109 protein-coding genes, 1 tRNA gene, 1 other RNA gene, 5 pseudogenes, 1 riboswitch and 3 other annotated features (2 of these 120 cut by a window edge) are annotated in these 115343 nt (G+C 35.1%); of the genes and pseudogenes, 77 read left to right on the top strand and 39 right to left on the bottom strand.

All coding sequences use genetic code 11. The features are described from left to right. The 4 genes from spoVAD to MHH42_RS25920 all read right to left on the bottom strand — a co-directional run. Nucleotides 1-359, bottom strand: the beginning of a protein-coding gene (gene spoVAD, locus MHH42_RS25935) for a stage V sporulation protein AD (RefSeq protein ID WP_000938947.1). It extends 658 nt beyond the left edge of the window; 359 of the gene's 1017 nt are visible here — the first part of the coding sequence; the start codon lies at nt 357-359; its stop codon lies beyond the left edge, outside the window. Continuing rightward, nucleotides 360-836: a stage V sporulation protein AC gene (gene spoVAC, locus MHH42_RS25930; RefSeq protein WP_000095411.1), complete on the bottom strand. Its 477-nt coding sequence runs from the start codon at nt 834-836 to the stop codon at nt 360-362. It lies immediately after the preceding gene. A gap of 28 nt (nt 837-864) precedes the next feature. Beyond that, nucleotides 865-1353 (bottom strand): YhcN/YlaJ family sporulation lipoprotein, encoded by a 489-nt coding sequence (locus MHH42_RS25925; protein WP_340894545.1) that lies wholly within the window; start codon nt 1351-1353, stop codon nt 865-867. Nucleotides 1354-1459: 106 nt separating this feature from the next. Next, a complete protein-coding gene (locus MHH42_RS25920) occupies nt 1460-1666 on the bottom strand; it encodes a DUF1657 domain-containing protein (RefSeq protein WP_000216160.1) in 207 nt (68 codons plus the stop codon). A gap of 203 nt (nt 1667-1869) precedes the next feature. Here MHH42_RS25920 and MHH42_RS25915 point away from each other — a divergent pair. The 3 genes and pseudogenes from MHH42_RS25915 (at nt 1870) to MHH42_RS25905 (ending at nt 2440) form a co-directional block, all read left to right on the top strand. Further along, nucleotides 1870-2047 (top strand): annotated as a pseudogene (locus tag MHH42_RS25915) (ABC transporter ATP-binding protein). A gap of 51 nt (nt 2048-2098) precedes the next feature. Next, nucleotides 2099-2155, top strand: a pseudogene (locus MHH42_RS32470) (YxeA family protein); the annotation flags it as partial. Between the two features lie 209 nt (nt 2156-2364). Further along, a tRNA-Arg gene (locus MHH42_RS25905) sits at nt 2365-2440 on the top strand. Between the two features lie 90 nt (nt 2441-2530). On the opposite strand, the gene MHH42_RS25900 is transcribed toward MHH42_RS25905, so the two are convergent. Beyond that, the gene (locus MHH42_RS25900; protein ID WP_340894542.1) at nt 2531-3988 is read right to left on the bottom strand and encodes a glycosyltransferase family 39 protein; all 1458 of its coding nucleotides are present in this window, start codon (nt 3986-3988) and stop codon (nt 2531-2533) included. 369 nt (nt 3989-4357) lie between these two features. Here MHH42_RS25900 and rpoN point away from each other — a divergent pair, with 369 nt between their 5' ends. From rpoN to eno, 8 genes are all read left to right on the top strand, one after another. After that, a complete protein-coding gene (rpoN, locus tag MHH42_RS25895) occupies nt 4358-5665 on the top strand; it encodes an RNA polymerase factor sigma-54 (protein WP_000647943.1) in 1308 nt (435 codons plus the stop codon). Nucleotides 5666-5674: 9 nt separating this feature from the next. Beyond that, nucleotides 5675-5920, top strand: a complete 246-nt coding sequence (locus MHH42_RS25890) for a glutaredoxin family protein (RefSeq protein WP_000869744.1) — start codon at nt 5675-5677, stop codon at nt 5918-5920. A gap of 136 nt (nt 5921-6056) precedes the next feature. Beyond that, nucleotides 6057-7085: a gapA transcriptional regulator CggR gene (cggR, locus tag MHH42_RS25885; RefSeq protein ID WP_098087363.1), complete on the top strand. Its 1029-nt coding sequence runs from the start codon at nt 6057-6059 to the stop codon at nt 7083-7085. A gap of 26 nt (nt 7086-7111) precedes the next feature. Further along, nucleotides 7112-8116, top strand: a complete 1005-nt coding sequence (gap, locus tag MHH42_RS25880; protein ID WP_000161234.1) for a type I glyceraldehyde-3-phosphate dehydrogenase — start codon at nt 7112-7114, stop codon at nt 8114-8116. Nucleotides 8117-8255: 139 nt separating this feature from the next. Beyond that, a complete protein-coding gene (locus MHH42_RS25875) occupies nt 8256-9440 on the top strand; it encodes a phosphoglycerate kinase (protein ID WP_001036333.1) in 1185 nt (394 codons plus the stop codon). Nucleotides 9441-9472: 32 nt separating this feature from the next. Beyond that, complete coding sequence (gene tpiA / locus MHH42_RS25870; RefSeq protein WP_001231042.1) at nt 9473-10228, top strand: triose-phosphate isomerase; 756 nt, start codon at nt 9473-9475, stop codon at nt 10226-10228. Continuing rightward, nucleotides 10225-11754: a 2,3-bisphosphoglycerate-independent phosphoglycerate mutase gene (gene gpmI / locus MHH42_RS25865; RefSeq protein WP_001231145.1), complete on the top strand. Its 1530-nt coding sequence runs from the start codon at nt 10225-10227 to the stop codon at nt 11752-11754. The genes tpiA and gpmI overlap by 4 nt, the downstream gene beginning before the upstream one ends. 30 nt (nt 11755-11784) lie before the next feature. Beyond that, nucleotides 11785-13080 (top strand): phosphopyruvate hydratase, encoded by a 1296-nt coding sequence (eno, locus tag MHH42_RS25860; protein ID WP_000103945.1) that lies wholly within the window; start codon nt 11785-11787, stop codon nt 13078-13080. Nucleotides 13081-13130: 50 nt separating this feature from the next. Here eno and MHH42_RS25855 read toward each other — a convergent pair whose 3' ends face one another. Further along, the gene (locus MHH42_RS25855; RefSeq protein ID WP_016107231.1) at nt 13131-14081 is read right to left on the bottom strand and encodes a nucleoside hydrolase; all 951 of its coding nucleotides are present in this window, start codon (nt 14079-14081) and stop codon (nt 13131-13133) included. A gap of 352 nt (nt 14082-14433) precedes the next feature. Between MHH42_RS25855 and MHH42_RS25850 the strand changes: the two genes are divergently transcribed. From MHH42_RS25850 to ssrA, 7 genes are all read left to right on the top strand, one after another. Then, on the top strand, nt 14434-14799 hold the full coding sequence (locus MHH42_RS25850; RefSeq protein WP_000673221.1) for a CidA/LrgA family holin-like protein: 366 nt from the start codon (nt 14434-14436) through the stop codon (nt 14797-14799). Continuing rightward, nucleotides 14799-15491: an LrgB family protein gene (locus tag MHH42_RS25845; RefSeq protein ID WP_016107230.1), complete on the top strand. Its 693-nt coding sequence runs from the start codon at nt 14799-14801 to the stop codon at nt 15489-15491. Before MHH42_RS25850 ends, MHH42_RS25845 begins: the two co-directional genes overlap by 1 nt. A 94-nt stretch (nt 15492-15585) precedes the next feature. Further along, nucleotides 15586-15819 carry a preprotein translocase subunit SecG gene (gene secG / locus MHH42_RS25840; protein WP_000557263.1) on the top strand — a complete coding sequence of 78 codons (234 nt, stop codon included), beginning with the start codon at nt 15586-15588 and terminating at the stop codon, nt 15817-15819. Between the two features lie 162 nt (nt 15820-15981). Beyond that, entirely contained in the window at nt 15982-16722 is a 741-nt protein-coding gene (gene estA, locus MHH42_RS25835) for a carboxylesterase (protein WP_000761983.1), read from the top strand. Between the two features lie 144 nt (nt 16723-16866). After that, a complete protein-coding gene (gene rnr, locus MHH42_RS25830; protein WP_000391115.1) occupies nt 16867-19299 on the top strand; it encodes a ribonuclease R in 2433 nt (810 codons plus the stop codon). Nucleotides 19300-19606: 307 nt separating this feature from the next. Then, nucleotides 19607-20074 carry an SsrA-binding protein gene (smpB, locus tag MHH42_RS25825; RefSeq protein ID WP_001123917.1) on the top strand — a complete coding sequence of 156 codons (468 nt, stop codon included), beginning with the start codon at nt 19607-19609 and terminating at the stop codon, nt 20072-20074. A gap of 126 nt (nt 20075-20200) precedes the next feature. Continuing rightward, nucleotides 20201-20555: a transfer-messenger RNA gene (ssrA, locus tag MHH42_RS25820) on the top strand. A 234-nt stretch (nt 20556-20789) separates the two neighbouring features. Here ssrA and MHH42_RS25815 read toward each other — a convergent pair. From MHH42_RS25815 to MHH42_RS25805, 3 genes are all read right to left on the bottom strand, one after another. Then, entirely contained in the window at nt 20790-21860 is a 1071-nt protein-coding gene (locus tag MHH42_RS25815) for a hypothetical protein (RefSeq protein ID WP_046946643.1), read from the bottom strand. A 66-nt stretch (nt 21861-21926) separates the two neighbouring features. After that, on the bottom strand, nt 21927-22901 hold the full coding sequence (locus tag MHH42_RS25810; protein ID WP_046946644.1) for a hypothetical protein: 975 nt from the start codon (nt 22899-22901) through the stop codon (nt 21927-21929). Beyond that, the gene (locus MHH42_RS25805) at nt 22879-24021 is read right to left on the bottom strand and encodes a hypothetical protein (RefSeq protein ID WP_046946645.1); all 1143 of its coding nucleotides are present in this window, start codon (nt 24019-24021) and stop codon (nt 22879-22881) included. The genes MHH42_RS25810 and MHH42_RS25805 overlap by 23 nt, the downstream gene beginning before the upstream one ends. 147 nt (nt 24022-24168) lie before the next feature. Here MHH42_RS25805 and MHH42_RS25800 point away from each other — a divergent pair, with 147 nt between their 5' ends. From MHH42_RS25800 to MHH42_RS25740, 13 genes are all read left to right on the top strand, one after another. After that, complete coding sequence (locus MHH42_RS25800) at nt 24169-25029, top strand: GIY-YIG nuclease family protein (protein ID WP_052766535.1); 861 nt, start codon at nt 24169-24171, stop codon at nt 25027-25029. Nucleotides 25030-25681: 652 nt separating this feature from the next. After that, nucleotides 25682-27451, top strand: coding sequence for an ATP-dependent nuclease (locus tag MHH42_RS25795; RefSeq protein WP_046946646.1), 1770 nt, complete (start codon nt 25682-25684; stop codon nt 27449-27451). Further along, nucleotides 27444-29090, top strand: a complete 1647-nt coding sequence (locus MHH42_RS25790) for an ATP-dependent helicase (RefSeq protein WP_340894531.1) — start codon at nt 27444-27446, stop codon at nt 29088-29090. Before MHH42_RS25795 ends, MHH42_RS25790 begins: the two co-directional genes overlap by 8 nt. A 333-nt stretch (nt 29091-29423) precedes the next feature. Then, nucleotides 29424-30746: a TniQ family protein gene (locus tag MHH42_RS25785; protein ID WP_052766539.1), complete on the top strand. Its 1323-nt coding sequence runs from the start codon at nt 29424-29426 to the stop codon at nt 30744-30746. 12 nt (nt 30747-30758) lie between these two features. Then, nucleotides 30759-33431, top strand: a complete 2673-nt coding sequence (locus MHH42_RS25780) for a TnsA endonuclease N-terminal domain-containing protein (protein WP_340894528.1) — start codon at nt 30759-30761, stop codon at nt 33429-33431. After that, nucleotides 33431-34570, top strand: coding sequence for an AAA family ATPase (locus MHH42_RS25775; protein ID WP_046946648.1), 1140 nt, complete (start codon nt 33431-33433; stop codon nt 34568-34570). Before MHH42_RS25780 ends, MHH42_RS25775 begins: the two co-directional genes overlap by 1 nt. After that, nucleotides 34554-35516 carry a TniQ family protein gene (locus tag MHH42_RS25770; RefSeq protein WP_340894526.1) on the top strand — a complete coding sequence of 321 codons (963 nt, stop codon included), beginning with the start codon at nt 34554-34556 and terminating at the stop codon, nt 35514-35516. The genes MHH42_RS25775 and MHH42_RS25770 overlap by 17 nt, the downstream gene beginning before the upstream one ends. Before the next feature lie 568 nt (nt 35517-36084). Continuing rightward, entirely contained in the window at nt 36085-36762 is a 678-nt protein-coding gene (locus tag MHH42_RS25765) for a response regulator transcription factor (RefSeq protein WP_000815822.1), read from the top strand. 385 nt (nt 36763-37147) lie between these two features. Further along, nucleotides 37148-38164 (top strand): siderophore ABC transporter substrate-binding protein, encoded by a 1017-nt coding sequence (locus tag MHH42_RS25760; protein WP_016107229.1) that lies wholly within the window; start codon nt 37148-37150, stop codon nt 38162-38164. A gap of 19 nt (nt 38165-38183) precedes the next feature. Beyond that, a complete protein-coding gene (locus tag MHH42_RS25755) occupies nt 38184-39200 on the top strand; it encodes an ABC transporter permease (protein ID WP_000041827.1) in 1017 nt (338 codons plus the stop codon). Continuing rightward, nucleotides 39197-40261: an iron chelate uptake ABC transporter family permease subunit gene (locus MHH42_RS25750; RefSeq protein ID WP_000631250.1), complete on the top strand. Its 1065-nt coding sequence runs from the start codon at nt 39197-39199 to the stop codon at nt 40259-40261. The genes MHH42_RS25755 and MHH42_RS25750 overlap by 4 nt, the downstream gene beginning before the upstream one ends. After that, complete coding sequence (locus MHH42_RS25745; protein WP_340894524.1) at nt 40258-41010, top strand: iron ABC transporter ATP-binding protein; 753 nt, start codon at nt 40258-40260, stop codon at nt 41008-41010. Before MHH42_RS25750 ends, MHH42_RS25745 begins: the two co-directional genes overlap by 4 nt. Before the next feature lie 769 nt (nt 41011-41779). Beyond that, nucleotides 41780-42145: a YxeA family protein gene (locus MHH42_RS25740; protein WP_340894522.1), complete on the top strand. Its 366-nt coding sequence runs from the start codon at nt 41780-41782 to the stop codon at nt 42143-42145. A 168-nt stretch (nt 42146-42313) separates the two neighbouring features. On the opposite strand, the gene MHH42_RS25735 is transcribed toward MHH42_RS25740, so the two are convergent. The 3 genes from MHH42_RS25735 to MHH42_RS25725 form a co-directional block, all read right to left on the bottom strand. Beyond that, on the bottom strand, nt 42314-43594 hold the full coding sequence (locus MHH42_RS25735) for a purine/pyrimidine permease (protein ID WP_340894520.1): 1281 nt from the start codon (nt 43592-43594) through the stop codon (nt 42314-42316). A gap of 127 nt (nt 43595-43721) precedes the next feature. Beyond that, the gene (gene cynS, locus MHH42_RS25730; protein WP_001081568.1) at nt 43722-44171 is read right to left on the bottom strand and encodes a cyanase; all 450 of its coding nucleotides are present in this window, start codon (nt 44169-44171) and stop codon (nt 43722-43724) included. Between the two features lie 31 nt (nt 44172-44202). Beyond that, nucleotides 44203-44784, bottom strand: coding sequence for a beta-class carbonic anhydrase (locus MHH42_RS25725; protein ID WP_000926486.1), 582 nt, complete (start codon nt 44782-44784; stop codon nt 44203-44205). Between the two features lie 166 nt (nt 44785-44950). On the opposite strand from MHH42_RS25725, the gene MHH42_RS25720 reads away from it, so the two are divergent. Further along, on the top strand, nt 44951-45382 hold the full coding sequence (locus MHH42_RS25720; protein ID WP_002039967.1) for an Lrp/AsnC family transcriptional regulator: 432 nt from the start codon (nt 44951-44953) through the stop codon (nt 45380-45382). Between the two features lie 340 nt (nt 45383-45722). On the opposite strand, the gene MHH42_RS25715 is transcribed toward MHH42_RS25720, so the two are convergent. Further along, a complete protein-coding gene (locus MHH42_RS25715; protein ID WP_097872961.1) occupies nt 45723-46688 on the bottom strand; it encodes a DUF4822 domain-containing protein in 966 nt (321 codons plus the stop codon). 451 nt (nt 46689-47139) lie between these two features. Here MHH42_RS25715 and MHH42_RS25710 point away from each other — a divergent pair, with 451 nt between their 5' ends. Next, nucleotides 47140-47574, top strand: coding sequence for an Lrp/AsnC family transcriptional regulator (locus MHH42_RS25710; protein WP_033657330.1), 435 nt, complete (start codon nt 47140-47142; stop codon nt 47572-47574). A 40-nt stretch (nt 47575-47614) separates the two neighbouring features. Here MHH42_RS25710 and MHH42_RS25705 read toward each other — a convergent pair whose 3' ends face one another. Then, nucleotides 47615-48172 carry a cysteine hydrolase family protein gene (locus MHH42_RS25705; protein ID WP_340894515.1) on the bottom strand — a complete coding sequence of 186 codons (558 nt, stop codon included), beginning with the start codon at nt 48170-48172 and terminating at the stop codon, nt 47615-47617. A 475-nt stretch (nt 48173-48647) separates the two neighbouring features. Here MHH42_RS25705 and MHH42_RS25700 point away from each other — a divergent pair. The 7 genes and pseudogenes from MHH42_RS25700 to MHH42_RS25670 all read left to right on the top strand — a co-directional run bounded on the left by MHH42_RS25700 (nt 48648) and on the right by MHH42_RS25670 (nt 54531). Then, nucleotides 48648-49600 (top strand): annotated as a pseudogene (locus MHH42_RS25700) (nuclease-related domain-containing protein). A 52-nt stretch (nt 49601-49652) separates the two neighbouring features. Continuing rightward, nucleotides 49653-50057 (top strand): phosphate-starvation-inducible protein PsiE, encoded by a 405-nt coding sequence (psiE, locus tag MHH42_RS25695; RefSeq protein ID WP_000834705.1) that lies wholly within the window; start codon nt 49653-49655, stop codon nt 50055-50057. Nucleotides 50058-50198: 141 nt separating this feature from the next. Further along, nucleotides 50199-50606: pseudogene (gene speG / locus MHH42_RS25690) on the top strand (spermidine N1-acetyltransferase); the annotation flags it as partial. Nucleotides 50607-51058: 452 nt separating this feature from the next. Next, nucleotides 51059-52606 carry an ABC-F family ATP-binding cassette domain-containing protein gene (locus MHH42_RS25685; protein ID WP_340894513.1) on the top strand — a complete coding sequence of 516 codons (1548 nt, stop codon included), beginning with the start codon at nt 51059-51061 and terminating at the stop codon, nt 52604-52606. 5 nt (nt 52607-52611) lie between these two features. Then, on the top strand, nt 52612-53805 hold the full coding sequence (locus tag MHH42_RS25680) for an MFS transporter (protein WP_141559904.1): 1194 nt from the start codon (nt 52612-52614) through the stop codon (nt 53803-53805). Between the two features lie 152 nt (nt 53806-53957). Then, nucleotides 53958-54191 carry a DUF3955 domain-containing protein gene (locus MHH42_RS25675; RefSeq protein WP_140154169.1) on the top strand — a complete coding sequence of 78 codons (234 nt, stop codon included), beginning with the start codon at nt 53958-53960 and terminating at the stop codon, nt 54189-54191. Between the two features lie 100 nt (nt 54192-54291). Then, nucleotides 54292-54531 (top strand): DUF3947 family protein, encoded by a 240-nt coding sequence (locus MHH42_RS25670; RefSeq protein WP_000980960.1) that lies wholly within the window; start codon nt 54292-54294, stop codon nt 54529-54531. A gap of 28 nt (nt 54532-54559) precedes the next feature. Here MHH42_RS25670 and crcB (MHH42_RS25665) read toward each other — a convergent pair whose 3' ends face one another. Beyond that, a complete protein-coding gene (gene crcB, locus MHH42_RS25665) occupies nt 54560-54916 on the bottom strand; it encodes a fluoride efflux transporter CrcB (RefSeq protein ID WP_000969609.1) in 357 nt (118 codons plus the stop codon). After that, the gene (crcB, locus tag MHH42_RS25660; protein ID WP_000639320.1) at nt 54913-55317 is read right to left on the bottom strand and encodes a fluoride efflux transporter CrcB; all 405 of its coding nucleotides are present in this window, start codon (nt 55315-55317) and stop codon (nt 54913-54915) included. The genes crcB (MHH42_RS25665) and crcB (MHH42_RS25660) overlap by 4 nt, the downstream gene beginning before the upstream one ends. Before the next feature lie 54 nt (nt 55318-55371). Continuing rightward, a riboswitch (Fluoride riboswitch) is annotated at nt 55372-55431 on the bottom strand. Between the two features lie 218 nt (nt 55432-55649). On the opposite strand from crcB (MHH42_RS25660), the gene MHH42_RS25655 reads away from it, so the two are divergent. From MHH42_RS25655 to tyrS, 5 genes are all read left to right on the top strand, one after another. Further along, nucleotides 55650-56708 (top strand): endonuclease/exonuclease/phosphatase family protein, encoded by a 1059-nt coding sequence (locus MHH42_RS25655; protein WP_000734836.1) that lies wholly within the window; start codon nt 55650-55652, stop codon nt 56706-56708. 31 nt (nt 56709-56739) lie between these two features. Then, entirely contained in the window at nt 56740-58242 is a 1503-nt protein-coding gene (locus MHH42_RS25650) for a DUF4077 domain-containing protein (RefSeq protein ID WP_000455098.1), read from the top strand. A 195-nt stretch (nt 58243-58437) separates the two neighbouring features. Beyond that, a complete protein-coding gene (locus MHH42_RS25645) occupies nt 58438-58833 on the top strand; it encodes an SET domain-containing protein (RefSeq protein WP_000573656.1) in 396 nt (131 codons plus the stop codon). A 386-nt stretch (nt 58834-59219) separates the two neighbouring features. Then, nucleotides 59220-60137: a UDP-N-acetylmuramate dehydrogenase gene (gene murB / locus MHH42_RS25640; protein ID WP_001057110.1), complete on the top strand. Its 918-nt coding sequence runs from the start codon at nt 59220-59222 to the stop codon at nt 60135-60137. A 105-nt stretch (nt 60138-60242) separates the two neighbouring features. Then, nucleotides 60243-60459: a binding site (T-box leader), on the top strand. A gap of 52 nt (nt 60460-60511) precedes the next feature. Next, a complete protein-coding gene (gene tyrS, locus MHH42_RS25635) occupies nt 60512-61774 on the top strand; it encodes a tyrosine--tRNA ligase (RefSeq protein ID WP_001021087.1) in 1263 nt (420 codons plus the stop codon). Nucleotides 61775-62118: 344 nt separating this feature from the next. On the opposite strand, the gene MHH42_RS25630 is transcribed toward tyrS, so the two are convergent. The 3 genes from MHH42_RS25630 to MHH42_RS25620 all read right to left on the bottom strand — a co-directional run bounded on the left by MHH42_RS25630 (nt 62119) and on the right by MHH42_RS25620 (nt 64562). Continuing rightward, nucleotides 62119-63297, bottom strand: a complete 1179-nt coding sequence (locus tag MHH42_RS25630) for an NAD(P)/FAD-dependent oxidoreductase (RefSeq protein ID WP_000043190.1) — start codon at nt 63295-63297, stop codon at nt 62119-62121. A gap of 44 nt (nt 63298-63341) precedes the next feature. Then, the gene (locus MHH42_RS25625; protein ID WP_001115309.1) at nt 63342-63782 is read right to left on the bottom strand and encodes a DUF1641 domain-containing protein; all 441 of its coding nucleotides are present in this window, start codon (nt 63780-63782) and stop codon (nt 63342-63344) included. 435 nt (nt 63783-64217) lie between these two features. Continuing rightward, nucleotides 64218-64562: a winged helix-turn-helix transcriptional regulator gene (locus MHH42_RS25620; protein ID WP_000760481.1), complete on the bottom strand. Its 345-nt coding sequence runs from the start codon at nt 64560-64562 to the stop codon at nt 64218-64220. Nucleotides 64563-64935: 373 nt separating this feature from the next. Here MHH42_RS25620 and MHH42_RS25615 point away from each other — a divergent pair, with 373 nt between their 5' ends. The 4 genes from MHH42_RS25615 to MHH42_RS25600 all read left to right on the top strand — a co-directional run bounded on the left by MHH42_RS25615 (nt 64936) and on the right by MHH42_RS25600 (nt 68329). Then, on the top strand, nt 64936-66099 hold the full coding sequence (locus MHH42_RS25615; RefSeq protein ID WP_176549184.1) for an MFS transporter: 1164 nt from the start codon (nt 64936-64938) through the stop codon (nt 66097-66099). A 165-nt stretch (nt 66100-66264) separates the two neighbouring features. Beyond that, nucleotides 66265-67104, top strand: a complete 840-nt coding sequence (locus tag MHH42_RS25610; protein WP_340894503.1) for an aldo/keto reductase — start codon at nt 66265-66267, stop codon at nt 67102-67104. A 116-nt stretch (nt 67105-67220) separates the two neighbouring features. Then, the gene (locus MHH42_RS25605; RefSeq protein ID WP_001022548.1) at nt 67221-68144 is read left to right on the top strand and encodes a thioester domain-containing protein; all 924 of its coding nucleotides are present in this window, start codon (nt 67221-67223) and stop codon (nt 68142-68144) included. A gap of 53 nt (nt 68145-68197) precedes the next feature. Continuing rightward, nucleotides 68198-68329 carry a hypothetical protein gene (locus MHH42_RS25600; RefSeq protein ID WP_002093070.1) on the top strand — a complete coding sequence of 44 codons (132 nt, stop codon included), beginning with the start codon at nt 68198-68200 and terminating at the stop codon, nt 68327-68329. Nucleotides 68330-68376: 47 nt separating this feature from the next. Here MHH42_RS25600 and MHH42_RS25595 read toward each other — a convergent pair whose 3' ends face one another. After that, the gene (locus tag MHH42_RS25595; protein WP_098637282.1) at nt 68377-69015 is read right to left on the bottom strand and encodes an NAD(P)-dependent oxidoreductase; all 639 of its coding nucleotides are present in this window, start codon (nt 69013-69015) and stop codon (nt 68377-68379) included. Nucleotides 69016-69318: 303 nt separating this feature from the next. On the opposite strand from MHH42_RS25595, the gene MHH42_RS25590 reads away from it, so the two are divergent. From MHH42_RS25590 to MHH42_RS25570, 5 genes are all read left to right on the top strand, one after another. Then, nucleotides 69319-70749 (top strand): alanine/glycine:cation symporter family protein, encoded by a 1431-nt coding sequence (locus MHH42_RS25590; protein WP_001022883.1) that lies wholly within the window; start codon nt 69319-69321, stop codon nt 70747-70749. 333 nt (nt 70750-71082) lie between these two features. After that, nucleotides 71083-72525, top strand: a complete 1443-nt coding sequence (locus MHH42_RS25585) for an alanine/glycine:cation symporter family protein (protein ID WP_000346395.1) — start codon at nt 71083-71085, stop codon at nt 72523-72525. A gap of 353 nt (nt 72526-72878) precedes the next feature. Continuing rightward, on the top strand, nt 72879-74060 hold the full coding sequence (locus MHH42_RS25580) for a NupC/NupG family nucleoside CNT transporter (protein ID WP_000673857.1): 1182 nt from the start codon (nt 72879-72881) through the stop codon (nt 74058-74060). A 498-nt stretch (nt 74061-74558) separates the two neighbouring features. After that, entirely contained in the window at nt 74559-75740 is a 1182-nt protein-coding gene (locus MHH42_RS25575) for a NupC/NupG family nucleoside CNT transporter (protein ID WP_000706852.1), read from the top strand. Nucleotides 75741-75878: 138 nt separating this feature from the next. Continuing rightward, nucleotides 75879-77341, top strand: a protein-coding gene (locus tag MHH42_RS25570) for an IS1182 family transposase (RefSeq protein ID WP_445286052.1) whose coding sequence is annotated in 2 segments (ribosomal slippage) — nt 75879-76440 and nt 76440-77341 — 1464 coding nt in all. Because the reading frame shifts where the segments join, the coding sequence is not laid out codon by codon here. Between the two features lie 36 nt (nt 77342-77377). On the opposite strand, the gene MHH42_RS25565 is transcribed toward MHH42_RS25570, so the two are convergent. From MHH42_RS25565 to MHH42_RS25555, 3 genes are all read right to left on the bottom strand, one after another. After that, a complete protein-coding gene (locus tag MHH42_RS25565) occupies nt 77378-78547 on the bottom strand; it encodes a DUF418 domain-containing protein (protein WP_340894497.1) in 1170 nt (389 codons plus the stop codon). A 299-nt stretch (nt 78548-78846) separates the two neighbouring features. After that, complete coding sequence (locus tag MHH42_RS25560; RefSeq protein ID WP_000949400.1) at nt 78847-79353, bottom strand: ferritin; 507 nt, start codon at nt 79351-79353, stop codon at nt 78847-78849. 53 nt (nt 79354-79406) lie between these two features. Next, complete coding sequence (locus MHH42_RS25555; protein WP_340894496.1) at nt 79407-79730, bottom strand: MazG-like family protein; 324 nt, start codon at nt 79728-79730, stop codon at nt 79407-79409. A gap of 73 nt (nt 79731-79803) precedes the next feature. On the opposite strand from MHH42_RS25555, the gene MHH42_RS25550 reads away from it, so the two are divergent. After that, nucleotides 79804-80382: an LOG family protein gene (locus tag MHH42_RS25550; RefSeq protein WP_001225748.1), complete on the top strand. Its 579-nt coding sequence runs from the start codon at nt 79804-79806 to the stop codon at nt 80380-80382. A 119-nt stretch (nt 80383-80501) separates the two neighbouring features. Continuing rightward, nucleotides 80502-80783 (top strand): hypothetical protein, encoded by a 282-nt coding sequence (locus MHH42_RS25545; protein ID WP_000390906.1) that lies wholly within the window; start codon nt 80502-80504, stop codon nt 80781-80783. A gap of 16 nt (nt 80784-80799) precedes the next feature. Here the strand turns inward: MHH42_RS25545 and MHH42_RS25540 are convergent, their stop codons facing one another. The 3 genes from MHH42_RS25540 to MHH42_RS25530 form a co-directional block, all read right to left on the bottom strand. After that, on the bottom strand, nt 80800-80997 hold the full coding sequence (locus MHH42_RS25540) for a hypothetical protein (RefSeq protein ID WP_000656329.1): 198 nt from the start codon (nt 80995-80997) through the stop codon (nt 80800-80802). A gap of 349 nt (nt 80998-81346) precedes the next feature. Next, nucleotides 81347-81787 carry a Dps family protein gene (locus MHH42_RS25535; RefSeq protein WP_001041895.1) on the bottom strand — a complete coding sequence of 147 codons (441 nt, stop codon included), beginning with the start codon at nt 81785-81787 and terminating at the stop codon, nt 81347-81349. 169 nt (nt 81788-81956) lie between these two features. Next, a complete protein-coding gene (locus MHH42_RS25530) occupies nt 81957-83390 on the bottom strand; it encodes an alanine/glycine:cation symporter family protein (RefSeq protein WP_000227600.1) in 1434 nt (477 codons plus the stop codon). Nucleotides 83391-83571: 181 nt separating this feature from the next. On the opposite strand from MHH42_RS25530, the gene MHH42_RS25525 reads away from it, so the two are divergent. From MHH42_RS25525 to nprB, 8 genes are all read left to right on the top strand, one after another. Further along, nucleotides 83572-83745, top strand: coding sequence for a hypothetical protein (locus MHH42_RS25525; RefSeq protein WP_097980014.1), 174 nt, complete (start codon nt 83572-83574; stop codon nt 83743-83745). Nucleotides 83746-83799: 54 nt separating this feature from the next. Beyond that, nucleotides 83800-84297, top strand: coding sequence for a cation:proton antiporter regulatory subunit (locus MHH42_RS25520; protein ID WP_001026079.1), 498 nt, complete (start codon nt 83800-83802; stop codon nt 84295-84297). Further along, a complete protein-coding gene (locus MHH42_RS25515) occupies nt 84298-85497 on the top strand; it encodes a cation:proton antiporter (protein ID WP_000380223.1) in 1200 nt (399 codons plus the stop codon). A gap of 80 nt (nt 85498-85577) precedes the next feature. Further along, nucleotides 85578-86171 (top strand): DedA family protein, encoded by a 594-nt coding sequence (locus MHH42_RS25510; protein ID WP_000900210.1) that lies wholly within the window; start codon nt 85578-85580, stop codon nt 86169-86171. Between the two features lie 134 nt (nt 86172-86305). Continuing rightward, the gene (locus tag MHH42_RS25505) at nt 86306-86740 is read left to right on the top strand and encodes a DUF3920 family protein (RefSeq protein ID WP_000422813.1); all 435 of its coding nucleotides are present in this window, start codon (nt 86306-86308) and stop codon (nt 86738-86740) included. 111 nt (nt 86741-86851) lie between these two features. Beyond that, on the top strand, nt 86852-87262 hold the full coding sequence (locus tag MHH42_RS25500) for a MarR family winged helix-turn-helix transcriptional regulator (RefSeq protein ID WP_000845485.1): 411 nt from the start codon (nt 86852-86854) through the stop codon (nt 87260-87262). 51 nt (nt 87263-87313) lie between these two features. After that, a complete protein-coding gene (locus tag MHH42_RS25495; protein ID WP_000488949.1) occupies nt 87314-88009 on the top strand; it encodes a pirin family protein in 696 nt (231 codons plus the stop codon). Nucleotides 88010-88167: 158 nt separating this feature from the next. Further along, nucleotides 88168-89817 (top strand): neutral protease NprB, encoded by a 1650-nt coding sequence (gene nprB / locus MHH42_RS25490; RefSeq protein WP_033657331.1) that lies wholly within the window; start codon nt 88168-88170, stop codon nt 89815-89817. A 42-nt stretch (nt 89818-89859) separates the two neighbouring features. Here the strand turns inward: nprB and MHH42_RS25485 are convergent, their stop codons facing one another. From MHH42_RS25485 to MHH42_RS25470, 4 genes are all read right to left on the bottom strand, one after another. Beyond that, nucleotides 89860-90177, bottom strand: coding sequence for a metal-sulfur cluster assembly factor (locus MHH42_RS25485; protein WP_340894491.1), 318 nt, complete (start codon nt 90175-90177; stop codon nt 89860-89862). Nucleotides 90178-90293: 116 nt separating this feature from the next. Next, nucleotides 90294-91985 (bottom strand): methyl-accepting chemotaxis protein, encoded by a 1692-nt coding sequence (locus MHH42_RS25480; RefSeq protein WP_340894488.1) that lies wholly within the window; start codon nt 91983-91985, stop codon nt 90294-90296. 225 nt (nt 91986-92210) lie between these two features. Continuing rightward, nucleotides 92211-93905, bottom strand: coding sequence for a methyl-accepting chemotaxis protein (locus tag MHH42_RS25475; RefSeq protein ID WP_000878427.1), 1695 nt, complete (start codon nt 93903-93905; stop codon nt 92211-92213). Between the two features lie 411 nt (nt 93906-94316). Continuing rightward, nucleotides 94317-95135, bottom strand: a complete 819-nt coding sequence (locus tag MHH42_RS25470) for a class I SAM-dependent methyltransferase (protein WP_340894485.1) — start codon at nt 95133-95135, stop codon at nt 94317-94319. A 112-nt stretch (nt 95136-95247) separates the two neighbouring features. Next, nucleotides 95248-95518, top strand: a binding site (T-box leader). A gap of 50 nt (nt 95519-95568) precedes the next feature. On the opposite strand from MHH42_RS25470, the gene metG reads away from it, so the two are divergent. Continuing rightward, a complete protein-coding gene (gene metG / locus MHH42_RS25465) occupies nt 95569-97203 on the top strand; it encodes a methionine--tRNA ligase (RefSeq protein WP_340894484.1) in 1635 nt (544 codons plus the stop codon). Nucleotides 97204-97245: 42 nt separating this feature from the next. Here the strand turns inward: metG and MHH42_RS25460 are convergent, their stop codons facing one another. The 5 genes from MHH42_RS25460 to MHH42_RS25440 all read right to left on the bottom strand — a co-directional run bounded on the left by MHH42_RS25460 (nt 97246) and on the right by MHH42_RS25440 (nt 101667). Beyond that, nucleotides 97246-98148, bottom strand: coding sequence for an EamA family transporter (locus MHH42_RS25460; RefSeq protein WP_000410521.1), 903 nt, complete (start codon nt 98146-98148; stop codon nt 97246-97248). A gap of 136 nt (nt 98149-98284) precedes the next feature. Beyond that, nucleotides 98285-99724 carry a sensor histidine kinase gene (locus MHH42_RS25455; protein ID WP_000201947.1) on the bottom strand — a complete coding sequence of 480 codons (1440 nt, stop codon included), beginning with the start codon at nt 99722-99724 and terminating at the stop codon, nt 98285-98287. Then, complete coding sequence (locus MHH42_RS25450) at nt 99702-100367, bottom strand: response regulator transcription factor (protein WP_000148831.1); 666 nt, start codon at nt 100365-100367, stop codon at nt 99702-99704. Before MHH42_RS25450 ends, MHH42_RS25455 begins: the two co-directional genes overlap by 23 nt. A gap of 364 nt (nt 100368-100731) precedes the next feature. Beyond that, a complete protein-coding gene (locus tag MHH42_RS25445) occupies nt 100732-101193 on the bottom strand; it encodes a L,D-transpeptidase (protein ID WP_000735064.1) in 462 nt (153 codons plus the stop codon). Nucleotides 101194-101223: 30 nt separating this feature from the next. After that, nucleotides 101224-101667: a DUF3978 family protein gene (locus MHH42_RS25440; RefSeq protein ID WP_000388765.1), complete on the bottom strand. Its 444-nt coding sequence runs from the start codon at nt 101665-101667 to the stop codon at nt 101224-101226. Nucleotides 101668-102081: 414 nt separating this feature from the next. On the opposite strand from MHH42_RS25440, the gene MHH42_RS25435 reads away from it, so the two are divergent. Continuing rightward, nucleotides 102082-102696 (top strand): DedA family protein, encoded by a 615-nt coding sequence (locus tag MHH42_RS25435; RefSeq protein ID WP_000455364.1) that lies wholly within the window; start codon nt 102082-102084, stop codon nt 102694-102696. A 154-nt stretch (nt 102697-102850) separates the two neighbouring features. Here the strand turns inward: MHH42_RS25435 and MHH42_RS25430 are convergent. Then, nucleotides 102851-103642: pseudogene (locus MHH42_RS25430) on the bottom strand (hypothetical protein). A 164-nt stretch (nt 103643-103806) separates the two neighbouring features. Between MHH42_RS25430 and MHH42_RS25425 the strand changes: the two are divergent. From MHH42_RS25425 to MHH42_RS25410, 4 genes are all read left to right on the top strand, one after another. Continuing rightward, nucleotides 103807-104028 (top strand): helix-turn-helix transcriptional regulator, encoded by a 222-nt coding sequence (locus MHH42_RS25425; protein ID WP_000776158.1) that lies wholly within the window; start codon nt 103807-103809, stop codon nt 104026-104028. Continuing rightward, nucleotides 104018-104725: a DUF3169 family protein gene (locus MHH42_RS25420; protein ID WP_070173907.1), complete on the top strand. Its 708-nt coding sequence runs from the start codon at nt 104018-104020 to the stop codon at nt 104723-104725. Before MHH42_RS25425 ends, MHH42_RS25420 begins: the two co-directional genes overlap by 11 nt. Before the next feature lie 42 nt (nt 104726-104767). Next, nucleotides 104768-105820 carry a site-2 protease family protein gene (locus MHH42_RS25415; protein ID WP_002093078.1) on the top strand — a complete coding sequence of 351 codons (1053 nt, stop codon included), beginning with the start codon at nt 104768-104770 and terminating at the stop codon, nt 105818-105820. A gap of 96 nt (nt 105821-105916) precedes the next feature. Continuing rightward, complete coding sequence (locus tag MHH42_RS25410; protein ID WP_000404759.1) at nt 105917-106057, top strand: DUF3985 family protein; 141 nt, start codon at nt 105917-105919, stop codon at nt 106055-106057. A 257-nt stretch (nt 106058-106314) separates the two neighbouring features. Here MHH42_RS25410 and MHH42_RS25405 read toward each other — a convergent pair whose 3' ends face one another. Next, complete coding sequence (locus MHH42_RS25405) at nt 106315-106701, bottom strand: DUF3938 domain-containing protein (RefSeq protein ID WP_001077779.1); 387 nt, start codon at nt 106699-106701, stop codon at nt 106315-106317. Between the two features lie 339 nt (nt 106702-107040). Next, nucleotides 107041-107934 carry a YitT family protein gene (locus MHH42_RS25400; protein WP_000530041.1) on the bottom strand — a complete coding sequence of 298 codons (894 nt, stop codon included), beginning with the start codon at nt 107932-107934 and terminating at the stop codon, nt 107041-107043. Nucleotides 107935-108211: 277 nt separating this feature from the next. Here MHH42_RS25400 and MHH42_RS25395 point away from each other — a divergent pair, with 277 nt between their 5' ends. The 6 genes from MHH42_RS25395 (at nt 108212) to MHH42_RS25370 (ending at nt 113692) form a co-directional block, all read left to right on the top strand. Continuing rightward, on the top strand, nt 108212-108496 hold the full coding sequence (locus MHH42_RS25395; RefSeq protein ID WP_000394928.1) for a hypothetical protein: 285 nt from the start codon (nt 108212-108214) through the stop codon (nt 108494-108496). A 28-nt stretch (nt 108497-108524) separates the two neighbouring features. Then, nucleotides 108525-109307 (top strand): membrane protein insertase YidC, encoded by a 783-nt coding sequence (gene yidC, locus MHH42_RS25390; protein WP_000920530.1) that lies wholly within the window; start codon nt 108525-108527, stop codon nt 109305-109307. A 129-nt stretch (nt 109308-109436) separates the two neighbouring features. After that, on the top strand, nt 109437-110252 hold the full coding sequence (locus MHH42_RS25385) for a hypothetical protein (RefSeq protein WP_097837631.1): 816 nt from the start codon (nt 109437-109439) through the stop codon (nt 110250-110252). A 273-nt stretch (nt 110253-110525) separates the two neighbouring features. Further along, nucleotides 110526-110762: a binding site (T-box leader), on the top strand. 65 nt (nt 110763-110827) lie between these two features. Continuing rightward, nucleotides 110828-112138, top strand: coding sequence for an APC family permease (locus tag MHH42_RS25380; RefSeq protein ID WP_000546326.1), 1311 nt, complete (start codon nt 110828-110830; stop codon nt 112136-112138). A gap of 107 nt (nt 112139-112245) precedes the next feature. Continuing rightward, nucleotides 112246-113430, top strand: coding sequence for an MFS transporter (locus tag MHH42_RS25375; RefSeq protein ID WP_002060232.1), 1185 nt, complete (start codon nt 112246-112248; stop codon nt 113428-113430). A gap of 79 nt (nt 113431-113509) precedes the next feature. Then, the gene (locus MHH42_RS25370) at nt 113510-113692 is read left to right on the top strand and encodes a hypothetical protein (RefSeq protein ID WP_000287384.1); all 183 of its coding nucleotides are present in this window, start codon (nt 113510-113512) and stop codon (nt 113690-113692) included. A gap of 27 nt (nt 113693-113719) precedes the next feature. Here MHH42_RS25370 and MHH42_RS25365 read toward each other — a convergent pair whose 3' ends face one another. Further along, nucleotides 113720-114478 (bottom strand): TrmB family transcriptional regulator, encoded by a 759-nt coding sequence (locus MHH42_RS25365; protein ID WP_000939471.1) that lies wholly within the window; start codon nt 114476-114478, stop codon nt 113720-113722. Nucleotides 114479-114664: 186 nt separating this feature from the next. Here MHH42_RS25365 and MHH42_RS25360 point away from each other — a divergent pair, with 186 nt between their 5' ends. Beyond that, nucleotides 114665-115343: the start of a methyl-accepting chemotaxis protein gene (locus MHH42_RS25360; RefSeq protein WP_340894476.1), read on the top strand. The gene runs 1322 nt beyond the window's last position; only the first 679 of its 2001 coding nucleotides appear in the window; the start codon lies at nt 114665-114667; its stop codon lies beyond the right edge, outside the window.

Genomic DNA, 115343 nt, shown 5'->3' with positions numbered 1-115343 from the left:
GCACCGAGCGCTAAACCTTCCATAGAAGTAGAGCAAGCGCCAAATAATCCGAGATAAGGTGTGCCAAGTGTGCGGCATGCAAAGCTAGTAGGCGTAATTTGGTTAATTAAATCTCCAGCGAGAACGAATTGAATATCATCTTTCCTAAGTCTCGCTTTTTCTGTAGCACGGCTACAAGCTTCTTCAAACAAAATTTTATGTGCTTTTTCGTAGGAATCTTGTCCGAGCCATAAATCTTCATGAAGGGTATCGAAGTCTTCAGGGATTTTTCCCTTTGCCTCAAAGGGGCCACCGATTACACCTGTTGAAATAATAACTGGTTTGTTTTCGAATACCCATGTTCGGTGTCCTTGTAACATTTATAACCCTCCCCATTGAACGAGAATCGTTTTAATAAGTGCGATGACGAAAGCGGAAAATACGCCAAATAAGATGACTGATCCTGCTAGTTTAAACATGTTACCACCAACGCCGAGAACGAATCCTTCTGTACGGTGTTCAATACATGCGGCAATAACAGAATTACCAAATCCAGTGACGGGAACTGCGGTACCAGCACCAGCAAATTGTCCAAGGCGATCGTAGACGCCAAATCCCGTAAGTAGCATGGAGATAAAAATAAGAGTTGCAACGGTAGGGTTCCCGGCAGAGCGCTCAGTGAAATCAAAATACGTAATATAAAAGGTAGAAATCAGTTGGCCTATTAGACAAATGAATCCGCCGACGAAAAAAGCTTTTATACAATTTTTTAAAACGGGGCGCTTCGGTTCGCGCTGTTGTTCGAATTTTTTATATTCTTGTTGTACAGGTGTTAAGTTTTTATCTTTACTAGACATTTGAATCCTTCCTTCTCTATTAGAAAGCTTAAATATTAGATCCCATTTCTGATTGAATGAGCTTCAATTGTTTTTTGATGCCGTCGTTACTTACTTTCTTTTTCTTAATTTTGTTTTCAAGTTCTTCTATGAGCATAAAGATCTTTTTGTCTGTACTTACATGAATATCAAAAGTAGGATTTTCATCACTTAGTTTCTTTTTTAATTTACTTCGTAAAGGTTTTAAACCAAATCTTTCGTGATGTTCAGGTTTGATGGCTATGTAAAGATCTAAATTTGTATTAACTGCGGTAGCTTCTATAATTCCCTCCATAGCAAGAGCTCTTTTCTTAGCGTCTTGCGATATAGATTGATTAAAGGATTCTGTACTCATTTTTGTTAATTTAGGACCTTTTTTCTCATCTGTTCGCTTCGATTCTTCTTTCTTTACCTTTTTATCTAACGGGCTATTATCACATCCGGTAAGTGAACCGAATAGCAGCATAAATAACGCGGTTATGATTCCGAGTTTTCGCATTATAATCATTCCATTTCTATCTGCATTATGTAATGTGAGAAAAAGGATGATTGCATATCACCCTTTTTCTCACATTGTGTACCATTAGATGAAATGGTACTTTCGGTTATTGCTGTGAATATTGTGGTTCTTCTTGTTGGACTTCTTCAACGCGTGGGTTTAAAGAATCAATAATAGTTTGCGTTTGCTCTGCAGCTGTTTGGAAAAGTTGCTTTGCTTGTTGGTTATCCGTATCAAGAGCGAATCCCTCTAAGCTAGCTTGTGCACTTTTTAATCCAGAAACAGTTTGCTTTAGTTTTGTAATTACAGTCATTGAATGAAGCCCCCTTTGGAATATCAATTCAAAGTTTATAATTTGTGAGTTGAGGTGAATTTATGTTTGGAAAATTTAGGTGTATTACACGTGTAGATTACAATTTTGTAATGAATACGTAAGGGTAAGCGATAGTGGAAAAACTTTTTCTCATAGAATAAAGAATGTAAAGCAAGTTAAAAGGATATGTTAAGGAGAGGAAAATGGGTTTAATTGGGATTTTTTATATTAGTTATTGGTGTGGCAAGCTTTTCTCATAATGAGGTGATTGATAGATATAATCCGCTTGTGAAAGAAGACTTTGTATATGTAAAAGCGAAAGAATCCGGCCGATTATCCACAGTTGGAGAGGTAGCTGGAGACTATAAATTTACTGGTTAATCCGCTTCGGGTGAAGAAAGAGATGTTAAGTTTTATGCGCCGCGTGGACTTAGAGAAGGGGCATATGTAAAGGTTAAAACAAAAGGTGAATATATTGAAACATACTAAGAAGTACAGCCAAATTAAATTCCAAAAGGGATTAAAAAGAAACTAGATAAATAAGATGGTTAAGAATTGCCTCCTAAATGTAGAAATTAGGGGGCGTTTTTATGCAGGAAAAAGCGTACGTACAATGTGTTATCAAAGAGTTTTTATTGATTTAAATGGTTTTTATTGCTATTATTATGAAGAGAAAATGAAGTATATTTTATAATCATGCGCCCATAGCTCAGTCGGATAGAGCGGTGGTTTCCGGTACCACGTCTGCCGGGGGTTCGAATCCCTCTGGGCGCGTTAAAAATCCCTAACTTACATCGTTGTAAGTTAGGGATTTTTTTATTCATAATTGTATTGTTTGTCCTGTAAATACCAGATTGGTAAGGGTTATGAATTAGTGGATGCCGTTGAACCAGCTTGCGCTTTATTCATTTTAAATAATGATAAATTCATTATATATTGCAAAGTAAAGGCTGCAAGTATAATGAAGATCGGGAAGAAGAAATAGCGATAACGAATTTGAACTTCAGTCACTAAGTAAATGAGAAAAGCACCGATAATCAGAATTTGAAAATACTTCATGTTTAAATTTTTAAATGGAGAACTGAAAAGAAAAATAAAGACAGAACCCATGCTCAGCAACATAATCAATACATAGTGTATAAAGTCTAGTTTTATAAATGAAACATCGTTGATAGTATTTCTGGCGATATCATTTATAGGGATATATGCATAAGAATCTGTTGGACTACCCCACATAATAATATTTTTTTTGTTCATAAGAGGGATAAGGTCGGTTAAATTTTCGGTTCTTTCTTTAATTAATTGTTTTTGAATTCGATTATGTTCCTCTATATCAAAATCGACAATACTTTGTCTTAATTTAGCGAAGTCCTCTAAGGAATATTGGCCGTTAGATTCTTTATTCAAGCCTATAACAAATTTCCAGCCAGAATCCGCATTGGTTATTGGGTTATGTGAAATATTAAGCATTACAGGAATGTAGGCTAAAGTATATAAGATAACTAAGTATGTAGAAATAAATGTTATAGAAGAAATGAAATTCCTTTTTAAAATATTGCTGTGAAAGAATAAAAGGAAAAGCCCGGCAGCTATTAAAAATAGGATTCCAATAGGATAAATAATATTTCCTAAAGCGAATAGCAGACCACCAAAAAACATATTTATGTAATTTTTATTTCCATCGCGTGCTAATAGGTGATACGTTCCCCAAGAAAACAACATCATAGAAAGATGCTGATTTGTGAGCACAGGGACTAGTAAAAATAAGTTAATAGATGTTACGTATAAAATGAAACCAAATCGCCCAAAGGTTTCATTGTTTAATCGGTGTTTAGCTATGTAAAAAATAGCTAAACCTGTTAGCAATGTATACACAATATTCAAGAACTGTAAGGCAAAGTAACTATGTGAGGTTAATGTAAGAACAAGTGCCTCGTAAATTATAAAGCCCAACTGAGTAGTATTCCAAAAGAAGTACTGATTATCCTTAATGGCTTTCATGTTGCCAGCGGCTAATTCTTTAGCTCCATCCAACATGTACTGAAAATCAGAAATTGGAGACGAAGGGACTAATTTAATAATTATGATAGATATCAGTAGATAAACGATGCTTATCGTATAGACGTATTTTTTTGTGCTTATATTTCTTGTTAAGAAAACGAGGGCATATATGAAAATGATGAAAGCACATATCCCAAAGATGATAAAAGGACTAAATGCCAAATCTTGTTGTTGAAAGATACTCCAACACATGATTAGCAGAATGATACATGATGCCAGGTTAACTCCTAATGAAGGTATACTTCGAAGTATTTTTTGCATGATTCATCTCCCGTTCTAATTGTTGTATATAGTGGAAAATTTTACGTTATAAATTTAGTTCTTTCAATATTTATAGTTAAAGATTTGTTGTTTTCTATGAAATTTTATTGTTTTATACACGAGAAGATAGAGTTGTATTCTATCTTCTTTTTTATTTCCCTATTGTTATATCTAGTGATAAGATTTACTATTAGTATGTGGTTCTAATTTTTGTGCACTATTATTTTCTTTCAATATTATTCAAATTTCGGTTGTAAGTTGTAAATCTCATTAATACATATAAATTAATAATATTTTGGAATGGGTGTCTGCGATAGGATTCTCCTTTTACCAAACTTATTGTACAATAGAAACAAGGGGGAGATTAGTTTGAAGGCAAGTCTTTTACAAGAACAAAGCTTACGTTTGGCAATGACACAAGAGTTAAGGCAAGCGATTACAATGCTTCAGTATAATGTACAAGAATTATCGGAGTTTTTGTATGAGCAATCGTTAGAGAATCCCCTTATTGAGTTAGGTGGTTTTGAGAGGGAGAAGAAGAAGAGCTCTAACAAAAGTAAAAGTACCAGCAAACAAGTCGATAATCAGATGGAAATCTACAGTGTGGATTCCATGACGATTCAGCAACATTTATTAAATCAAATACAGTATTATAAAATAGAAGAAGAAGAGCGAAAAGTAGCTTCTTTCATTATTATGAACATGGATGGAAATGGGTATTTACAAGAAACGAATGAAGAGTTAGCAGATCTCCTTTCTGCACCGCTTCATGTAGTCGATCGCTCTGTAGAGATTGTCCAATCACTTGAGCCGGCAGGGGTAGGAGCACGTAATATTCAGGAATGTCTAATTTTACAATTGAAGCGCTTACAAAGAAGGGATGGATTAGCGGAAGATATTGTAGAGGAGCACTTTGCTTATTTCGTGAAGAAGGATTGGCGAAAGCTCGTTCATGTGCTGAAGTGTAGTAATGAAGAATTACAATCGGCGGTGAACTGTATTACATCATTGCAGCCGAAACCAGGCCTTGCGTATTCTTCGGATAAACCACTGTATATTGTGCCTGACATGGCAGTGAAAAAAGAAGGCGATCGCCTCGTTTTACAGATGAATGAGAGAAATATGCCGAGAATTGAAATTCACTCTGAGTACAGTGCACTTCTTAATAATAGTGAAAGTGAAGTAGCATCTTACGTTTCAGAAAAGTATCAGCATGTGCAATGGATTATGCGCAGTTTGAAACAGAGAAAACAAACACTTCTGCAAGTGATGACGATTATTATGGAAAAACAACGTGATTTCTTTTGGGAAGGTCCAGCGTATTTGAAGCCACTCGCTTTAAAAGAGGTGGCGGAAGAGCTAAGTGTGCATGAGTCTACGATTAGTCGTGCAACAAGAAATAAGTATGTGCAAACACCACACGGTTTATTTGAGATGAAATCGTTCTTTAGTAATGCAGTTTCGACGACAGAGGATGAGGCAGTTTCAACGAAGCGAGTGAAACAGTTTATTCAAACGCTTGTGGAAGCAGAGAACAAGAAAAAGCCACTCTCAGATCAAAAGATTTCAAAATTATTAGAAGAAGAGCATGAAATTGTTATTTCTCGAAGAACAGTGGCGAAGTATAGAGAACAAATGCATATCCCAGCTTCATCATTACGAAAAACGATCGGATAGGTGAAGAAGATGAAAGTTGTACTATATACAAAAGTAGATTGTGGTCTTTGCGTGCAGGCGAAACAAGTTTTACAAGAAGTACAATGTGAATATTCTTTTCAAATCGAGGAAATAGATATATATGAAGATAATGACCTTTTAGAAAAATATCATTTAATGATTCCGGTTGTAGAAATAGGCGGAAAACAAGTAGAATATGGTAACATTCACAAAGGTGTCATAATAAACTATATAAAGAATGCAGTTAAGAGTTGAATAAGTTTCTATCTCCTGTTACAATAATACACGTAGCAGGGATTATTTTTTTAACCTATGTGGGACACAAAATGTCACTACGGGACGTAAAGTGACCATGCGGGAAAAATGAACCAATGTAGTGAGGAGAAAAGATATGCGCTCATGGATTCAGAACACAAAAAAATTATTACCTGATCTGCTACCTGTTATGCAAACGAGAATGCAAATTCTTCAATACATTAGGCTCATGCAGCCGATTGGAAGAAGAAACTTATCAGCAAGTCTCGGTATGACAGAACGAGTATTGCGAAGTGAAGTTCAAGTTTTGAAAGAACAAAACTTAGTTCACATCGCTTCTTCTGGAATGACTTTGACAGAAGAAGGAACAGCTTTAGTTCTTGCTTTGGAAGACTTTATGAAAGAAATTTCCGGGTTAAAGGTTTTAGAAAAGCAACTTAAGGAAACATTAGACTTGGATGAAGTTTTCGTTGTCCCTGGTGATAGTGATGAATCGCCGTGGGTCAAACTGGAGATGGGCCGTGCTTGTGTGACTTGTATAAAAGACCGTCTGACAGCGAATAATATCGTTGCTGTGGCTGGAGGAACTACGCTAGCTGCTGCTGCGGACATGATGCAACTTGATTGCAAAGATTTACATATGCTATTTGTCCCAGCACGTGGTGGAATTGGAGAAGGTGTTGAATTAGAAGCCAATACCATTTGTGCCAAGATGGCGCAAAATACGATGAGTAATTATCGCTTATTGTATGTTCCAGACCATGTTAGTAGCGAAGCATATGCGTCTATTGTGACAGAGCCCTCCGTGAAAGAAGTTCTTGAGTTGATTCGATCTTCCAATATCGTCATTCATGGAATCGGTGATGCGTTAACAATGGCACGTCGCAGAAGTACTTCGGAAGCAGATTGGTTAAAGATTCAAGCAAACGAAGCAGTTGGCGAAGCTTTCGGTTACTACTTTAATGAACAAGGAAATGTTGTTCATAAAGTAAGAACAGTTGGTATGCAACTTGAAGATTTACAAAATGTATCTCACGTTGTTGCAGTCGCTGGAGGTTCTTCAAAGGCAAAGGCAATACAGGCTGTAATAAAGCAAGGGCACACTTCAATTCTAATTACAGATGAAGGTGCAGCAAAACAATTAACAAAGGGTATTACCCTTTAATATAATCCCCCAAGGAGGAAATTCAAATGACTAAAATTGGTATTAATGGATTTGGACGTATCGGACGTAACGTATTCCGCGCAGCTCTTAACAACTCTGAGGTAGAAGTAGTAGCAATCAACGACTTAACAGATGCTAAAACATTAGCTCACCTTTTAAAATATGACACAGTTCACGGAACTTTAAATGCAGAAGTATCTGCTAACGAAAACAGCATCGTTGTTAACGGTAAAGAAATTAAAGTTATCGCTGAGCGTGACCCAGCTCAATTACCATGGAGCGACTACGGAGTAGAAGTAGTAGTAGAATCTACTGGCCGTTTCACTAAAAAATCAGACGCTGAGAAACACTTAGGTGGATCAGTTAAGAAAGTTATCATCTCAGCTCCAGCTTCTGACGAAGATATCACTGTAGTTATGGGTGTTAACCACGAACAATACGATGCAGCTAACCACAATGTAGTATCTAACGCTTCTTGTACTACAAACTGTCTAGCTCCATTCGCTAAAGTATTAAACGAAAAATTCGGCGTAAAACGCGGAATGATGACAACAATTCACTCTTACACTAACGACCAACAAATCTTAGACTTACCACACAAAGATTTACGTCGTGCTCGTGCAGCAGCTGAAAACATGATCCCAACATCTACTGGTGCTGCTAAAGCTGTAGCATTAGTATTACCAGAACTTAAAGGTAAATTAAACGGTGGCGCTGTACGTGTTCCAACTGCTAACGTTTCTCTTGTTGACTTAGTTGTTGAACTTGACAAAGAAGTAACAGTTGAAGATGTAAACGCAGCATTCAAAGCAGCAGCTGAAGGCGAATTAAAAGGTATCCTTGGATACAGCGAAGAGCCATTAGTCTCTATCGACTATAACGGATGTACAGCTTCTTCTACAATCGATGCATTATCTACAATGGTAATGGAAGGTAACATGGTTAAAGTACTTTCTTGGTACGATAACGAAACTGGTTACTCTAACCGCGTAGTAGACCTAGCTGCATACATGACTTCTAAAGGTCTTTAATTCTTAAGTATATAAGCAATCAATGACAAAACGAGGGAGAGGGTTTGTTCCCTCTCTCTCTTCTTTCGTTTTAGAAGCAAATGTGTTAAGCTTTTGAATGGGTTTTGTCAATCCTAACTAGTAGTCGGAGGGAAATCCAATGAACAAAAAATCAATTCGTGACGTAGATTTAAAAGGTAAGCGTGTATTTTGCCGCGTTGATTTCAACGTACCTATGAAAGAAGGCAAAATTACAGATGAAACTCGTATCCGTGCAGCTCTTCCTACAATTCAATATTTAGTAGAGCAAGGTGCGAAAGTTATTTTAGCAAGCCACTTAGGCCGTCCAAAAGGTCAAGCAGTAGAAGAATTACGTCTTACTCCAGTAGCAGCACGTTTAGGCGAGCTTCTTGGTAAAGATGTTAAAAAAGCAGACGAAGCATTCGGACCAGTTGCACAAGAAATGGTTGCAGCAATGAACGAAGGCGACGTATTAGTTCTTGAAAACGTACGTTTCTATGCGGGCGAAGAAAAGAACGATGCAGAACTTGCGAAAGAATTTGCAGCTCTTGCTGACATCTTCGTAAACGATGCATTCGGTGCAGCTCACCGTGCTCACGCTTCTACAGCAGGAATCGCAGACTACCTACCAGCAGTATCTGGTTTATTAATGGAAAAAGAGTTAGATGTACTTGGTAAAGCACTTTCTAACCCAGAACGTCCATTCACAGCTATCATTGGTGGTGCGAAAGTAAAAGATAAAATCGGTGTAATTCGTCATCTATTAGACAAAGTAGATAACTTAATCATCGGTGGCGGACTTGCTTACACATTCGTTAAAGCTTTAGGTCATGAAATTGGTCTATCTCTATGTGAAGACGACAAGATTGAACTAGCTAAAGAATTTATGCAACTTGCAAAAGAAAAAGGCGTAAACTTCTACATGCCAGTTGATGTTGTAATCACAGAGGAATTCTCTGAAACTGCAACAACTCAAATCGTTGGTATCGACTCTATTCCTTCTACATGGGAAGGCGTGGACATCGGTCCTAAAACACGTGAAATTTATGCAGATGTAATTAAAAACTCTAAGCTTGTTGTATGGAATGGACCAATGGGTGTATTCGAAATGACTCCATTCGCAGAAGGTACAAAAGCAGTAGGACAAGCATTAGCAGATGCAGAAGATACATACTCTGTTATCGGCGGTGGTGACTCTGCAGCAGCTGTTGAAAAATTCGGTATGGCTGATAAAATGAGCCACATTTCTACTGGCGGCGGTGCGTCATTAGAATTCATGGAAGGTAAAGAGCTTCCAGGTGTAGTTTGTCTTAACGACAAATAAGTAGCAGCCAAAGAAAAAGGACGGTGCAAAGCATGCGTAAACCAATTATCGCAGGTAACTGGAAAATGAATAAAACTCTATCTGAAGCAGTTAGCTTCGTAGAGGAAGTTAAAGGTCAAATCCCAGCAGCTTCAGCTGTTGATGCAGTAGTTTGCTCTCCAGCTCTATTCTTAGAGCGCTTAGTAGCAGCAACTGAAGGAACTGACTTACAAGTAGGTGCACAAAACATGCACTTCGAAAAAAATGGTGCATTCACTGGCGAAATTAGCCCAGTAGCACTTAGCGACTTAAAAGTAGGCTACGTAGTACTTGGCCACTCTGAGCGTCGTGAAATGTTTGCTGAAACAGACGAATCAGTAAACAAAAAGACTCTTGCAGCATTTGAACATGGTTTAACACCAATCGTATGTTGTGGTGAGACTTTAGAAGAGCGCGAAAGCGGAAAAACATTTGATCTAGTAGCAGGTCAAGTGACAAAAGCACTTGCAGGTTTAACAGAAGAGCAAGTTAAAGCAACTGTTATCGCTTATGAGCCAATCTGGGCTATCGGTACAGGTAAATCATCTTCTTCTGCAGATGCAAACGAAGTATGTGCGCACATCCGTAAAGTTGTTGCAGAAGCTGTTTCTCCAGAAGCTGCAGAAGCTGTTCGTATTCAATACGGCGGTAGCGTAAAACCAGAAAACATTAAAGAGTATATGGCACAATCTGACATCGACGGCGCTTTAGTTGGCGGTGCTAGCTTAGAGCCTGCTTCGTTCTTAGGTCTTCTGGGGGCGGTAAAATGAGAAAGCCAACAGCTTTAATCATTCTTGACGGTTTCGGACTTCGTGAAGAAACTCATGGGAATGCTGTAGCACAAGCTAAGAAACCTAATTTTGATGGTTACTGGAACAAATTCCCTCATACAACGCTTACAGCTTGTGGTGAGGAAGTAGGTCTTCCAGAAGGTCAAATGGGTAACTCTGAGGTTGGTCACTTAAATATCGGTGCTGGCCGCATCGTATACCAAAGCTTAACACGCGTAAACGTTGCAATTCGTGAAGGTGAGTTCGATCAGAACGAAACATTCCAAAATGCAATTAAAAGCGTGAAAGAAAAAGGTACTGCTCTTCATTTATTCGGTTTACTTTCTGATGGTGGTGTGCACAGTCACATGAACCATATGTTTGCTCTTCTTCGCTTAGCAGCAAAAGAAGGCGTGGAGAAAGTTTATATCCATGCGTTCTTAGATGGCCGCGATGTTGGACCACAAACAGCAAAAGGTTATATCGATGCAACAAATGAAGTAATTAAAGAAACAGGTGTAGGACAATTCGCGACTATCTCTGGTCGTTATTACTCCATGGACCGTGACAAGCGTTGGGATCGCGTAGAAAAATGTTACAGTGCTATGGTGAATGGTGAAGGCCCTACTTATAAATCAGCAGAAGAGTGTGTAGAAGACTCTTATGCGAACGGTATCTATGATGAATTCGTATTGCCGTCTGTAATTGTTAACGAAGATAACACGCCAGTTGCAACAATCAATGATGATGATGCAGTTATTTTCTATAACTTCCGTCCAGACCGTGCAATTCAAATTGCTCGTGTATTTACAAACGAAGACTTCCGTGAGTTCGATCGTGGTGAAAAAGTACCTCACATTCCTGAATTCGTTTGTATGACACACTTCAGTGAAACTGTAGATGGTTACGTGGCATTTAAGCCAATGAACCTTGATAATACTTTAGGTGAAGTTGTTGCGCAAGCGGGATTAAAGCAACTTCGCATCGCGGAAACTGAAAAGTATCCGCACGTTACATTCTTCTTTAGCGGTGGTCGTGAGGCTGAATTCCCAGGAGAAGAGCGTATCTTAATTAACTCACCAAAGGTTGCAACGTATGATTTGAAACCTGAAATGAGCATTTACGAAGTAACGGACGCTTTAGTAAATGAAATCGAAAATGATAAACATGATGTTATCATTCTTAACTTTGCGAACTGTGATATGGTTGGCCATTCTGGGATGATGGAACCAACAATTAAAGCAGTAGAAGCAACTGACGAATGTTTAGGAAAAGTTGTAGAAGCGATTCTTGCAAAAGATGGTGTAGCACTTATTACTGCTGACCATGGTAATGCTGATCAGGAGTTAACTGCTGATGGCGGGCCTATGACAGCTCATACAACTAACCCGGTTCCTTTCATCGTTACAAAAAATGATGTAGAGCTTCGTGAAGGTGGTATTTTAGGAGATATCGCCCCAACAATGCTTACACTTTTAAATGTGGAACAACCGAAAGAAATGACAGGTAAAACAATTATTAAATAATTTGCTTATATAAAAAGGAGAGAATTTATTATGTCAACAATTATTGATGTTTATGCTCGCGAAGTCCTTGACTCTCGTGGTAACCCAACTGTAGAAGTAGAAGTTTACACAGAAAGCGGCGCTTTCGGACGCGCTATCGTACCAAGTGGTGCATCTACTGGTGAGCACGAAGCAGTAGAATTACGTGACGGTGACAAATCTCGTTACCTTGGTAAAGGTGTTATTAACGCAGTAAACAACGTTAACGAAATTATCGCTCCAGAAATCGCTGGTTTCGATGTAACTGACCAAGCTGGTATCGACCGTGCTATGATCGAATTAGATGGCACTCCAAACAAAGGTAAACTAGGCGCTAACGCTATCCTTGGTGTATCTATGGCAGTAGCTCACGCAGCAGCTGACTTCGTAGGTCTTCCATTATACCGTTACCTTGGTGGATTCAATGCAAAACAATTACCAACTCCAATGATGAACATCATCAACGGTGGTTCTCACGCTGATAACAACGTAGACTTCCAAGAGTTCATGATCTTACCAGTTGGCGCTCCAACATTCAAAGAATCAATCCGTATGGGTGCTGAAGTATTCCATGCACTTAAAGCTGTATTACATGACAAAGGTCTTAATACTGCAGTAGGTGACGAAGGTGGATTCGCTCCAAACCTTGGTTCTAACCGTGAAGCTCTAGAAGTAATCATCGAAGCTATCGAAAAAGCTGGTTACAAAGCTGGCGAGAACGTATTCTTAGGAATGGACGTTGCTTCTTCTGAGTTCTACAACAAAGAAACTGGTAAATATGACCTTGCAGGCGAAGGCCGTACTGGCTTAACTTCTGCAGAAATGGTTGATTTCTACGAAGAGCTTTGCAAAGACTTCCCAATCATCTCTATCGAAGATGGTTTAGACGAAAACGACTGGGATGGTCACAAATTATTAACTGAGCGTATCGGTGATAAAGTACAATTAGTTGGTGACGATTTATTCGTAACTAACACTCAAAAACTTGCTGAAGGTATCGAAAAAGGTATCTCTAACTCAATCTTAATTAAAGTTAACCAAATCGGTACTTTAACTGAGACTTTCGAAGCTATCGAAATGGCTAAACGTGCTGGTTACACAGCAGTTGTATCTCACCGTTCTGGTGAAACTGAAGATGCTACAATCGCTGACATCGCAGTTGCAACTAACGCTGGCCAAATCAAAACTGGTTCTATGAGCCGTACTGACCGTATTGCTAAGTACAACCAATTATTACGTATCGAAGACGAACTAGGCGAAATCGCTGTTTACGATGGCATCAAATCTTTCTATAACATCAAAAGATAATTGTAGAAAATAACGACAGACCGTGAGAAATCACGGTCTGTTTTTTTATGCTAAAATTGTTCGCCCGTCATAAGTGACATGAAATGTTTGAAGAAGCGATTATAATCAAAATCAATTGCTATTTGATGACTCGGCCAATCAATAAATGGTTTAGATTCTCCTAAAGAGCGAAATTCTCCAATACTTGCCCCCTGTGCATAAGATTCTGTCATGACAACGATAGGTGATTTGTGATATGTAAACATAGCGTTATCAAGTAAAGCGAGTATTGGCATTGTGTCATGGAAGGGGCTGCCCTTTAAATGTGGTAGGGCGTCTTTATAATATCCGTAGTAATAGTGATCGAATAACGGTTTGACAAGTGGAGCTTTTCCTTTTGCCTCGATGTATTCGGCCATTTCTGGTGTAATGATGGAGTATTGGGTGACGTTTAATGGGTATATGTACATGTTAGCTGCGGATTGAAGGACTATATTAGCGGCAGTAGGATCGCCATAAAAGTTTGCTTCGGAAATAGGGGTAACATTACCAGGATGGAGAAAAGCACCGCCCATTACGTAGAAAGATTTAATTTGCTCCATTAATTGTTTACATACGATAAATAAAATTGCTAGGGAGGTAAGCCTTCCTAAACTTACGATGATTAATTCATCTTTATACTGTTCAATAAGAGGAATAACTTCAAAAAAATTCTCCATTTCTTCGTTAGTCACATTCTCCTTTGGAATAATTGGGCCGAGTCCCTGTTTCCCGTGTACATCTGTAAAAAAAGCAGGAGGGGCACCAGTAATTGGCCGTTCTGATCCACCAAAGATTTTGATATTTCTACCCTCTACTTCGTTTGTAAGAAAATGAGCATTTTCTACGGCCATTTTTTTTGGAACATTGCCGTAATCAGCAACGATACCGACTATTTCTATTTCATCGATAAAGAATGCTAAGAGGAGAGCCATCGTATCATCAATCCCAGGATCACAAAAAATGAGAACTTTTTTGGGCATATGTTCACCACCTATCTTGTTTATCCCGTACAAACTTGCTTGGTGAGGGCTAATAATCAATAGGGATGAGGACACCCTCATTGATTAAAGTTTCACTTTATATATATGTAAGTTTAAGGATAAAAAGATTATTTTATTGAAATAATAGTATCATAAATTCAGAAAATAAAAACTTTTTATATTAGGTCAATGTTTTTGACGTAATTTTTGTTTGGAAATGCAGTCATATCAATGTTGTAAGCGTATAACATAGGCTGTTTTTGCTGTCAAGTTGATAAATTGCAGCTTTTTACAATTTATACTATGATAAAGATATTAACAGAAGATCGTATAAACATGAGGGATGATGAACATGAAATTTACAAAGATCCTTGTCCAAATTGCTGCTCTTTATGTGTTTTATATGGTTGGAACTTGGGTGCAAGAAATGTTGAATATTCCAATTCCAGGAAGCTTGATTGGGATGTTTCTTTTACTTGTTTTACTTAGCCTGAAAGTACTTCCAGTGAAATGGTTTGATTTAGGAGCGGAAACACTCGTCGCTATTATGCCGTTTTTATTAATTCCGCCAACGCTTGGCTTAATGAATTACGGTGCTTTTTTTATGAGTAAAGGAATTTCTCTTTTCATTACAGTTGTAGCGAGTACGTTTTTAATTATCATTGTCGCAGGACATACAGGGCAATATCTTGCGAATAGAAAGGAAAGGGAGTCGTGATGAGTCAAATGTTAATCGGAATCGGTTGGGTTCTTTTTACGGTGCTATTATATCAATTATCTAAAAAAATCTATCAATTATTTCCAACACCATTTACTATTCCAATGCTTGTAGCGACAGGATTAATGGCTTTCTTATTTATTGTGCTTGATATACCATATCAACATTATATGGAAAGCGGTGGTGGCTGGATTGCGAAGTTACTTGGACCAGGTGTTGTAGCATTTGCAATCCCGCTTTACAAACAACGTCATGTGCTGCAAAAATATGTTGTACCGATTGCGGGCGGAGTATTAGTAGGTACAACAGTTGCGATTGCGAGTGATTTTGCTATTGCCTCACTTATGGGAACAGATAAAAGTTTAATTTTATCTTCATTACCAAAATCAGTGACAATGCCGGTTGCGATGAGCGTTTCTGAACAAGTTGGTGGTGTTCCATCCTTAACAGCGGCATTCGTAGTTATCGCAGGTATTACTGGAACGATTACAGGTCCAATTTTATTAAAATGGAGCCGCGTTACAAACTCGGTTGGTAAAGGTATCGGATTTGGATGTGCTTCTCATATTATGGGTGTTATGAGAGCAATGAAAAATAACGAACATGAAGGTGTTATTGGATCGGTAACAATGACATTAACAGCAATTTTGACATGTTTGCTCGGACCGTTATTTGCAATGATGTTTATGTAATAGAAGAAAAGCGAGAGCGACTCTATAGCTCTCGCTTTTCTATAGGATTTATGCTACAGTTAAAATAACTGAATCTTTGTAGGAGGTACGCCAAGTGCATACGTTATTATCCGTTTTACTTATTATTGTATCGATTTTAATGATTGTTATGGTACTTATGCAGTCTAGTAATAGCTCAGGCCTTTCAGGTGCAATTTCCGGCGGTGCAGAGCAATTATTTGGTAAGCAAAAAGCACGTGGAATTGAAGCGGTATTAAACCGTATTACAATTGTTTTAGCTGTATTGTTCTTTGTATTAACAATTGCTGTTACGTACTTAAACTTATAGAATTGAAAGAAGAAGCGTTAGTAGTTTGTACTAATGGTTCTTCTTTTTTTATTTTGTTATTTGAAAAAAGTTTCTAATTAGATTATAGAAATATAAATATGGTACACTAAGATATAGAAAGAATACGACTAGATTACAGAAGAGAAAGAGGAGAAGTACATGATGAAATTAGCATCTCCGAAACCATTTACATTTGAGGGTGGAGACCGCGCTGTTTTATTACTACATGGATTCACAGGAAACTCAGCTGATGTACGTATGTTAGGGCGTTTCTTAGAAAAGAAAGGCTATACTTGTCATGCGCCAATTTATAAAGGACACGGCGTACCACCAGAAGAACTTGTTCATACAGGTCCTACAGATTGGTGGCAAGATGTAACGGAGGCATATCAGCTTTTAAAAGATAAAGGCTTTGAGAAAATTGCTGTCGTTGGTTTGTCACTAGGCGGAGTATTTTCTCTGAAATTAGCATATACAATCCCTGTTTTAGGTGTGGTACCAATGTGTGCACCGATGTATATTAAGAGTGAAGAAACAATGTACCAAGGTATATTGGCATATGCTCGCGAATATAAAAAGCGTGAGCAAAAATCACCAGAGCAAATTGAACAAGAAATGTTGGAATTCCAACAGACACCGATGAATACATTAAAAGCATTACAAGAGCTAATTGCTGATGTACGTAATAATGTTGATATGATTTATGCACCGACGTTTGTTGTACAAGCGCGTCATGATGAAATGATTAATACGGATAGTGCTAACATTATTTATAACGGTGTAGAATCAACGTTAAAGGACATTAAATGGTATGAAGACTCTACGCATGTCATTACACTTGATAAGCAACGTGACGAGCTACATGAGGATGTATATAACTTCTTGGAGCAACTAGATTGGTAAGATCTAGTTGCCTCTTTTTTTCATAAGGAAATTTTTATGGAAACTGTAAAAAAATCATTAGGGGAGTATTGAATTTTCGCTTTATACATCCCCCATCTTTCGGATACACTAAATAATATAAGGGTTTAAAGGAGGTATTTTTGCTTGGAAGAAATCATACAAGAAAATATTGATAAGTTGTTATTATTTATGAGAGAAGAAGCGTATAAACCGTTAACGATACAAGAGTTAGAAGAGGCATTTGGAATTGAAGGTTCTGAGGGCTTTAAAGATTTTGTAAAGGCACTTGTAATGATGGAAGAGAAGGGACTTGTTATTCGTACACGTAGCAATCGTTATGGTCTTCCTGAAAAGATGAATTTAGTGCGTGGTAAGTTAATTGGACATGCGCGTGGCTTTGCTTTCGTTGTGCCAGAAGAGAAGAAAACGGGAGATGATGATCTTTTCATTCCTCCTACAGAATTAAACGGTGCACTTCACGGTGATACAGTATTAGCACGCCTAAGTTCACAATCAAGTGGTTCACGTCAAGAAGGTTCAATTGTACGCATTTTAGAACGTGGAACGAAAGAACTAGTTGGTACATATACAGAATCGAAAAACTTTGGGTTTGTTATACCTGACAATAAGCGTTGGACAAGTGATATTTTCATCTTGAAAAGCGCATCCATGGGTGCTGTAGAAGGCCATAAAGTAGTTGTTAAAATTACGAGCTATCCAGAGAATCGTTTAAGTGCGGAAGGTGAAGTTATTCAAATTTTAGGTCATAAAAATGATCCAGGAGTAGATATTTTATCGGTCATCCATAAACATCATTTACCTTTAGCATTTCCTGAGGAAGTGATGGAGCATGCAAACAGTGTACCAGAAACGATTTCAGAAGAAGACTTGAAAGATCGCCGTGATTTACGTGACCAAATGATTGTAACGATTGATGGTGCAGACGCGAAGGACTTAGATGATGCTGTTACAGTAACGAAGCTTGAGAACGGTAATTACAAGCTTGGTGTTCATATTGCGGATGTAAGTCATTACGTTGAAGAAGGTTCTCCAATTGATGTTGAAGCAGCGGAAAGAGCGACGAGTGTATATCTTGTTGATCGTGTAATTCCAATGATTCCACATCGTCTATCTAACGGTATTTGTTCATTAAATCCGAAAGTAGACCGTCTGACACTGTCTTGTGAAATGGAAATCAACAACTTAGGTGATGTTGTCAAACACGAGATTTTCCAAAGTGTGATTAAAACGACAGAGCGTATGACATATGCTGACGTAAGAAGCATTTTAGAAGATGAGGACGAAGAGTTAATCAAGCGCTATGAACCGTTAGTACCAATGTTTAAAGAGATGGGCCAATTGGCACAAATTTTACGTGAAAAGCGTATGCGCCGTGGTGCAATCGACTTTGACTTTAAAGAAGCAAAAGTATTAGTAGATGAAGAAGGAAAACCGACTGATGTTGTAATGCGTGATCGTTCTGTATCAGAAAAGTTAATTGAAGAATTTATGCTTGTTGCGAACGAAACAGTAGCAGAACACTTCCACTGGATGAACGTACCATTCATGTACCGTGTCCATGAAGATCCGAAAGAAGATAAGTTAGAGCGATTCTTCGAGTTTGTAACGAACTTCGGATATGCGGTAAAAGGACGTGCGAATGAAGTACATCCTCGTGCATTGCAACAAATTCTTGAAATGGTTCAAGGACAGCCTGAAGAAGTAGTAATTTCAACGGTTATGCTTCGTTCTATGAAGCAAGCACGTTACGATTCGGAAAGCTTAGGACATTTCGGCTTATCAACTGAGTTCTACACGCATTTCACATCGCCGATTCGTCGTTATCCAGATACGATCGTTCATAGATTGATTCGTGAATACGTCATTAACGGTAAAGTCGACAGTGAAACACAAGCGAAATGGCGTGAAAACTTACCAGAGATTGCAGAGCACTCTTCTAATATGGAACGTCGTGCTGTTGAAGCAGAGCGTGAAACAGACGAAATGAAAAAAGCAGAGTATATGGTCGATAAGATCGGTGAAGAGTATGACGGTATGATTAGCTCTGTAACAAACTTCGGTTTATTCGTAGAGCTTCCAAATACAATTGAAGGTCTTGTACATGTTAGTTACTTAACGGATGATTACTACCGTTACGACGAGAAGCATTTCGCAATGATCGGAGAACGTACAGGTAACGTATTCCGCATCGGTGACGAAATTACAATTCGTGTTATTAACGTAAACAAAGACGAGCGCGCAATTGACTTTGAAATCGTTGGCATGAAAGGTACACCTCGCCGTAAGTTCAAAGATCGTCCAGTCGTTATCGAACAGCCAAGAACAGGCAGAAAGAAACGGGGTGGACGTAGCGAGCGCAGTAATGAGCGCGGCGGCGAACGCGGTACAGGTAGAAAATTTGACCGTGGTGGCAAAGGTAAAAGCACAGGAAGAGGATCAGCATCAGCATCCACGTCCGCTAGTCAGCCAGGGAAAAAAGATGGTAATGGCAAGAAGAAAAAAGGATTCTTTGAAAACGTACCAGGATTCAAGAAGAAAAAGAAAAAGCGTAAGTAAGAAAAGAGTGGCTTCGCTTTGATGAAAAGCGGGGCCGTTTTTCTTTTTATTGGTCATTTCACTCCCTCGAACGAAGCAAAAAACGCTTCTCTGTCGGGAGTTCCAATGTCCAAAGATTCTGAGCGAGCTACTTTCGCTTTTTGTGTAATCCAGCTACAGTGGCTAGAATGTTTGGCGACTTCGCTTCTTCCCCAGAGGCAAAGGGCGCCTCAAGGTCAGAAGCTCCATCCACCTCACATTCTGAACGAGCCACTTTCGCTTTTTGTTTACATTTGTTACAATAGTAAAAATAGAGGAGGGACGTTATATGCCAAAAGGTACAGGTAAGGTTATTGCACAAAATAAAAAAGCATTTCATGATTATTTCATCGAAGAAACATACGAAGCAGGGCTTGTCCTTCAAGGAACGGAAATTAAGTCGATTCGCGCTGGTCGCGTGAACTTGAAAGATGCGTTTGCACGTATACATAATGGTGAAGTATGGGTTCATAATATGCATATTAATACGTACGAGCAAGGGAATCGTTTCAACCATGATCCGCTTCGCACGAGAAAATTACTTCTTCATAAAAAAGAAATTGATAAACTAGCGGGAGCTGCAAAAGAAACAGGTTACGCATTAGTTCCACTTAGAATCTATTTGAAAAATGGATTTGCAAAGATGGCACTTGGTTTAGCAAAAGGTAAGAAACAATATGATAAACGTCATGATTTAAAAGAGAAAGAAGCGAAACGTGAAATTGCACGCGTGTTCCGTGATCGCCAAAAGATGTAATACAGATATTTACATTTGTAAAACGGCGCGCGTATGATATAATAACTTATGTAAGGTTATTGCACATTGAAAAACAGCTCTTAGTAGCTATCACGATATTTTCTTCGTATGCTCCATTTTTATCATGGGGACGTTACGGATTCGACAGGGATAGTTCGAGCTTAGGTTGCGAGTCGAGGGGATCGGCCTCGTTAAAACGTCAAAGCCTATAATTGGCAAACAAAACAATCTTTCTTTAGCTGCTTAATTGCACTAAAGGTTCCTCCCTCCATCGTCCATGTGGTAGGGTAAGGGACTCAAACTAAGTGGACTACGCCGGAGTTCGCCGTCTGAGGGCGAAGGAAGAGAACAATCAGACTAGCAACTTGGAAGCCTGTCGATAGGCCGAAGAGTTTGCGAAATGCTAATATATCGACTACACTCGTAGAAGCTTAAGTGCCGATATTTTTGGACGTGGGTTCGACTCCCACCGTCTCCACCAATACATATTTGGTGGTTTTTTTATTTTTATAACAGGAAGCATAACTTTGCATAAAATGCAGGTTTATGCTTCCTTTTTTGTTGTGCAAGGATATGGTTCCTTGAAGTTTTAGTTTTGTATTTGTTTTTATCGATATTTATAGAGTGAATAAAGCTATATAAAATTGTACTGTGAATAAATAATAAATATATTTAATGGTTTTTATTTAATTAAGCCAATAAATTTTTCATACAGCTATATATTATATTTAGGTGCTAGTGGAAGTCTAGCAACGTCTTGTAACTCATCACGTATTTGATTCCAGTGTAAATGGACTTTATGGATATCTTCTTTTACCTTCTTACTTTGCAAAAGAAGAATTGAAGTTGGATTAAAAGGTGTGTTGGTATATTTTCCCCAACATTCTTCACATTGTAGGGCAGTCTCATCGTTAATAGTATATAGTTTTTCTAGAAAATAATTGTGATTTTTTTCTACTAGTTGTTCAATAATAGTTATATTAAACATCTGTCGTAATTTACTTGGAAAATAATATTTTTTGGATAAATTATTCACATCAATTATATCTTCAAAAAATAAGTAGAAAGAATACACAGCAAACATTAGAGATTTGTATGAAAATTCGCGAACATTATAAGGTTTATCTTCTTTGCTTCTAATAGCAATTAGACTCTCTATAAATTCATACGCTCTATTTATTGCAAATGCATCTGCATCCATTTCAATAGTTTTGCTATGTAAATATTTTAGAGAACTGTTATCAGCAAACATTTGTAAATATTTAAGTTCATCATAATCAATATGCCCGTTATAAATATGACCAAATTCATGAAATAATATATAAATTATTGAAAATACTTGTAAATTAAATATAAGATCTTTTCTTAACTCATTATTTCCTGCTATTTCAGGAAATATAGTGTCATCTATAACTTGATCGAAATAATCATATAATTTTTCAGGAACACCAATATTTATACCGACAATATCAATATCATTATAACGTGTTGCAAAAGCATTAATACTTCTATCATTAACGAAGAAAAAGTAACATTTTTTCTGTTTATTTCCTTCAACATTCTTATTGAAGGAAATTAGGGTATTCCAAGTGTATTTAACTATAAATTCTAGAAACTCTTTACCTTTTTCATCAGTATTTTTATAATTAAAAGGCTTTATTGGATCTTCTAAGTTAGCTAGGTACTTTAAAATTATTTTTTCATCATTTTTAGAACAAAAAATAGGATCTTCCTGATTATTAGTGCCGTTTAATTTGTTAATAATATCTCTAATTAACGAAATCAATTAATACACTCCTCTTTAATTTAATAAAATTGTTCTTGTTATTACACACACTAGATACTGTATTAGTTAGCTTATTTCTTCAATTTGTAATTCTTCTTTAAAATCATAAATAGATAGTTGACCTGGTGGAACGTCAGTTTTTTCCTTGAATGGAGTATTTGTCTTCAGTCGGTCTATGAATCTTTCACCCAATTGTAAGAATGCTTGGTCGGTATTAGTATGAGAATTAGCGGATATTTTATTGATTTTCCATACAGAATTAGGTTTATCCCAGTTTAAGTAATTATTTAATTCTTCTTTCGATAATTGATCTAATAGTTTTGTAATCTTTCTAGACACAGCTCTTTTTACATCAGCTCCAATTTTCTTGTGAAGATTAGGTATTGAACAAACTGTTACACTAATAATTTCATCTACATTAAAAACTTTCTTATCCCTTTTAGCAAATCCAAAAATATTTGTTAGTAGTCTAGGAGCAATTTCAACAATGGTTGATTCTTTGTCATAGTGTATAAAAGTGGGGATATACCCCTGTATGCTTATAGTATTACTAAGCTGTTTTTGTAATGATTCGTCTATTAGATGCTTGTGGCATACAGCTAAATGTTTTGTTCCAAATCCCATAATAGGAAATGAAAAGTTTCGTCCTTCACAAAATACTTTCACTTTTGCAGTATTTGTTAAATTAATTCCTATAATAGTTTGTAATTTATGGGATGTAACATTATTTATTCCAGGATCTGTTAATTTTAAAAACTCTTCAGTTGGTATACTTGTATACTTATTCATTTGTTCTTCATCTAAATTAGATGCTTTTAATCCTTTTAGCTCAAACCCAAAAGATATATCTTTTGTTTTACTTGAAAGGAATACATCGTATTTTACTGTACCGATAGAGGTCTTAACAGATCTATCAATAGAAATAATTTTGTATCCTTCTTTGTAAAAGATATTATCAAGTGTTGGAATACGTTGTTCTAAGCACATTGAAATGATAATATTTAATAGGTCTAATTCGCTATATAATCGAGAAGAACTCATCACCTTGAACCCCTTCCATAACAGATGTTGCGTCAATTGATTGATGAATATTAGTTAATAATCTAGCAATAGAATTTCCACATGCACCTTGTGGTAGAAACGCTCTCAAAAATTTATTTGTAATTTCAAAATCAATGGAGTTTGCATAATTTCCGTTATGGAGGTCTATAGCTGTTATTTTGCAAAAGTTTTCATTTTTCCAATCAGGGATTCCCCAAAGATGAAAAGGTTTTTTTCCTGAAAAAAGTATTTTGACTAATTTTTGTAAATCGATATCTTGTCGGTTAAATGTTATTTCAATAGGAAAGCCCTTAATGGTATTAGTGTACTCTTCAAAATCAAATGAATATTGTTTTTCTATATGTAATATTTGTTTTTCATAATTTTTTAATATGTTATATAATATGTAATCGTGCTTTGTAAAAGAAGTTCCTCTACCAGTTATTTTTCCATAGTATGTTATGTCATCGATGATATAGGATTCCTCTCCATCCTCTTTTGAAGGATCAATTAGACTAATCTTATTTATCCCCATTACTGAGCGTAAAGATGAGTTATTTAAGAGTTTAAGCATTTCATCAACGTATAGTCTTCTAATATTTATATTTAAAGTATCTTGATTTTCAAACAGTTTATCATCTAACTCATCTTTTTTTAGATGTTCTGTAAAAGAGATTCCCATTCCATAAGTGCTTCCATATTTTTTTAATCCCAATAGAAAAGGTATGGGTAACCAAATCTGATCTAAATTTCTTTTTTTTAATAGTGTTTGATGAAAATAATCACTAATTTCAGCTTTAGCCACAGAATGTATTTTCCAAAATCTTTTATTTGAAGTATCAATAAAAATTTTTCCATGTGCTGATTCGTTGATATATAAATGTTCATCTTGAGTTCTTATGATTTTAAAATCCCATTTTTTTAGATCTTTATTGAGATTATGAAAGAATTCAACAATTAAATCACTCATATTTTTTTCGTGATTATGTATATGGTTTTCGACGATATAAGATTTTAGCTGATTAGTCGCATTCAATTTTTCTTTTTGAAATCTATCGTGGTTTTTATATAGTATTTCATCAAAAAATGTGACCATATCGGAGAGATTATTGATTTTCATAATGTTCCCCTCTCATTACAGTTTGTTTGGATTGTATAATGTTAATTTTACCAAATAATTCATTAGAAATATTTGTTTTACAATAATTTATTTCTTTTGTAAGTTTGAAGTAGATTATATCTGTTGAAGCTCAAGGAGGAAATTATAGTGAATTTGGATATTCTTCTTAAAAACAAAAAACTTGATTTAACTAAAAAAATTAAAACAGCTCGTCATATTGATCGAGGTGACAAAGAGAACCCTGTAGATATTCACCAATTGTATCAAACAGGTTATTTAGACGAATTTCAAAGTTTTCAAGAATCAAATGTTTTCAAAGAATGTAATTATATTCTATCTTTTTTAGCTTTAGAAAAAGGCATGTCTTTGTTTGTTGGTGCATATGAAGTACTTGGAGTGAAGCATGTAAATGGACTACCTGATACGATAGATGCTCCATATCGTGGTATCGCTAAGACAAAAGCTAAGTACTATTATGATTTGAAAAAGTTACCTGGTTTTGAAGATATAGAAGGTCGATTAATCGTAAATAATGTTCAATACTATCCTTGGTATGGTATATATAAGCATAATTGTGAGGTTATTCAAATGATGCCTCCTGGATACACAGGGATAGCCCCCGATTACCTTGATATGAATCTTCCTTTTTATAAAGTTGTAGAACTATGCAATAGTCCTTATAGCAATACTTCTTGGTATGATAAGTTATCTAGTGTGAAAGGGATTTATCTTATATTAGATGAGTATGATGGGAAAATGTACATAGGAGCAGCATATGGAGAGAAAGGGATATGGGGCAGATGGAGAGAATATGCAAAATCAAACGGGACGGGTGGTAATAAACTTTTAAAAGAGATTATTAAAAATGCTCCCTATCGTTCTCAGCGCTTTCGTTTTTCTATTCTCCAAGTATTTCCGATGAATGTTAGAAAAGAAGATATTCAAGAAAAAGAACGTATTTGGAAGTCTAAGCTTGGATCAATGTCATTTGGTCTAAATCTTAATTAAAGTAGTGGTTGGACTATAGCAATTTATAGAAATGAAATATGGAGAAATTATGTGTTTCCTGACTAGAATTTAATTATAGTAATTCTTTAACTAGACAAGATATTTAATAAGGGTATCAACATTATTTTGGTTAAACGTGCTTCTAATGTAATTTTCAAAATTCCAGTGTTAAAACAAAGTTGCACCATATTTCCCCTTTAGATATGATTATTTAAAGATGTGTTTTTATATCCAAAAGAACAACAATACTGTATATTGGAAAAAATTTTAGCAGGGCATTGGATTGAATAGGTAGAGGTACTAAATATAAAAATTGACTAAAAACTTAAGATATCTCATTATCAGTTCGATTTATAATAATAAAAATGCTAAATATAACTTTTTAATTATATATTGGGATGAATAGTTGTGGACGTTTCCTTCAATAAGGTAGTGGAGTAAAGCTGTAAGTGTGTTTTTAGATTACTGGGTTAGGGATAGCATCAAGAGAATGGCGATATACCGTATTAATAGAGGGGAAGATCAAATACCTCACTCTTATAAGTAAGAATTTTAGGTTGTGTTATTGTTATTTATGAATGGATTATATCTAGGAAATTAAGTAGCTAATAAAACATATCAGGAAATCTAGGTGTTAAGGGGATGGAAAAGAGTGTTAATTGAATGGATTAGAATAAAGGGATTTAGAAATTTTGATGATGAGAAAATAAATTTTGCCAACCAGACGTTGGTTATTGGCGCAAATGATGTAGGAAAAACTAATTTAATTTATGCTTTAAGAATTCTATTTGATCGAAGTTTAAGTGATAAAGATTTAGAGTTGTATGATAGCGATTATAACGTTTTTACAAAATCTGATTCGATTGAGATTACTGTGAAAATTAATGAGGTTGTTGAAGATTGTTTAATTAGCACTTTGAAAGGGGATTTACAAAATAATACAGTTTATATTCAATACAGGAACACGAAAAGTGGAGAATATAGTATTTATGCTGGACATTCTGAAGAAACTTTAGAAATGAAATCATCACGTTTTTATATTAAGCGACTCAATATGGAATACGTTAATACAAACCGTAATTTAACAACTTTTATGAAGCGAGAAAAAAATCAAATCCTTGAAGAAGCGAAGTCACAATTAGCAGACGAACTTAAGAAATCGGATGAAGAAGCTGTTGCTGAAATGAAATCGGATTTGAATATATTAAATGATAAAGTAGACAATTTAAATTACATAAAGAAATCTCTGGAGAGTGTAAACACTGAACTAGGAGAGTTAGCAATTCATAATGAGAATCAGACTTTGAGTTTTAAAAATGCTAATTCTGATATAGTACGAATGCTCGATAATCTAGAATTAACTTATGCAACAGACGGTGAAACACTTACATTAGGTGGTGATGGCCGCAATAATCAAATATTTTTAGCTACTTGGGTTGCTAAACAAAAAAATAAAAAAACACTTGAAAAAGTAACTTTCTTTGCAATAGAAGAACCAGAGGCGCATTTACATCCACATCAACAAAGAAAACTGTCCAACTATTTATTAGAAAACTTTGAAGAACAAGTGTTTATTACTACACATTCCCCTCATATTGCTTCAGAGTTTCGACCAGATAAAATCGTAAAGTTATATTCGAAACATAAAATGACAAAAGTAGCGAAAAGCGGTTGTAGTGGAGATTTAAAATTAGACTTTGACGATTTTGGTTATAGATTAGATGCGATTACCTCAGATGTATTTTTTGTAAATGCAGTTTTTCTTGTAGAAGGCCCTTCGGAAAAACTCTTTTATACAGCTTTATCAAAAAAGTTGAATATCGATCTTGATCGTCTGAATGTCTCAATTATTTCAGTTAATGGTGTAGGTTTTAAACCTTATGTGAAAATATGTTTAGCCCTTGATATTCCTTTTGTATTGAGAACTGATAATGACACCTTTACTAAAACAAAGAAAAATTCAGAAGAAGAGTCGATGGAATTATTTTATCAAGCAGGTGTGTCACGAGTAATGGGCATATATGAAGAACTGTTAAGTAAAGAGGAAAATAAATCGCTTATAGAGTATTGGCAAGAAAATAAGAAAAATAATGAATGGGTTGAAGGCGGAGTTCCGAAAGAGGCAATAGAAATTTTAACGCATATTAGTCAAGAAATTGAAAAAGATAATATATTTTTATCTGGAATAGATCTAGAAAATGATTTAGTAGAAAGTAATCTATATGGTTCACTGAAACGTTTTTATAATACACGACAGAAAAAAAGTACAGTAAAGAAAATGCAAAAAGCTAAGGCAGAGAATATGCTTAGCTTTTTAAAAAATAACTTTGATGCATTGAGTGATTTAAAGGATGATAAAATTGCAGAGCCTTTAAAGAAAATTCAAAAGTTAGCTGAAAAGGTTGTGCGTGAAAATGGGTAAGACCATTCAACCTAGTCCAGAACAAAAGAAAATTATAGAAGATCAAGGAAATACAGTTATTACTGCAAAACCTGGAAGTGGTAAGACGTTTACTATTGTTGAAAAAATAAGTTCAATTTCTGGAGGCTTATTAGATTATCAAGGAGTTATTGCAATTTCTTTCACTAGGAAAGCTAGTCAAGAATTAGAATTACGTTGTAAAAGAAAAGGTATCGAAAGAAAAAATCATTTTTTTGGAACCATTGATAAATTTTATATTTCGGAAATAATAATTCCTTTTACAAAGATACTTACAGGTAAAATTATTGCATTAGAAGTAAGGGATTCAATAGATGATTATCCTGAATATGAAAAACTAAAAGGGATTAGGGAGGATTTTAGAAATGAAGAACTATTGCTCTTGTTGGAGAAGTCATTATTAGATGGACATATATTTTTAGAATTATGCGGTGAAACAGCACTTTACATTTTGAATAAAGTTCCAGAATGTCTATTGTATCTCAAGTCAAGATATACGCATGTTTTTATTGATGAATATCAAGACTGTGGTGAAATTCAACACAATATTTTTTTGAAGTTAGTTGATAAAGGTATTGTAGGAATAGCTGTTGGGGATTTAAATCAGGCGATTTATGCATTTAGCCACAGATATTCAAAATTTTTATTCTCATTAATGACAAATAATAAATTTACACACTTGGAAATTACTCATAATCATAGATGTCATAAGGCCATATCAGATTATTCTTTAGCTCTTATGGGGGTTCCTGATATTGTTTTAACAGATGATCCGAGAGTATTTAAGGTTAATGTTGAAGGAAATGATCGAGCTGTTATTAATTCAATAGAACACAATTTACCGATTTTAAAACAGAAATATGGATTATTAAATAATAATGATTTTGCTATATTGTGCAGAGGAAATGCATCTGCACAAAGGGCATCCGATTTTTTACAAACAGATAATAAATTATTTATAGATACTGCTCTAGACAGAAGTAACTCATATTGGGGGATTTTATTTAATGATATTTTATCTTCATTTTTCTCTTACAAAGTTGGGGAAACTACGATATTAGATTGTGTAGAAAGTTATTTTAATGAAGAGTTTGAAAAAAAGAGATTTGAAAAAGGGTTAATAATATTGAATGAGATTTTCTCAGCCGATGAAGATCAACTAGTTGATCAATGTAATTTGTTTATTAAATTTGCCGAACTTGCTTATCCAGAACATATAGATAAAGAAATAACCCATGATTTAGAGCGTATTTTAGTAAATGAAGAAAAACTTAAAAGCTTTAAGCCAGCAACTGAAAATGAAGTGAGTATTATGACTTTACACAAATCAAAGGGATTAGAGTTTAAATGTGTATTTCTTTTAGATTTGTATAGGTGGATTTTACCACCAGAAGGGAATTGGGTTAGCCAAGAAGAATATACACAAGCGCTAAACCTTCACTATGTGGGGGTTACCAGAGCTATTGAAGCTTGTTATATTATGCAAGGTACTGAAAGATATAGGGCTAGGCAAAAAGATTTTTGGTCGGCTGAAGAATCCTCTTTCTTATACCTTAACAATACACCTAATTTACGTACAGATATTACGTGGGGAACTAATATATTAGTGGGGCAACATTAGATTTTAGAGAGAGAATTAAATTTTTAAAAAATCAATCTAAATTATGTGCTTGAAGAATCCATTTTGATTAATTTTTTTCAAAATGGATTCTTTTTATTTTTCATAAAGTGGGATTTATATGGGGTTTTTAATTAGATTTTATTCCTGAACTATATCTTATGGCAATGTTCAATCTGTTGTAGTGCAATCAACTTTCATTTGAAAAATCTGTTCTAGAGTAATTAGTTAAATTTAAGCCCGGATTAAAATAGTATGTATATTACAAGAAGGTCTATATATTAGAGAAATTACCAATACTGATAATAAAGGTAAAAGAGGGAGAGCGTATGGGATATGAACAGTATGTATTACTCAGAAATGGAAAGTTTTGAGGTTATACAATATAGTACACTATATTCGCTTCAACCAAAAGAAATAGGTAACCATCGAGTTGAAAGTTTAACAAGTTATATTAGTCGTCTAGCAGTAGAACATAACTTTTCAACAGGAACTTTAATTAACAAAATAATTGTTCCTAATATGAATAAAGAGTATTTACTTAAAAGTGCGAAAAGTGGTGGCAATCGATTTTATGACGGTGCAAAAAGTATAAATGGCTATTGCAAAAATGCATTAGATTTTTCACTGGTATTAGAGTCTTTAACCTTGCGTAATAATTTATTAGATTTAACGTTAATGAAATGGAAAAGTATAATGTCTCTTAGAGGTTTATTGAAGACGAGTTTATTCTGGTGTCCTAATTGCATCTATGATTGCAAAGTAAAAGGTAGTCAGATTTATTATCCATTAAATTGGTATCTATCCTGTATGCGGGTTTGTTTAATTCATAATACTTATCTATCGAATATTTGTCCTCATTGTAGTAAAACTCCTCCCATTTTACATAGGAGCTCCATAAATGGTTACTGTCCAGTATGTAAAGGCTGGTTGGGCGAGTACCAGCTTTCTCCTAGTATTCCAGATATGAATCAAGATATCTTTAACAGTAAAAATATAGAAGAATTATTAGCTTTAGATACTACTAATTTAAAAAAAGTTTCGCAATCACTACAAAAATTAATTGAAGAAGTCTCAGATGGGAATGTCGCGGAATTCGCTCGTTTAATGAATATCCCTAAAGTGACAATGTGGGATTGGGTTAAAGGAGAACGTTTACCAAGTTTAGAGGGATTATTGAGAATTTGTTTTCAATTAGAGCTATCAATAAAACAGCTTCTAACAAATGGAAAAGAGATGTTTGATTGTGCACAAGGAAAAGCAAGAGAGATAGTTTTGCCACAATCAAATAATACTATTAGTAAACGAAGAAAAATTAATCCAGAGTTACTCCAAAAGAAACTGGAAGGTTATATTGAATCCGATGAAACTTTTTCTTTAAGTGAAATTTCTAAAAGAATAGGGTATGACAGGAAGGTGTTATATCAACATTGCCCAGAACAATGTAAGAGAATTGTAGAAAGCTACAAGAAGTATTGTGAGAAACAAAGTTTGGAGCGCAAAGAAACGGTTGCTTCTCGTGTACAAGTTGCTGTAGAAGAATTAATGAGAAATGATATTTATCCAAGTAGAAGAAGTGTTGAAAAACGTTTAGGGAAATCAGCTGTATTACGTGAAAAATATATTCAACAAGTATGGAAGGAGATTACTCATAATTAAGGGGTGAAGTGGTTGTTAAGCGAACAAGAATTTATTATTTGGTGTAAGAAATATAATGTATCAGAAAAGGCAAAGGTGATGATAGAAAAGATTAGATCATCAGATCCCGTAAGGTCAGTGAGTAGCGGAGGAAGAAATGTCCCTGGGAATTACCCTAGTAAAAAGATGGGAGTCAGTATTCAATTTGAGAGTCATACTGTAGAGTTTCCTGGGATTTATATGATGGAACACGATTCAAATGTGTTGGAATATTATGATCAACCTAATTCTATAAAAATAAATTATTCTGGTAGCAAAAAGAAGAATATAGGTGTGATATATACACCAGATTTTTTTGTTATTAGAAAGGATTCGGCTGCCTGGGAAGAATGGAAAACGGAATCGGAACTAAGCGCTTTATCGGCTAAAAATCCTAATCGTTATAAAAAAGACAAGAATGGTATTTGGAGATGTCCTCCTGGTGAAGAATATGCAGCACAATTTGGTTTAGAATTTCACGTTAGGTCTTCTTCTGAAATAAATAGAACTTTGGAAAGGAATATTTCATTTCTTGAAGATTATATGTTTGACGCTGATAGAGATGTTTCAATTCAAAAGATAGAAGAGATTGAGAAGTTAATTTCCAAGCAACCTGGAATTTTTTTATTAGATTTAATTAACAAGGGGCAGGACTTTCAAGCTGATGATATATATACGTTGTTAATTCAAAGTAGGATTTATATAGACATTAACAAATATTCTATAGCTGAATATGACCGAGTACCAGTATTTTTGACTAAAGAACAATCAATGGCTTTTGAAATCTTTTTGAATGATAAAAGAAAATCAGTACATGCTTTTCTTGAATTAGAGATAACGATTGGCCAAGAGATATCGTGGGAAGGACAAGCATGGAAGATTGTAAATATAGGCTTGGAAAATTTAACTTTAATCAATAATCAAAAACAATTTCTTGAATTGCCGAAAGAAGGTGTAGTTTCTCTTTTCAATCAAGGTAAGGTCAGAGGGATTAGTGAATTAGAATTACCTAAGCATATGAAAGAAGAGAAAGAGTTACTATTGGAAGCATCAGAAGAAGATCTAGCAATCGCTAATCAACGATTTGAAGTTGTAAAAAGAAGTTTATCTGGAGAGAAAATTAGGGAAGATATAGTATCATGGCGTACCTTAATGGAATGGAGAAGACTTTATAGAGAAGCTGAAGAGTTATACGGAAATGGATATACAGGATTAATTCCCAAAGCCAATAAAAGGGGAAACCGAGTAAATAAATTACCAGTTGAAACGCTTGATTTAATGAATGAATTTATAGAGAAGCAGTATGAAAATATGAAGCAAAAATCTAAAAAAGCGGTTCATGGGCACTTATTAAATATATGTGAAGAGAAAAATATTATTGCACCTAGCTATAAAACATTCTGTCAATATGTTAAAAATAGCCCTAAGGAACAGCAGGTTAGAAAGAGAGAGGGAAAACGCTCAGCCTATAAGTATGAAAAGTTTTATTGGGCACTTGATCAAACAACACCGAGACATGGAGATCGACCTTTTGAAATATGTCATATAGATCATACTGAATTAGATATTGAGTTGGTTTTATCTACATCTCAAAAGTATACTTTTAGACCACATATTACACTTCTAGTTGATGCATACTCTCGGGAAATTTTAGCGCATCATATAACTTTTGATCCTCCTAGTTATCGTTCTACAATGATGGTTTTAAGAGAATGTGTAAGGAAATATTCTCGTTTACCACAAATCATGGTAGTTGATGGAGGAAAGGAGTTTCACAGTACTTATTTTGATACCTTATTAGCTACTTATGAATGTACAAAAAAAGTAAGACCAGGAGCAAAGCCGAGATTTGGAAATGTAGTAGAAAGAATGTTTGGAACAGTGAATACAACATTCATACATAATCTTAAAGGGCATACGAAAATAATGAAAAATGTTAGACAAGTAACTAAAGAATTCCTTCCGAAAAATAATGCCGTTTGGAATTTGGGGGATTTAAATACAGTTTTAAATAGTTGGATAGAGGATGTCTATCATGAGTTAGATCATCCAGCGCTTGGTCAATCACCAAAAGAAGCATTTGAACTCGGAATTTCTTTAGGTGGGAAGCGCCCGTATCGTTTAATACGCTATGATGAATTATTTAAAATTATTACACTACCTACTACAGATAAGGGAAGGGCAAAAGTTCAAGTAGGAAATGGTGTGAAAATTAATTATATCTATTATTGGAATGAAGTATTTAAAGATCCAGGTGTAGAGAATGCAACAGTTCCTGTCCGATTTGATCCGTATGATTTGGGAGTTGCTTATGCATTTGTTAATGGAAAATGGGTAATGTGTATCTCTCAATATTATTCGATGTTAAAGGGACGAACTGAAAAAGAATTAAAGATTATAGCTTCTGAAATAAGAAAACAGAATAACAACCATTCTAAAACTCTAAATATAAACGCAAAATTGATTGCTGGACATATTGAAATGATGGAAGATAATGAGAAATTGTTAATTCAACAAATGAAAGATAAAGAACAGAGAGTTATGAAGGTGATTGAAGGTAATAGCTCTTCTTTGAAGGTGGAGAATCCCGAACAGTTAGTTAAAAGAAATTTATTGCAAGATTATACTGAACTTGAAATGTTAGATTTCTTTGAGGAGTGTGAATGATGGGTGAACAATATCTTTTTCCTGCTGAGCTTTTAAAAAAATCTATAAACGAAAGAGTTGCTTATTTTGGAAATCTTACTGTGAATCACAAGACTATGCAAGAGACAATGGATACATTGTTAGAGAATGTATTTAAGCCAGCTGGAGCATCAATTATTATGGTTTTTGGTCCAAGTGGTGTAGGAAAGACAACGTTGAAAAGGCTAGTGGAAGTAAAGATTATTGAAAAAGTAATACCAAAGTTAGAGTTAGATCCAGGAATGATACCAGTCACTGGGATTGAATTAGTTTCACCTGATTTAGGAAATTTCAATTGGAAAGATTATTATAAAAGGGCATTGCAGGCACTGAAAGAACCTTTGATTGAACATAAAATTAGTTTTGAAAAAGTGATAAATGGTGAAGGGGAGAAAAAGTATTTTAGTCATACGAACCCTAGAACTGCTCCACAGTACAGGGAGTCATTAGAAAAAGCATTTCATTATCGCAAACCGCTGGCTTTTATAATAGATGAAGCACAACATTTTGCCAAAATGACTAGTGGGAAAAGGGTTCAGGATCAGTTAGATTCAATAAAATCTATAGCCAATATAACAGGGATAACACATGTTTTAATAGGAACCTATGATTTAATAAATTTTACTAATCTCAGTGGGCAGTTAAGTCGGCGTACAGTCGATATAAATTTTCCAAGGTACACTTTAGAACAAGAAGATATAATTCATTTTCAAAGAATTATTTATAGTTTGCAGAGGAAGTTACCTTTGACTAATCAGATGAACTTACTAGAACATTGGGAATTTATATATGAAAGAACTGTTGGGTGTGTTGGCATCTTAAAAAATTGGTTAGAGCGCTGTTTATACGGAGTTTTAAGTGATGGGAGAGAATGTATCGAAATTACTGACTTAGAGAAATATGCACTTTCTATAAGCAAAATTGATAAAATTGTATCAGAGGTATTGTTAGGAGAATCCTTACTTATGGAAGATGAAGAAAAAAGAAAGAAAATTCATTATATGTTGGGCTTGAATGTCCAGGAAGAAATAGTGCCAAAGAAAAATAATACCGTAAAAAAGGTCGGGCAGAGGAAGCCTAAACGTGACTTAGTAGGGAAAATAGATGGTAGAGATATTTGATTTAGTGAGCATAGAAAGAAAAATCTATGCGAGTTATCCAAGAAGAAGTATATATCAAAATATAAAGCCTTATGGATTGGGTACTGGTTTTGTGGAGAGTTTAACTAGTTATGTGGGAAGGTTAGCTTATAAGCATAATGTGAAGCCACAATTTATAATAGAAGATGTGATTAGTAGCCAAGTAAGAAAAAGTGGGGGGAGAAAACGAACATATTCTCACAGATGTAATGTAAGTTTGAATGGTATATTTTTTTTTATAAAATGGTTTGTCCAAGGGCTAGAATATATGACTAGTAATAAGAATCTTAAACTTCTTACTATGTTAACCTTTGAGTATATTCTACATAGTAAGGGGATATTTAAGGAAACAAGAGCCTGGTGTCCAGATTGCTATAATGAAATGTTTAATGCACATGGGGAAGTATACGATCCATTAATATGGTTTTTTGAACAAGTAAATTTTTGTCCAAAACATAATAGAACGCTTCTTACAAAATGTCCATATATAGATTGTCAAAGTAAACAAAGAACTTTTAATCGATACAGCAATGTACATTGTCAAAAATGTAATAGGTGGTTAGGAACATCTGATGCCACATATACCAAATTTCAAATGATGCAAAAGGAAAAAGAATGGCAATCCTGGATTAATCAAAATATAGGAGAGTTATTGATAGTCGCTCCTAATATAGAGCCGCCTAGTATAGGGAAAGTTTTTCATATGATTAATGAATGTTTTGAGACACAATTTAAATGCAATGTAGATTTATTTTATGGATATATGGGAATGGAATTTTTATCATTATGTACCATGGATAGATGGAGAACTAAAATTTATTTGGATGAATTATTAAAATTTAGTTATTGCACCGGTGTGGGTTTAGAAGAATTATTTACTAAAGATAAAATAGATTGGGATGGTAGGAAGATAAGATATCCAGTGTAAAAACTTTCTGCAATGTTATGCTTCCAAAATAAACTTCCTGCAATTATATGGGTTATTTTTGAAGGGTATTTTGCGATATTAGACCTTAAAACCCATAATTTTATGCAAAGTTATGGGTTATTGGTATGCAACTTTATGGGTTAAGTCACAATTTTTGTGATATGAACCATAATTTTGCCAGGTTGGCGAGGTTATGGTTCTTTTTGTTTGTGGCAAAGTTATGGTTCTAAAAATAGAATGTATCTAATTTCTTGGTTCTTTCAATTACATCATCAATGCATCTTGTGTGTTATCCCTTAACTATCACAATTTTATCCAGTAAAAGCCTGATTGGTGAGGACTCATAAGCAGTGGGGGATGAACATCTCTATTTAATTAACACTTCGCTTTATTTGAATCTTCATATGTTTTGTGTTTTTATCCATACCTATTGTAAGATTATATAGAGTTCTCCTAATAAACTGTTTTAGTGGATTAATTAGGGGTTTTAAATTTATAAATCTTAAATTGTTTTTTGGGGATAATTTTTTATCTAAATAAGTTATATTGAAGTAGAGGTGAACCATCGGTGAAGCAGGTGTTGGTGATTAAAAATGAACGGTCTTCAGCAAAGAAAATTGTAAGCGGTCTAACGCAAGAAGGCTATTTCATTTTAAAACTTCACAATGAAAACCAAGGTTTAAATATAATATATGAACAAGATTGGGATATTATCATATTGGATTGGGACTCATTAAGTATATCGGGACCAGAAATTTGCAGACAAATACGACTTGTTAAAACGACACCGATCATTATTGTGACCGACAATATTTCTAGTAAGGATTGCATAGCAGGGCTACAAGCAGGAGCAGATGATTATATAAGAAAACCATTTGTGAAAGAAGAATTAGTAGCAAGGGTTCAAGCAATTTTAAGGAGAAGTGACTATATCCAGCAAAATGAGATGAATTTTTTTCAGTTTAAAGATCTCTTTGTTGATGCATCTAGCAATATTGTGAAAAAAGGTGGCGAAAATCTCTCACTTACTAAGCGCGAGTATGATTTACTTGTATTTTTAATTAAAAACAAAAACACAATATTGAGCCGTGAGATGCTTTTGAATCAAGTTTGGGGATATAACGTAGTAGTAAATCCAAATGTAGTAGATTTATATATTGGGTATGTAAGAAAAAAGTTAAAGTGCGAGAAGAAAGACAGATATATTCAAACGATACATGGCAGAGGCTATTCAATGATTGACTGATAAAAATAAGATAATAAAAAACGAGTAAAACTATTTCATTCCGTTTTACTCGTTTTTTTATTAAATGTGATAATCAAATAGTTTCTTAGAAGTATTAAAAGACGTAAAAAAATGGATTATGAAAATATTAGCTATTAATGAGCGTGTTTTGTAGAGGAAATCATGGTTAATCAACACGCCTGACGTCACATATTACTTTTTATGCCTGATTTTATGAATTCACACCATTCACAAGATTTTCACAGAATTAATGACTATACTAATTAACAGGATGTTCAAATGAAAATGATTATCAATAGCGATTCAATTGAATAAAAGTTACCTTCTAATTCAATCTATGGATGTCATCATTTTCGAAATAAATCACACTATAAGGAGTATACATATGAAAAAATCTATGCTTTTAAAATTAGTGAGTATTCTAGCAGTTTTCACTTTAATGTTAGTAGCTTGCTCAGATTCAAGTAAAGAAACTTCGAAGGCTAATAATAAAGATAATGGTAGTGATAAGCCAAAAACGGTTGAAATCACTGATGCTCATGGAACTGTTAAAGTCCCTGTAAACCCAAAGAATGTAGTTGCTTTGGATAACAGAACTTTTGAAACTTTATCTGATTGGGGAATTAAATTAGCGGCTGCTCCAAAGGATATCATGCCTGCTGATTCAGCATATAAAAAGGATGAAAAAGTTCAAAATATTGGGAATCACCGTGAACCAAATCTAGAAATTATTGCAGCTGCAAACCCTGACCTTGTAATCGTTGGTCAAAGATTTGCTGATCATTACGAAGAGATCAAAAAATTAGTGCCAAATGCAGCTGTTATTGATCTTAATTTTGATGTTTCTGAGAAATCTACTACGCCTGGGAAAAACTTAGTAAAAGGACTTAAAGATTCTACAATTACTTTAGGAAAAATCTTTGATAAAGATAAAGAAGCTAAAAAATTAGTGGCTGATTTTGATAAATCTATTGAAACTGCAAAATCTGCTTATAACGGAAAAGATAAAGTTATGAGTGTTATCGTTACTGGTGGGAATATTGGTTTTGCTGCTCCACATTCTGGTCGTGTTTGGGGACCAATGTATGAAATTTTCGGTTGGGTTCCAGCACTAGAAGTTTCAAATTCTACTGCAGGTCATAAAGGTGATGACGTTTCTGTTGAAGCTATTGCACAAACAAATCCTGATTGGCTTTTCGTATTAGATCGTGATGCTGCAACATCTGATGCAGCTACTTCAACACCTGCTAAGGATGTTATTTCTAAATCACCAGCTCTTCAAAACACAACTGCTGTTTCTAAAAAACAAGTTGTTTATGCACCAGAAGATACTTACACAAATGAATCAATTCAGACTTATATAGAGTTGTTTGGAAATCTTGCAAAAACTTTAGCTAAGTAGTGTAAAGGAGTACGAAACAGTGTCAAAAAATATAATTTCTAGGGTTGAGAATATTTCTCAACCCCAGTTTTATAATCACAATAAATTATGGACAAAATCTTTTATAATAGCGATTATAGTTGTTATAATTTTAGGGATTATATCACTGTTTACTGGAGTTTATGATATACGTGGACAAGAGGACGGAATGGAGATGTTTTTCATAACTCGTGTTCCGAGAACAGTTGCATTAATGCTTACTGGAGCTGCAATGGCGATGGCAGGGCTCGTCATGCAACTTATTACACAGAATCGTTTTGTTGAACCTACTACAACGGGGACTATTGAATGGTCAGGCTTAGGCCTGCTTTTTGTATATTTATTATTCCCTGCCCCGACTTTAGTGCAAAGAATGACTGGTGCAATCATTTTTTCTTTTATAGGAACTATGATTTTCTTTTTATTTTTAAGAAGAGTTAAACTTCGTTCGTCTTTAATTGTCCCGATTATTGGATTGATGCTTGGAGCAGTTATTTCTGCAGTGTCTACTTTTTTGGGACTCCTTTTTCAAAAGACACAAAGTATTGAAACTTGGTTCGTAGGTTCATTTGCTAACATTCAGGTGGGAAGATATGAATATTTATGGCTGATTGTTATCATTACTTTTCTTATTTTTATGTATGCTAATAGATTGACTTTAGCTGGACTAGGAGAAGATGTCGCAACAAGCCTTGGAGTTAATTACAATAGAATTGTTCTTTTTGGGACTGGTCTTATCTCTGTTGCAGTTGGAATTGTTGCAGCTGTTATTGGACACTTACCTTTCTTAGGATTAATTGTGCCAAATATCGTTTCAATGTTTAGAGGTGATGATCTTAGGAGTAATTTACCTTGGGTTTGTGTGATCGGAATGGGGTCAATAACTGCCTGTGACATCATTTCTCGAACAATTATAAAGCCTTTTGAATTACCTGTTTCTTTAATACTTGCAACAGTGGGAGCAGTCGTATTTATTACTATTTTATTGAGACAGAGAAAACCAAGGAGGCTACGATGATCACATTAGAATATAGAAATAAAGAAAATGTCGAAATCGATTCTAGCCTTCATAATGAAAGTAGATCAGCTAGCGCTTTTCGTTCTAAGAAGGAAGCAAGACGTTATTGGATTTTACTGATAACATTGATTGGTTTAGGTCTCCTTTCTTCATATGGACTTTTAGTGTATAACAATCCAGTTCCGATAGATTCACCATCTTTTATCCCAGTTGTTAAGAGAAGGATAGTAGCTATTGTTGCAATGATTATTGCTGCGGTTTGCCATAGCTTGTCGACAGTTGCTTTCCAATCTATTACGAATAATAAAATTATTACTCCTTCACTTTTAGGTTTCGAATCACTTTATTCAGCAATTCAAACGAGTACAGTATTCTTCTTTGGTGCTAGTGCGTTAATAAATTTTAATGGAATTGGATCATTTTTATTCCAAGTTGTTGTTATGGTCTTCATGAGTTTGATACTTTATGGATGGTTACTTTCCGGTAAATACGGGAATTTACAACTTATGCTTTTAGTTGGAATTATTATTGGTACCGGGCTAAATTCTGTGTCAACTTTTATGAGAAAACTACTTGCGCCTTCAGAATTTGATATTTTACAAGCAAGATTATTTGGTTCTGTTAATCATGCAGATCCTGCATATTTTCCTATTGTAATTCCTATGATCATAATTGTAGCAGTATTAATTTTTGCTCATTCTAAGAATTTGAATGTTTTGTCACTAGGAAAGGATGTTGCTACTTCTTTCGGGGTTAAATATCAACCTAGTGTAATTTATACGCTTGTATTAGTAGCTATTTTAATGTCCATCTCAACAGCTCTAATTGGGCCACTTACTTTCTATGGCTTTTTAGTAGCAACTTTGAGTTATCAGGCGGCGTCAACTTATGATCATAGATATATTTTTCCGATGGCTTTTGCAATAGGATTTTTGATAATGACGAGTGCATACTTTTTAATGTATCATGTATTCCATGCTCAAGGTGTAGTTTCAGTTATTATTGAATTATTTGGTGGAATCATATTCTTAACTATAGTTTTAAGGAAGAGGGCTTTATGATAAAAATTGATAACGTTAAAAAGTTCTATAGTGATAAGGTAAAAATAGGACCTTTGGATATTGAAATACCAAAAGCAGGCTTTACTTCTTTAATTGGACCAAATGGCGCTGGAAAGTCCACGACACTTTTGATGATTGGAAGACTCTTAGATATGGATGAAGGTCACATTCAAGTAGCAAATATGGATGTTTCTGAATCCAAATCAAAAGACTTAGCAAAAGTTTTGACTATATTGCGACAAGAAAATCATTTTGTAACTAGGCTTACTGTTAGACAACTAGTTGGATTTGGGCGCTTTCCTTATTCAAAGGGAAGATTAACGAAAGAGGATGAATCTATTATTTCTAAATATATCGATTTTTTGGATTTAACTAATTTAGAGAATAGATATTTAGATGAACTTTCTGGTGGTCAAAGACAAAGGGCATATGTAGCGATGGTATTGTGCCAAGAGACGGAATATGTACTTTTGGACGAGCCTCTGAACAACCTTGATGTTGCTCGTTCTGTTCAAATGATGGAGCATTTGAGACGTGCAGCTAATGAATTTGGAAGAACAATTTTGACAGTTATGCATGATATAAATTTTGCGGCTAAGTACTCTGACAAAATTTGTGCTATGAAAGATGGTCAAATTGCTGCTTTTGGAACAGTAGAAGAGGTAATGGATCCAACACTTTTGACAGCTATTTTTGAAACAAAAATAGAAATTATCAAGGGTCCTTATGGGCCAATCGCTGTTTATTAGTTACAAAATGTATACTGTAGCTTGCGTAAATTATGCTAGCTACTCTAGTTGAAGTTGCTGTCTGTATTTTATGGGCAGCAGCTTTTTTTATGCGATTGCCCATCATGATAACTCTTAATTTTTCTGGCTGTTGGTAATAGCTCCACAGATATGTCATTACTCCCAGTCCTGCGACGTGTTGAACACTCGGACGGTGAATGTAAGGGAATCATTATATTCTGGTTTGGTTATCCACTCATAAGCTAACACAATTGTGTTAGACAAAGTAGGTTTCGTCCGTTCTCATATAAGAAGTTGTGATGTAGTTAAGATTCGGTATAGTGTGTCTACATGTAAGGGAGAAGTAGCTTGTTACGCTGCAAGATAATCCTTAGCGTATATTTTCGTTAAAATGTGGGCGGCAGCCCTGGTAGAAAAGGAAAAAATAAAAAGATAAGTGGGGACAAAATTGCTGAACACCTTATGCAAATAATCCTGTGAGATTGGCGTTTACGGCAATAATATTCAAATTACAATTTTATACGATAAGAACCATAGCTTTTCCAGGTTGGTAGGGGTATGGTTCTTTTGTTTGCGAAAAAATTATGCTTGTTTTGTAAAATGATAAAAATGTTTTAATCCAAAATGATAGGATTACAAAAGTGTAATGTGGGTGTAAGGAAACTGGATTGTACCCTCTTTTTAGATAAAGCATACTTAAAGTAAGGAAGATTTATATGTGAATGAATATAAATTTTACAAGTAGGATAGAAAGGTTAGGTATTATCATATGAAATGGATCATTAGGATTTTTGTGTTATTAGCTATAATAGGAGGTGCTTTCTACTATCTGAAATCAGGTAATGGGTACTATTCAACTAAAGAATATTATGTAAAGGTAATGACTGATTCTACAGTAGAAAACGAAAAATTGAGTAATGGAGAAATTCTTACGTATCATGTTTACGATGAGAAAGTGTACGATAAAAAAGGGAAAGAAAGAAAACTGAAAATTTCCGTGCAAAATAAATTGGAAAAAAATCAATATTATTTGATTGATTGGGAAGATCGCCGTGGGATTGTTTCTAAAATAGCTAAAGTGGATCAAACAAAAATAGATAAGAGTATCTTAGATAAATTGAACGGAAATTCATAATATGTCAGGACAAGCTAAACCAATAGCTGTGTTAACATAAAGCTTTATAAGCAAAAGATATTGTAGAAAAATAAGAGAGGTTATTATAAAACAAAAGGGATCAACCGTCTGGTGTGATCCCTTTTTGTTAGGACTGAGCAAGGAGTATTATTGCATTGTATAAACCCTTTACTCTTTCCAAAACTGTTCTAGCAGAATACTGATCATAGTGCCTACGAGTAATCCGTTACTTAAAACATATTGTAAGGAAGAAGGAATACCGCTAAATGCACTTTCTGGAAGAAACATTATTCCTAAACTGATTAATAATGTAATTCCTAATATAGTTAATCGGCGTTGATTTAATTCTTCACGTAAAATTGATTGAAATGAAAGGCCTATTACTTGGACAAATGTTGCTAAAAGTGCAGCATTAGCAATAGGGCCTGGAAGTAAGGATATAAAGCTTACAATTGAGGGGATAAAAGAAATTCCTGCTAATATGAGACTTGCTATAAGGAATGACTTCACTTTTCTTTGTCCTGTTAGTTGAATAAATCCTGCTGATGCAGGTAATGGTACAATTCCAATTGTAGAGAACAACGACGAGATAATATGTGATATACCTCCGCCCCATACACCACGGTTCAGTGTTTGCTTTTCATCTTCTTTAGATAATGGAGCCACTTGTTTTACAGCCGAAATAGCAGCAATCGTATTTGCAACTAAAAGAAATGTAAATAAAATTGCAGTTAGAGTCATTCCAATATCGAATCTAGGCATGCCCCAAGCAAATATCTGTGGTAACTTAACTAACGGTGTGTGTGAAGGCATATGAGACGATTTTCCTAATAAAGCATACAAAAGCCAACCAAATGAAATGCCAAGTAACACAGCGTAACTTTTCATCCAGCCTTTCCTTTTAATTGATAAGAAGGTAATCATGGTAAAAACAAAGAGTGCAATAGTAGTTGTTGTATAATCAGGATGAGTTACAGATTCTTGTAATCCCATCATTCCTTTTAGTAACACACCACTAAGCTGAAGTGCTAAGATTAAAAGAAAAGTTCCTGTAACTAAAGGGGTAAATAAACGTAAGATTCGATGCACAAGCCCTGTTATACCAAGTACGAAGAGTAATATACCTGCAATAATTAACCCGCTTTCTAAAAGTTGCAACACGTCTTTTGCACTTTGTCCCTGATGCATAGCTACTTGTCCCAGTATGACAAATATACTTACCCATGAACCTGCTGGACCATCTGCTATGGGGTAGCGATGCCAAAACCATGCTTGTATAAATGAACTTACTCCCACGACTAAAAAAGTTCGCTGCATTAATGTTGAGATATCTTCTATTGATAAATGAAATATGCCACCAATAATGATAGGCAATGCAATTGCATTTGCTAATAGAAACACAAACCACTGTAGAATACTAAAGCTCGTATTAAAGTATTTTTTGTTCATATTATTCTCCTTTGTCGAAAAAGAATCTCATAGTAAAAAACCATCCTTTCTATACAGTTAGATTAAAAAGGATGGATTTTGTAAATCCATAAAATTATTTTAATTATATATATAGATTTAAAATTAATTACCATGTACGGAATGGTAAGAATTTACCGTTAAGTGTAATAACGATACGAGGATCGCCACCTTTTGGATCTTCTTGTGTATTCACACCTAGATTGAAGTTAATTGCACTCATTACACCTTCGCCAGCTTTTTCTAAGATTAATTCTCTAAGAGTTGGTGCGTATTGTAACATCATTTCATATAGTCGATATAAGATTGGGTCAGTAGGAGGCATTTGCATTACTTGACCTCTAAGTGGAACTACTGTTAATGCCTGAACCACTTCCTCGTCTAATTCTAATAATTTACCGATTTTTTCTGCTTCCGGACGTGTCATTGTAGCTTGTCCTAATAATGCTGTTACAACCCAAGTCTCAGAGTTTTCGCTTACTTTTGAAATTTCTTCCCATGTTAAACCTTTTGCAATTTTTGCTTCCATAATTTTTTGCGTAGCTTCTTGTCTATTCATATTTAATAACTTCCCTTCATTTGAGTAATAATTAATTTTTCATACCATTTAATGTTTTATATCCATCAACTACTAAATCTAATTTACCTGTGTGGGGATCAATGACTAAACCATGTACAGGAACATCTTTTGGAATAAGTGGATGATTTCTTACTAAATCAACATTAGCTTGAGTTGAGTCGCAGACATCATCGAATCCAAATAACCAATTTTCAAGATCAACACCAGCATATTCAATTGCTGATAAAATTTCGGATGAAGCTACTCCACGATCTAATATTTTTTGAAGTGTTCCTTTTGGATTAGTTTGGCTTGCACCACATTTATGGTGTCCGATAAGAAAGATTTCATCTGCATTTAGATCATATACTGATGCTATAACACTTTGCATAACGCTATCGAAAGGAGAAGCAATTTTACCACCTGCATTTCTGATAACTTTTGCATCACCATCGTGTATATCTAAAGCTTTTGGAAGTAGCTCAATTAAACGAGCATCCATGCAAGAAACAACAACCATACGTTTTTTAGGCATTTTTGTCGCTTCAAAAGGAGCGTATTCCTTATTTTCTACAAATTGTTCATTGAACGATAGGATTTCTTGTAATAACATATTTGTAACCTCCTTTAAATCTAGATGTATTTTTTGTTGCGTCCTCTATGTTATAAGTGAATATAACTGATAAACAATGTGATGTAAGAGGATAAACTAAGTATAGTGAATTGTATCGATAAGCAGAATAAGCTGGCGAAACACTTTCTGGCTTTCTACTTTCACGGTGAAAGGATTGGTTTATATCATTGATCAAACAGATTTTGAGATACTGAAATTATTAGGAGAAAACTCAAGAATACAATGGAAAGAACTTGGTCAAAAAATACATATGACGGGACAGGCGGTAGGAAATCGAATTCGAAGGTTAGAGGATTTAGGGATTATTGAGCAATACACAATCGCAATAAACCGAATCAAATTAGGACAAGTAGTGACTGCGTTTGTTACTTTGTTCGTAACAACAGCTAACCATCAAGAGTTTATGAATTTCTTTCAAGGAGAAGAAGGGATTTCTGAAGTACATCGTATAAGTGGTGACGGATGTTATTTATTAAAAACACATTTTGCTTCCAATGAAGAATTGGATAATTTTCTGGGGCGACTATTAAAGTATGGGAATTACCGTGTTAACCTATCAATAGGGAAGTTAAAATAAACTTTATGTAAGTTTATGGTTCCTTTTGCTTGTGGCTAAGACATGTTTCCAAAAATAAAAGGAGTATCTCTTATTAAATAAGAGATACTCCTTTTATTTGTTTTTAATAATTATTGATTATTTTACATCTGATTTTTCTTTTTTCATTATTTGCCTTTGACTAGTGAAGGGGAATTTTTTAACATCAAAACCCCTGCGCTGTATGCAACAGGGGGTTCTATTATTACTTATTTGAGGGCATGATCCTATTTCATTTTACAGCTAATTCATGTTTCGAATATAAAAAGTAGACTCATAAGAAAAATCCTGTAGTTCAGTACAGGATTTTTAATCAAACTAATTAAAAACTAAATTGTGGTTTAACATCACCTTTATAAGGTTCATGTTCAACGAATATAGTTATGTCTTTACCAGATTGGTCTTTACCAGTTCTTTTATACGTAAATTTCTTATTGTTCAGTTCAGTAAGTTCAAGAGCCGCACCATATTTATTATTTCCAATTGATACATGAGCTCTTATTTTATTTTCGTGTACAACATCGAAGTAACCATAGTCACCGCGGCTTTGACCTGTTTCGCTATTGAAGAACTCGTATTTATTAGACTTGTCATCAAATTTTGCTAGACTTATAAAATTAGAATTAAACTGTGTTACATCATTACCAGCTTCATCTAATACCTTTGTTCCATGCCAAAGGGTGCCGCCTAAAATTTTATCTCCATCAACATTTTTAACAATATCGCCTGTAGTAGTGTTCAGTTGCTTGTCCGGATCAGTGAAAGAAAGTTCTTTTTCTTTATATGGAACATGTTCAACGAAAACTTCTACATCTTTACCGTTAGCGTCTTTCCCCATTCGTTTATAAGTAAATACATTTTTATTTAGTTTTGTCATGTCAACAACAGCTTGATACTTCATTGATTCTGAAATTAATATTCTCTTCTTCCCATCATTTGTGACAAAGAAAGTTCCTTTATCGCCACGACTTGCACCTGTCTTAGCATCAAAGAATTCATATCTGCCGGACTTCGCATCATATTTTGCAAGGCCAATAAAGTTTGCATTCTCTTTTGTTAAGTCATTCTTATCTTTGTCATATACTCTTGTACCTTGCCAATTAGTATCGCTAAGAATGTTAGCCATTTTTTGGCCTTTCGTTAACTTGTGTTCCTTTTTCGTCTCTTTAGCAGCTTGTTCTTGTTTTTGTTTACCATGATTTTCTTCGGCTTTAGTACCAGCACACCCTGTTAATGCTAATGTGAATCCGAGCAGTATTGATGATAGTGCTTTCGTTTTTTTGTTCATTTTTTATCGTCTCCTCATTGTATGATTTTCATGTTATTCACATGGTTTTAAGTAGTGCGGTTTGTGATTATAGTAGTAGTTCATCCTTCTGAATCTTTGTTACATGAAAAGATTTAGGTTGAATCAATGAACTTAGTTGCTACGTTTATTATGTTAATCCCAGAGTATAAACTCCCTCTAAATAAAACATTAAAAAAAGATAAACTAATTCCTAAAAAATTTTCATATTTATAAAAAAGCAATCGCTAGCTTGCTACAGGGATCTTTCTAATATTTACTAAAGTTGTTTCTGATGCCTACGAGTAATCAAAAAAATACATTGTAAAGAAGAAGGAAAGCCGTTAACAATAATGTAATTCCTAATAGAGTTAATCGATTGTAGTGCAAAATTTTTGAGCTGAACTGTATGGGAAATGAAGATTTTATAGAAGTCGCTTCATATAGGAAGGGGATGTCCATGTTTGATTCAACAGATTTTAAAATTATACAGTTACTACAAGAAAACGCTAGAATGAACTGGAGGGAAATTGGAGAGATAGTACATTTGACTGGCCAAGCCGTTGGAAAACGAATTAACAAATTAGAAGAGGCAGGTGTCATTCAAAAATATACGATAGATATCGACAGAGCTAAGCTGGAAGGATCCATTATGACGTTTGTTACGCTATTTTTGCATGCACCACATTATCATAATCAAATTCAAAGTTTTTTCGAAAAAACAGACGTAATCACTGAAATGTATCGTATAAGTGGCGATGGGTGTTATATCATGATTCTTCACACATCTTCGCATCAGCAATTAGAAGAGACGCTTGCAGATGTTTTACATTATGGTGATTATCGTATAAATACTGTCATTAAGACAATGGAAAAAAAGAAAGAATAAGATATTTATCCTTTCTTTTTTCATATGGAACTGTAATTCTTTATTTGTTTTTATTTATAAAACAGCTTGCTGACATGACTTTTGCGTAAATATCACCAAACTCTAATGCGCTCATGAACGATTGATGAGCGTGTACTGCTGGGATTAGATTTCCTTGGAATTCTAAATCTTTTGTTGTACAAGCATCTTCAATTACAATACATTGAAATCCTAAATCACTGGCAGCCCGTACTGTTGCATCAATACATACATGAGTCATCATACCGCAAATTACTAGTTGGTCTATTTTTTCTGTTTTTAATGTTTCTAATAAATTTGTTCTTAAAAAACTGTTAGGGTGATATTTTTGAATGACTCTTTCATTAGCGATCGGTTGTACATCATCATGAATTTGAGCACCTACTGTCTCGGGGAGGAAGAAGGTAGCTCCTTCATTGTTCGCAATATGTTGTACATGAATAATTGTTTTATGTTTTTCACGAAACACTCTCAATACTTCTTTCGCTTTTTGGATGGCTTTTTCAGGTAGATGTAATTCCATATTGCCGCCTTTAAAGTAATCATTTTGTATGTCGACTAATAGTAATGCTTCGTTCATCGTTATTCCCCCATACTTAGTGATTCAGCACGTTATTTGTACTGTACCGTTATTATATAAATTGTAGCTATGCTGAAGTAATAACATTATGAAACGATTTTGAGGTATATAGTTTCAGTGTGAAAAAAGTGAAAGTTGGTATAAGTACAAATGGATTTTGTGGAATTCACGGCAAAGTTATAGGTAGAGTGGCATTATAAGGTAAAAACCATAACTTTGCTGGAGGAGCAGGTTATGGTTTTTTATGCGGAAATGCGATTTTAAGTTTTTGCTGAAGGTGTTTTTCTAGGATATGCTGTGAGTGATTGGAGTGAGGTAGTGTCGGATATTGTCGACCAATCGATATATTGGAAAAATCGTTGATATATTGTGAGTTGTGATAGATATATTGGAAAAATCGTTGATATATTGTGAGTTATGATAGATATATTGAAAAAATCGTTGATATATTTGTAAAGGGGTGTTTGAGGTGATTGTGAAAGAAAGAAAAATGCCGATTTATATAAGGCAGTTAGAAGCACTTTTTAGAAGGTTACCTGTACATCATCCGAAACGAAATTTAATTGGAGAAAACTTGGCAAAACACATGGCGGGATATAAAGGGGAGCAATCGATTGATTATCCACTTAGTTTTATTTCTGAGAAAGAGTATAGTATTTTACATGATATTCGCTTATCTAATTATGATAAATACTTTCAAATTGATACTATTATCCTTTCCACAAAGTTTCTTCTTTTTCTTGAGATAAAAATATAGCAGGTACATTAATATTTGATACAAAGTTTAATCAACTTATCCGAATAACAGAAGGAAATTCAGAGGGATTTCCAGATCCGGTTTTACAAATAAAAAGGCAAGAAATACAAATAAAGAGATGGTTAAGCTTACATGGATTTTCCTCTAGTCTTCCAATTGAGTCCCTTGTTGTTATTAGCTCGCCTCGTACCATTATAAAATCTTCAGATGACAATCTTCTTCATACAATTATTCATAGTGCAAATTTACCTCATAAAATAAAGTGGTTTGAAAGTAAATATAAAAGAAAAGTTATAGATAATGTAGATAGGCTCATTCATCAAATAATAACGGAGCATTCTCCACTTCAACAAAATATACTTGAGCAATATAAAATAGAAAAAGAGGAGTTGTTAAATGGAGTACAATGTGAGAAATGCTTAGTTATTCCAATGGTTAAAGTGAAGAAGGGCTGGCGTTGTACAAGTTGTAAAGATTTTTCAAAAGTGGCACATGAGGATGCTATACGAGATTATGCATTGATCATTAGTACGACATGTACGAACGGTAATTTGAAAGAGTTTCTCCATGTTTCGTCGGGTATGGTTGTAAACAGAATTCTCCACACACTAAATCTTCCCTACACTGGCAACAACAAAGGACGAATATATGATTTAACTTCTTTCCAATGATAATTTTGCTATAATAAATACGTACGTATACGAAGGGGAGTTTAAAGAGAAAATGAAGTCATTTAATATCGATCATCTTATAGCTAGTGTTTTGCAATGGATATTAAATATAGCGCTAATTATATTATCCATTGTCTTATCTATCTTTTTAATTAATGAGACAATCACATTTATTCAATACATCTTTTCAACAAAGAAATATACATCGTATAAATTGGTTGAAAGTATCATCGTATATTTCCTATACTTCGAGTTTATTGCATTAATTATTAAGTATTTTAAATCGAACTATCATTTCCCGTTACGTTATTTTATTTATATCGGAATTACGGCATTAATTCGGTTAATTATTGTATCTCATGAGGAACCGATGGAGACGTTATTATATGCGGGATCCATTCTTGTTTTAGTCATTGCTTTATACATATCGAATATGAGAGATTTGAGAAAAGAGTAGTAGTGCAGACATAAGTTTGCACTACTTTTTTCACCTTGACCTTCAAGTTACTTGAAAGTTTACAATGAAATTAGGGCGTTTGAAATTGAAAAAAATTGAGAAATTAAGTGAAGAGGTTTCTTTTACTTGGAGGTTATAGAAATGAGTCAGGAATTGAAGTTACGTCCATTAGAACGAGAAGATTTAAAGTTTGTACACGAACTGAATAATAACGCGCATATTATGTCGTATTGGTTTGAAGAACCTTATGAGGCCTTTGTAGAATTGCAGGACTTGTATGATAAACATATACACGATCAAAGTGAACGCCGATTTATCGTTGAGAAAGATAATGAAATGGTTGGATTGGTTGAGTTAGTGGAGATTGATTATATTCACCGAAGAACAGAATTCCAAATTATTATTGATCCAAATTATCAGGGGCATGGTTACGCAGCAGAAGCGACGCGTTTAGCGATGGGTTATGCCTTTGCTGTCTTAAATATGCATAAGATATATTTAGTTGTCGATAAAGAAAACGAAAAGGCTGTGCATGTTTCAGAAGCAATATTTTGAAAGTAAGTAGTTGAATGATTTGGAAGTAATGTTGACGCTTCGCAAAACCGTATGCTAAAATCCCTTTTAAGTATTAAGGAAGGTGCAGAACATGCTTTATATAAAATTTGTAAAACTCATTAGAAAACTTTGCTCCGCACAAATGTATACGGTGAAGCGTTGTACGGAGCTTAATCAAGGGGCATAAATCCCCTATATTCATCGGCTGAATAACTTTTCTAAAAAAGTATAGTTTATCTATGCTTATTTGGTTACGGTTTGTAAGTCGATGTATAAAATAGATTAAGGGCCATAGACAATGCTTTGTCTATGGCCCTTTGTGTATATTATTCCAATGAGCCTTTACTATAAATTGGAGTAGTATAGGAAAAACCACGAAGCAGAGGGCTAGTGTCGAATGACGCTATCTCTCTGCTTTTTTTAATTTCAGGAAAAGAGGAATACGAATGAGTTTACTTAAAGTTGAAGGTTTATCACATAGTTTTATAGATAAAGCCTTATATGAAAATGCTTCTTTTAGTTTGCATAAAGGAGAACATATGGGGATTGTTGGACAGAATGGTGCAGGAAAAAGCACGTTAATGAAAATATTGATTGGAGAAATCATTCCTGATAAAGGAGATATAAAGTGGCAACCTAATATTCAAATTGGACATCTGGATCAATACGCAGAAATTGATGGGGGCTATACCATTTCACAATATGTAAAGAGAGCTTTTTATGATTTGTATGAAATGGAAGATAGAATGAACAAGTTATATGAAGAAAGTGCTAGGACTGGAGATGAGAATCAACTATTAAAAGCGGCAGAGATTCAAGAACAGCTTGAGGCTCGTGATTTTTATTCGGTAGACAGTATAACGAATAAGGTGGCAGCTGGTTTAGGTATTGATGCTATCGGGATGGATCGTGTTATTGGTGAATTAAGCGGAGGACAACGTGCAAAGGTAATTTTAGCGAAGCTTTTATTAGAAGAGCCGACTATTTTATTACTAGATGAACCGACGAATTTTCTTGATAAGGAGCATGTGGAGTGGCTTGCTAATTATTTAATGAATTTTGAAGGGGCGTTTATTGTAGTGTCACATGATTTTGATTTTCTGGAAAAGGTGACTTCTTGCATATGTGATGTAGAGTTTGGAACAGTTAAGAAGTATTACGGAAAATACTCAGATTTTGTAAGACAAAAGGAGCATTTGCGAAAAGATTATATTCGCCAATACCATGCACAACAGAAGAAAATTGAAAAAACGGAAGAGTATATTCGTAGAAATATTGCTGGAGTGAATTCAAAAATAGCACAAGGACGTAGAAAGCAGTTGCAACGTATGGAAAGAATTGCGCCACCAAGTTTTACCCATAAACCGTCTATTCATTTTCGGGAACTTCCTATTTCAGTTCAAACAGTTCTTGAGGTAAATAATCTCGAAGTTGGTTATGACTTTGCTCTCTTACCAAAATTGAATTTTTCAGTAATGGGTGGGCAAAAACTTGTTATTACAGGATTCAATGGAGTAGGGAAATCTACTTTATTAAAAACAATTGTTGGCACTATTGCTAGTATTGCTGGAGAATTTCACTTCTCAGAGCAAATAAAGATTGGATATTATGAGCAAGATTTAAATTGGAGCAATGATTCTTTAACTCCGCTTCAAATTATTTCGGAACAGTTTCCTACATTGAATATGAAGGAAATACGTCATCATTTAGCTGCGTGTGGTGTGAAAGATACTCATGTCTCGCAAGAAATTCGTACGTTAAGTGGTGGTGAACAATCGAAGGTGAAACTGTGTGGATTATTACTATCACCTTGTAACTTCTTAATTTTAGATGAGCCGACAAATCATTTAGATGCAGAAGCGAAGGAAGCTTTGCAAAAGGCGCTAATACAGTTTAAGGGCAGCGTTATACTCGTATCTCATGAAGCGAGTTTTTATCTTGATTGGGCGGATAGTATTTTCAATATAGAGACGGGATTAGTTAAGGGGGTGTGAAATATATGAATGAAAATAATTGGAGAATGAACATTATATTATTTTTAACCGCTCAAACTATTTCGTTGTTCGGTTCATCTCTCGTGCAATACGCGATTATATGGTATATCACCCTTACAACATCATCAGGGGCGATGTTGACCATTTCAACTGTTTGCGGTTTTCTACCACAAATTGCGATATCTTTATTTGCTGGTGTGTGGATTGATCATTATGACCGTAAAAAGATGATTATGTTATCGGATGGAATTATAGCGATTGCTACGTTAATTTTGGCAATTTTATTTTTAACAGGATATAAAAGTATTTGGATGCTGTTTATAGTATTACTCATTCGCTCAGCTGGTACAGGTGTACAAACGCCGGCTGTGAATGCGTTAATTCCACAAATTGTTCCGAAAGATTATCTTATGAAAGTAAATGGGATAAATAGTAGTATTACATCTTTAATTATGTTTCTTTCACCGGCGGTAAGTGCCGTAATTCTTTCTGTTACTAGCATTGAAACGACATTTTTTATTGATGTTATTACAGCTATAATCGGAATTAGTATTATGTTTATCATTCAAGTGGAAGGACATGTGAATGTAGGGGGTAAGCAAAAATCTAATCTACAAGGTATAAAAGAAGGGTTTGCTTATTTAAAAGAAAATGTATGTATGAAAAGGCTACTCGTTTTATTAATCATTATTATGATTTTAATAAGTCCAGCCGCCTTTTTAACACCTTTAATGGTGACTCGTTCCTTCGGGGCGGAAATGTGGAGACTTACTGCTAGTGAGATGACCTTTAGTGCTGGTGCAGCAGCTGGTGGCGTACTGATTGCAGTATGGGGTGGTTTCCGTAATCGTATGCATACAACAGCGCTGGCCTGTGCGTTATATGGTCTGCTTATGGTAGGACTAGGAATTGCACCGGTATTTATTATGTATTTAGTCTTTAATTTTTTAATTGGTATAACAATGCCATGTTTTAATACGCCAGTTACTGTGTTATTGCAGGAGAAAGTAGATCCAGTTATGCATGGCAGAATGTTTAGCCTCGTACAGATTGCGAATTCATGTGCTTTACCTTTAGGGATGATTATATTTGGTCCTTTGGCTGATGTGTTTAGTGTAGAGGTTTTGTTAATTTATGCTGGGATATTCGTACTATTTTGCGCAATGTATGTTGTATTAAGCAGGAAGTTTGAAGTGTAAATATTTATTGTCTATAAAAGGTTTGTGAGGCAATTTAAGATGCTTCATAAACCTTTTTCATCCTAGTCAATAATAATTTATTGTAAAACGATAAATTATTATTGACTAATGATTTTGTTTTGGATAATATGATGTTAATTAAGAAGAATTATATGAATAGAGGAGAATGTAAAATGAAAAATAAATACGTAGTAGCTATTTCTTTCATGATTTTAGCGATTATTTCTTTAACTATACATGCTTCAAACAGTAAAGTAGGAGCGGATGGATTTCTTGAAGAACCTTTCTTTTTCCTAGTACCGGTAAGTTATGTATTGTTCTTTAGTGGTATTGGTGTATTACTATTTGGATATATTACTTCAAAGCTGAGAAAAAGTAATAGATAAAGTGAAGTTTAATTAGTGATGGATTCCCCAATCGGGACAAAATACTCACTATGAAATAGAAACATACCATATGGAAGAAAAATAATAAGTGAGCTGAATAATGATGAATCATTATTTTTATAATGGTAGACAAGTAGGAGCGGCTATAACGCTAGCCGGGGCACAGGGGACAATTCATGCTGTGAATCAAGTGATTCAAATGCAGCAACAAGCATATTTTGCACAAATGATGCAAGGACAGTATATGCAATACTCACAATTTCCAATGCAAAGTGTGCATTATGATGTGTATCCAGCGGGTTTACTTTCCATTCCATATGGCGGGACTTACTTCTTATGAAAGAAAGCGACTCGATAGAGTCGCTTTTTTATATTCCACCGAGCTTCATTCCAAGGAATGCGAAGAGGATACCGATTATGTAAGTAGTACTTACATATAAAAGGGATGTGTAAATTTTTTTGCGATTGAGAAGCTGAATGGATTCTAATTTAAACGTCGAAAACGTTGTGAATGCGCCCATAAATCCAGTTCCTAATAATAATTGCCAGCCTGTAGTGACTCCGTTGCCAATTATATATCCGAGTAAAAATGCTCCTGTTATATTAATAAGGAATGTAGCAATTGGAAAGGATGTTTTATTTCTTTTTTTAAACCAATTGCTAATTGCAAATCGTGTAATCGCACCGAAAAACCCTCCAGTTGCCACTAATAAAGCTTCCATCATAAGTGATCACCTTCCGTAACTGATTTCTTAATTAAGAAATCACCTAGTGTATAGCCAAGTCCAGACATAATGAGACCGCCAAGTATGCTACATGATACATATAGGAAAGCCAGGCTCCATTCAGCATGATTAATTAATTGCATGGTTTCTACACTAAATGTTGAAAACGTCGTAAAAGAACCGATGAATCCAGTTCCGATGCCTGTGATAACCTCCGAAGGTAAGATGTTTAGCCGTGCAACATATGTAGTCAGCCATGCTAATAAGAAGCAGCCGATTAAGTTAATGAGTAATGTAGCTAATGGAAATGAATGATGCCAAAATTCATGGATAGTAAGACCTAAATAATAACGAGAAAGGGCTCCTAATATACCGGCTATACCGACGATAATATAAATCAAATTCCTCACCTCTTTAAATAGCTTGCTCAAAAAAATAGACTCCTACCAGTAGTTATACTGGTAGGAGTCATTAGCTAAGCAGCGGTTATGGCGAACTCCATCGCCTATAATTATTACATATAGTGTACTAAAAATTGCGTTTGATTTCCAGTGAAGAAGTTGGTGTATTTTGTAGTTCTCTAATCGTTTAAGATAGAGAATTATTACTTATAAACTAAATATAGTGATATAAGGTTTTCAGTGTGATAAAATGTTTCGTATATCTTTCATTTTTTATTTGACTGAAAATAAAGAAAAGTAAAATCGTATGTTTTAGAAAAGGAGTCGTTTGTTTGAAAAAGTTATTAAAAATAATACTTATATGTATTTTAGTAGGTGTGGGAGTTGTAGGTGGGTTTTTAGCGTATATGACACTTACAAAAGAACAGCCAGCTGATGTTATAAGCTTGAAGGTGGAAAACAATAAGAAGCGCGTAATTGCGCAGGGAAATGAATTTAAAGTTACAACGTTTAATATTGGATATGCTGGACTAGATAAGGATCAAGACTTCTTTATGGATGGAGGAAAAGGGTCTGGTTCAAGTAGTAAAGAACAAACGGAAACGAATTTAAAGAATATGCTTTCGTTTTTACAAAATGAGAATAGTGATTTTGCGCTATTACAAGAAGTAGATATAAAATCAATGAGATCATTTGATATAAATGGGCATGAATTTTTGAAAAAAGGACTGCCTGATTATGCTTCTTCGTTCGGAAAGAACTATGATACAAAATGGGTTCCGGTGCCAATCACAAGTCCAATGGGATATGCTGATGCTGGACTAAGTACGTTTTCTAAATATACAGTTCAAACAGCGAAGAGGTTCCAATTACCAGGAATGGAGCCGTGGCCAAAGCGTTTATTTGATTTAGACCGAGCGATTGTTGAACATAAAATTCCTGTTAATAATGGAAAATTTGTTAGACTCGTAAATTTACATTTGTCTGCTTATGATGAAGGCGGAAAAATTAGAAAGCAACAAGTGGAGTATTTAAAAGAATATATGAACAAACATTATAAAAATGGTGATTACGTAATAATGGGCGGGGACTGGAATCAATTAATTTCTAACGTTCAGTTAAGTGATCCGAAGTTCGTGAAGGAGCGTCCTGAGTGGTTAGTAGAGTTACCGAAGGATTTTACCGATGGTGGCTTTAAGTGGGCTGTAGATCCGTCTGTTATGACTGTGAGAGATGATGTAAAGAAATACGTGGAAGGTGAAAACTTTGTCACGATTATTGATGGCTTTATCGTTTCACCGAATGTTGAAATTGTAAATGTACAAGGGAAAGATTTGAAGTTTGAAAATAGCGATCATAACCCAGTGAGTGCGGTATTCAAGCTGAAGTAATCGATACGTATGAGAAGGTGGGGCTTCATATATGGAGTGGTTAAAGAGAACTTGTTTTTCTAACCTTGAGAAAGAATCACAGAAAAATCATTTATTGCTGTTTATCACGATTTGCAGTTTCTTCCTCGGGGTACTCGCAATTGGGTATTACGGATATATTTTTACAGAGAGAGCAGTAGCATTTTGGATGTGTGGTATTTCTATCGTAGTATTTGGAACGCTACTTACTTTTATAGAAAGTATGGAAGCAATGTATAAATACATCATGACATGTATGCTACTTATTATGTCTTTCATTATGGTACAAGCATTTAATGAAAGCCCAGCTGTATTTCAAATGGTCTATTTTACATTAGCAGTTTCACTTATTTATTTGAGTGAACGTCTTATTTTAATTCTTGGCGGGGTAGCAGTTGTTGTTACATTTATACTTTGTAGTTATTGGCCAAATCAATTTTTTGCTTATACAGCATCATCTGAAGCTGCAAATTTTGCAAGCTTGTTAGCGATTGTAACGATCGCAATGTGGGGTGTCACAAAGATTGGTTCTAATCTTTTGGCTCGTTTAAGTGATGAGAAGCAAGCAGTGATGAAGAAAGCTCAGGAGTTAGAAGAAACGCAAAGGCTTATTGAGGAAACTGTTGTGAAGTTAGATAGTAATTTCAATCATTTAAGACAGAATATGAACACTTCGATGGAGTCGATGAGTGAAATTAATTTTGCTTTTGAAGAAGTGGCAGTTGGTACTCAATCACAATCAGAGATGATGTCACGTTCAGTAGAAGTATTGAATGATATGGAGGGAAATATTGACCAAATCATCTCTCAAGTAAGAAATGCTTCGATGCGTGTTGATAAAAGTTTGGAAATCTCAAAGGGTAGTGTAAACACTTTAAGAAATTTTGAAGCTAACATGAGAAGTTTAAATGATGTTGTTTCACAATCAGGAACGATATTTAGAGAATTGATGAAACAATCGAAACAAATTAATGAAATTGTAGATGTAATAACGAATATTTCAAGTCAAACGAGTTTGCTAGCTTTAAATGCAAATATTGAAGCTGCAAGGGCAGGAGAACATGGAAAAGGTTTTGCTATTGTAGCGAATGAAGTGTTAAAGCTTGCTGAAGAATCGAATCGTTCTGCGGGGAGAATTCAAGGAATTTTGAAGGAGTTTAGTAATCAAGCAAGTAAAGTAGAAGTGCAGGTAGAGAAGTCAGAAAGAGTACAAGAAGAGTGTAACGAAATGTTAGCAAGTGTTTTAACGAATGTAACGGACTTAGGGAAGTTTATTGATACGATTAATGATGTAATGAGAGAGATTGTTGGTCATCAAGAAAATTTCCAAGTTAAAACGACGAATATCGTTAAAGATGTGACACATGCTTCTAACGTAATTCAGCAAACTTCTGCAGCTACGGAAGAAGTGTTAGCAAGTATTGAAGAAGAAAAGAATCGAAATGATACGTCGGTGAAGACGCTACATACTGTTAGTGAGCAAGTGAAGTTGCTAGAAGATATTTTAGAAAAATAATATCGCTGAAAAAGAGCACAAATGATGTGCTCTTTTTCATTTGAACGAATACTTGATAGGAATTTAATTGCTTTTCTATGAGTTTTCTGCCAAGCTTAAGGAGATAAAATTTAACTAATAGCTACTGATTATTAGTTGAACCTCGCAGATAGCGAGATAAAATACTTCAAAGAAAGAATTATATAGGTGACGCATATGATCGAAGTTAAGACTTCTGAACTTAGTGATGGAGAATTTAATAGAGGTGTATTTGCAACTCGTGATATTAAAAAGGGTGAGTTGATACATTCAGCACCAGTTATCTCTTATCCGAATGAACAGCATGAACATATTGAGAAAACGTTACTTGCTGACTACGCATTTGAGTATGGGGTAAATCATACGGCATTCCTTTTAGGATACGGCATGTTATTTAATCATTCATATAAGCCGAATGCAACGTATGATATCGTCTTCGAGAACCATACGTTTAACTTCTTTGCTTATAAGGATATAAAAGCTGGAGAAGAGATTTTAATCAATTATAATGGTGAAGTTGATGACGATGAACTATTATGGTTTGATAAGGAAAAAGAAGAGAACGAAAAGTAATATAAAGAGTATAGAAAGAGCGCATTCTGTGGGATGTGCTCTTTTTTTATATTGAAGAAAATAAAGTAAAGATTACAAAAAAATACCACTTTATTTTCGTGTGGTATAGTAAGATACTGAAGGATAGTGTTTTATAAAAGTTATATATTTTACAAATTGTTGTCTTTCTGATGACATGTCAAGTTTAGTAGTCCATTTGGGTTGCTTTATTATGCAATATATATTTTAATATGAGTGGCACCTCTTATAATTTAAGAGGTTTATAGGTGTCTCGAATTGATTTTGGGTACACTGTGTCCACCACTTTAGTTTCATTTCATGTATGTGGGGATATTATGGGCCCGTATAGCGGGATAAAAAGAATATAGAAATAGAGGAATCGTAAAATGAATATGCAAGAGGTTTATAAATATTTAAGTACGGTATTGCCTGAAGGTCATGTTACACAAGATGAAATGTTAAAGAATCATACGCATATTAAAGTTGGCGGAAAAGCAGATGTGTTCGTTGCGCCTACGAATTATGATGAAATTCAAGAAGTTATTAAGTATGCTAACCAATATAATATTCCAGTTACGTTTTTAGGAAATGGATCAAATGTCATTATTAAAGATGGTGGGATTCGCGGAATTACGGTCAGTTTAATTCATATTACAGGTGTTACTGTAACAGGAACAACGATTGTAGCACAGTGCGGTGCAGCAATTATTGATGTATCACGTATTGCATTAGACCACAATTTAACAGGGCTTGAGTTTGCTTGTGGCATTCCAGGTTCAGTTGGCGGAGCATTATATATGAATGCTGGTGCCTACGGTGGTGAAGTATCGTTTGTATTAACAGAAGCTGTCGTAATGACAGGTGATGGAGAGTTACGCACTTTAACGAAAGAAGCATTTGAATTTGGATATCGTAAGAGTGTATTTGCGAACAATCATTACATTATTCTTGAAGCGAGATTTGAACTTGAAGAAGGTGTACATGAAGAGATTAAAGAAAAAATGGATGATTTAACGTATAAGCGTGAATCAAAACAACCTTTAGAATATCCTTCATGCGGTAGTGTATTTAAGCGCCCACCAAATAACTTTGCTGGTAAGTTGATTCAAGAATCAGGACTACAAGGAAAGCGAATTGGCGGAGTAGAAGTTTCATTAAAACATGCTGGATTTATGGTGAATGTTGATAATGGAACAGCACAAGACTACATCGATTTAATTCACTTCGTACAAAAGACAGTTGAAGAAAAATTCGGTGTGAAGTTAGAGAGAGAAGTAAGGATTATTGGAGAAGATCTACAATAATTTTTGAATTAAAAGCGTATAAAAGTATGAATTATTTTAAAATAACATTTGGGTATTGTTGACAATTTGTTTTCAATTCAATATAATGGCTAATAATTTAACAAATAACATACGTTGAAAGAGCCCAGTAGCAGTTTGTCACTGTTATCAAAGAGAGCTAGGGGTTGCTGGAACCTAGCACAAACAAACTTGTGAATTACACTCTGGAGTATCTTAGGTAACGCTAAGCGGAGTAGCAATCGATATTATTGCTAAGAGTGGTATGAATAGCTATGCTATTTATGCAAACTGGGTGGTAACACGGTGAATAATCGTCCCTATGTCATAGACATAGGGGCTTTTTTGTTTTAAAAAAATAAAGGGGATGACAAAAGATGAATATTATTGATGAATTAGAATGGCGCGGTGCTGTGAATCAACAGACGGATGAAGAAGGTTTACGTAAGTTAGTAGAAGAGAAAAAGATTTCACTATACTGCGGAGTAGATCCAACTGGTGATAGTATGCATATCGGACATTTGATTCCGTTTATGATGATGAAGAGATTCCAATTAGCTGGTCATCATCCGGTTATTTTAATTGGCGGGGCAACAGGAACAATTGGTGATCCAAGTGGACGTCAATCAGAGCGTCAACTGCAAACTTTAGAAGTAGTGCAGCATAATGTAGATGCGTTAACAGCGCAAATGAAAAAGCTATTTGATTTCGGCGGAAATAGCGAAGTGAAGATGGTAAATAACTACGACTGGACACATGAAATAAACATTATTGAGTTTTTACGTGATTACGGGAAAAACTTTAGTATCAATAGCATGTTAGCGAAGGATATTGTAGCAAGTCGTTTAGATACAGGCATTTCTTTTACAGAATTCACGTACCAAATCTTGCAAGCGATGGATTTCCATCATTTATACACGAAAGAAGATGTTCAACTGCAAATTGGTGGTAGTGATCAATGGGGAAATATTACGAGCGGGTTAGATTTAATTCGTAAGTTAGAAGGGCATGAGGCGAAAGTATTTGGACTAACAATTCCGTTATTATTAAAATCAGACGGTACGAAATTTGGAAAATCAGCAGGTGGTGCGGTTTGGCTTGATGCTGAAAAAACAACGCCATTTGAATTTTACCAGTTCTGGGTGAATACAGATGATCGTGATGTAATTAAATACTTGAAATACTTTACATTCTTAGCGAAAGAGCGAATTGATGAATTGGCAACGAAGGTAGAAGCCGAGCCTCATAAACGTGAAGCGCAAAAAGTGTTAGGCGAAGAAATGACGAAATTCGTTCATGGAGAAGAGGCATTATTGCAAGCTGTGAAAATTACCTCGGCATTATTTAGCGGAGATATTAAATCGTTAACAGCTGATGAAATTGAACAAGGCTTTAAAGAGATGCCGACATTCCAGTCTTCCAAAGAGACGAAAAATATTGTAGAGTGGCTAGTTGATTTAGGGATTGAACCATCTAGACGTCAAGCTCGTGAAGACATTAATAACGGTGCGATTTCTATGAATGGTGAGAAAGTAACGGATGTAGGTACGGATGTTACTGTAGAAAATTCATTTGATGGAAAATTTATTATTATTCGTAAAGGGAAGAAGAACTACAGCCTTGTGAAATTAGGAGAATAGTTTGTGTGAAGGGGATGGGAGTAGGAAGGATACTTCCATCCTTTCATATACACAATTTAGACATAAAATAATCAGTAAATTTAGATAATTAAAAGGGTTATACGATTCTTCTGCCGAATAAATAAGTTAGAGAAAATTACGGATAAAGTGAAACTTTAATCAGTGGGGGGGGGGTTGTTCCTCCCCACTGATTATTAGTTGAACCAATCGGGCTTTTACGGGCAGTTAATCTTCCGATTTCATCCCTGCATTCACTGGATTTTAAGGTGGAGGTTTTACTGCCCGTTAATGCGGGATAAAAATAGCCCGAACCATGCAGGGCATGATTCGGGCTTATATTCAGATTAGTAAGCTAAGCTGAATAGACCTTTAATGTGTGATAAGTAACGAACGTTACTTGCTTCTTTCATTAATGATGCTGGTAAGCCTTTAAGTGGAGTATTGCTTGCTCCAATTGTAGCAACAGCATCTTTACGTCCTAGACTAGCAAGCGTTCCAGAGTTTACAGGTGCGAACTCTTCGAATGCTTTGCCTTCTAGTGCTGCGTATAAATTGTATCCAATTAACTCACCCATTTGCCAAGCGATTTGTGCAGTTGGTGGGTATGGACGTCCGTCTGGAGCGAAGACAACAGCGCTGTCTCCAGCAACGAATACGTCTTTATGAGAAGTAGATTGTAGGTATGCATCAACTGTTGCACGACCACGGTTTACTTCAAGACCTGATTCACCGATTAATGGGTTACCTTGTACGCCGCCTGTCCAAACGAATGTGTTAGCAACAAGTTTTTGACCGTCTTTTAAGTCGATTTCATTGCCAGCAACGTTTGTTACAGGAAGACCAGTTAAGAATGTAACACCGCGTGCTTCTAGGCTAGTAGTTGCACGTTCGATTAAGTGGTCTGGTAATACTGGAAGGATTTTTGGACCTGCTTCAACAAGAAGAAGTTTAACTTCTTTTGGATTTACGCCGTGGCTTTTTGCAAGTTTAGGCATAATGTCAGCAAGCTCACCAACTAGCTCAACGCCAGTTAATCCGCCACCACCGATTACGATTGTAGCATCAGCTTCGTTTTTCGTTTTCGCGTATTCACGAATACGGTCTTCAACGTGTTTGTAGATTTTGTTTGCATCAGCAGCAGATTTTAATACCATGCTGTTTTCTTCTAGTCCTGGAATACCGAAGTAAGCAGTTTTACTTCCTAAAGCAACTACAAGTGCATCGTAAGATAATGTAGTGCCACCAGCTAGTTTGATTTCTTTGCTATCAACTGAGAATGACTCAACTGTTGCGATTTTAAGATCGATATCTTTACCTTTGAAAAGCTTTGTAAGTGGCATTGCAATTGCTTGCTCAGCAACGTTACCAGCTGCAAGGCGATGTAGTTCAGTGATGATTTGGTGTGTTGGGTATTGGTTAATCACTGTAACTTGTGCTTCTGATTTGCTGTAAAATTTACGTACGTTTAAAGCGGCAAGAAGACCGCCATAACCAGCGCCTAAGATGACAATTTGTTTTGACATAGTATGATATCCCCCGTCTTTACTAATTGTTGTTATAAGTTAAATTATTTATTGTTACGTTCTGCACTAATTTGAAGATATGCGTTCACAAAGCGGAACATTTTTTGTGCTTGTGGGTCTTTTAGTAATTTTAATAGACCGAATAGGCCGATAACTTCGTTGCTTTCGTCAGCACGATCTTTCGCTTCGATTGCAGTTGCAGCCATGCTTTTCACTGTATCTTTTACAGGCTCTACAAGCTCTGTGATTGCACCAACAGTGTCGCTTTTTAATACTTCATCAGTAGCAACAGTTTGAGCGAAGTCATAAGACTTAGTTAAAATGTTAACAAGCTCAGTTAATTTTGGAAGCTGTTCTACTAGTGTTGTTAATGATTCTTGTACCTCAGGTTTTAACAACTGATCAAGTACATCAAGTTGTCCTTGGCTAGCAGAAATTTGTACAGTTTCTTGTTCTGGCTTTGTTTGAGTCATAGTTTCTGGCATCTCCAATTCTCCTTTACGATAGCAATACTCTTATTTTTTATAAGTAAGATAGTAACCGTTTACGAAACTTTATACAAAGTTTCACAAAACACAATAAAATGCCTTTAAATTTATGACAGCAACTAAGCTGCAAACATAAATCTAAAACCATAACGTCTTACTTATTATTTATGAACTGTCCGATATATGGCTTGTCCGCATAATGGAAAAGCTCCGTTACCGGAAAGTGTATATAATATATATCCTATATTATATACTATATACACCTATGTTAACATAAAAATGATTCCTAATTATTTGATATTGAGTGTATAACGTAGTGCTGACAAGGTATGAAAGCGTATAAATTATTTTGTTTCAGTTAGAAATGTACATATATATATAGAAAAAAAGGAAAAAACGAACAAATTCATGTTCGTTTTTTCCTTTTTCCTATTATTCACCTTCCGCAATTAGCATCGATGTGTTACCTTCTTTTTCAAGATGGCATTCGCCCCAAGAACAAAGAGAATCAAGAATCGATTCTAAAGACCAACCGTAATCAGTAAGAGAATATTCTACTTTTGGTGGGACTTGATTGTATACTTTTCTTTGAATAACGCCGTCGTCTTCTAATTCACGTAATTGCTGCGTTAACATTTTTTGTGTAATACCAGGCATTGAGCGTTTTAGTTCACTCGTTCTCTTTGTACCTTTCGTTAAGTGACAAAGAATAACAACTTTCCATTTGCCGCCGATAACTTCTAAAGTCGCCTCTACAGGAATATTGTATTTCTTCATATGAAACCCTCCTTTTGTGAGCGAAGTAAGTTAAATAATATAAATGTTACTTTTTAGTACCTATAGCACTTTAAAGTACGTACTTTTTATTATGTTAAATATGTTTCATAATAGCACATGTAAGAGGCAAATGAGTAGTACGGTACTGAAAAGTGACTATGTTACTTTTTGGTGCCTATCGTACTTTAAAGTGCGTTCTTCAAAAAAAGGATGAAACCATTCATAATAGCATTTGTAAGTATGAAATATATGTTTTAGAAGATAGAAGGGCCCTTTTATCATACTATTATGATTGGATTTCTTGTAATAAGGAGGAATTCAATTGAGTTCATATACAGTACCATCTTCGGAAGTTCAGACGAATCGAAGAAGTATGTTTGCTTTATTAGCACTAGCAATTAGTGCGTTTGGGATTGGTACGACCGAGTTTATTAGTGTCGGTTTACTACCATCTATTTCAAAAGATTTAAATGTCTCGGTTACAACAGCTGGTTTAACGGTTTCCTTATATGCGTTAGGAGCGGCAGTAGGAGCTCCTGTTTTAACAGCGTTAACGGCTAGTATGTCGCGAAAGACATTATTAATGTGGATTATGGTTGTTTTCATTATTGGTAATGGCATTGCGGCGGTAGCAACAAGCTTCACTGTATTAATTATCGCAAGGATTGTAGCTGCATTTGCACACGGTGTGTTTATGTCGATAGGATCTACAATTGCGGCTGCAATCGTACCAGAGAATAAACGTGCTAGCGCAATTGCGATTATGTTTACTGGATTAACAGTCGCGACTATTACTGGTGTGCCAATTGGAACATTTATCGGTCAAGAGTTTGGCTGGAGAGTGTCATTTATGGCGATCGTTGTAATTGGAATTATTGCTTTCATCGCAAATAGTATACTCGTCCCATCTAATTTAAAAAATGGTGTACCTGTATCGTTTCGTGATCAATTTAAACTAATTAAAAATGGAAGACTGTTACTTGTTTTCATTATTACTGCACTTGGATACGGCGGTACATTCGTAACATTTACGTATTTATCACCGTTATTACAAGAAGTAACAGGATTTGAAGCAAGTACCGTTACCATCATTTTATTAGTGTATGGAATCGCCATTGCGATAGGGAATATGGTCGGCGGAAAATTATCGAATCATAATCCAATTCGAGCGCTATTCTACATGTTCCTTATTCAAGCGATTATATTATTTGTTTTAACATTTACAGCGCCGTTTAAAGTAGCTGGATTAATCACAATTATTTTCATGGGACTATTCGCGTTTATGAATGTTCCGGGGCTACAAGTATATGTAGTTATATTGGCAGAGCGCTTTGTTCCAAGTGCGGTTGATGTTGCTTCAGCAATTAATATTGCCGCATTTAACGGAGGAATCGCTTTAGGTTCTTATATAGGTGGCCTTGTAACGAATTCGTTAGGGTTAATCCATACTGCTTGGGTAGGCGGCTTTATGGTAGTAGGTGCTGTTATTTTAACAGCATGGAGTATGACATTAGAAAAAAGAGATCAAGTAAAATAAAGTGAAACTTTAATCAGTGGGGGTGTTCTTCCACCAATGATTATTAGTTGAACCAATCGGGCGTTTACGGGCAGTTTATCTCCCACCTAACGTCTTTGCTTCAGCTGAATTTTGAAGTGGGAATTTTACTGCCCGTTAATGCGGGATAAAAGGAGAGAAAATAAAATGAAAAACTTACAAAGTAAAACAGTATTAAATAATGGTGTAGAAATGCCTTGGTTCGGTTTAGGTGTATTTAAAGTAGAAGAAGGACCAGAACTTGTAGAAGCAATTAAATCAGCGATTAAAGCAGGATACCGTAGCATCGATACAGCTGCAATTTACGAAAATGAAAAAGCTGTAGGTGAAGGAATCCGTGCAGGTATTGAAGCGACTGGTATTTCAAGAGAAGAATTATTTATCACTTCAAAAGTATGGAACGCAGATCAAGGATATGACGAAACAATTGCTGCATATGAAGAGAGCTTAAAAAAATTAGAACTAGATTATTTAGATTTATACCTTGTTCACTGGCCTGTAGAAGGAAAATATAAAGATACATGGAAAGCGCTAGAAACACTTTATAAAGAAGAGCGTGTACGTGCAATTGGCGTAAGTAACTTCCAAATTCATCACTTACAAGATGTAATGAAAGATGCAGAAATTAAGCCAATGATTAACCAAGTAGAATATCACCCTCGTTTAACACAAAAAGAATTACAAGCTTTCTGTAAAGAACAAGGTATTCAAATGGAAGCATGGTCACCACTTATGCAAGGTCAATTATTAGATAACGAAACATTACAAGAAATTGCTGATAAACACGGCAAAACAACAGCGCAAGTTATTTTACGTTGGGACTTACAAAATGGAGTAATTACAATTCCAAAATCAACGAAAGAACACCGTATTATTGCAAATGCTGATGTATTTAACTTCGAATTAACAAAAGAAGATATGGAAAAAATCGATGCATTAAACCAAAATTACCGCGTTGGTCCAGATCCTGATAACTTCGATTTCTAAGATTAAAGTAGGAAAGAAAAAAGAGTGCTTTTATTGCACTCTTTTTTTGTGTGCATAAAAATATTTTCTAATTAAATACTACTTAGTATTAAGTTTGTTATTAAGGGGCTGTGAACATGAATATAAAGCAATCGTTCAAACTTTTAGCTGTGTTTTTAAGTGTCTTATTTGTATTATTCCCACTTCAAAAAGCATTTGCAGAAGTTATGGACCATACAAAGTATGAAATGGATTGGAGTTATAGTAAGTCAAAGAAAAGACCAATCCGAACAGAGCTTATTAAAACGGCAGATGGAAAAATTGCATTTTGCTTAAATGTAGATTTGAAATCTCCAAGTGGTCAAGATTTACCGGAAATGGGAAAAGTGGATATTAACGTATACCGTGTACTATTAAATGGATATCCACAAAAGAGTCCGCAAGAATTAGGCGTTTCCGATTGGAGAGAAGCACATTACGCAACACAGCTTGCAGTATGGAATGCATTAAAACAAATCGATATTAACGATTTAGATTTCCGTAATAAAAACGTAGAGAAAGTAACGAAAGACATAGTTGCAAAGGCAAATGCGAGTGAAGAGTTACAAGAAATTACGATGAGTGTAACTCCTACAGAAGAACAAGAAGCAGTATTGAAAAATGATTTCTTTGAAACAGGTTTATATACAGTAGAAACGAATGCAAAAAGCGGAACGTATAAAGTGCAAGCAACAGGTGCACCAGCTGGTGTGAAATTTGTAAATGAAAAAGGCGAAGCAAAAAATGAATTTAATGTAGGAGAAAAGTTCCGCATTTTAATTCCAAAACAAACACCAGCAGGTGGATTTAGCTTTAAAGTATCAGGAAATTTAACGAAATTACAAGGGATTGCGCATAAAGGAACACCGACGATTCAAAATGCGGTTGTATTATTAGAACGTAGTGAAGAGAAAACAAGTCCGGAATTAGCGGTGAGTTGGAAAAAGTCTGAAGGACCACAGAAACCGAATAAACCGTATACTCCAAACGAACCACATAAACCAAATCAAATTAAAAGATAGTATAAAAAGCATTGGCATTTGCCGATGCTTTTTATATACATGGATTAGAAGGAATGGAAAATACGAAAGCATTGACAGAACAATTTAATGGTATGTTATTTGAGTATGGTATACATGACGTATTCTTTAAAATTACGAAACAAGGTTTCGAAAGAACAGAAGGTATACAAGAGGTAAAAGCTTAAAAAATAAAAAAGCTCGTAAAACATAATGTTTTACGAGCTTTTTCGTATTATTCAGCTTCAGAAACTACTGTGAAGCGTTCGTTCACATGTTTTGGATTTTCGATTTCATCAAGTGCTGCTACTGCGAAGTCTTCGTAACTTACATAGCTATCGCCTTTTGAGTTAACAAGAAGATTGTCTTTACCAGCTGTGTAAGAGCCAGTGCGTTTTCCTAATGCGAATAGTGCAGAAGGGCTGATGAATGTCCAAGTGATGTCATTTGTTTGTTGCAAGATTTCTAAGTTTTTACCTTGGTTTTGAGCTGTTGCAAGGTATTCGTCCGGGAAACCTGGTGTATCAAATACACGTGTTGTTTTCTCTTCGTCTACAAATAAGCTTCCAGCTCCGCCAACTACAAGTAATTTTGTATTTGGTGCACCTTTCACAGCTTCAATCAGTACATTTCCTGCATCTACGTGAAGGTGTTCTTGTCCTGCTGGAGCACCGAATGCATTTACAACTACATCGAATGCTTGTAGATCGTTAGATGTAAGAGTGAATACATCTTTCTCTAAAACTTTTACATTTTCTTCTGTAATTTTTGCAGCATTTCTTACAATTGCAGTAACTTCATGTCCACGATCTAATGCTTCTTTTAAAATACGGCTTCCAGCTTTACCAGTTGCTCCAATGATTCCGATTTTCATAATAAATCCCTCCAAAGTGTTTTGTTAAAGTGTATATCTGAAATGAATGAATGTAATGTAATTAGGTTAGTTACAACACGATGTAACCATTATAGTTACAGTTATATATTTTTGTCAATGGTGTTGTTTATGAAATTATTTTTTGTTTTAGTATGCACAGCTACTGAAAGTGGAGTCATAAAAGAACGATGTATTTATGTAGAGTAACCTAATATTTGGAAGTCGCAAGGTGTCGAAAAATGTTGATTTTTGAATATTTTTTGAATATAATTCGATTTATGGAGAAAAGGAGGGGTTAATTGTATGAATATTTTAGATCAATTCGTTTCATCAACGAATACGATTCTTTGGTCATATGTTCTTATTGCAATGCTAATTGGTTTAGGGCTTTATTTTTCTATTAAATTAAAATTCGTACAAATTACTCATTTAGGAGAAATGGTTCGATTAATGAGTGATGGACTAACTGGTAAGACACGTAAAAAGGGTAGCGTATCTTCTTTCCAAGCGTTCTGTATGAGTTCAGCAGCTCGTATCGGTATCGGAAACTTAGCTGGTGTAGCGCTAGCTATTTCTATGGGAGGACCAGGAGCTGTATTTTGGATGTGGGTTATTGCGATTATCGGGGCGTCTTCAAGTTTCGTGGAAAGTACGCTTGCGCAAATTTATAAAATAAAAGATGGCAGCGGCTTCCGTGGTGGTCCTGCTTATTATATGGAAAAAGGTTTAAATAAACGTTGGATGGGAATTTGGTTCTCTATTCTAATCACAATTAGTTACGGGTTAATTTTCAACTCAGTACAAGCAAATACAGTTACGTTAGCATTTGAAAATGCATTCGGTTTAGAGCGTTATGTTGTTGGGATTGTATTAGCGGTATTAGTTGCGGTTATTATTTTTGGCGGTGTGAAAAGTATTGCGCGTATGTCAGAAATGATTGTTCCTCCAATGGCACTTATTTATATTGCAGTAGCTATTTTCGTTGTTATTAAAAATTTCTATTTAATACCAGATGTATTTACAGAAATCTTTAAAGGTGCATTCGGTTTAGATTCAGCTGTAGGTGGCGGTATCGGTGCTGCAATGAAATTTGGTATTCAGCGCGGATTATTTGCGAACGAAGCAGGTATGGGTAGTGCGCCGAATGCGGCAGCAACAGCTGATGTAACGCATCCAGCGAAACAAGGTTTTATTCAAACAATCGGGGTTTTAGTAGATACATTTTTAGTATGTACATCAACAGCTTTTATCGTATTATGTTCTGGTGCATATAAAGCAACGAATTTAGAAGGTATTGAATTAACACAAAATGCATTAAGTTCACAAATCGGCCCGTGGGCAAGTAGCTTCTTAGCGATTATTATTTTCTTATTTGCATTTAGTTCACTTCTAGGAAACTACTATTATGGTGAAACGAATATTGAATTCATTAAACAAAGTAAAGCTTGGTTAACAATTTACCGTATTGCGGTAGTTGCAATGGTATTATTCGGTTCTGTTGCGACGCTTAAAGTCGTATGGAACATGGCAGATTTATTTATGGGTCTAATGGTAATTACAAACTTAATTGCGATTACACTTCTTGGGCGATTTGCGTATGCTGCGTTGGCAGACTATGTAAAGCAAAAGAAACAAGGGAAAGATCCAGTATTCAGTGCAGATTCTATTCCGGGTTTAACGAACACAGAGTGTTGGGATAAGCCAACGGTAACGGATAAAGAAAAAGCGGTATAAGAAAAGGCGAGCATCGAGAGGAATTCGATGCTCGCCTTTTTTGTTGCAGTAAATGATGAGAAGGGGGAAAGGTAATTATTAATATAATTTTTGTTTGTTCATTTCTCTCGTTATTTGTAGGTAACGTACTGTCTTAAAAGTATGATTGGTCGAATAGGATGAGTGATTGAGTAGTGGATAAATGCACGTATTGGCTATAGTTTTAAGTGAAAAACATATATATGTTAAGAAATATAATTTACCCATGTCATAAAACCTAACATAAAGTTCTTGATTACTAAAAGTTTTTAGAATATAATTTTCTTATTGTTAGGAAGAGGGGGCAATTCGATTATGGATTTTTTAGCTAAAGTAATTGGGGATGTAAATAATGTCCTTTGGTCATATATTATTATTGCGATGTTAATTGGATTAGGACTCTATTTTTCATTTCGTGTGAAATTCGTCCAAATTCGCTACTTCGGAGAAATGATTCGCCTACTTGGGGACGGGGCGAGTTCAAAGACAAGAAAAGCGCAAAAAGAAAAAAGCGGTGTATCATCATTCCAAGCATTTTGTATGAGTACAGCTTCTCGTGTAGGTACTGGTAACTTAGCTGGTGTAGCTATTGCGATCTCAGCAGGTGGTCCAGGTGCTGTATTTTGGATGTGGTTAATTGCGGTAATTGGGGGTGCTTCTGCGTTTGTAGAGAGCACATTAGCGCAAATTTATAAAGTAAAAGATGGGAACGCATTCCGTGGGGGCCCAGCGTATTATATGGAAAAGGGTTTAAAGAAACGCTGGTTAGGTGTTGTTTTCTCTGTTCTAATAACAGTGAGTTTCGGATTGATTTTTAATGCAGTGCAGTCAAACACAGTAGCGGCAGCTTTTGATGGCGCATTTAAAATGGATAGTAGACTTGTAGGTCTGTTTATGGCTGGTTTACTTGCAATTATTATTTTCGGTGGGGTTAAGCGAATTGCACGTGCAGTTGAAATGATTGTTCCGGTAATGGCAATTATATATGTAGCAGTTGCATTATTCGTTGTTGTAACAAACATTACGGCAATTCCGTATGTATTTAAAGAAATCTTCTTACATGCATTCGGAATTAAAGAAGTAGTTGGTGGGGGACTAGGAGCTGCGATTTTACTAGGAGTAAAACGTGGATTATTCTCAAATGAAGCTGGTATGGGTAGTGCACCGAACGCAGCAGCGACTGCGAACGTAACGCACCCAGTTAAACAAGGTTTCATTCAAACTTTAGGGGTATTTACAGATACATTATTAATTTGTAGTTGTACAGCGTTCATCATTTTATTATCTGATGTACCTGGTGCAGCTGATTTAAATGGAATTCAATTAACGCAACAAGCGTTAAGCCAACATATCGGACCGTGGGCATCTGTATTTGTAGCGGTTGCAATCTTCTTGTTTGCATTCAGCTCATTAGTAGGTAACTATTACTATGGTGAAACAAATATTGAGTTCTTAAATGGAAGTAAAGTGTTATTAACGGCATACCGCATTGCTGTACTTGGTATGGTTATGTTAGGGTCTGTAGCAACAATTCAAATCGTTTGGGACTTAGCAGATTTATTTATGGGGATTATGGCTGTTATTAACTTAGTGGCAATTGTATTCCTTTCAAAGTACGCTTTCGCAGCGTTATCAGATTACGTAAAGCAAAAGAAACAAGGAAAAGATCCAGTCTTTTATGCGGAGTCTATTCCAGGGTTGAACAATACAGAGTGTTGGGATAAGCCGGAAGTAGCAGAGAAAGAAAAAGCTGTATAATAAAGTGCAACTTTAATCAGTGGGAGTTTTACTGCCCGGCAAATAGCGGATAAAAGATGGAACGAGCATCAGTGAAATTTGATGCTCGTTTTTTGTGTAGCTATAAAATAGGAGGAAGGGGCAAAAGACGAACATTAATGAGGGTTTTATAATAAAATGTAATTTTTTTTAGAAAAGTGCGGATATGAGTTGGGATTTATGATAGAATGGAAAATGCCTTTGAGACAAGAGGTTTTATGATTTTTCATATCCAGTAAAGTGTTTTAGTGGAGAAATGGAAAGTTCGGATTATTTCTTGTTTTGAATGGTCAGACGTTCAACGTTAATGAAGAGTTAAATGGAGGATTTTATTAATGAAGTTTGTTATGTTTCTTGTAGGATTACTCGTTGTATTCGTACTCGGTTTTCTTATAAGTGCCGATCGAAAGAAGATTAAGTATAAACCAATCGCACTCATGCTTGTAATTCAGTTAGCGTTATCGTATTTCTTATTAAATACGCAAGTGGGTTATATTTTAGTAAAAGGAATTTCAGATGGATTTGGCGCACTTCTTGGGTATGCGGAAGCTGGAATCGTTTTCGTATTTGGTGGCCTTGTTAATAAAGGAGAAGTTTCATTCTTCTTAACTGCATTATTACCAATCGTATTCTTCGCAGTATTAATCGGAATTCTACAACACTTTAAGATTTTACCGATATTTATTCGTGCTATTGGTACTTTGTTAAGTAAAGTAAATGGTTTAGGGAAATTAGAATCATATAATGCAGTAGCAGCTGCAATTGTTGGACAAGCGGAAGTATTTATTACAGTAAAAGATCAATTAAGTAAAATCCCAAAACATCGTTTATATACATTATGTGCATCTTCAATGTCGACAGTATCGATGTCAATCGTTGGTTCTTATATGAAAATGATCGAGCCAAAATATGTAGTAACAGCACTTGTATTAAATTTATTTAGTGGTTTCATTATTATTCATATTATTAACCCGTACGATATTACGGAAGAAGAAGATACACTGAAGTTAGAAAATAAGAAAAAGCAATCATTCTTTGAAATGTTAAGCGAATATATTATGCTTGGTTTCACGATTGCAATTACGGTAGCAGCAATGTTACTTGGTTTCGTAGCATTAATTACAGCAATCAATAGCTTGTTTGATTCAGTGTTCGGTATTACATTCCAAGCTATTTTAGGATATATTTTCTCACCATTAGCATTCGTAATGGGTATCCCGCAAGCAGAGATGGTAACAGCGGGACAAATTATGGCAACAAAATTAGTATCAAACGAGTTTGTTGCGATGCTTGATCTTGGCAAAGTAGCTGGTGATTTATCAGCTCGTACAGTAGGTATTCTTTCTGTATTCCTTGTATCATTTGCGAACTTCTCATCAATTGGAATTATCGCAGGTGCAACGAAAGGTATCGATGAAAACCAATCAAATGTTGTATCATCATTCGGTTTACGTCTTGTGTATGGTGCGACATTAGTAAGTATATTATCAGCGATTATCGTTGGTGTTATGCTATAAAGTGAAACTTTAATCAGCGGGGGGCTTCATCCCCCAGTGATTATTAGTTGAACCAATCGGGCATTTACGGGCAGTTGATCCCTCACCTAACTTCTTTGCTTTCGCTGCATTTTGAGGTGGGATCTTACTGCCAGTTAATGCGGGATAAAAAAGAATGGTTCTAGCTCATAGCTAGGGCCGTTTTTTATGGTTAATTTACATAAAAAAACCAATTAATTAGGAATATATTAACATATAAAAATCTTTTAAAATTTATATTGCATTTCGTCTAGATAACGCTTACAATTTGATTTGTAGGTGGTATCAATTTCAGACTTTTAATACGGTAGGAGAGAAGAGGCTACCTTTTATAAATTGCAATTCATGTAAACGCTTACTGATTTTAGATAACAGTTGAATAGTATTTAGGGGTTTTAAATTTTTTAACATCAATGGTCAGACGTCATTCGTTATACGTTATACGACCAATAACTCGTGGAAGAAGTGGAGGATTCACATATGAAAATAGTAATGTTTCTAGTTGGTTTACTTGTAGTGTTTGTACTAGGTTTCCTTATAAGTTCAGATCGTAAGAAAATTAAATATAAGCCAATTGCACTTATGCTTGTCATTCAATTGGTACTTGCGTATTTCTTATTAAATACAAAGGTCGGATTTGTATTAGTAAAAGGGATTGCAGATGGATTTGGCGCTATTTTAAAATTTGCGGAAGCTGGGGTTAATTTCGTATTTGGTGGTTTAGCGAACGATGGACAAGCACCATTCTTCTTAACAGTATTATTACCGATCATTTTCTTAGCGGTATTAATCGGGATCTTGCAACATATTAAAGTTTTACCGATTATCATTCGTGCAGTCGGTTTCGTACTAAGTAAAATTAACGGTTTAGGAAAACTAGAATCATATAATGCGGTAGCAGCTGCAATTGTTGGTCAAGGTGAAGTGTTTATTACAGTAAAAGATCAATTAAGCAAATTACCGAAAAATCGTTTATACACACTTTGTGCATCTTCAATGTCAACAGTATCAATGTCAATCGTCGGTTCTTATATGAAAATGATTGATCCAAAATATGTAGTAACAGCACTTGTATTAAACTTATTTAGTGGATTCATTATCGTTCATATTATCAATCCATATGAAGTAAAAGAAGAAGACGATATTTTAGAATTACAAGAAGATAAGAAACAAACATTCTTTGAAATGTTAGGCGAATATATTATGCTTGGTTTCTCTATCGCTGTAACAGTAGCGGCGATGTTAATCGGTTTCGTAGCATTAATTACAGCAATTAACGGTGTATTCGATTCAATTTTCGGAATCACATTCCAAAGCATTTTAGGATATATCTTCTCACCATTAGCATTCGTAATGGGTATTCCAACATCAGAGATGCTAGCAGCGGGACAAATTATGGCAACAAAATTAGTAACGAACGAATTCGTTGCAATGCTTGACCTTGGAAAAGTAGCTGGTGATTTATCAACTCGTACAGTAGGTATTTTATCTATCTTCCTTGTATCATTTGCGAACTTCTCCTCTATCGGAATTATCGCAGGTGCAACAAAGAGTATCGATGGCAAACAAGCAAATGTTGTATCATCATTCGGACTAAAACTTGTATACGGTGCAACGTTAGTAAGTATATTATCAGCGATTATCGTTGGGGTTATGCTTTAATAAATTAAGAAAAGCAATGAGCGTAGGCTCATTGCTTTTTCAGGCTGTGGAGAAAGTCTTCTCCACAGCCTGTTTATGTGTCTGAACCTCTTTTTATGTGTCAACACTGATAAAAAAGAGGTAAAGGAGAGATTTTTTATGATGGGTGCTTTAAAAAATCATCGTGATGAGCGTGTATCCGTTTCTGTAGAAGAATTAGTTCCGCAAGACCATTTCCTTCGTGCGATTGAAGCGACAATCAGTTTTGATTTTATTGAGGAAAAGTTACGCCCTTATTACTGTGAAAACAATGGTCGTCCGTCAATTCACCCTATCGTTTTATTTAAGATGATGTTTATCGGATATTTTTATGGTATTCGTTCAGAGCGACAATTGGAAAAGGAGATCAAAACGAATATTGCCTACCGTTGGTTTCTAGGTTTTTCTCTATCAGATACAATTCCAGATCATTCTACAATCAGTTGGAATCGCCGTACTCGTTTCATTCATACAAATATTTTCGAAGAAATTTTTGATGAGATTGTGTGTCAAGCGACCGAGCACCGTATGGTGGGAGGACGTGCGTTGATGACAGATTCTACACACATTAAGGCGAATGCCAATAAAAATAAATTTGTACATAAATATAAAAAAGAAAAGGCAAAGTTCTATATAGATGAACTAGAAGCTGCGGTAATCGAAGATCGTGAGGTACATGGAAAAAAGAATTAAGACCTAGAAAGGAAAGTGATACCCCCACTAAAAAAACTCGTATCAGTACAACGGATCCAGATAGTGGATTTTTAATGAGGGATGGAAAACCGAACGGTTTTCATTTCTTAGATCATCGTACGACTGATGCGAAATATAATATTATTACAGATACCTATATAACGGCTGGAAATATGGCGGATTCCGAGCCGTATTTAGCACGTCTACAAGCTCAAACTAATAAATTCGGATTCAAAGTTGAAGCTGTAGCTCTTGATGCAGGCTATTTTACAGGTTATATCTGTAAGAAACTATCAGAACAGAATATATTTATGGTGATGGGGTATCGCCGATTTGGAAAGCGAAATAAAGACGTTCCGAAAAGCCAATTTAAATATGTAAAAGAAATGAATGTATTTGCTTGTCCGATGGGATGTATTTTAGAATATACGACAACGGATCGCGAAGGATATCGTCAATATAAATCAAATCCAGAAGACTGCGCTGTTTGTCCGCTACGTGAGGTATGCTTTTCAAAAAAACAAAAACAAAAAGTTATCACTCATCATATATGGGAAAAATATAAAGATATCGCTAGAAAAAACAAACTAACAGCTACAGGGAAAAGACTGTATAAAGTACGCTGTTCAACTATAGAGCGAAGCTTTGCGGATGCCAAAGAACTACATGGCTATCGATATGCTCGGTTTCGAGGGCTGAAGTCTGTCCAAATGCAAGCTTACCTCACCGCAGCTTGTCAAAACATGAAAAAAATAGCCCTTCACCTAACCAAAAAAGGTCTGGTGGAGGGCTGTTTTTCTAAAATTTATTATTTTATATTGTTTTCATTTACTAAAATTAAAAAGGATTGCAGAATGTTGGGAACCCTAAAGGGTTTCCCAACACTCTGAGAAAAGCAATGAGCGTAGGCTCATTGCTTTTTTTGTTTAACTTGCTTTATCCAAGTCTTTTTTAAATCGTGGTCTCTCTAAATAAGTTCCCATTCTCCACGCATATTCTATAGGGCCCATTCGGTATTTTTGTAGCCAATAGGTGCTAACGAATAATTGAATTGTATAAATTCCAATGGTCAAAAGAATACCGAAGAAATATCCGATTTTACCGAATAAGCCAAAGCCGTATGCGTAAAAAATTGTTGTTGTGATAATGGATTGAGCTAAGTAATTACTAACCGACATTTTCCCCATATTCGCCATATATGTTAGTAAGCGCGATGCTTTTTTGTAATGGAATAATAAAATAATGGTGCTTCCGTAAAAGAATGTCATGGTTACTGATGTAAGGCCATCTTGTAACATAATTAAAATTGGATGCTTTACGAACATGGCTAAGATTTTAATTGTAAAAGAGAAAATACCAGTGATAAGCCAAATCTTTTTGATAGAAGGCATGTGTTTATCAATCTCAAATAGCCAGCCCTTTTTTCCTACATACATTCCGAGTAAGAAAAGTGGGGACATAAAAATTATTGCGAAAATTGATATGAAAACTAGTCCGAAGAAACCGTTAATCCCAATATAATCGAAAGGACTTTCAGTTAACCTAAAGTTGACATGATCCATATAGCTTCCAGTTTCATGAACTTTATGCTCTTTTTCAATATAAGGAGCAAAATCATTAATATTTGTATTTGGATCAGTTTGATAAGACATAAGTGTAATGAGTGCGAGTAGAATAGTTGCCCAAATCAATAATGTTTTTGGTTGTCTATTTATAAACATCATTAAGAAAATCCCGATAAGCCCGTATGCAAATAAAATATCTCCGGACCAAATAAAGGTGCCGTGAATGAAACCTAGTAGTAAAAGAATGCTAATACGTCTTATATATGTGGGGAAAAACTTTTTTCCTTTTACGATAATACTTTTTTGTAACAAAATAATGCTAAGCCCAAATAAAAAAGAGAATAGGGAAATGAAATTTTGTGTGCCAAAAAATTGAATAAACCAATTAGCACCTTCATCGAGTTTTCCGAAAATATAAGTGGGTTTTTCATTAGCGAATAACCCGAATTGAATTAATGTTATATTAACAAGTAAAATACCAAATAAAGCGAAACCACGAATTGCATCAACAGCTTCTACACGTTGATTCATTTTTTCTCTCCTCACATATTGTTTTATCCAGCATTAACGAGCAGTAAGACTCCCACCTCAAAATTTGGCGGGGGCAAAGAGGTTAGGTGGGAGATCAACTGCCTGTAAAGACCCGATTAGTTCAACTAATAATCCGTGGTGGATGAACGCCCCCCCACGGACCAAAGTTTCACTTTATATTGAAAATAATACCATTTTTTAACTAGTTCTATGTCAAATGCTAGGAAATTTAAGGTGATTTTAAGATAGAAAGCAAATAAAAAAATCACCTTAATACACTCATTAAGGTGATTAAAATATTACTCAGCTGGAGGCGTAAATGTACGTTTCTCTAATTCAGCATCTAGCATAAATAGTGCGTTTGAATCGCTTGTAATACGTTTTAATTTTTGAATGATGCTATCGAATGAAGCTTCTTCTTCTACTTGCTCATCAACGAACCATTTTAAGAATGTAATTGTTGCATGCTCACGCTCATCCCAAGCAATATCAGATAAGTGATAAATACGTTTCGTTACTTCACGCTCGTGCTCAAGTGCGACTTCAAAAGCGTTCAATACAGATTCATATTCGTTATTTGGATTATCGAATCCAGTAATAATAGCGCGCTCACCGCGGTCGTTAATATAGTTGTAAAGCTTCATTGCGTGGAAACGCTCTTCTTCAGCTTGTACAAGGAAAAAGTTAGCGAATCCATCATAGCTCTCAGCTGTACAGTAAGCAGCCATTGCCATATAAGCGTGGGCAGAGTAAAATTCAAAGTTCATTTGTTCATTTAATGCGTCATGCAATTTTTTAGATAACATAAAATCCCCCTTAGTATTGTGACAAGAATATTATACCATAATTGATAATATTCTCATTTGAGTGCTTCGAACCTTTTCGAAAGCTTTGTGACGTGTGCGTCCATAATGTCTTGTAAATCCAAATCATATTTTTGCGAAAGAATAATAAGGTTAGATAGTACATCACCAAGTTCTTCTTTTAGTTCTTGTTTTAGCTCTTCTTCTGTTTTCGCATCTTCATCAGGACGATCGCGGCCGATTTCAATAGCGCGAACAACTCGTGAAACTTCTCCAACTTCTTCAGTTAAGAAATTTAAGCGAATAAAGGCATTATACTGTGACCAGCTTCGTTTTTCGTAAAATTCCTCAACCCATCTTTGAAATGCAAAGATATCCATTTCTTCCTCATCTCCTCAATATGTTGTACAATGTCAATTGTATCATAACAATATATAGTTTCGAGGTGTAGGAATGAGAAAGATTTGTGTGTTTGCAGGTTCCAATTTAGGGGAGAGACCAGAGTTTAAAGAGCAGGCAATCCAGTTAGGGAAAATGTTTGTTGAGAACGACTATGAGCTCGTATACGGTGGTTCATGCGTTGGATTAATGGGAGAAGTAGCAAACGAAGTTCTTCGTTTAGGCGGACGTGTAACAGGTGTTATGCCGCGTGGTCTATTTCGAGGAGAAATCGTACATACAGGATTAACAGAATTAATTGAGGTAGAAACGATGCATGAGCGCAAGGCGAAAATGGCAGAGCTTGCGGATGCTTTCATTGCATTACCAGGCGGATATGGAACGTTTGAAGAGCTCTTTGAAGTAGTATGTTGGTCACAAATTGGTATACATAATAAGCCGGTTGGTTTATTGAACATAAAAGACTTTTACGGACCAATTTTGCAAATGGTTGAACGGGCAGCAGAAGAAGGCTTTATGAATCCATCGAATAAAGAGTTAATTGTTTCCGCTGAGACGGCAGATAAACTAATTCATGAAATCCAAAATTACGAGCGTCCTGTCTTGGGGACGAAGTGGAAGCAATTATCATAGTACGTTTTTATAGCGATTTATAGAAACACATGTCTTTTTTATCGTAAAAAGACATGTGTTTTTAATTTAGTTAAATATGTTAATGTTAGAATGTAAGGTTTTTCGGAAAGGAGAAATAGATGGAGGAGTTTGTGTATTTACGTCCTGTTTTTAAAAGTATTTTAGCAGCGTCTATTCTTGTTATGCTAATTGTTTTAAGACAGAAGAAAGAGCTGATTAATGAGTTTTCGCTTTGGTTTATTTCGATATTGTGTGTTGGTGTTTCAGCGATAACATTGTTTATGTCTGGATTTATCGTTGATGAGTATAGTCTAGGTGGAGATGGACAGAGTTTTAGCATGTTTATTGCAATTGGCTGTATTAGTGGTCTGAATTTCATTATTTATTACAGAAGGCAATAAAAAGAGGCATTCCATATTACTTTGGAATGCCTTTATCATTTTGATTACTTTGTTTTTTATACAGGTACCAGCCACCCCAGCCGCCACCAATTGCTACAACAACGAGGAAAGCATAGTCTTTAACCTCGACACGTATATTGAAAATATTAGCTATAAGTAAGACGATTCCAACTGTTATTAACGCAAAAAATGCTCTAATTAAGTAGTCTTTCAACTGAACCACTCCCGCCATTTAAGTAGTAAATGATGAATTTGGAAAAGCTTTTTGGATCTATTTTACTAAAAGGTGTTTCCTATATTTTAACATAGATGAGATTGTAATATATTGATAAAAGTAGGGCGAGGGGTGTGTTAATATTGTCGTGATTTGTCGGTAAATTGATATCCTTTGTCGAATCGTTGATATATTGCTTGTAATGATCGATATAATGAAAAAATCGTTGATATATTGCGAGTTATGATCGATATATTTGAAAAATCGTTGATATAATTTCGTGTACCGTTAAATGCAACCATTACATAAAAAAAGCGACTCTGAACGAGTCGCTTCCGCTTTTAATCTATTATTGATTCAAGAACGCACGTAGCATCCAAGCGTGTTTTTCTAGTTCTGTGTAGATGCCTAGTAGTAGGTCAGATGTCATTTCATCGTCAGAGTCTTGAGCGATTTCCATGCCTTTTTTCAGTTCGACTAGCATCATTTCGTAGTCTTTCATGATTGCCTCGACCATCCCTTCTGCAGTTTCTCCGTAAGCTGCTTCTTGAATAGAAGATAGTTCTAAGTATTCTTTCATTGTTGCTACTGGTTTGCCGCCAATTGCTAAAATGCGTTCTGCAATTTCATCGATGTGAGTAGCTGATTCTGTGTAAAGTTCTTCGAATTTCTCGTGTAATGTGAAGAATTGAGGTCCTTTTACGTACCAATGGAAGTTGTGTAATTTTGTAAATAAAACGCTCCAGTCTGCTACTTGTTTGTTTAATACTTCGATTACTTGTTTGTTCATTATGATCAATCTCCCTTTGAGTTGTTATGTTATATCAATTACTAATTTATAATTATTATAATCTAGTAATTTGTATAAATCAACCCTTTTGCTGGAATTAATTTGAACAAATTATGAACTGTTGTAAATAAAAGGCCCTATTACGGTGAAGTAATAGGGCCTTTGTTTGTTAAACAGCCTTTTGTTTTTCTTCTACATCCTGCCCATCCCAACACTCTGTATTCTGTAAGCCAGGGATAGAACTTGCAAGGAAGACAGGATCTTTACCTTGTTTCTTTTGCTTAATGTAGTCTACTAATGCTGCATAGGCAAATTTGCTAAGGAATGAGATGGCAATTAAGTTTGTGAATACCATTAGTCCCATGAATAAATCAGCTAAACTCCACACAGTTTGAAGGGCAGCGATTGATCCGAAGAACACCATTCCGACAACTGCAACGCGATAAATCATTAACCATGTTTTGCTTTCTTTAATGAATGCGATGTTTGTTTCACCATAATAGTAGTTTCCTAGTAAAGAGCTGAAAGCGAATAGGAAAATAATAATCGCTAAGAAAGTGCTTGCCCACGGTCCAATTTGTGAACTTAATGCTTGCTGTGTTAATTCAATACCTTCTAAATTTGATCCTTTGTAAAGTCCAGAACATAATACGATAAACGCTGTTGATGTACATACTAAGAATGTATCTACGAAAACACCTAATGCTTGAACAAGTCCTTGTTTTACAGGATGAGATACATCAGATGTTGCTGCTGCATTAGGAGAGCTCCCCATACCTGCTTCTGTCGCGAATAAACCGCGTTGGATTCCGAACTTGATAGCTGCTCCAATACCACCAGCGATGGCTTGGTCTAAACCGAATGCACCGTTAAAGATTTCCATGAAAATGCTTGGTAACATATTGAAGTTGTTAATCACGACAAAAATAGCCACACCAATATAAACAATTGCCATTGGGGGAACAATCATTTCTGTAATGCGTGAAATGCTCTTAATACCGCCAAAAATAATAACTGCAACTAGTAAAGCTAGTAGAGCTCCTACGATCGTTCGCTCTAATCCGAAAGCATTTTCAAACGCTATTGTTACTGTATTTGCTTGTACTGAATTGAAAATTAATCCGTACGCAACTGTAATAAGAAGTGAAAACCAGACACCCATCCAGCGTTTGTTTAACCCTTTTTCCATGTAATATGCTGGGCCACCACGGAACCTGCGTCCATCTTTTACTTTATAAATTTGCGCGAGCGTACATTCTACAAAACTAGTAGCTGCTCCGAGAATCGCGATAAACCACATCCAAAATATTGCACCAGGTCCTCCCATTGAAATTGCTAATGCTACACCAGCTAAGTTCCCGATACCAATGCGAGCGGCTGCACTTAAGCAAAATGCTTGGAATGGAGAGATGCTATCTTTCTTTTTTTCTTTTCGATTAAATCCTTTACTAATTAAACTGACCATCTCACTGAAATGAGTAATTTGGACAAATTTTAATTTGAAAGAGAAATAAAGACCGAAGCCGATTAGCATTGCAATAAGAATATATGACCATAAAATATTATTCGTTACCTCAAGGAATCTGCTAAAGATATCAACCATATAATACACTTCCTTTTTTTTGTAATAAGAAAATTATATGCAAAAAATATACTAGAATCAATTTTTCTAAAAAATGATGTTACTTAAATGTGTTTTATGTTATGATTATGTTACATCAAGATGTTTTTAGAATTATTTACATTTTAAAAAACTAAATGTAAAGCGAGAAAGAGGGGATAATTTGAAAGAAGAAACTTTATTGAAAGTAAGCCTTGAGAGTTTAAAAATGAGAAGCAATGTATTTTTTATCATTACATCTTCAAGTATTTTTCTAGGGGCCACTTATTATTACAATAAAAGATTTCCAAATCATAAGTATCCTGAGTGGTTAGAATTTCTAAAATTGGTTGGATGAACAAAAGACTGAAAAACAGAAAATTCAAATAAAATTGTTGAGGAGGAGCTAAATATGAATATTAGAGAAAGTGAACTTCCGGGTATTGGGTATAAATTTCAAATCGTTACGAAAGGTAACGAAAAAATGGTGATTGTGATTCATGATGACGGACGTAGAGAAATGTATCATTTTGATTCAGATCATGAAGAAAGTATTTCTAGTATTTCATTACGTGACTCAGAAGCAAGACAAGTTGCAGCAATATTAGGTGGAATGGTATATAAGCCTAGGGCATTAGAAAATGTTGAGATGGTCTTTGAAGGTTTAGCGATTGAGTGGTTTAAAGTGGAGAATGCAGCTCCAGCAATCGGAAAAACAATTGGTGATCTTGAAATAAGAAAAACGTATAGCGTAACGATAATTGCAGTTATGAAAAAGAATATGAAAAAGCTATTTAATCCAGGACCAGAAACAGTAATTGAAGAAGGCGATATGCTAGTAGTTTCAGGTGAGAGAGAAGAAATTAAAAAAATTATTAATGAGTTACTTTCGAATAGGGGGACTGACTAGATGGATACTTTAATTTTTGAAGTTGGTACAGCTTTAGTTCTAGTGGCAATTGCAGCAGTAATCGCTGGAAAGTTTAAGTTCTCAGTAATTCCTTTTCTAATTGTTCTTGGCATGTTAGTAGGGCCGCACGCGCCGACAATAGGTGTAATCGATCTCAAATTTATTGAAAGTGCAAGTGTAATATCCTTCCTTGGAAGAATTGGCGTTCTGTTCCTTCTCTTCTATCTAGGGCTAGAATTTTCGATGAAGAAACTAATTAAATCCGGACGTTCTATTGCGATTGGTGGAACAATCTATATTCTAATTAACTTTTCACTTGGATTATTATACGGGTTTATCATGGGATTCCCATTACTAGAAATTTTAATTATTGCGGGTATTATTACGATTTCTTCTAGTGCCATCGTTGCGAAAGTATTAGTGGATTTAAGAAGAACTGGTAATAATGAAACCGAACTAATTTTAGGAATTATTATGTTTGAAGATATATTCCTTGCTGTATATTTATCAGTCGTTTCTGGTTTAGTACTTGGGGATCATGCTTCCTTCTTAGGTGCTCTTACTTCAATTGGAATTGCTTTAGGATATATGCTTCTATTCTTTATTGTGGCTAGAAAAGCAACGCCGTTATTAAATAAATTGCTCAATATTAGTTCAGATGAAATCTTTATTATTGTAGTATTTGCTTCGTTATTCTTCATCGCTGGTTTTTCAGAAACAATTCACGTTGCAGAAGCAATCGGAGCACTTCTTTTAGGATTAGTTTTCTCTGAGACAGAGCATAGTGATCGAATTGAACATCTTGTTGTTCCATTTAGAGACTTTTTCGGAGCAATTTTCTTCTTCAGCTTCGGGTTAAGTATCGATCCGTTCTCGTTAGGCGGAGCAATATGGTTAACGCTAGGTGCGGTACTTCTTACGATAATTGGTAACTTTGTAGCAGGGATGATTGCAGGAAGACAAGCTGGATTATCTCATAAAGCTTCTACAAATATTGGATTAACAATCGTTTCAAGGGGAGAATTCTCCATCATTATGGCTAATATCGGTATCGCTGGTGGTTTAATGTCAGTGTTAAAACCATTCTCAGCACTATACGTGCTTATACTATCCATCTTAGGTCCACTTCTGACAAAAGAGTCAAAGAATGTATATAAATTTTTAAATAAAATCTTTAAGTGGGATACGAAGACTAACTAAATTTTAAAAAGTAAAAGTACAAGATACTTACTGCTTGTACTTTTATTTTTGGTAACGAAAACAGTAAAGAGAGGTAAATGATGTTAGGAGAGTTGATTCATTCAGTTTTAGTTTTTCTAGAAGGACTTGGTTATTGGGGAATTATGCTTGGATTGATGTTAGAAGTTATTCCGAGTGAAATCGTATTGTCTTATGCAGGCTATTTAGTATCAACAGGAAGCATTACATTTTGGGGAGCTGTTGCGTTCGGGACAATTGGCGGTGTAATCGCACAACTATTTATTTATTGGATTGGTCGATACGGAGGAAGACCTGTTCTTGAGCGATATGGAAAATATATTTTAATTCAGAAAAAGCATATTGATTATGCAGAAGATTGGTTTAATCGTTACGGAACTGGCGTTATCTTTACGGCACGTTTTATTCCTGTTGTGCGTCATGCTATTTCCATACCAGCGGGTATTGCGAAAATGTCACATGCTAAGTTTATTACGCTAACTACATTAGCTGTTATTCCATGGTCAATTGTGTTTGTATATTTAGGATTTAAATTAGGTTCAGAGTGGGAAAGCATTAATAAAGTAGCTGGGCCATATGTGAAATATTTTGCACTTGCTGCTATTGTTTGCGCAATTGGTTATTTTGTACTAAAAAAAATTATGAAAAAAAAGTAATTATGGAAAAGAACCTATACTAATATAGGTTCTTTTTATTGTCATTTTTCAAAGGGGGAAAGAGTATGTTTAATATTTACCATATTGTGGCATACATATAGAAAAAGAGAGCTTGGAAAGGGGAATAAAAAGAAATGGAACTCCAGTTTCAAAATGTATATCAACAGGTGGAGAATTGGTATGTGTTGGATTCGGAGCTTCCTTGGGATGTCAAAAGGATTAGAGAGGATTTATTTTCTCTTATTGAAGTATGTAAAACGCCAGTTATTTTTTGTGATACGTGTGATGCAAATCATGTACTTCTATCATTAGGGGAAGAGGAAGAGGAGTTTTTATTCCCCGTAGGTGGTTTTTATCATAAAGAAAAACAATTAATTTTCGTTTGTATGTGGGATGAGTATGAGCAAGTGCTTAAAACACTACTGCATGAATTTCGCCATGCGATGCAGCATAAGAGAGAAGTATTGTATGTTGGAAGTAAATCGTATGAAGAGAGATGGATTGAGAAAGATGCGAAGAAGTTCGCGGAGAGGAAATTAGATGAATATAAAAATAGAAAATTGATGTAAGCATAGTGGAGAAATAGCGCTATGCTTCCTTTGTTACTTACTAAAAATAAGTAATTGACTTCTATAAAGTTTAGTTCTAAACTAATAGTATGAAACGAGCGAGGTGATGAAATGAAAACAGAAGATAGATTAGGACTACTATTATGGTTTCGTTTATCACGTTTTTATAACAAGAGTATTCGTGAGACGAATCAGCATTTGAAAAAATGGAATGTATCTGCCGCTCAGTTTGATGTACTAGCTCAAGTTGGAGGACATAATCGTTTAACGCAGCAAGAGCTTGGGAAGAAGCTATTTGTTACGAAAGGAAATGTCACGCAGCTTTTAAATAAAATGGAGCAGCTGGACTGGATTGGGCGTGAACAAGAAGGTACTACGAAATATATTTCGTTAACAGAAACGGGAAGAGCTTTATATGAGGAGATCGTCCCGCCCCAGGAAACGTTCCAAGCGGAGCAGTTTCATAAATTAAATATAGAAGAACAAAATCAATTATTAAAATTACTAAAAAAATTACAGTAAGAAACAATTTTAAAGTAAATCTTGAATTCGAGATAATATGAGGTGAAGGATATGTTTAGAAAAGTTGATCATAAAAATATGGGTAGAGCAAATCACGGTTGGTTAAATACACATTTTCATTTTTCCTTTGCTAATTATTACAATCCAAATAATATGAGTTTTGGAGCGTTACGTGTTATTAACGATGATTTAGTAGCGGCACAAACTGGGTTTGATATGCATCCGCACCGCGATATGGAAATCATTTCTTACGTTGTAGATGGTGCCTTAACACATGAAGATAGCATGGGGAATAGAGGAACAATTGAGCGTGGACATGTTCAATATATGAGTGCTGGTACTGGTGTATTTCATAGTGAACATAATTTAGGAAATGAAACATTGCGTTTATTACAAATTTGGATTTTACCAGACCGTGCTGATCATAAACCAAACTATGGTGAGTTTAAATTTGATTGGAGTAAACGTGAAAATGAGTGGTTCCATATGGTTTCCCCAGTGGACGGTGATGCGCCAATTCAAATTCACCAAGACGCGAATTTATATTCTTTATCGTTAGAGGCAGGAAAAGAAATTCATTTTCCTGTGAAAGAAGGCCGTCAATTGTACCTTGTACAAATTGAAGGAAGTAGTGTGATAAATGGTGAGATACTTGTTATGCGCGATGCGGCAGAAGCAGTAGAAGAAGATATTCATATTCAAGCGAAAGAGCAATCACACTATTTAGCAATTGAGCTAAAAAAATAACAAAATGTTTATAAAAAAGAGGACACCTGATAGGGTGTCCTCTTTTTGTGTGGAATTATCTGAAAAATGTTTCTCAAATTTTTGGAAGAGGTATCGGGTTAAAAATTCAGAATTTTATAAAAGTGTCAAAAATCTTTATGGGAATGGGGAATGTTATAGTGAAAAAGCAAGTCATTTCATCAGCATTAGCGTTAACTGTTATCGCCGGGGGATTTGGAACGTTTGGAGCAACGACAACGAAAGCAGAAGAACAAAAAATTCAATATCATCAAGAATTTAAAACACCTGCATACATAGGTGAAGAATGGAAAGCACCGGAAGGACTAGATAAAAAAGAGACGGTCTTTCAATATTTAGAGAGTAAAAAAGATATGTTTAAACTAGCAGGAAATATTGAAACACATTTTAATGTCGTTGGGGAAGAAAAAGATGCTGAATCTGGTACGACACATGTGAAGTTAGTTGAGAAACATAATAACATTCCTGTGTATGGTTCAGACCAAACTGTTACACTAGATAAAGAGAATAATGTAAAAGCATTCTTCGGACAAGTTATTCCGAATTTAGAGGATAAAAATATTCCTACCTTTGCAAGTATTAGTGCAGAACAAGCAGAAACAATTGCAAAGGCAGATATTGAAAAAGAAGTTGGTAAAGTAAAGAATTATGATGGTGTGAAAAAAGATTTATTTGTGTATGAAAAAGATGGAAACTACTATCTTGCATACTTAGTTAAGGCATCGATTTCAAAACCAGCTCCAGGCTATTGGCATTACTTTGTTGATGCAACAAATGGAAATGTGATTGAGAAATATAATGCTGTAGATAACATTACAGGATTTGGTTACGGAGTATTAGGTGCTAGACAATCATTTGAAATTGCTCAAAATGAGAAGACAGGAGCATTCCATTTATTTGATGGTAAGCGTGGACAAGGTGTTCATACGTTTGATGCAGAGAATATGGATGAAAACTGGTTTAACATATTCTCACAATGGTTTGGATATACAGGTGTCGAAGTAGAAAGTAAAAATAAGTTCTTTGATGACAAAGCAGCGGTTGATGCGCATGTAAATGCAGGGAAAGTATACGATTACTACAAAAAGACATTTAACCGTAACTCTTTCGATGATAAAGGCGCGAAGCTGATCTCCTCTGTTCACGTAGGAGAAAGCTGGAATAACGCAGCTTGGAACGGTATCCAAATGATGTATGGTGATGGAGATGGCAAGACATTTATTCCATTATCTGCTGGCCTAGATGTTATCGGGCACGAATTAACACATGCTGTAACTGAGCATACAGCAAACCTTGTTTATAAAAATGAATCAGGTGCGTTAAATGAATCGTTATCTGATATTATGGGTGTCATGGTTGAGAAGAAGAGCTGGGATTTAGGTGCTGATATTTATACACCTGGTAAACCTGGTGATGCGCTTCGTTCTCTGAAAGATCCAGCATCTATTCCAAACCCATTAAAACCAGGTGAAGGTTACCCAGATCATTACAATAAACGCTATACTGGAACAGCTGATAATGGCGGCGTTCATATTAACAGTAGTATTAACAATAAAGCTGCGTACTTAGTATCTGACGGTGGCACGCATTACGGCGTGAAAGTAACTGGAGTGGGCCGTGAAGCGACAGAAAAAATTTACTACCGTGCTCTTACTAAATATTTAACTGCAAACTCTGACTTTAAAATGATGCGTCAAGCAGCACTTCAGTCAGCAGAAGATTTATATGGTAAAAACTCTAAAGAGTTACAAGCTGTAACGAAAGCTTATGATGCAGTAGGCGTTAAATAATAAGAGAAAAAGACCTGACTATGACGTCAGGTCTTTCTTTATTTAGTCGCGAATACCTAATGCGATTTTCGCCATACGTGACATACGTTCTTTCGACCATGGTGGATTCCAAACGACATTTACTTCTATTTCGTTTACTTCAGGTACGTTCGTTGATAGTACTTTTTTAACGTCTGATACGATTTGACCAGCCATTGGGCAGCCGATAGAAGTCATCGTCATTGTAATGACAGCATTATTATTTTCATCCGCTGTAACGTCATAAACTAATCCAAGATTGATAATATCAACACCTAGTTCAGGATCAATAATAGCTTCTAAGTTTGCATATAATTTTTCTTCAAATGCTTGTTGTGACATGTGTAGCACCCCCTACAGATTAATGATATCGATTCTCATTATAACGGATATATGTATAATGTGCAGGGAATGAGCTCAAAAAAATATTCCTCTTGAAAGAGGAATATTTTTTTGAGCTATTCAATTTTAAAATGAGATACGAGTTGATCTAATTCTTCAACCGTTTGTTTCATTTGTTTTGCAGTTACTGTCATTTCATTCATAACAATAACTTTCTGCTCAGCAGATTGTGCCGTTGCGGCTGTTTCACTAGATACTTCATTTGAAATAGAAGCGATGTTATTAAGTGAAGCGTTCATTTCTTCAGCGCTTGCAGCCATTTCTTCAGCAGTTGCTGATATGTCTTGCATTTGAGTTGATACTTTATTTACTTGTTCAACAATTGTTGTGAAAGAAGTACCAGCCTCACGAACGACAGTAATGCCTTCAAATGCTTCAGAACGACCTTTAGACATCATAGAACTAGCTGTTTCTGTATCATTTTGAATTTGATTTAGTAATTGGTTAATATCTGTTGCAGCAGTTTTAGATTGTTCCGCAAGTTTACGGACTTCATCAGCTACGACAGCAAATCCTTTTCCTTGCTCACCAGCACGAGCTGCTTCAATAGAAGCGTTTAAAGCAAGTAAGTTTGTTTGCTCAGCGATATTAGAAATAGATTGTACAGCCGTATCAATATATTTCGTATGGGTGATTAGACGTTCGACTACTTCTGATGTAGCATTTACAGCTTCATGTATCGTTGTCATTTGTGAAACAGATTTTTGGATAACAGTACTTCCATCGTTAGCATGTTCAGATGTAGCTACAGCAAGTTCGGCTACAGATGAAGCAGATTCAGCGATGCGTTGAACGCTTATTGCCATATCATCCATCGCAGTTGAGCTTTCTTCCATACTAGAAGTTTGCGATTGAATACTTGAATTTAAGTTGGACATCGAGCTTTGAACTCGTATTGTTGCCTCGCGTGATGTATTAGTCTTTTCTAGCATATTTTCAGAAGCTGTTTGTACTTCTACAGATGTTTTTTGAACACGATTAATGATATGTTGCAGGTTTGCTAACATTTTATTAAACGATGATGCAATTGCACCGATTTCATCATTGCTATTTACTTGTAGACGGGCTGTTAAGTCGCCTTCTTGAGAGGCTAATTCTTTTAGCTTAATATCAATTTGTTGAATTGGTTTTACAAGCTTACCAGAGAACCACCATGCAAGAATAATTGCAGTTACAATACAAATAACAAGTGATAAGAAGACAACATATTCAATTCGTAGTGAAGATTGATCGATTTTTTCAATAGATTGTTCGCGTAATTTAGCTTGTTCATTACTGTAATTTGTGAAATCACCAATTACTTTATAAACAGTACCATTTTCTGTAGAAGCTACTTGTAAAGCTTCTTCCCATTTTTGTTCTTTTGCAAGAGTGAATACTTTCTCTTCAATGAACTTTCTCCAAGTGGATCCTAATTCCATTGTGCTTTTCACGGACTGAGAAGTGTTAGGGTTAGAAAGAAGTTGCCCTTTTGTATCTTCAAGACGTTTACTCATCTCATTAAACTTGTCTAATTCGACTTGATCATGTTGTAGTAAATAACCTCTTAAAGCAGAAAGTTGTACTTGATAAGCGTCTCCGCGCTCTTTCAATTCTGTTGCAAGAGGAGAAATTTCTTTTTGTAATGTTTCAGCTTTATGAGACTGATCCATGGTAAAGAATAAAATAAAAGCTAAGGCAATGCCGAATAAAGCACAAATCGTTCCCATCATGAACATTAGTTTTTTTCTGATACCTATAAAATTCATATGATAAAAAGCCTCCTTTGTGAAATCTTAGTATTAGAATTAATTAATGTAAAAAATTGAAAGAAAGCTTTATTCCAGTAGGAATAAAGCTTTCCTCTTTCCTTTAGGAATTATAGCAGACAGAATGGGAGATAGAAAGAGATATTTTAGCGTGAAAAAAGAGAGACTCTAAATCGCTCTTTCTAACAATTTAGAGTTCGTAGAAGTATAAATGGAATTTTCATTTTAACCATTTGTTTTGAAATGAGAAACGAGCACTTCAAGTTCTTGTACAATTGTTTTCATTTCTGATGATTTTTTAGCAACGATACTCATTTTGTTTACTTGGTCACCAGCTGAAGTTGCTGTTTGTGATGTTTCGGCAGCAACTTCATTTGAAATAGAAGCGATATTATTTAAAGCTGCATTCATTTCTTCAGAACTTGCGGCCATTTCTTCAGTAGTTGCAGACATTTCTTGTATTTGTGTAGATACATTGTTAATGTGATTAACAATTTCTGAGAATGAAGATCCAGCGGTACGAATGACTGTAATTCCTTCAGAAGCTTCTGACTGACCTTGTGTCATCATGTCATTTGCTATTTTTGTGTCCGCTTGAATTTGATGAAGTAAATGGTTAATATCAGTTGCTGCTAGCTGAGATTGTTCAGCAAGTTTTCGTACTTCATCGGCAACAACAGCGAATCCTTTTCCATGTTCACCAGCACGGGCCGCTTCAATAGAAGCATTTAAAGCGAGTAAATTCGTCTGCTCGGCAATATTAGAAATAGATTGAAGTGCAGTATCAATATGATTCGTATGTGTAATAAGTCGCTCTACCACTTGTGATGTAGCGTTAACAGCTTCGTTAATTGTATGCATTTGTGTAATAGACTTCTCAATGACTTTATTTCCATCATCTGCTTTTTCAGAAGTTGTAACAGCTAGGCTAGCGACAGAAGATGCAGTTTCTGCAATACGCTGAACACCCGTTGCGATATCATCCATTGCGGTTGAACTTTCTTCGATGCTAGAAACTTGGGAACGAATATTGTGCACAAGAGCATTCATAGTCTCTTTCGATTTTGTGGTATTTTCCATAGAAGCAGTTGTTTCGATAAATACATTTTCAGAAGCTTCTTTTACACTTGTTGATGTTTGTTGAACTTGCTTTATTATACGCTGTAAGTTAGCAAGCATTTGATTAAAGGAATTTGCAATGTCACCAATTTCATCTTTACTCGTTACGTGTAATCTAGCGGTTAAATCGCCATCTTGCGAAGCTAATTCTTTTAACTTCGCATCAATTTGTCGAATCGGTTTAACGAGTTTACCAGAGAACCACCATGCCAATAGAATAGATGTTAATGTACATGTAATGAGTGAGAAGAAAATAATATATTGAATAAGGGATGAAGAAGACTCTACGTCAGCAATTAATACATCCCGTTTGTCATTTTCTTCATTTGTATATTTAGTAAAACGACTTAAAAGGTCATTTACATAATCTGTTTGAGCAAGAGCAATTTTGGATGCTTCATCCCATTTTCCTTCACGCGCAAGAGGGAGGACTTCATTATCTACGACGCTGCGCCATTTTGCTCCCATTAAAATGGCCTCTTTCATTCCTTCTGGGAGTTTTTTATCACTTGTTACTTTCTCCCTAGTATCAGCTAGTTTTTTTCCTTCCCGGTTGAATTTATTCAATCCTTTTTGGTCATGTGATAGTAAATATTCTTGTAAACCAGCGACCTGTGCTTGGAACCAATCGCCACGTTCTTTTAAAATCGTTGCTCTTTTCGATACATCATTCTTTAACGTTTCGATTTCACTTGCTTGATGCATCGCAAATGAAAGAATAACAATAAGAGCAATGCTAAATAAGGAAGAAATGCTTAAGAGTGTGAACAGTAGTTTTTTTCGAATGCTAACATATTTCATCGTTACCCCTACCTTTTAAAACTGTTTATTATAATTTATAAATATTTAGAACGAAATTAATAAAAACATGATTAAGAAGTTATTAATCTGTTCCATGAAAATTATAGCAGATAATGGAATATGGCAGATTAATGTGAGTAAATGTTCTTAAAATGTATACATTTGTATATCAAAAAATTCATAAATAAAAATTAGAAATGGTATTGTAATTTGAAATAACATCATGTATACTTCTAATTAGTTGATAACGATTATCAGTATCAACTGAAACATTACTCTTCGTTATGTTGGTCATACCCCTTTTTGACGACGTAAGTCAGAGACAAAATGTTGAAATATCTTGTGTCCTATTCTACAGAATTATGGTAATCTCCAACCTCAACTTATATGCGTAAGCATGCAAAAAGGATCCTATCCGTGAAGGGATCCTTTTTTGCATGTTGTCGCAATTAATGTATATAGACCTGGTATACGTTCTTCAATTCCTTCAGGTGAAGTAGAAGGGAAAACCCACCTTTGATGAGATCCGTGTTCTTCAACTAGCTTTTCAATTTTAAAACGTTCTTCCGCAAGTGTTGTAATTATTTCTCCTAGCGTCCAGCGACGGATGGTTGTTTTAGGCAATGATTCTTTCTGCGCTTCTGTAAGAAGGATGCTATAAGCCACATCATCTTCAATCAATTCTTCATCGAAATAATTTCCATTAGCGTGAAATGATGGGTGGTCTACTCCTAGTAATTTCGTGTAAACAGGATGATAGTCACGAAGGATAAGTGTTCCATCTCCTTTAAGCATGGTAGCAATTTTTTGAAAGAGCGGTTTTAAATCTAGAAAGTAATGGAGTACACCAAGTTCCAGTAATACGATATCAAATGATTCGGAGAGCTGCACATTTAGTACATCAGAAACGACATACTGGATAGAGACACCTGCTGCTTCTGCAAGTTCATTTGCATATTTTGCATTACTTGCTGAAATATCAACCACTGTTACGTCAGCTCCTAAAAGAGCGAGAGCAACGGCTTTATTTCCTTTTGACCCGAGTAAATTAATGATACGTTTTCCTTTTGGAGATTGTATGTAAGGTAAATAGTGATCTACCTCGCGCATAGGATCTTCTATGAGTTTTTTCGCATAATCCGCTGGTGCTCCGTGGCGATTCGTCCAAGCTTCATAAGCAGCTGCATTCCAGCTTTTTTCATTCATCATGCTTAGTTGCTTTTGATTCAATGTTATCACTCCTTTTACGAACGTATAGTTATTCGGCAGGAAGATGGGATTTCCTGTTTTTTGAAATAGAGTTTGATTTTTCTGTAATTAAGTCGTAAAATACGTGTTATACGTAAAAGCGTTGAAAAGGAAAAGTAGGATGAAACCATTCTTTCCAGAGAGCTTCGGTAGGTGAGAAGAAGCAAGAATATTCATTTGAACAATGGCCTTTGAGCTTCGTCCTGAACTTATCAAATGATAATAGTAGGCGGCGACGAGAGTTGGTACTCGTTATCAAAACCACAGTATAAGAGCATATAGCTCCGTACTTGTTAAGGCTAATTATGTGAGTGATTGGCGAAATAAGGTGGTACCGCGACTGTTTATACAGCCCCGCCCTTATCTTTTTTAAGATAAGGGCGGGGCTTTTTATATTTTAAAGGAGGAATATAGGATGAGTATTTTTATTGGAGGCGCTTGGCCGTATGCAAATGGTTCATTACATCTTGGGCATATTGCCAGTTTGTTACCGGGAGATATTTTGGCACGTTATTATCGGGCAAAAGGTGAGAATGTGTTGTATGTTTCAGGAAGTGATTGTAATGGAACACCGATTGCAATTAGAGCAAAACAAGAAGGTGTGACGGCGAAGAAAATTGCTGATAAGTATCATGAAGAGTTTGAGCGATGTTTTCGTAGCCTTGGTTTTACTTATGATTGCTATACACGTACAGATAGCGAGCATCATCATGAAACAGTTCAAAAAGTTTTTTTGCGTTTATTAGAAGAAGGTTATATTTATAAAAAAACAGTGGAACAAGCATATTGCGAAACGTGTACACAGTTTTTACCAGATCGTTACGTAGAAGGAATTTGTCCTCATTGCCATGAAGCAGCAAGAGGAGATCAATGTGATGCTTGTTCGGCCATTTTAGATCCACTCGATTTGTTAGAAAAGAAATGTAAGTTATGTGGTAGTACGCCATCCGTACAGGAAACAGAGCATTTCTATTTCGCACTGCATACATTTCAGGAGCAAATTAAAGGAGTCGTAGAAATTGCAAAACAAAAAGGAACATGGCGTGACAATGCAATTCAGCTAACAGAAAGATATGTAAAAGAAGGGTTGCAAGATAGGGCAGTATCGCGTGATTTACCAGTCGGGGTTCCAATTCCAGTGGCAGGATACGAAGATAAGAAAATTTACGTATGGATTGAAGCAGTGACAGGATATTATTCTGCAAGTAAACATTGGGCTGAAAAAACAGGGAAAGATGACCAAGAGTTTTGGGATAAAGAAACGAAAACGTATTATGTACACGGAAAGGATAATATTCCATTTCACTCTATCATCTGGCCAGCGGTATTACTTGGAGTAGGAGAAGAAGCGATTCCTCGTCATATCGTTTCAAATGAGTATTTAACGGTAGAAAAAAGAAAATTATCGACAAGTAAAAGCTGGGCAGTATGGGTACCTGATATATTAGAAAGCTATGATCCAGATTCGATCCGTTACTTTTTAACAGTAAATGCACCAGAAAATCGTGATACTGATTTTTCGTGGCGTGAGTTTATTTACAGTCATAATAGTGAATTGTTAGGTGCATATGGGAACTTTGTGAATCGGACATTAAGGTTTATTGAAAAGTATTATGATGGCGTTGTACCGAAGGGAACTATTCATGTAGAGCTGAAAGATAAAGTAGAAGGATTATATAAATATGTAGGAGCGGCTATTGAACAAACTAAATTTAAGGTGGCGTTAGAGACAATATTTGATGCAGTACGTTTTGCAAATAAATACTTTGACGAAAAGCAGCCTTGGAAACAAAGAGAAGATGATCCAGTTTCATGTGAAGAAACGATTTATAATTGTGTTTATCTTATCGCTAATTTTGCAAATCTCCTTGAACCATTTTTACCATTTTCAAGTGAAAGAGTTCGAAACACATTGTCGATTGTTAAACGAAATTGGGAACCGCAAAATACGTTGCCGAATAGAATTGATAGCGTACAGCCATTATTTGAGCGAATCGATGTAAAACAAATTGAGCATGAGATAGAGAAACTGTATGGAGCGGTAAAGTGAACGAGAGAGAAAAGACCTTTCAAGTAAATGAAAGGTCTTTTCTTATGCACTATGCACACGATTATGTTTGTTTTCTTTTCTATACGTAAGGAGCTGAGGAGTGAAAATACCAAACAATATAAATATAATTCCAATCCACTGCATAAGCGTTACAACTTCATGTACAAGTGTAATAGAAGCGATAATGGCCGTTGGTAATTCAGCTGCTCCTAATATTGTACCAAGTCCTATTCCGACTTTCGGTACACCAATTGAAAAACAAATGACAGGTACGACAACGCCGAACAATCCAAGGAAGAAAGCATATTTCCATAGACCGGCTTGCAGGGCACCATCTGTTAAAAAGGTTGGCGGGAAGAATAGGCAGACGATAAGGGTAGCACTTGTTGTCATGAGAAAGCTTTTCGTATAAGGCGGAACATCTGTAGCAACGCGTCCACTTGCAAAAACATAGAATGAAAAAGAGACAGCAGCTAATAATCCAAAGATAATACCTTTCGTAGAAAAACTTTCTCCTAGACCTTCAAAGACACCGCCAGCAAACAATGTACCAGTGAATAAAATGATGATAGATATAACTTTTTCACGGCTTGGAAACGTTCGATTTGCAATAGCTTCGATGACTACTCCGATCCATGTGAACTGGAAGAGTAGAACGACAGCGATAGATGCTGGCAGTTCTTCTACAGAAATAGCATAGAAAATACCAGTCATACTCATTGTTGTGCCGACTGTTAATAATGACAAGAATTGCTTTTTTGTTACTTTATGGCGTGAAAAGAAAAGAACGAGCAGAAGTAGTCCAATCCATCCGAAGACATATTGTCCCCCTAATAGTTGATGTGCTGAAAATCCGTTAATAAATCCGAGTTTGAAAATAGTTGAAAGCACGCCGTAGCTACAAGCACCGAGTAAAACGAGTAGTGAATACTTAAACTTCTCCATAAAAATCCTCCTTTTAAAATAAAAAACGCCCGCTATCCAAATAAGGACAACGGGCGAACGAAACAGAGTAACATACTCTACAAAATTCCGCCATTCATACAAAGTATGAATTTGGGGTATGAAATTACAATAGGTTTTACATTGCCTTTGGGAATACAATGGAGCATTTTACACCTTGAGGTGTGTTTTGTATTCCATAAGGAAACTGATGTTTATCTAATATTTGTTTTACAATATATAACCCAAGACCACTACCTTGTACTAAGCCATGTTTGTCAGGATTTGCGCGATAGAATGGCTCAAATAAATGGGCAAGTTTATCTTCATCAATTTGAGAACCTGTATTTAATACTTCTAATGCGTAACCGTTTGGCTTTTCATAAAGCTTTATATATACATGCTGATGGTCAATTGTATAATGAATTGCGTTTGAAATAATGTTAAAAATAGCAGTTTGCATAAATTTAGGATCAGCTAAAATTTGTACATCTTGTTTAATGTTAGATTGAACATTTAACTGTTTTACAGATACAAAATAATCTACTTTCTTTATAACGTCCTCAATAATATTAGTCAATGAGATAACTTTTAAATTGGGTTTAAATTGAGGGTTTTGTATTTTGGATAATTCTGACACCTTTTCCGTTAATATGTTAATATCTTGCATCATCTCATATGAACGTTTTAAATATTTATCTCTATCTTTATAAGCGCCAATTCCGTGAATCATGCCATCGAGTTGTCCCATAACGGCTGCGATTGGTGTTTTTAATTCATGGGATATCATAGACATAAATTCTTTACGAGATTGTTCTAATTGTTGTTCCTTCTTGATTTCATTTCTTAAATCTTGATTGCTTTCATGTAAATTTTTCACAATAGTAGGTACTTGTGAGGCAGCTACTTGCAAATTAAAATCTGTTTGATCTGTATTTTTGTTAAGTAGCTTTTTATCTGAGAAATCAAGATTCATAATATCTTTTAAAGCATCGCTCATATATTGGAAAGGTTTGGCGATTATTTTTGCGTAGATTAAAGATCCAAGCAGAGATAATGCAAGCATTGTCGCCCCAATATGTGGAGCTAATTGCTGCAACACATCTGTTAACGATGGATTATCATGTGTATCATTTGTTTTACTTGCTGCATTTTGTGTATGTAAGGCATCATTGTTAGTAACTTGCTTTTCCGCTTCTGTAAGTGAAGACGTTGTGTTACTTTTCCCCGGAATATTTTGTGCATGTTCTTTTGCTTTTGCAGTTTGGCTAGGCTGCAAAAGATGATTGATGGCTGTAGAGAGTGTATTCATGTCTATTTGAGAAGATTGAAAATTAGAGATGCTACTCTCTGACACAGCTTTATTTTGCTTTGTTTTACTTTGGTCGTTTTGTTTGTCTGATTCCGCTTGTTCCGCAGTTTGCGTTCCAGACGCTCTCAAACGATCTTTATCGTAATTTGAGGCTAGAAAATAAATAATTTGATAAAGACAAAGTGATAACAAAATACAAAATAATAAGGTTTTGATGAATATATTTTTGGTGATGTTGTCTTTGCTACGATTCGATTTTGTAGCCAATGCCTTTCACCGTTTTAATATAAGGAATTTCTAATTTTTTTCGTAAGTTTTTAATATGTGTATCTATAACTCTCACATCACCAAAATGTTCATAGCCCCATACCTTATTCAACAAATCACTTCTTGATAGTACTTTTCCCCGATTTTGCAGTAAAGTATATATAATTTCAAATTCTTTTGTAGTCAATTCAATTTGATTACCATGAACATAAGCGGCATATGCTGTAGAATTTAACATCAATTCATGGAATTGTAGTATAGTTGCAGCTTCTGCTTCCTTCGTTGCTGCCCTTCTCAATACAGCTTCTACACGTTTTATAAATACGGTGTAATGGAACGGTTTTGTAATATAGTCATCAATACCTAACTCAAATCCTTTAATTTCACTTTCTTCATTATGTAAGCCTGTTAGCATAATGATTGGTACATCAGATTGTCCTCGCATAATTTTACAAATACTATAGCCATCTATATCTGGTAACATTACATCGAGGAGGACAAGGTCGTATGAATTTTTTTGGAAAAGAAGAATGCCTTCTGTACCAGCACCAACTACATCAACAGTAAAGTTTTGTGCCATTAGAAATTCACGAATAAGTTCTTGTATATCTGGGTTGTCTTCAATCACCAGTATATGCGTCATAGTAACACCTCCTAAATAACGCTTTTTACTGCAATATTCGAATTCATCATTTTTCGGATGACTCAGATTGTTTATACATATAATAAGCCCCCGCTATAAAATAGTAATGAAAGTAGCAAGGGGGATTGTTTAGTGTCACTGAATATTTCAGAATTACAGTAGTTCTATTATAGTATGTATTGTAAAATTTATAAAATATTATAACTGTATAATTTTAATATCCATGTTTATCAATGTTACGATGATGTTGAACGCAATCTATTTTTATTATATATGTAAATACAGTTGTTTTGCTACTGTAAATGAATAAATAAAATAAGCCAAGACATAAAATTCTTGGCTACACGTAAATCTTGTTCTTAGGTTAATTTACAGTGACAGTAGCTTGCTGCTGAATGCGCTCAAATAACCAGTGAATATCATTGTTAAACATACGAATACAACCAAGTGTTGTTGCTTTCCCGATTGCTTGATTATTGTTAGTTCCATGAATCGCATACGTTGTTCCGTAAGTTCCTGCCATATTTAATCCGAGCCAGCGGTCCCCAAGTGGATTACGTGGATCGCCGCCTTTAATTTTTCCTGTATAGTAAGGACGGTTTTTAATTTTATTTACAATTTGAAAAGTACCCTTAGGTGTAGGTGTTGCTGCTTTTCCAGTAGCGACAGTGAAACTTTTTATGAATTTTCCATTTTGATAATAATCCATTTTATTTAGTTGTGTGTTTACGATAAGCTGATCTTTCGTTGTAGCTGCTTCTGCAGTAGTGAATGGAAGAGTTAAAAATCCTAATGATAATAGCGCACTTAATAATAATTTTTTCATTATATTCTCCTTTTACTTCTTGTAGTAGTCTTACATACAATGAATTTGTAATCCTCGTAATGCTTGATTAACATTTTCATCTAATGTTTCAAAGAAGGTAGTAATCTTTGGATTGCATTTGTTGTTTTTATCAATAAGTAATCTTTCGTTTAATAAAAGCTCACCATGTAGTCCAAAACTTTGAACTTGAATATTTAGTTCATCTTCAGTTTCAGAAATAATTGGTAAGAAATAGTGAAAAGCTTTCGTTGGAATGATGTAGCTTTTGCCAATCATGCTTTCTGGATTTGAATTCACCCATTTTCTAGTGACAATCTTAATGTTCTTTTTTGAAACGATAAAAGACAGCGTAGTAGATTTTGTTAAACTTACGTCAAATTCATTTGTTTCACATATTTGTAAATTAAAAACGGTTTCATTTTGATGAGATTCAACATTCGTATTAATAAAATCGTGCATTTTATAAGCTTCCATTTCTTATTCACCCTTTTTTCAATTTCGAAAAGCGACTTATATTTATTCAATTTAATGTTTAGTCATATATTAGCTAAATTTTTCAACAAATTCCGATATAATCTTACAATACGTATATGAAGCTAATATGAAGTTCGTATGAGTTTGTGGTGGTTTTTTATAGAGAACAAAATAAGATAGTTTTTTAGTGTTAAAAATTGGATAAAAAATGTATATTAATGGATTTCATTCGCGTGATATATAGTTGTTAGCTTGTTTTTAAATGCTAATAGATATAAGTAAATAGAGAACAAAAAAATTTAGTGTGAGCCTTACAAAAATGTAATAAAAATGTAAGCTATTGTGATAGTTATTTCGACATTTTTTTTATACAATAATAGTAAGAAGTTGTACGTGACTGAAAGGAGAGATGACATGGAATGGGTTCATGAATTATTTCAGCAATACGGGTATTATGTTGTACTTGTCGGGTTGCTGTTAGAATATATTGCGCTTCCGTTTCCGGGAGAGCCAACATTAGCATATGCGGGATTTTTAGCACAGAAGGGTGATTTAAGTTTACCAATTTTAATTATCTTATCCTTTATTGGGACAAGTGTAGGAATGACGATTCAATACTTTTTAGGAAATAAATTAGGTATGCCTTTCGTTCAAAAATATGGGAAATACGTATTTTTAACACAAAGAAAAATCGACTTAACAAGAATGTGGTTTGATAAGTATGGGTACTTCCTGATCTTTATCGGTTTCTTTATTCCTGGTGTACGCCATTTTACAGGATACTTTGCAGGAATTATTAATCTACCATTCCGTCGTTTTGCGATTACAATTTATTCAGGTGCTCTGTTTTGGGTGTCATTCTTCTTAATCGGTGGTTATTGGTTAGGTGGAAACTTACATGATATTTTTGGGGTGTTAGAAGGTCATATTGGTAAAATCATTTTTGGAGTTATCGTAATCGTAGCAATTACGCTAGGCATTCGTTTCCGTAAACAGTTAAAACGAGTATTGTTACAAAACGCAAGTTAATATGGAATCCATTCTATGTCAAAATTTAGGAAGGCGGTGCAAAAGCACTGCCTTTTTTATTTTATCCCGCTATTTGTCGGGCTGCCCGTAAAAGTCCGATTGGTGAGGGTTGATAATCAGTGGGGGATGAACAAAACCCCCACTGATTAAAGTTTCATTTTATGTTCCAATCTATTTTTAACTTTCCTTTTAGCTGATTTCCGCTAACTATAATGTAATAAGTTCCTGTCTTAATTGCCGCGAACTGGTATGTATTAGGTCCAGCTGGAGCTAAATAATTTTCTTCCTCTTGAAATTCACTAGCCATTTTTATGTCCCCCATGTAGCCATTCGAATTTTCAGCTCGTGATTCAATGGTGAATTCTAATATGTCCCCTCGTTTTAGTTCAATTGGGACTTTATGTTTACCACTAAAATGTTGAAAAGATGCTTCGAAAGAGTTATCTGTTTTTGTTTCGACCCATTATTCTTTTGATGTTCCAAACCTTTCTAAATCTACTAAGTTAATTGTGATAAATATAATAAACACAATGCTTGGTACGAAATATTGTAGCCACTTAAATTTTGTTGCTATAACTGTACATAAATAGAAAGAAAGAGAACATAATGCACCAATTGATCCGAGGAACAAGAACTGTATTAGACTAGCTTCTTTAAATGTTAGGAAGGGAAGAAAAAATAAATAGCCGCAAAAAATATAAAGTAATAATGTCTTCAGTCTTGTATGTGTTTTTAATTTCAATTTATCGATGCAAATAGAACAAAAAAATGCATATGCAGCAAGAATAGGAACGAAGGGAACATATAGCAGTTCTCGTAATCCAGCTAAGAAACTATATAATGTTTGTTGACTAGTTGTTAAGAGAAGCGTGCTAATAAGTAATAATAATAGGAAAGTCGCTGTAAGCTTAGTAAGAATATAGGAAAAAGTAGATGTTTTATTCATATGTCACTTCCTTTGTTTAATATTTCACATTCATTATATAGGTTATTTTCATCATAATACATCCTTATTTTTGTCAATTATTATAGTCGTAATGACAATTATAATTGACAAAAATAAGGATATTATTTACAATTTTAATTAAATAAATGAAAAAGAGGGAAGATATGAAGCTTCAAAATCGAGTGAGGGAATTGCGAGCAAAGCATCGTTTATCACAAGGGGATTTAGGGAAAGCGATTGGCTCATCACGGCAAACGATTAGTTTAATTGAGCGTGGGGATTATGCACCATCTATTGTATTGTCGTTAAAAATCGCAAAAATTTTCAATGTACCGGTGGAGGAAATATTCACGTTAGTGGAGGGGGAAGAGGACGATGAAGAGTAAACGAAAAAAACAATTTGATTTTGTGGGGAAAATAGCATTAAGTATGATGGGTGGTTTTTTAATATCTTATATAGCTTTAGATTTACTCTCGGATGAACCGAGAAAATTATCATCTAATCTATTTATAGGTGTATGTACTATTTTTGGAATTTTAATGATGTACTACACTTGGAAGAATACACGTATGTTAGCGGAAGCACGCGATGAAGAAGAGAGCGTACAAGGCAGAAAATTAGGCATTATAAGTATATATTTACGTGTAGGTGATATAGTTACGCAGGCATGGTTTGTATATGCAGTTATTACATGTAGACGTGCACTGGTGCAGGATACAAATGTTTCATTTGCGGTGTGGAATTTAGTAGCTTCTATTGTCTGTTTAACTACTGTAGTGATTATCGGGCTCATAACAAAAAATCGTTATAATAAGCTATATCCTGAACAAGGTGTTACATATATGGAATCTATGAAAATGTGGACGAAAAACGCAGATGAAGGATTAAAACACATTGTGCATGAGGCTGGATATAAAGCGTATGAATTTACGAATACAATATTAGCATATGTATGGTGGGCTGCCGTTATATATACAGCGGCTAGTAATATCGATTTTGTATTGATTGGCTTAATCTCATTTATTTGGATATTGCATCTCGGAAAATTCATGTACGAAATGCAGAGGAAAATGATTTATTAAGGAGAGAAAAGAGTGGATATTTTAAGAAGGCCAGCTAGTTCAATGACGGCGGCGCTAGTTTTGTCCATTTTATACGGAGTAATCCGAACTGGAAAATTAGAAGTAATGTTGAATATATGGGCAGTATTTGGAATTGTATTATTAGTGTTAGCCATTCATGAGCTAGGGCACGTACTATTTGGCTTGATAGGTGGTTTGAATTTTAAATTTATGACAGTAGGACCTATCACTGTTCAAAAGGAAAAAGGGAAATTACGCATTCGAGAAAATAAATTATGGGCGTACTTTGGTGGCGTGGTGATGTTAGCGCCGTCTTCTATAGAGACACCGAACCTTTCAAAGAAATGGGCATGGATGACTTTAGGTGGGCCAATTATGAGTTTACTATTCGGTATTACTTCAGGTTACATATATATGGTGAGTTATTATCAATATCTTTTATATTTTTCCGTTTTCCACTTTGTGATTTTTGCAGTTACAATCGTGCCGATAAAAGGAACGCTTCTGAGTGATGGTATGCAATTTCTCATTTTAATTAAAGATGATGAAAAAGCTAAGCAGCATTTATATACGATTCAAATATCGAGTGAGTTATTTAGTTATAAAAGACCGAAAGATTGGGATGAGAGATTAGTAGAACTTAGTGAGGAAAAATTAAAAGAGGATAAAAGTATAAGAGAGATAATGAGCGGACTTATGCTCGTCTTTTATGCCCGAGCTGATCAAAGGGGAATGGAAAGAGCAATACCGTATATAGAACAAATTGTTCAACTATCTGTAACGAAGGAAAATAAATTTTTCGTTAGTAGTTTTCATAGTTGGTATCTTTTATATAAAGCTCTTTATCAGATAAATAGCCTTTCTCTGCAAGAAGCAAAGGAACATGCAAAGGCCATTACCAAAATGGATTTAAACGGATATTACCGTACACAAGGAATTATTAAATATTTAGAGGACGATATGGAAGCTTCCCGCACTTATATGAAGAAAGCTGATAAAGAATTGGAGAGTGCTGAGAAGAGTGGAATGGGATATTTACAAGTAGAGAGAGAATGGTTTGAGCAGCTACAGGCGAGGGTATCTTACGATGGGTGAGGTATCCTCTTTTTTATATGTCATCTTATAACGTTCCATAAACAGCCTAGGACGAGTAAAATAAGATAAGAAGAGCAAAGCTTGGAGGAAGTAAATATGGAAATTTTATCAATTGTTTTGATAGTCTTGCTCATTTATGTTGTTTTTAAAGTAGCATATGTAGCATTAAAGATACTCGCGATCCTATTAATTATCTTTTTAATCGTAGAGTTCGGCAGTAAGTTGCTTGGGGGATAGGGTATGTTGTGTGTTTCAAGTGTCGAAGGTTGTCGTTAAATCGATATCTTGTGTCGAATCGTCGATATAATGAAAAAATCGTTGATATAAGTGGAGAAACGATCGATATATTTGAAAAATCGTTGATATATTTAAGTGAATACTAAGTGGGGTATATGGAAAAGAAGTTGCCGTGGAGGTAACTTCTTTTTATTTTGGTGATGGAGTATGAACAGGAAAGAATAGCAAACAAAAAAGCCGGAAGATATTCTTCCAGCTTACGAGTTACTTTCAATTTGACGACCATTTTCTTCTTCAGTGTCTTGTAAAAGATTGAATACATCTGCTAGGCAGAATGCGATAAACCAAGTCCATAGACCGTGGAAGAAAGCAGAGCTTAATTGAAGTGGTAATGTATAGTTTGTCATTGAGTAGGAAATACATCCACCAACGATTCCGATCATTGTTAATAACATTGTTTTTTGAGCATTTTCTTCTGGATTGAAGAGGAAATAAATGTATCCGCCTAAAATTGAAGCGCTTACAAGTGTTTCGATTCCATTAAAAATGATATTCTCTCCAAGCTGAGTGTTTGTCCAGAAGCAAATCACACCGCCGATAATGGCAAACAGGACAGCTATTGTATATCGTATATATTGATTCATATGTTCATCTCCTTATGTAATAAGATGATTTGGAAGTCAAAAAGGTAGGTATAGTATATTGAAGTGAATTTTAGTTGTACGTATCTTTTTATAAAAAGATTAGTGAAGAATAACTAAGATGATCGGTTTTTAAACCGTTACGTGTATGGTGACTGAAATATACCCGACTTCTCGTTTCTTTTTGTTTGTAAAATATGAGAAACTTCCAAGTCTATATACTCTTTTTTTGTGAGTCTGTTTTCATTATAACACATTTAGGGACACAATAATAGAATTATCTGATTTTGTAATAAGTGTAAAAAATAAAAAGCGCAAGGAATGTTAGTTCCTTGCGCTTTTTTATATGCGTTTGAAACGGCCGACAATTTCAACTGTTTCAGTAATGTTCATGAATGCTTTGTTATCCACTTGACGGATAATACGTTTCATTTCGCCTAACTCATATCGAGTCACGACAGTGTAAATCATTTTTTTCTTATGGTTTGTATAGCCGCCGACAGCATCTACCATTGTCACACCGCGTATGCCGTGATGTAATAGTGCGCTTTTTATTTCCTCACCTTTTTCTGTAACTGTCATTATCGTTAATTTAATATGTTTTGTATGCACGGCATCAATTACTTTGCTGACTACAAACCGGCTAATTAACGTATAAAGCGTAATATCCCATCCGAAAATAAATCCTGCTGCAACAAGTAAGATCAAGTTGAATCCAAAGATGATTGCTCCAATCGAAATATCTCGATGTTTTGCTACAATCAATCCAACGACATCAAAACCACCTGTTGAAGAAGCAAATCGGAATATGATTCCTGAAGCTGCTCCGCAAATTACACCACCGAATACAGAAGAAAGTAAAATATCGTCTGAAACTTGATGTACTGGGATAATGTTCATCGCTAAAGATGATACAGCTACAAAATACGCTGTTAAAAAGGTTGTCTTCTTGCCTAAGTAAAAGTGACTTAAAATAAGAAGAGGAATGTTTAGTAAAAAGATAAGTGCACCGATATTGTAATGCATTAAATAACCGATAATCATCCCTACACCAGCAAATCCACCGCTAATCATATTATGCGGGATAAAAAACATGTTCATAGAAATTGCATACAAAATAGAAGCTATGAAAATAACAACCAACTGTATCATAAATTCTAAGTGAAATGTTTTAGCTGCTGGGAAAGATAAAAAGGCGGTGTCGGGAACGTAATCGGCGTCTCCTAGTTGACCCATAGTATGTTTCATCTCCATATTCATTTTTGATTACAAGAAGAGAATAAAGGTTTTTTCAAAAACTGGCAATAGTTTTATTATAATGCAAAAATTTTATAAATTTCTAATAAATCAAGCCTATTCATTGATGTGCGTGAATATACTAAAGAAAGCGAATACAATGTTTCTTAATTATTGTTTTCTTGAGAAAATATGCAAAATACTTTTTTTGAAAATAAAAGGAAATAGAGAATATTTGCCCGATGTGCTAAAATGAGCTTATTAAGGATGTGAAGCGATGGAATTTTTATTGCAGGATGCAATTCTATATATATCGTTTGTAACAACGGCGCTTTGTTTATTAGAAGTTTTCTTCCTTGCCAATGTTTCTCGCTTTGTGCGTCAGCAAGCATCGAGCGGTAAACAAAGAGCTTTTGCGTTAGTTGATACATGTGAAGATAGTGCAGGAAATGTAACGCTATTTTCTATTTTTTATAAATATGGAATGATTCGTTCTGTTCGCAGACAAGAATCAAGTGAAGAGAATGACGAGGTCGGTCCGTATACACCAATGTTTCGCTAAATAATTACGAAACATTGGAGGAATGAACATGTTAAAATCATATCGAGCTGTGCTCGTTAGTTTATCATTATTACTTGTTTTTGTTTTATCTGGTTGCAGTAATGCGGCCCCAATTGATGCACATAGTACTGGGATTTGGGATCATTACTTTGTATATCCAATCTCGTTTATGATTCAATTTGTTGCTCATCATATACCTGGAGCTAGCTTCGGGATTGCGATCATTATCATGACGCTCGTTATTCGTTCAGCAATGATTCCATTAGCTGTTTCACAATACCGTAGCCAAGCGAAAATGAAAAAAATGCAACCTGAATTGCAGAAGCTAAAGAAAAAATACGGTGATGTAAGCAAAGATCTTGAAAAACAAAAGCAGTATCAAAAAGAAATGTCAGAACTAATGAAATCAGGCGGTTGGAATCCACTTGCTGGTTGTTGGCCAATTTTTATACAAATGCCGATTTTCTCTGCTTTGTATTATGCGATTAGCCGAACAGAAGAGATTCGCACATCTTCATTTTTATGGGTGAACTTAGGACATGCAGATCCATATCATATATTACCGATTATTGCAGCGTTAACGACATTTATTCAGATGAAAGTTTTCCAATCTAATATCACACCTGGAGAACAAGTACAAATGCTAAAAATGCAGCAAATTATGATGCCAGCAATGATTCTATTTATGGGATTTGCGGCGCCATCAGGTCTTGTACTGTATTGGATTACAGGTAACCTATTTACAATGACACAAACAATTGTATTAAGAAAAATAATGGAACGTGAAGAATTACAATTACAAAAAGCTTAGAACAACGCCGCTCGTGATGAGCGGTGTTTTTTTGTTAAGTCGTTAAGGGAATTTTAAGAAACCAATATTACTATAGGCATTGTATACGAAAGTGTACATGCTTTAGAAATATGAAGGAGGAAATTTCCTATGAAGAAGAAAACAGTTGGGTATTTAGCAATTGCAGGTGCTTTATCATTTGGAATTATAGGAGGAGTGGGTGTACCAGCATTTGCGGCAACGAATACTCCAGCAACGGATCAGCCTACAAAAACGGTGAAGAAAGATTTAGATGACGCTACAAAACAAAAAGTGAAAACAATTATGGACGATACAAAGAAACAATTAGAGGAGCTAGGTGTAAAGCTTCCAGAGAAAGAAAAACGTAAAGATATGCTTGCGGGATTAGATGATCAAACGAAAGAAAAAGCAAAATCAATTTTAGAGCAAGAGAAATCTGGGAAGTTAACACATGAACAAGCGCAAGAAGAATTAACAAAGCTAGGTGTGAAATTGCCGGAGAAGGGTAAACACAAGGATATGTTTGCAGGATTAGATGATCAGGCGAAAGAAAAAGCAAAGTCAATTTTAGAGCAAGAGAAATCCGGAAAATTAACACGTGAACAAGCAAAAGAAGAATTAACAAAGCTAGGCGTGAAATTGCCAGAGAAGGGTAAACATAAGGATATGTTTGCAGGATTAGATGATCAGGCGAAAGAAAAAGCGAAATCGATTTTAGAGCAAGAGAAATCTGGAAAATTAACACGTGAACAAGCAAAAGAAGAATTAACAAAGTTAGGCGTGAAACTTCCAGAGAAAGAGAAGCATGAAGACATCTTCGCGGGATTAGATGAAGCAACAAAGGCAAAAGCAAAAGCAGTTCTAGAAAATGAAAAGAAACAATTAGAGGAATTAAATGTGAATCTTCCACATCATAAATTTTTTATGAAAAAAGAAGATAAATAATTGAGTTATGTATCTTTCGTGTGGGCAACCGGAAGGTACATATGTGAGGAGGTTTTCTTTGGAAAGCCTCCTCTTACTTATTGTCGTTTTTTGTTGGGAAATCGTTCATATAATTTTTTATCGCTACACTGTTTCAAAGATATGAGGCAATTAGAGAAAATAAATAGCTTCTGTTATAATATAAGAAGAGAAATATTTCTTATGTTATATAAAAAATATATTGATTTTTTCTAACAATTCAATATAATGAACAATAACTACAAAATTCGACATCAAGAAGTGATGATGAGGACATGATCAATTTTTTACGATTCTCAGAGAGGGAAGCCTTTGGCTGTGAGCTTCCTAGTACGGGAAAATAGATTACCACCTCTGAACTGCAGCAGTGAACGGATACCTAGTAATTGCTTGCCGGCAAAAACCGTTATTTAGACTTGAGAAATTGGTGAAGTATGTCACTTTGCGAATTGAAACAAGGGTGGAACCACGAATATAACACTCGTCCCTTTTTTAGGGAGGAGTGTTTTTTTATTTCATTTTTGCATCACACTAGGATTGGAAGGAGGATACGCAGCATGCATCATGATGAGAAAAACAAAATTGGTTTAACAGTAGCGCTTTCTATCGTAGTAGGGACTATCATTGGATCTGGTGTGTTTATGAAACCAGGGAGCGTATTAGATTACTCAGGGAGTTCTAATATGGCTATTCTTGCTTGGGTAATTGGTGGTCTGTTGACACTAGCAAGTGGTTTAACAGTAGCTGAAATTGGAGCGCAAATCCCGAAAAATGGTGGGTTGTATACGTATTTAGAGGAGATTTACGGAAGTTTTTGGGGGTATTTATCAGGCTGGATGCAAACGATTGTGTATGGCCCAGCTATTATTGGAACGTTAGGGTTGTATTTTAGTTCTTTAATGATCAATTTTTTCTATTTAGATAAAGTATGGAATTTACCAATCGCAATTGGTACCGTTGTGTTCCTAGGCGTTGTAAATAGTATGGGAACAAAATATGGAGGTATCGTCCAAACGGTTACGACAATAGGGAAGATGATTCCGATCATTTTAATTGTTGTATTAGGCTTTTGGAAAGGAAATAGTGATATTTTTAACGTAGTAGTGCCGATATCAGAAAATCAAAGTATAGGTATGGCAATTTTAGCAACTTTATTTGCTTATGACGGTTGGATTTTACTCGCTTCCATCGGCGGAGAAATGAAGAATCCAACAAAGTTATTACCGAAGGCAATGACAGTTGGTATTTTAATTGTAACTGCTGCTTACGTATTAATTAACTTGGCGTTACTGAATGTATTACCAGCAACACAAATTGTAGACCTTGGAGAAAATGCAACAGCGACAGCTGCAGGCATGCTACTTGGAGAATATGGCGGAAAAATTATTAGTATCGGTATTATCGTTTCTATTTTCGGTTGTTTAAATGGAAAGATTTTAACGTTCCCACGTATCCCGATGTCGATGGCAGAACGTGGACAACTTCCATTTGCTAAGTTTATTGCAAAGGAAAGTCCAAGATTTAAAACACCAGCAAATGCGATTACTGTTGAAATCATTTTAGGAATTATTTTAATGATTATTAGTGATCCAAATAAGCTATCTGAGATTTCCGTATTCATTATTTATATTTTCTATGTAATGACGTTTATTGGTGTCTTCATTTTAAGAAAGCGTAATAAGAATAAAGAGCGTGCATATAGTGTACCTTTATTCCCAATCGTACCAATCGTAGCGATTTTAGGTTCGTTCTTTGTAATTGGTAGTGCAATTATCAATGATCCGGTAAGTTGTTTCTTATCAATTGGAATTGTCTTTACGGGACTTCCGGTGTATTGGTATTTAAATAAGAAGAAAGAAACTGAATGATGGAGGGGTAGGTGTATAATGCGCCTACCTTTTTTATTGTAAAAAAATTGTACTTGCTTACAGTTTCTATCTTGGTTACTATAATAGTAGTAACCAAGATAGAAAGCGTGGGGAAAGACTTGAATTTTCGTGTATATATTTTAGCTATTGCGGCTTTCGTAGTCGGAACGGTTGAGCTAATTATAGGAGGAACGCTTGATTTAGTTGCCAATGATTTAGGAGTATCTATTAGCGCAGCTGGTCAGCTTATAACAATATTTTCAGTAGTATTTGCTTTATCAGGTCCAGTTTTATTAGCGGTAACAGGAAAGTTTGAAAGAAAAACATTATACATTGGGGCATTATCAATTTTCTTAATCGGAAATATTATTTCAGCATTTAGTGTAAATTACGAAATGTTAATGTTCTCAAGGGTAATTTGTGCGGCAAGTGGTTCATTAATTATTGCGCTATCTGTAACACTTGCTTCTAGCGTTGTAGAACCGCATTTTCGTGCGCGTGCAATTGGAATTATTTTCATGGGGATTAGCGGCTCGCTCGTACTTGGGGTACCACTTGGTCTTGTACTCGGAAATGCATACGGATGGCGTGCGCCATTTGTATTCATTTCGATATTAACTGTTATGGCGATCGCTTGTATCTCATTGTTCTTAACAAAAGTTCCACCGACATCGGTATTATCAATAAGAGAACAAATTGCTACGTTGAAAGATAAAAAAATTGTGAGTGCACAGTTAACATCATTTTTATTTTTAACAGGTCATTTAACACTGTATGCATACTTAACACCATTTTTAAAAGATGTGATGCATGTGGAAGCGAACTGGATTAGTGTGTTTTACTTTATTTTCGGAATCGCAGCGGTACTTGGAGGCGGCCTTGGGGGCTTGCTTGCTGATAAATGGGGATCGAAGAAAAGTATTATTTCCATCATTATCGTATTTGCATGTGCAATCTTTATGTTGCCAATGATGACATTTTCATTCCCGCTCTTCATTATTATGATGGGACTTTGGAGTATGCTGAGCTGGGCTATTTCACCAGCACAACAAAATTACTTAATTGAAATTGCACCAGAATCAGCTGGTATTCAGCAAAGTTTAAATAACTCTGCCCTTCACTTAGGAATTGCGCTCGGTTCAACAGTAGGCGGAGTTGTTATTGAAAAATCATCTGTTATATATAACGCTTGGGTAGGCGGAGGTTTTATTATATTGGCACTGCTTTGTGCGATTTTCTCCATTACGAGAGGACGTTCTACTCAGTTTGTGAAAGAAGAATCTATCGTTTGATAGGTTCTTTTTTTATTTGTAAAAAATGGAAGGGGTTAGTAGAAAAATGAAGAAGGTATATATAGCGAGGTGATAGTATATGTATTCAAGTTTTTCAATCATTGGTTTTTTATTTACGATCATACCATTCTTTCTTGTAATTTTTCTCTTTAGATGGGTTCGTTTCATCTATCAAAATTCAGAGAAACAAGTGGAGCAAAATGAGAAAATCATTGAGCTGTTGATGGATATAAAGGAACAAAATGAAAAGGAGTCTAAGTGAAAAACTAGACTCCTTTTTATTATTTAATTAGTATCTTAATTTCATCAACAAACTCTTAATTTCCTCATCTTCCATAAAGAGATCATGGTGTTTCTGGGTAATTTTCGCAAGTGCAACGTCATGATAGAAGAATTCTGTAAAGAACTTCACGAAAGGTTGTGACATTGTTTTCATTGCTTGCCATGACTCTTGTTCTACACCAGCAAATAAAATTTCACGGTCGTCAACGATGAGTAGTAAGTAGCGCTCTAATGCATTAGGTTCTTCAGCTGGGATTAGAAAATGCATGTTTTCTAAATCTGTTTCTACTTTTCCAACTATAAGGGACTCAATTTGGACGCCTTGTTTTGCTTTTTGTTCTAGTAAAGGAAGGTATTCTGAAAGAGTGTCATTCCAAGCTGAAATACGAATCGATTTTTTTGCACTTTCAATGAGCTCTTTACTTTGAACTCGAATAGAAGATTGCATCTTTAAGCTCCACACACGGTCATCCGTAAATGATTTTTTTGATATATTCGTTTCTAAGTCTTTAATATTTGATTGGAATTCTGTCGTTAATTTTTCAATTGCTAGTTTTAGTGGTAATGCTGTATACAACTTTTTCTTTTCTGAAACAGAATCCATTACCATTCCTTTATCTATCAGGCGTGCTAGCACTTCATATATTTTTGCTTTTGGAACACCAGAGTGCTTCACAATTGTTGTAGCATCTAACGGTTCATTGCTTGATACGACAACTTCATAAGCTTGGCTTTCATATTGTGAGAAACCGAATTTTTGTAACATAGTTCCCTCCGAACGAATGAGATTATATTTTAAGGATAATGAACTATTTGTTTTTGCACAAGTGGTAGTCCGTTTTCTAATTGTATTAAGGTGAGAATTAATTTCAATTTTTTAATTTTATCTATTATACTTAATATAGTGATTAATGAGATTTTAATTTAATGCGAAGGGGATGCTTGGGGAAAGATGTTAAGAAGTTTACGTTTAAAAATTGCGGTAGTATTTTCAGTGCTTATTTCTATGATGTTCGTAGTATTGGGTACAGCTATGTATCAATTACAGAAAGAGAAAGAAGTAAGTTCCTTAGACCAGTATTCTCAAAATACGATGGATCTTGTGACAGAGCAACTTACGACATTTGTTCAAAGAACTGATGAAGATATGGAGTATTATGCGAACAGTGAGATGATTCGTAATATGATTCAAGATGGAGTTACTCCAGAAGAGGAAGCATTTTTAACGAAAGAGTTTGCGGAGTATAAAAAGAACCATCCTGGTATTTTAGATTTATATATTGGTACGAAAGATAAAAAAACATTAAGTGCCAATCTTGCTGAAGGTGGAAAAGTGCCGGAAGGATATGATCCAACGACAAGACCGTGGTATAAAGATTCAGAGGCTGATGTGAAAAAGGTTCATTGGGGACAACCTTCATATGAAATCGCGACAGGAAAGTTAAGTGTAGGGGTTTCTAAAGCTATTACGTCTGAAGATGGTTCTGTATTAGGCGTTGTTGCGATGGATGTATCGCTCGGAACAATTCAGAAGTTACTTCATAATATTCAATACAATAATGATGGAGAAATGTTTATTATAAATGATAAAAATATAGCTCTTGTTTACCCAGAAAAGACAGGGAAAGATA

The sequence above is a fragment of the Bacillus sp. FSL L8-0099 genome (assembly GCF_038006385.1).
Taxonomy (GTDB): Bacteria; Bacillota; Bacilli; order Bacillales; family Bacillaceae_G; genus Bacillus_A; species Bacillus_A toyonensis.
Note: the sequence above shows the minus strand (reverse complement) of the source record. Positions and strands in the feature narration are given on the sequence as shown.

What these genes read in the sequence shown, in the direction of transcription:
- spoVAC (WP_000095411.1), bottom strand. Translation starts at nt 836, where the DNA reads ATGTCTAGTAAAGATAAAAACTTAACACCTGTACAACAAGAATATAAA.
- MHH42_RS25925 (WP_340894545.1), bottom strand. Translation starts at nt 1,353, where the DNA reads ATGCGAAAACTCGGAATCATAACCGCGTTATTTATGCTGCTATTCGGT.
- MHH42_RS25920 (WP_000216160.1), bottom strand. Translation starts at nt 1,666, where the DNA reads ATGACTGTAATTACAAAACTAAAGCAAACTGTTTCTGGATTAAAAAGT.
- MHH42_RS25900 (WP_340894542.1), bottom strand. Translation starts at nt 3,988, where the DNA reads ATGCAAAAAATACTTCGAAGTATACCTTCATTAGGAGTTAACCTGGCA.
- MHH42_RS25890 (WP_000869744.1), top strand. Translation starts at nt 5,675, where the DNA reads ATGAAAGTTGTACTATATACAAAAGTAGATTGTGGTCTTTGCGTGCAG.
- cggR (WP_098087363.1), top strand. Translation starts at nt 6,057, where the DNA reads ATGCGCTCATGGATTCAGAACACAAAAAAATTATTACCTGATCTGCTA.
- gap (WP_000161234.1), top strand. Translation starts at nt 7,112, where the DNA reads ATGACTAAAATTGGTATTAATGGATTTGGACGTATCGGACGTAACGTA.
- MHH42_RS25875 (WP_001036333.1), top strand. Translation starts at nt 8,256, where the DNA reads ATGAACAAAAAATCAATTCGTGACGTAGATTTAAAAGGTAAGCGTGTA.
- tpiA (WP_001231042.1), top strand. Translation starts at nt 9,473, where the DNA reads ATGCGTAAACCAATTATCGCAGGTAACTGGAAAATGAATAAAACTCTA.
- gpmI (WP_001231145.1), top strand. Translation starts at nt 10,225, where the DNA reads ATGAGAAAGCCAACAGCTTTAATCATTCTTGACGGTTTCGGACTTCGT.
- eno (WP_000103945.1), top strand. Translation starts at nt 11,785, where the DNA reads ATGTCAACAATTATTGATGTTTATGCTCGCGAAGTCCTTGACTCTCGT.
- MHH42_RS25855 (WP_016107231.1), bottom strand. Translation starts at nt 14,081, where the DNA reads ATGCCCAAAAAAGTTCTCATTTTTTGTGATCCTGGGATTGATGATACG.
- MHH42_RS25850 (WP_000673221.1), top strand. Translation starts at nt 14,434, where the DNA reads ATGAAATTTACAAAGATCCTTGTCCAAATTGCTGCTCTTTATGTGTTT.
- MHH42_RS25845 (WP_016107230.1), top strand. Translation starts at nt 14,799, where the DNA reads ATGAGTCAAATGTTAATCGGAATCGGTTGGGTTCTTTTTACGGTGCTA.
- estA (WP_000761983.1), top strand. Translation starts at nt 15,982, where the DNA reads ATGAAATTAGCATCTCCGAAACCATTTACATTTGAGGGTGGAGACCGC.
- smpB (WP_001123917.1), top strand. Translation starts at nt 19,607, where the DNA reads ATGCCAAAAGGTACAGGTAAGGTTATTGCACAAAATAAAAAAGCATTT.
- MHH42_RS25810 (WP_046946644.1), bottom strand. Translation starts at nt 22,901, where the DNA reads ATGAGTTCTTCTCGATTATATAGCGAATTAGACCTATTAAATATTATC.
- MHH42_RS25805 (WP_046946645.1), bottom strand. Translation starts at nt 24,021, where the DNA reads ATGAAAATCAATAATCTCTCCGATATGGTCACATTTTTTGATGAAATA.
- MHH42_RS25790 (WP_340894531.1), top strand. Translation starts at nt 27,444, where the DNA reads ATGGGTAAGACCATTCAACCTAGTCCAGAACAAAAGAAAATTATAGAA.
- MHH42_RS25785 (WP_052766539.1), top strand. Translation starts at nt 29,424, where the DNA reads ATGAACAGTATGTATTACTCAGAAATGGAAAGTTTTGAGGTTATACAA.
- MHH42_RS25775 (WP_046946648.1), top strand. Translation starts at nt 33,431, where the DNA reads ATGGGTGAACAATATCTTTTTCCTGCTGAGCTTTTAAAAAAATCTATA.
- MHH42_RS25770 (WP_340894526.1), top strand. Translation starts at nt 34,554, where the DNA reads ATGGTAGAGATATTTGATTTAGTGAGCATAGAAAGAAAAATCTATGCG.
- MHH42_RS25760 (WP_016107229.1), top strand. Translation starts at nt 37,148, where the DNA reads ATGAAAAAATCTATGCTTTTAAAATTAGTGAGTATTCTAGCAGTTTTC.
- MHH42_RS25750 (WP_000631250.1), top strand. Translation starts at nt 39,197, where the DNA reads ATGATCACATTAGAATATAGAAATAAAGAAAATGTCGAAATCGATTCT.
- MHH42_RS25745 (WP_340894524.1), top strand. Translation starts at nt 40,258, where the DNA reads ATGATAAAAATTGATAACGTTAAAAAGTTCTATAGTGATAAGGTAAAA.
- MHH42_RS25740 (WP_340894522.1), top strand. Translation starts at nt 41,780, where the DNA reads ATGAAATGGATCATTAGGATTTTTGTGTTATTAGCTATAATAGGAGGT.
- MHH42_RS25735 (WP_340894520.1), bottom strand. Translation starts at nt 43,594, where the DNA reads ATGAACAAAAAATACTTTAATACGAGCTTTAGTATTCTACAGTGGTTT.
- cynS (WP_001081568.1), bottom strand. Translation starts at nt 44,171, where the DNA reads ATGAATAGACAAGAAGCTACGCAAAAAATTATGGAAGCAAAAATTGCA.
- MHH42_RS25725 (WP_000926486.1), bottom strand. Translation starts at nt 44,784, where the DNA reads ATGTTATTACAAGAAATCCTATCGTTCAATGAACAATTTGTAGAAAAT.
- MHH42_RS25715 (WP_097872961.1), bottom strand. Translation starts at nt 46,688, where the DNA reads ATGAACAAAAAAACGAAAGCACTATCATCAATACTGCTCGGATTCACA.
- MHH42_RS25710 (WP_033657330.1), top strand. Translation starts at nt 47,140, where the DNA reads ATGTCCATGTTTGATTCAACAGATTTTAAAATTATACAGTTACTACAA.
- MHH42_RS25705 (WP_340894515.1), bottom strand. Translation starts at nt 48,172, where the DNA reads ATGAACGAAGCATTACTATTAGTCGACATACAAAATGATTACTTTAAA.
- psiE (WP_000834705.1), top strand. Translation starts at nt 49,653, where the DNA reads ATGAAGTCATTTAATATCGATCATCTTATAGCTAGTGTTTTGCAATGG.
- MHH42_RS25685 (WP_340894513.1), top strand. Translation starts at nt 51,059, where the DNA reads ATGAGTTTACTTAAAGTTGAAGGTTTATCACATAGTTTTATAGATAAA.
- MHH42_RS25680 (WP_141559904.1), top strand. Translation starts at nt 52,612, where the DNA reads ATGAATGAAAATAATTGGAGAATGAACATTATATTATTTTTAACCGCT.
- MHH42_RS25675 (WP_140154169.1), top strand. Translation starts at nt 53,958, where the DNA reads ATGAATAGAGGAGAATGTAAAATGAAAAATAAATACGTAGTAGCTATT.
- MHH42_RS25670 (WP_000980960.1), top strand. Translation starts at nt 54,292, where the DNA reads ATGATGAATCATTATTTTTATAATGGTAGACAAGTAGGAGCGGCTATA.
- crcB (WP_000969609.1), bottom strand. Translation starts at nt 54,916, where the DNA reads ATGATGGAAGCTTTATTAGTGGCAACTGGAGGGTTTTTCGGTGCGATT.
- MHH42_RS25650 (WP_000455098.1), top strand. Translation starts at nt 56,740, where the DNA reads ATGGAGTGGTTAAAGAGAACTTGTTTTTCTAACCTTGAGAAAGAATCA.
- MHH42_RS25645 (WP_000573656.1), top strand. Translation starts at nt 58,438, where the DNA reads ATGATCGAAGTTAAGACTTCTGAACTTAGTGATGGAGAATTTAATAGA.
- murB (WP_001057110.1), top strand. Translation starts at nt 59,220, where the DNA reads ATGAATATGCAAGAGGTTTATAAATATTTAAGTACGGTATTGCCTGAA.
- tyrS (WP_001021087.1), top strand. Translation starts at nt 60,512, where the DNA reads ATGAATATTATTGATGAATTAGAATGGCGCGGTGCTGTGAATCAACAG.
- MHH42_RS25630 (WP_000043190.1), bottom strand. Translation starts at nt 63,297, where the DNA reads ATGTCAAAACAAATTGTCATCTTAGGCGCTGGTTATGGCGGTCTTCTT.
- MHH42_RS25625 (WP_001115309.1), bottom strand. Translation starts at nt 63,782, where the DNA reads ATGCCAGAAACTATGACTCAAACAAAGCCAGAACAAGAAACTGTACAA.
- MHH42_RS25620 (WP_000760481.1), bottom strand. Translation starts at nt 64,562, where the DNA reads ATGAAGAAATACAATATTCCTGTAGAGGCGACTTTAGAAGTTATCGGC.
- MHH42_RS25615 (WP_176549184.1), top strand. Translation starts at nt 64,936, where the DNA reads ATGTTTGCTTTATTAGCACTAGCAATTAGTGCGTTTGGGATTGGTACG.
- MHH42_RS25610 (WP_340894503.1), top strand. Translation starts at nt 66,265, where the DNA reads ATGAAAAACTTACAAAGTAAAACAGTATTAAATAATGGTGTAGAAATG.
- MHH42_RS25605 (WP_001022548.1), top strand. Translation starts at nt 67,221, where the DNA reads ATGAATATAAAGCAATCGTTCAAACTTTTAGCTGTGTTTTTAAGTGTC.
- MHH42_RS25600 (WP_002093070.1), top strand. Translation starts at nt 68,198, where the DNA reads ATGGAAAATACGAAAGCATTGACAGAACAATTTAATGGTATGTTATTT.
- MHH42_RS25595 (WP_098637282.1), bottom strand. Translation starts at nt 69,015, where the DNA reads ATGAAAATCGGAATCATTGGAGCAACTGGTAAAGCTGGAAGCCGTATT.
- MHH42_RS25590 (WP_001022883.1), top strand. Translation starts at nt 69,319, where the DNA reads ATGAATATTTTAGATCAATTCGTTTCATCAACGAATACGATTCTTTGG.
- MHH42_RS25585 (WP_000346395.1), top strand. Translation starts at nt 71,083, where the DNA reads ATGGATTTTTTAGCTAAAGTAATTGGGGATGTAAATAATGTCCTTTGG.
- MHH42_RS25580 (WP_000673857.1), top strand. Translation starts at nt 72,879, where the DNA reads ATGAAGTTTGTTATGTTTCTTGTAGGATTACTCGTTGTATTCGTACTC.
- MHH42_RS25575 (WP_000706852.1), top strand. Translation starts at nt 74,559, where the DNA reads ATGAAAATAGTAATGTTTCTAGTTGGTTTACTTGTAGTGTTTGTACTA.
- MHH42_RS25565 (WP_340894497.1), bottom strand. Translation starts at nt 78,547, where the DNA reads ATGAATCAACGTGTAGAAGCTGTTGATGCAATTCGTGGTTTCGCTTTA.
- MHH42_RS25560 (WP_000949400.1), bottom strand. Translation starts at nt 79,353, where the DNA reads ATGTTATCTAAAAAATTGCATGACGCATTAAATGAACAAATGAACTTT.
- MHH42_RS25555 (WP_340894496.1), bottom strand. Translation starts at nt 79,730, where the DNA reads ATGGATATCTTTGCATTTCAAAGATGGGTTGAGGAATTTTACGAAAAA.
- MHH42_RS25550 (WP_001225748.1), top strand. Translation starts at nt 79,804, where the DNA reads ATGAGAAAGATTTGTGTGTTTGCAGGTTCCAATTTAGGGGAGAGACCA.
- MHH42_RS25545 (WP_000390906.1), top strand. Translation starts at nt 80,502, where the DNA reads ATGGAGGAGTTTGTGTATTTACGTCCTGTTTTTAAAAGTATTTTAGCA.
- MHH42_RS25535 (WP_001041895.1), bottom strand. Translation starts at nt 81,787, where the DNA reads ATGAACAAACAAGTAATCGAAGTATTAAACAAACAAGTAGCAGACTGG.
- MHH42_RS25530 (WP_000227600.1), bottom strand. Translation starts at nt 83,390, where the DNA reads ATGGTTGATATCTTTAGCAGATTCCTTGAGGTAACGAATAATATTTTA.
- MHH42_RS25520 (WP_001026079.1), top strand. Translation starts at nt 83,800, where the DNA reads ATGAATATTAGAGAAAGTGAACTTCCGGGTATTGGGTATAAATTTCAA.
- MHH42_RS25515 (WP_000380223.1), top strand. Translation starts at nt 84,298, where the DNA reads ATGGATACTTTAATTTTTGAAGTTGGTACAGCTTTAGTTCTAGTGGCA.
- MHH42_RS25510 (WP_000900210.1), top strand. Translation starts at nt 85,578, where the DNA reads ATGTTAGGAGAGTTGATTCATTCAGTTTTAGTTTTTCTAGAAGGACTT.
- MHH42_RS25505 (WP_000422813.1), top strand. Translation starts at nt 86,306, where the DNA reads ATGGAACTCCAGTTTCAAAATGTATATCAACAGGTGGAGAATTGGTAT.
- MHH42_RS25500 (WP_000845485.1), top strand. Translation starts at nt 86,852, where the DNA reads ATGAAAACAGAAGATAGATTAGGACTACTATTATGGTTTCGTTTATCA.
- MHH42_RS25495 (WP_000488949.1), top strand. Translation starts at nt 87,314, where the DNA reads ATGTTTAGAAAAGTTGATCATAAAAATATGGGTAGAGCAAATCACGGT.
- MHH42_RS25485 (WP_340894491.1), bottom strand. Translation starts at nt 90,177, where the DNA reads ATGTCACAACAAGCATTTGAAGAAAAATTATATGCAAACTTAGAAGCT.
- MHH42_RS25480 (WP_340894488.1), bottom strand. Translation starts at nt 91,985, where the DNA reads ATGAATTTTATAGGTATCAGAAAAAAACTAATGTTCATGATGGGAACG.
- MHH42_RS25475 (WP_000878427.1), bottom strand. Translation starts at nt 93,905, where the DNA reads ATGAAATATGTTAGCATTCGAAAAAAACTACTGTTCACACTCTTAAGC.
- metG (WP_340894484.1), top strand. Translation starts at nt 95,569, where the DNA reads ATGAGTATTTTTATTGGAGGCGCTTGGCCGTATGCAAATGGTTCATTA.
- MHH42_RS25460 (WP_000410521.1), bottom strand. Translation starts at nt 98,148, where the DNA reads ATGGAGAAGTTTAAGTATTCACTACTCGTTTTACTCGGTGCTTGTAGC.
- MHH42_RS25450 (WP_000148831.1), bottom strand. Translation starts at nt 100,367, where the DNA reads ATGACGCATATACTGGTGATTGAAGACAACCCAGATATACAAGAACTT.
- MHH42_RS25445 (WP_000735064.1), bottom strand. Translation starts at nt 101,193, where the DNA reads ATGAAAAAATTATTATTAAGTGCGCTATTATCATTAGGATTTTTAACT.
- MHH42_RS25440 (WP_000388765.1), bottom strand. Translation starts at nt 101,667, where the DNA reads ATGGAAGCTTATAAAATGCACGATTTTATTAATACGAATGTTGAATCT.
- MHH42_RS25435 (WP_000455364.1), top strand. Translation starts at nt 102,082, where the DNA reads ATGGAATGGGTTCATGAATTATTTCAGCAATACGGGTATTATGTTGTA.
- MHH42_RS25425 (WP_000776158.1), top strand. Translation starts at nt 103,807, where the DNA reads ATGAAGCTTCAAAATCGAGTGAGGGAATTGCGAGCAAAGCATCGTTTA.
- MHH42_RS25420 (WP_070173907.1), top strand. Translation starts at nt 104,018, where the DNA reads ATGAAGAGTAAACGAAAAAAACAATTTGATTTTGTGGGGAAAATAGCA.
- MHH42_RS25415 (WP_002093078.1), top strand. Translation starts at nt 104,768, where the DNA reads ATGACGGCGGCGCTAGTTTTGTCCATTTTATACGGAGTAATCCGAACT.
- MHH42_RS25410 (WP_000404759.1), top strand. Translation starts at nt 105,917, where the DNA reads ATGGAAATTTTATCAATTGTTTTGATAGTCTTGCTCATTTATGTTGTT.
- MHH42_RS25405 (WP_001077779.1), bottom strand. Translation starts at nt 106,701, where the DNA reads ATGAATCAATATATACGATATACAATAGCTGTCCTGTTTGCCATTATC.
- MHH42_RS25400 (WP_000530041.1), bottom strand. Translation starts at nt 107,934, where the DNA reads ATGGGTCAACTAGGAGACGCCGATTACGTTCCCGACACCGCCTTTTTA.
- MHH42_RS25395 (WP_000394928.1), top strand. Translation starts at nt 108,212, where the DNA reads ATGGAATTTTTATTGCAGGATGCAATTCTATATATATCGTTTGTAACA.
- yidC (WP_000920530.1), top strand. Translation starts at nt 108,525, where the DNA reads ATGTTAAAATCATATCGAGCTGTGCTCGTTAGTTTATCATTATTACTT.
- MHH42_RS25385 (WP_097837631.1), top strand. Translation starts at nt 109,437, where the DNA reads ATGAAGAAGAAAACAGTTGGGTATTTAGCAATTGCAGGTGCTTTATCA.
- MHH42_RS25380 (WP_000546326.1), top strand. Translation starts at nt 110,828, where the DNA reads ATGCATCATGATGAGAAAAACAAAATTGGTTTAACAGTAGCGCTTTCT.
- MHH42_RS25370 (WP_000287384.1), top strand. Translation starts at nt 113,510, where the DNA reads ATGTATTCAAGTTTTTCAATCATTGGTTTTTTATTTACGATCATACCA.
- MHH42_RS25365 (WP_000939471.1), bottom strand. Translation starts at nt 114,478, where the DNA reads ATGTTACAAAAATTCGGTTTCTCACAATATGAAAGCCAAGCTTATGAA.